Source organism: Umezawaea sp. (genome assembly GCF_036375055.1).
GTDB lineage: Bacteria > Actinomycetota > Actinomycetes > Mycobacteriales > Pseudonocardiaceae > Umezawaea.
Genome location: NZ_DASUSQ010000072.1, coordinates 56864 through 163174, shown reverse-complemented (window position 1 = coordinate 163174; position 106311 = coordinate 56864). Strand labels below are relative to the sequence as shown.

Sequence of the window (106311 nt, the reverse complement as noted above, 5' to 3'; positions counted from 1 at the left end):
GGGTCACATCGAGGGGTCCCCGAGTCGCATCGGCCACCACCGCTGGGACCGGCGGAACCCCTACCCCCACCTCACCGAACCAACTCCGCGTGCAACTCCCGCAAAGCCGAATAGGCCTTCTCCACCAGAGGCCGAGCCCGCGCGTAGTACTTCACGGCCTCACCATCAGGAGCGATGGTCCGAGCGGGAACGATCAACTCAGCCGCCGCCGTCAACGACGGCAACACCCCCAAGGCCCTCCACCCCACCAGGGCGGCGCCCACCCCGGACCCCTCGCTGTCGTCGGCCAGCTCCAACGGCATCCCCAACGCCGAAGCCAGCACCACGGCCCACAGCTCACTCCGGAACGCCCCGCCGGTGACCCGGACCGTCTCCACCCCGGCCCCCGTGGACCGCACCGCGTCCAGCACCAGAGCCAACTGCTGCCCCACCCCCTCCACCAGGGCGCGGGTGATCTCGGCCCGACCGTGCTCCCGCCGCACCCCGATCAGCGAAGCGCGGGGGTCCGGGTCCCACCAGGGGGCCCGCTCAGCCAGCAGGTAGGGCAGCGCCAGCACCCCACCGGCTCCCACGGGCACCTCCGCGGCCTCGTCCAACAAGGCCCCCACCTCGACGCCGAACGTCTCGGCGGCCCACTGCGCGACCACCCCACCGTTGCTGACCGCGCCCCCCAGCACCCACAGGCCCTCCGCGATCCCGTAGCAGAACACCCGCCCGCGTTCGTCCACACCGGGCTGATCGCGAACGACCCGCAGGGCCCCGCTGGTCCCCAACGACAACGCCGCCACGCCGGGAACCACGGCCCCCACACCGAGGTTGGCCAGCGGCCCGTCGCCGCCCCCCATGACCACCGGGGTACCGGGCCGGATCCCCAGCACGTCCGCCGTCAGCGGCAGCGAGTCGACGGGGGCCAGCAACTCCGGCAGCTGCTCGGCCCGGATCCCCGCGAACGCCAGCGAACCGGGGTGCCACGCCAACCGGTGGATGTCCATCAACCCGGTGCCGGACGCCGACGAGTGCTCCGTGGCCAGCCGCCCCGTCAACCGGTACCCGACGAAGTCCTTCAACCCGCACCACCGGGCGCCGCGGGCCAGTTCGGGCGAGTGCCGCGTGAACCACGCCAACTTCGACAGCGGCGCGAACGGGTGGATGGGCGTCCCCGTCACCTGGTGCAGCAGCGCGCCCTCCTCGGTCCCGCGCAGCAGCGCCGTCTCCTCGACCGCCCGGTTGTCCGCCCAGCTCAACGACCCGGTGAGCGGCGAACCGTCCGCGTCCAGGGCGAGCAGCGTGTGCATCGCCCCCGTCAACGACAGCGCCACCACGTCGACGTCCGACGACACGCACCACGCAGCGACCTCCCGCAACGCCAGGAAGGCCGCCTCCACCACCTGGAGCGGGTCGTGCGTCGCCTCCCCGGAGGGGGTGGTGTGCAACGGATAGCCGTGCTCGGCGCTGAACAGCACCCGAGCACTCCGATCGACCGCGATCACCTTCGTCGCGGTGGTTCCCAGGTCCACACCGAGCACTGCCTCAGCCATACCCGCAGACGCTACTCAACGAACGGCGAAAGGGGCGTGGCCGACGCACCCGCCGACCACGCCCCCGTCACCGCACCGCTACAGCCGCTCGGCCAGCCCTTCGGCGATCTCGTACGTGTTCAGCGCCGCGCCCTTGCGCAGGTTGTCGCCGCACACGAAGAAGTCCAGCGTGTTCGGGAAGTCCAGCGCCTGCCGAACCCGCCCCACGAACGTCGGGTCCTCCCCGACCGTGTCGACCGGCGTGGGGAACTTCAGCTCGGCCGGGTCGTCCACCAGCACGATCGTCGGCTGCTCGGCCAGGATCTTGTGCGCCGCCTCGACGGTGACCTCGCGCGCGAACACCGCGTGCACCGCCAACGAGTGCGTCGTCACGACCGGCACCCGCACGCAGGTCGCCGACACCTTCAGGTCCGGGATGCCGAGGATCTTGCGGGACTCGTTGCGGACCTTCAGCTCCTCGCTGGTCCACCCGTCGTCCTTCAGCGACCCGGCCCACGGGATCACGTTCTGCACCAGCGGAGCCGGGAACGGCGAGTCCGACACGGGCAGCCCGGCCGCGTCGAGGACCTCGCGCACGTCACCGACCCGAACCCCGACCTCCTTGCCCGCCAACGCCTCCAGCTCGGCGTACAGGCGGTCGATCGCGGCCTGCCCGCCACCGGAGGCCGCCTGGTATGACGACACCACGAGTTCCCTCAGCTCGAACTCGCGGTGCAGCGCCCCCAGCGCCGCCATCATCGACAGCGTCGTGCAGTTGGGGTTCGCGATGATCCCCTTGGGACGGTTGGCGATCTGGTCCGCGTTGACCTCGGGCACCACCAGGGGCACCTCGGGGTCCATCCGGAACGCGCCGGAGTTGTCCACCGCGACGGCCCCGCGCGACGCCGCGATCGGCGCCCACTCCGCGGAGACCTCGTCCGGCACGTCGAACATGGCGATGTCGACGCCGTCGAACGCCTCGGGCGACAGCGCGACGACCGTCAGCTCCTCACCGCGGACGGTGAGCTTCTTCCCCGCCGACCGCGCCGAGGCGATCAGCCGGACCTCGCTCCACGGCACGCTCGCGCGGCGGTCCATGATGTCGATCATCACGGTGCCGACGGCACCGGTCGCGCCCACCAGCGCCAGGACAGGTCCGCTCATCGTCCGCTCCCCGCGTACACCACTGCCTCTTCGTCCCCACCGAGTTCGAACGCGTCGTGCAGCGCGCGGACCGCGTCGTCGAGCTGCGTGTCCCGGCAGATCACCGAGATCCGGATCTCCGACGTGGAGATGATCTCGATGTTCACCCCCGCCGTGGCCAGCGCCTCGCAGAACGTCGCCGTCACACCGGGGTGCGACCGCATCCCGGCCCCGATCAGCGACACCTTGCCGACGTGGTCGTCGTAGAGGACCTGCTCGAAGCCGATCTCGTCGCGCGACTTGTTCAGCGCCTCGACGGCGCGCGGGCCGTCGTCCTTGGGCAGCGTGAACGTGATGTCGGTGCGGCCGTCGGCGGCGCGCGAGATGTTCTGCACGACCATGTCGATGTCGATCTCGGCCTGCGCCACGACGCGGAAGATCTTGGCCGCCACGCCGGGGTGGTCGGGCACGGCGGTCACGGTGACCTTGGCCTCCGACCGGTCGTGCGCGACACCGGTGATCATCGCCTGTTCCACGGGATGGTCCTCCACTGACCCGGACACGATGGTCCCTGGCTTGTTGCTGAACGAAGAGCGGACGTGCACGGGGACGCTGTAGCGGCGCGCGTACTCGACGCAGCGCAGCATCAGCACCTTCGCGCCGCACGCGGCCATCTCGAGCATCTCCTCGTAGGTGATGGTCTCGAGCCGCTTGGCGTTGGGCACGATGCGGGGGTCGGCGGTGAACACGCCGTCCACATCGGTGTAGATCTCGCAGACGTCGGCCTTGAGCGCGGCGGCCAGCGCCACCGCGGTCGTGTCCGTGCCACCGCGCCCGAGCGTGGTGATCTCCTTGCTGTCCTGGCTGACGCCCTGGAACCCGGCGACGATCGCGATCGCCCCGTCGGCCAGCGCGTCGGAGATCCGGCTCGGCGTCACGTCGATGATGCGCGCCTTGCCGTGCACGGACGTGGTGATCACGCCCGCCTGCGATCCGGTGTACGACCGGGCCTCGGCCCCCAGCGCGTCGATCGCCATCGCCAGCAGCGACATCGAGATGCGCTCACCGGAGGTGAGGAGCATGTCGAGCTCGCGGGCGGGCGGGACCGGGGACACCTGGCGGGCCAGGTCGAGCAGTTCGTCGGTCGAGTCGCCCATCGCGGAGACCGCGACGACCACGTCGTTGCCGGCTTTCCGGGTCGCGACGATCCGCTCGGCCACCCGTTTGATCCGCTCGGCGCTTCCGACCGAGGAACCGCCGTACTTCTGGACGACGAGCGCCACCGACTGACCTCCTTGTGGATCAAATTCCCACGTCGCAGGCAGCCTACCTGTGTCAAGGAGTGGACAGCGGGGGCCGTGACGGGCACTACTCTCGTGGCCGTGTCGACAGTGCGGGTGGTGGCCGGTCCCCCGGTGGAGCACGGCGGGAACCCCTCGCCGCGCGAGCGGCTGGCGCGGCTGCTGAGACACCCGACCACCCTGCTGCTGGCTCCCGCGGTGGTGTTCGTCGCGATCCGCGAACTGGGGCTGCTCGTCCTCGGGCTGATGGCCGACCGGTGGGGCAAGAGCACGACCACGGCGCTGACGTCGTGGGACGGGCAGTGGTTCCTCGGCATCGCCGAGGGCGGCTACGGCGGGGTGCCGAGTTTCCTGGTCGACGCGTTCGGCAGGCGCACCCCGGAGACGCCGCTCGCGTTCTTCCCCGGCTACCCCGCGCTGGTGCGCTGGCTCGACGGCCTGCCCGGTGTGGAGACGCGCGGGGCGGCGTTCACGGTGAGCCTGGTGAGCGGCGTGTTCTGCGCGTACGGCCTGTACCGGCTGGGAGCGGGGATCCGCGACGGGTCGCCGCGCGCCGGGCTGGTGCTGGTGGCGCTGTTCGCCGCGTCGCCGATGGCGATCGTGCTGTCGATGACCTACTCCGAGGCCACGTTCTGCGCGCTGGCCGCGTGGGCGCTGGTCGGCGTGGTGGAGCGCAAGTGGGTGCTGGCGGGCCTGTGCACGGCGGCGGCGGGTCTGGTGCGGCCGACGGCGGCGGCGCTGCTGCTGGCCGTGGGGCTGGCGGCGCTGGTGTCCGTGATGACCCGCAGGGACGGGTGGCGGCCGTGGGTCGGCGGGATGATCGCGCCGCTGGGCCTGCTGGGCTACCTCGGGTACGTGGCCGCGCGCACCGGGCAGCTGGACGGCTGGTTCGCGGTGCAGCAGCGCGGCTGGGACTCGCGGTTCGACGGCGGGGCCGCGACCTGGAAGTTCGCGCTGGCGAACCTCGGTGATCCCCGGTCGGTGCTGGAGCTGACGACCGTGTGGATCCTGGGGATCGCCATCGCGCTGGTGGTGCTGGGGTTCCGGCGGAGGCTGGAGTGGCCCCTGCTGGTCTACGGGATCGGGGTGCTGGTGATGGACCTGGGTTCGAACGGGTTGATGAACTCGAAGGCGCGGCTGCTGCTGCCCGCGTTCACGCTGCTGGTCCCGGCCGCGCTGGCCATCGCGAAGCGGCGGACGTCGACGGCCGTGGCGCTGCTGACCGGGCTCGCGGTGTTCAGCGCCTGGTTCGGGGCGTACGCCATCACGGCCTGGCAGTACGCGATCTGATGCTCCCGGCGATCGAGCGGCGGTGGAGCCCGAGGGCGTTCGACCCGGTGGCCGAGGTGTCGGCGGGGCAGATGCGGGTGCTGCTGGAGGCGGCCCGCTGGGCCGCGTCGCACGGCAACACCCAGCCTGCCCGGTTCCTGCTGGGCTACCGCGGTGACGACACCCACCGGCGGATCCTGGGCGCGCTCCGGCCGCGCAACCGGACCTGGGCGCACCGGGCGTCCGCGCTGCTGGTCGGCGCGGTGGTCACGGCCGACGAGCGCGGCGAGCTGCCGAACACCGTCTACGGGCTGGGGCTCGCGGTGCAGAACCTCGTGCTCCAGGCCGTGGACCTCGGGCTCGTGACCCACCAGATCGGCGGGTTCGACCCCGACGCCGTGCGCGCGGGGTTCGCGCTGCCGGACGACGTGCTGCCGGTCGTGGTCGTCGCGGTGGGGCACCTGGGCAACGTGGCCGACCTGCCGGAGGAGCTCCAGGTCAGGGAGACCCGGCCGCGCGGGCGCAGGCCGTTGACCGAGCTGGTGTTCAGCGGGACGTGGGGCGAGGCGGCGTTCTCAGCCGAGCCTGCGGACCAGCCTGAGCACGAGTGACCTGGCGAACAGCCAGAACAGGGCCGCGACGCCGTGGTTCACGATCACGGCGAGCTTCGGGTCCCGCGGGGTGAACAGGTCGTGGAAGCCGAGGGCGAGCGGTTGGGCGAGGTCGCGGATCGTGGACGTGATGCCGTTGTCCGGGTTGGCTTCGCCGACGGTCAGCACCACGTGGGCGACGAGGACGAGCGCCGCGGCGAGCCCCGCCCACCCGACGACGACGGCCACGGCGCCCACGACCTTCGCGCGGGCGCCGTGACCGGTGCTCGTCCGGTTCTCGGCCATGTCGACCAGTGTGGCACAGACTTACCGGCCAGTAGCCAGACCTAGCGGGCGATGAGGCGGGCGATGAGGCCCGTGACGACGAGCCAGAAGACCGCTGCGAGGCCGTAGTTGACGATCACGGCCAGGTTGTAGTTCTCGAAGCTGAACAGGCCGGGGAAGAAGAGCGACAAGGGCTCCGCGAGAGACCTCACGAAGGAGAAGAACGCGTTGGCCTGGTTGGCGCCGAGCACGATCATCAGGATGTAGATGATCTCGATGATCGCGAACAGCGCGCCAACGCCGCTGATCACCCTGGCAGCCGTGTAGCTGCCGCTGCGAGTTCCTGTACGCCATCTGGACATGTGCAACGAATTCCCACGCGCGCGTTGCGGCAAACACGGACGGGTGAAGTTCCACCATGTGGTCGAACGGTTCGGCCTCGTGCGGAATTGTGGTTAGAGTGTCGGACGTGGCGCGTACCCTCCTGCTTCGCTGCCGTGACGGGGTCTGACCAGACCGGCCCCCCGTCGCGGAGTCGAGCAATGCCGCCGGTCGTCTGCATTCCCAGCGACCAGCAGGAGAACTCGGATCATGACCACCAGCCCCGACGCGTACACCTCCGGCACCAGCCGCCTGCGCCCGCCGTCCCGGCCCGCGCCCGCCGACCAGCCGACGTGGAACACCCAGCGCGGCAGCTCCATGCCGTTCCACCGCTACCGCTCGTTCGCCGAGTCGGTGGAGCCGGTCTCGGTACCCGACCGGACCTGGCCGTCGAAGACCATCACCAGGGCGCCGCAGTGGTGCGCCGTCGACCTGCGTGACGGCAACCAGGCCCTGATCGACCCGATGTCGCCCGCCCGCAAGCGCAAGATGTTCGACCTGCTGGTGCGGATGGGCTTCAAGGAGATCGAGGTCGGCTTCCCCGCCGCGTCGCAGACCGACTTCGACTTCGTCCGCGAGATCATCGAGGACGGCGCGATCCCGGACGACGTGAGCATCCAGGTGCTGACCCAGTGCCGCCCCGAGCTGATCAAGCGGACCTTCGAGTCGCTGGACGGCGCTCCCCGCGCGATCGTGCACTTCTACAACTCGACCTCGATCCTCCAGCGCCGCGTCGTGTTCAAGTCCGACCGCGAGGGCATCAAGAAGATCGCCGTGGACGCCGCGAAGTACGCGCTGGAGGTCGCCGAGGGCTACCCGGAGACCGAGTTCCGCTACGAGTACTCCCCCGAGTCCTACACCGGCACCGAGCTGTCGTACGCCCTGGAGGTGTGCGACGCGGTCACCGAGGTCATCGCGCCGACGCCCGAGCTGCCGATGATCATCAACCTGCCCGCGACCGTCGAGATGGCCACGCCGAACGTCTACGCCGACTCCATCGAGTGGATGTCGCGCAACCTGGCCCGCCGCGACTCGATCGTCCTGTCGCTGCACCCGCACAACGACCGCGGCACGGGTGTCGCCGCGGCCGAGCTGGGCTACCTGGCGGGCGCCGACCGCATCGAGGGCTGCCTGTTCGGCAACGGCGAGCGCACCGGCAACGTGTGCCTGGTGACGCTGGGCATGAACATCTTCAGCCAGGGCGTCGACCCGCAGATCGACTTCTCCGACATCGACGAGATCCGCCGCACGGTCGAGTACTGCAACCAGCTGCCCGTGCCCGAGCGGCACCCCTACGGCGGCGACCTGGTGTTCACCGCGTTCTCCGGCAGCCACCAGGACGCGATCAAGAAGGGCCTGGAGGCGCTGGAGGACGAGGCCAAGGCCGCCGACCAGCACGTCGACGAGTACCCGTGGGAGGTCCCGTACCTGCCCATCGACCCGAAGGACGTCGGCCGCAACTACGAGGCCGTGATCCGGGTCAACTCGCAGTCCGGCAAGGGCGGCGTGGCGTACCTGATGAAGACCGAGCACCACCTGGACCTGCCGCGCAGGCTCCAGGTCGAGTTCTCGCGGGTGATCCAGGAGGTCACCGACACCCACGGCGGCGAGATCGGCCCCAAGGACATGTGGGACGCGTTCTCCGAGGAGTACCTGACCCCGGCCGTGCCGCTGAAGCTGGTCGGGCACCGGATCGCCAGCGACGACAGCGGCCACGCGGAGATCACCGCGACCATCTGGGCCGACGGCGAGAAGGTCGAGATCAACGGCAACGGCAACGGGCCGATCGCCGCGTTCGTCGACGCGCTGGCGTCCATCGGCTACGACGTGCGGGTGCTGGACTACGTGGAGCACGCCCTCACCGCCGGTGACGACGCCCGCGCCGCCGCCTACCTGGAGTGCGCCGTCGGCGACCGCGTCCTGTGGGGCGTCGGCATCGACCACTCCACGACCGCCGCCGCCCTCACGGGCATCGTGTCGGCCGTGAACCGCGCGAACCGCTAGGCGGGCTCGGAGACGGGGTCCGCCGCGGCGGACCCCGTCTCCGCCCTCTCCGCCACCTTCGCGGCGCGGCGCTTCATGAACAGCGCGGTGCCGATCCCGAACAGGACGGCCGCGAGCAGGCCGACCCACGAGAAGCGCTTCAGCCACGTCTCCGCGACGATGCCGACGTAGTAGATGACGGCGGTGGTGCCGCCCGCCCACACGACCCCGCCGAGCGCGTTCGCCGTGAGGAACTTCCAGTAGCGCATGTGCAGCGCGCCCGCGAGTGGTCCGGCGAAGATGCGCAGCAGCGCGACGAACCGTCCGAAGAAGACGGCCCACATGCCCCAGCGCTCGAACGCCCGCTCGGCGGTCGCCAGGTGCGCGGGTCCGAAGTGCTTCGGGAACTTGGTGCCCGCCCAGACGAACAGCGGTTTGCCGCCCCTGCGGCCGATCGTGTAGCCGATCGAGTCACCCACGATCGCGCCGGTGATGGCGGCCAGTGCGACGGCCACCGGGCTCACGACGTGCTGCGCCGACAGCAGTGCGGCGCTGACCAGCACGATCTCACCGGGCAGCGGGATGCCGAGGCTCTCGAAGCCGATCACGAAGCCGACCAGCAGGATGATCGCCATCGGTGGGATCGTCTGGAGCCACTCGTTGATGTGCACGGGCGGATCCTGCCAGGAACGGCGGACCCGCTGAAGCGTCGACCGGTCTACCCGCCGCTCGACGGGTCCTGTGTGGGCGGTGGTGCGGCGCACCACCTGTGGGAATGCTGAAGTTCCCCCCGACCGTGAAGCCGAACGTCCACCTCGGGCGTTGCACGGGTTGTGAACGCCGCCGTAGCAAGCCTCCTCGTGCTGTTCGTGGTCGCGGTGGTGCCGCTCGCGCCCACCGAGGCCGTCCTGATCGGGTACGGGGTGCTCGCCTCTGCGGGTGAGCTGCCGCTGGTCTGGGTGATCGTCGTGGCGGCGGTGGGCTGCACGCTCGCCGACCTCGTCAACTTCGGACTCGGCCGGGGGTTGGGGGAACGGGCACTGCGGCGGTTCTCCCGAGGCACCGGGTCGCGGGCGGTGCTCGCGTGGACCGCGGGCCAGCTCGCCACGCGCGGCGAGTCGATCCTGGTGGCCATCCGGTTCGTGCCCGGCGGCGGCATCGTCGGTGCCGTCCTCGCCGGGTCGCTGCGCTGGCCGCGGCGGCGGTTCGTGCCGGTGGCGGTGGTCGGGGCGACGCTGTGGAGCGCCTACGCGGCGCTGCTGGGGTACGTCGGCGGGCAGGTCGTGTCCGACCCCGTGCTGGCGGTGGCGATCTCGTCGGGCGTGGCGCTGGTGATCAGCGTGCCCGCGGGGATGGCGGTCAGGGCCGCGCAGCGGCGGGTGGTCGAGGCTCCCGCCGCGCCGGTCGCGGCGTGAGCCTGGCCCGAACGGCCGTGCGCGCCCGGTCGTAGGCGTCCGGGGCGTTGTGCAGGATGGCCTGCACGTTGGCCGCCTCCAGGAAGGCGACGACCTCGAAGGCCACCTGGGCGGGGTCGTCGTCGAGGTCCGACTTCTCCGCCTGGTCGCGGATGAGAGCCGTCCACCGGGCACCCGCCTCGGCGACGGCGTCCCGGACCCGGCCCGGCCGTGAGCTGAACTCCGGCTGCACGGCGGCGAAGAAGCAGCCGCCGGGGAACGTGCGGTGCTCGGAGTAGGTCAGCCAGCCCTCGCACAGCGCCCTCAGCCGCGGCAGGCCCGCGGGCTGCTGGAACGCCGGGGTCACGACCTCGTCGACGAAGATCTTGGTGGCCGCCCTGATGGTGGCCAGCTGGAGTTCCTCCTTCGAGCCGAAGTGCGCGAAGACGCCGCTCTTGCTGATCTCCAGCTCGGTGGACAGGCGGCCGATGGAGAGGCCTTCGAGGCCCTCCACGGACGCGATGTCGGCGGCTCGTCTGAGGATGAGCCGCCGGGTCTGCTCGCCGCGTTCCAACCGGCCGTCCGGGTTCGCCACGGTGGTCACGGTAGCTCCCTCGGTTGACAGGGTCTCGCGTCCAGGTAATAGTACGACCGTTCGTACAGTTATCTGATGGGGGTTGTCGTGCTGGACCTGGTGGAGCTGGACCGTCGTGCCTGCGAGTTGAACTTCGCGCTCATCGAGGGGGTGAGCGCGGCGGAGTGGAGCGCGGCCACGCCCTGCGTCGAGTGGACCGTGCGGGACCTGGTCCAGCACCAGGTCGACTCGACGGCCGCGTTCACGGCCGGGGCCCGCGGGGAGTCCGTGGACGTGGTGGGAGAGCCGCTCGGCGCGGATCCGCTGGGCGTCTACCAGGCCGCGGTCGCGGACGCGTGGGCCGCGTTCGACACCGCCGGGATGCTCGACGCGGAGCGGGAGTTCCCCGGTTTCGGGAGGCGGAGCGGGCGGACGCTGGTGGCCGCGCACTTCGTGGACAACCTGGTCCACGCCTGGGACCTGGCGCGTGCGCTGGGGCGGGAGTACGAGTTCGAGGACGACCTGGCGTCGGCGGCCCTGCGCATCACCGCGCGGTACCCGGCGGGGATCGCGTCGTTCGCCCCACCCGTGCCGGTGCCGGGTTCGGCGTCCGCGACGGACCGGTTGGTGGGCAGGCTGGGCCGGTCTCCCCGGTGGCCCGCCTGACCGCCACGGAGAACGGGAACGGCCCGCAGAGGGGGTCTGCGGGCCGTTCCGACTACGGGTTGAGCGCCTCGGTCACCGAGACCGGGCCCACGAGGGGGATGTCCGGCGAGATGCCGTCCTCCTCGACGAGCACCGCCTCCACCGCGTGCGGCCTGATCCGGCCGCTGCGGATGTCCTCCGCCCAGTGGCACGCCACCCGGTGGCCCGGCTCGACCTCGCGGAGCACCGGCCGCTCGGTGTCGCACCTGGTGTTCTGCTTCCACGGGCACCTGGTGTGGAAGCGGCAGCCCGACGGCGGGTTCGCGGGCGACGGCAGGTCGCCCTGGAGCAGGATCCGCTCGCGCCGGTCCTCGACCTCCGGGTCCGGCACGGGGATCGCCGACAGCAGCGCCTTCGTGTACGGGTGGAGCGGTTCCGCGTAGAGGTCGTCCGACGTGGCTTCCTCGACCAGACCGCCCAGGTACATCACGCCGACGCGGTCGGAGATGTGCCGCACGACCGCCAGGTCGTGCGCGATGACCAGGTAGGTGAGGCCGAACTCCTCCTGGAGGTCCTCCAGGAGGTTGACCACCTGGGCCTGCACCGAGACGTCCAGCGCGGACACCGGTTCGTCGGCGATGATCAGGTCCGGCTCGACCGCCAGCGCGCGGGCGATGCCGATGCGCTGGCGCTGGCCGCCCGAGAACTCGTGCGGGTACTTGCGCAGCGAGGTCGACGGCAGGCCCACCGACGACAGCAGCGAGCGCAGCCGCTTGGCGGTCGCGGCCTTGTCCTTGTCGAGGCCGTGGGCGTGCAGGCCCTCGACCAGGATGGACTCGACCGACTGCCTCGGGTCCAGCGAGGACATCGGGTCCTGGAACACCATCTGCATCCGGCGGCGCATCGTGCGCAGCTCTTCGCCCTTGAGCGACGTGAGGTCGGTGCCGTCGAAGACGACCCGGCCCGCGGTCGGCTCGGTGAGCCTGAGCACGCCCCGGCCCAGGGTCGACTTGCCGCAGCCCGACTCGCCGACGAGACCGTAGGTCTCGCCCCGGTGGATCTCCAGGTCGACGCCGTCCACCGCGTAGACGTGCCCGACCGTGCGGTCGAGGATGACACCCCGCTTGATCGGGAAGTGCACCTTGATGCCCTCGATGGACACCAGCGGAGCGGTCATGCCGACACCTCCTGCGGCACCTCGGGCTGCACCGGGTTGTGGCAGCGCAGCAGCCTGCCGCCCCCGATGTCCTCCTGGACGGGCGTCACCTCGGTGCACACGTCCAGCACGTTCGGGCAGCGCGGCGCGAACGCGCACCCGCTGGTCCACGGGATGTTGTCCGCCACGGAGCCGCGGATCGGGTTGAGCCGCTCACCCCTGGGGGCGTCCAGCCGCGGGATCGACGCGAGCAGGCCGTGCGTGTACGGGTGGCGCGGCTGCGCGAACAGCTCGTGCCGCTGCGCCTTCTCCACGACGCGGCCCGCGTAGAGCACGTTCACCTCGTCGCACAGGCCCGCCACGACACCCAGGTCGTGCGTGATCATCACCAGGGCCGTGCCCAGGTCCCGCACGAGTTCCCTCAGGAGCGTGAGGATCTGGGCCTGGATGGTGACGTCCAGCGCGGTCGTCGGCTCGTCCGCGATCAGCAGCCTCGGCTTGCACGCCAGCGCGATGGCGATGAGCGCGCGCTGCCGCATCCCGCCGGACAGCTGGTGCGGGTACTCCGACAGCCTGCGGTTCGGGTCCGGGATGCCGACCTTGTCGAGCAGGTCGGCCGCCTCGACCATGGCCGCCTTGCGGCTCAGGCCCTGGTGCCGTTCCAGCACCTCGGTGACCTGGAGGCCGATCGGAATGACGGGGTTCAGCGAGGACAGCGGGTCCTGGAACACCATGCCGAGGTCGCGGCCGCGCTTGTCGCGCAACTGCTTGTCCGACAGGCGCAGCAGGTCCGTGCCCTCGAAGTTCACCGTGCCGCTGACCTTCGCGCCGCGCTTGGGCAGCAGGCCCATGATCGCGAGCGAGGTGACGGACTTGCCGCAGCCCGACTCGCCGACCAGGCCGACGGTCTGGCCGGGTTCGACGTCGAAGCTGACGCGGTCCACCGCGGTGAAGGGCTCCTCGCCCTTGCGGTGGAACTCCACGGTGAGGTCGCGAACTTCCAGTAGTGCCACCGAGCTCACCGCCTGTTCTTCGGGTCGAGGGCGTCGCGCAGGGACTCGCCGACGAGCGTGAAGCCCAGCGCGATCGCGATGATGCAGCCCGCGGGCCAGAACGCCAGCTGCGGGTGCGTGTCGATCACGGTCTGGGCGCCGCCGAGCATCTGGCCCCACTCGGGCACCCGGTCGTCCGGGTTGCCGAGGCCGAGGAACGACAGCGCGGCGGCGTCGATGATCGACGTCGCCAGCACCAGCGTGGACTGCACGATCACCGGGCCGAGCGAGTTGGGCAGCATGTGCCGGAACACGATCGCCCCCGGCTTCACGCCGAGCGACGTCGCCGCCAGCACGTGGTCGCTGCCCCGCTGCGCCAGCATCGACCCGCGCAGCAGGCGGGCGAACACCGGGATCTGCACGATCGACACCGCCAGGATGACGGTGAACAGGTTCGGCTTGGCGAACAGCGCGCCGATGCCGAACGCCAGCAGCAGCTGCGGGATCGACAGCATGACGTCGACGATCCGCATGACCAGCGAGTCGACCCAGCCGCCGAACGCGCCCGCGAGCGTGCCGAGCGCGAGACCGCCCGCGAGGCCGATCAGCGTCGCGAACACACCCACGAGCAGCGTCTGCTGGGCGCCGACGAGCAGGCGCGACAGGAAGTCGCGGCCCTGGAGGTCACCGCCGAGCGGGTGGCCCGGCTGCGGCTCCGGGATCTGGTTGCGCGCCTTGATGACCTGGTCCGCGAGGTCCCTGGCGGACGGGTCGTGCGGGGCGATCCACGGCGCGATGACCGCGATGATGATGAAGGCGACGATGATGAACGAGCCGAACAGGAACACCGGGCTGCGGCGCAGGCGCTTCCACGCGCTGGCCGCGAGGCTGACCCCGGAGTCGTCGGCGGTCGACTCGGCGAGCGAGTCGATGCGCTCCTTCTTGGTTCCGATGGCCATGGCGCTACCTCGTCCTGATCCGCGGGTCGATCAGCGCGTAGGACAGGTCGACCAGGAGGTTGACGACCACGTACACGATCGCGGCGACCATGATGAGCATCTGCAGGACCGGGTAGTCGCGCCGCTCGAAGCCGAGCGCGAGCGCCTCGCCGACCCCGGGGAAGGCGAACACCTTCTCGGTCAGCACGGCGCCCGCGAGCAGCGCGCCGATCTGGAGGCCGATGGTGGTGACCACCGGGAGCATCGCGTTGCGCAGCACGTGGCGACGGCGCACCAGCTGCGCGGTGAGGCCCTTGGCCTCGGCCGTCCGCACGTAGTCCTCGTCCATCACGTCGAGCACGGCGGCCCTGGTGATGCGGAAGATGACCGCGAACGGGATCGTGGCGAGCGCGATGGCGGGCAGGAACAGGTGCTTGAGCGCGTTCCACGCCGCGTCCCACTCCTGCGTGAGCAGGCCGTCGAGGACGAAGAAGCCGGTGACCCTGGTCGCGCCGATGGCGTCCTGCCTGCCGACGGACGGGAGGCCTAGCTTGGACGCGAGGACTTCCTTGAGCACGAAGGCGAGGAAGAAGACCGGGACGGCCACACCGATCAGGGACCCGCCGACGCTCAGGTTGTCGAACCAGGTGCCGCGGCGCTTGGCCGCGAGGTAGCCGAGGGGGATGCCGACGACCACCGCGATGACGATCGCGAAGATGCTGAGTTCGAGGGTGGCGGGGAACCGCTGGACGAAGATGTCGACCACCGAGTCACCCGGCTGCACACCGGTCGAGTTGCCGAAGTTTCCGGTCACGGCTCGACCGAGGAATTTGAAGTACTGGACGAAGATCGGCTGGTCTAGACCGAGTTGCTGCTCCAGCGCCGCCCGCGACTCGTCGGTCCCGCGGTCCCCCAGGAGGGCCGAAGCCGGCCCTCCTGGGAGTGCGCGCAACCACGCGAAGACGAGCAACGAGAGCACCAGCACCACGCCGAGCAGCTGGATCAGCCGCCTTACGGTGTAGCGGAGCACGTACCTACCCCGTTGTTCTCTCTGGTTGGTTGTTCTCTCTGGCGAGGTGTCGCGGCTCAGCCCTTGCTGGCGGGGCCGAACTTCTCGTCGGTGAGAGGACTGGGCGTGATGCCCTTGACGTCCGACTTGAGCACGAGCGCGGGCGGCGAGTGCGAGATCGGGACAGCGGGCAGGTACTCACCCATGATCTGCTTGTTGAGCGCCTCGTACGCCTTGAGCCGCGCGTCGCGGTCCGGGGTCGAGTCGGCCTTCTTCAGGTCGGCCGCGAGGGTGGCGCCCCACGGGGAGGAGCCGGTGCTGAAGCGGTTCTCCGGGTTGCCGAAGAACGTGCCGATCCAGTTGTCGGCGGAACCGGTGTCACCGGTCCAGCCGAGCAGGAAGACGTCCGGCACCTTCTGGTCGACGTCGGTGAGGTAACCGCCGTTCCACGGCTTGGTGATGGCCTCGACCTTGATGCCCGCCTTCTCCAGGTCCGCGGCGATGGCGCCGTAGATGTCCTTCGGGCTGGGCATGTACGGCCGGGTGACCTCGCTGGGCCAGTAGAACTTCAGCGTCAGACCGGTCGCGCCCGCCTCGGTGAGCAGGGCCTTGGCCTTCTCCACGTCGTACGGGTACTTGGTGACGTCCTTGGTGTAGCCGCCGACGGTCTCCGGGATGAACTCGTCCGCGACCTTCGCGCCCTCGGGCAGCTGCGACTTGACCAGCTGCTCGCGGTTGATCGCGTGGGCCAGCGCCTGGCGGACCTTCAGGTCCTTCAGCGCCGGGTTGCCCGACTGGTTGATGCCGAAGTACATGACGTTGAACGCGGGCCGGATGGCGACGTTGAAGCCGGCCTTCTTGAGGCCGTCCCAGTCGGCAGCGGCCGGGAAGTCGTAGCCGTCGATGTCACCGGACTGGAGCGCCTGCTTGCGGGCGGTCTCGTCCGGGATGATCCGGAAGACGACCTTGTCCAGCTTCGCCTTGTTGCCGTGGTAGTCGTCGTTGCGGACGAGCTCGACCGTGTTGTTGGCCTTGTCGTACGCGCCGAACTTGAACGGACCGGTGCCGGTCGGGTGGTCGGTCGCGTACGCCGGGAACACGAAGCTGTCGCCCTGCGCCTGCACGTTGTCGGCGTCGTACTGCTTGAGCGCCGTCGGGCTCTGCATGGAGAACGAGGGCAGGCCCAGGATGTCCGGGAACTTCGACGTCACCGCGGTCAGCACGATCTCGGCGGTGTTCGTGTCCTTCGCGCTGCACGACTTGTACAGGGACGGCTTCGCGCCGTCGGAGAACCCGCCGAAGTTGTCCACGTAGTACTGGGACACGGCGTCGGAGGTGCCCGCGCCCTTCTGGTTGTACCAGCGGTCGAAGTTCGCGCAGACCGCCGCGGCGTCGAACGCCGAACCGTCGTGGAACTTCACGTTCTGCTTGAGCTTGAAGGTCCAGGTGAGACCGTCGGTGCTGGGGGACCAGCTCTCCGCGAGCTCGGGAGCGGGCTCCGCGGTGCCGGGCTTGAAGGTGGTCAGACCCTCGAACATCTGGCGGGCGACGCGGAACGTCTCGCCGTCCGTCGCGTAGAACGGGTCGAACAGCTTCGGCGCGCCGGCGGCGCCGAAGGTGAACGTGCCACCTACTTTGCCGGATCCGGCGCTGTCGGTCCCGCGCTCTGATTGAGCGCAGGCGGACAAGGCGAGCGCGGAGACGCCGACCAGGCCGATCGCGGCCAGCCAACGGCTCCGAGCCGTTCGGGATTGAAGCATCAAACACCCCTTGGTGAATCCGACGATCTCACTGTGTGGTCGCCGACCCTAACCGGTGCAAGTTGTCCTTCCGGAACCCTGCAGGTCACGATACGGCCACGCGAAGAGCCATTGTGGTACGGCCGGCGCACGCGCGCTGACCCAACGTGAGCACGGACGATCCGGTGAGCGCTCTCCTAGGCTGTACAACGGAGAGGTCGGGTCGGTGCGCGGGGCGGACGACCGGCGAGGAGACTTCGGACACGGGCGGAGGAGGTCGCGGATGGGCTCGCAGCTCGAGTTCCGCTTCCTCGGTCCCCTCCAGGTGCTGGTCGACGGCGAGCTGGTGCCGGTCCGCGCGGGCCGCCAGCGCTCCCTGCTGGTGTCGCTGCTGCTGCGCGCCGGGACGAGCGTCTCGGTGGACGAGCTGGCCGAGCACGTGTGGGGCGCCGACCCGCCCGCACGGGCCCGCGGCACCCTCCAGACGTACGTGATGCGGCTGCGCCAGGTGCTCGGCCGGGACGTGCCCATCCGGACCGTGCCGGACGGCTACCTGATCGACGTGGACGAGAAGACCATCGACGTCGTCCGGTTCGGCGGCCTCGTCGAGCAGGGCGAGCAGGAGCGGGCGCTGGGCAACCTGCACGCCGCGTCCGGCCTGTTCACGACGGCGCTGGCGATGTGGCGCGGCCCGGCGATGGTGGACGTGCCGTCGGAGATCCTGCACCGCGACGAGGTGCCGAGGCTGGTCGAGCAGCGGCTGCACGCCGTGGAGCGGCGCGTCGACGTCGACCTGGAGCTGGGCAGGCACGCCGAGCTGGTCCCAGAGCTGTCCAGGCTGACCGCCGAGCACTCGCTGCGGGAGCGGCTGTGGGCGCAGCTCGTGCTCGCCCTGTACCGCTGCGGCAGGCAGGCCGACGCACTGGCCGCCTACCGGCGGGTGCGCGACCAGCTCGCCGAAGAGCTGGGCATCGACCCCGGTGACGAGCTGCGGCGCGTGCACCAGCAGGTGCTGGAGGGCTCTCCGGAGCTGGACCTGGTGCGGGCCGCCGCGCCGCAGGGCAAGCGCGACCGGGTGGTGCCCGCCCAGCTGCCTGCCGACATCGGTGACTTCGTGGGTCGCGCGCAGGCCGTGGTGCTGGTGGAAGCGCTGCTCAGGACCGCGCAGGGCGTGCCCGTCGTGACGCTCGCGGGCCCGCCCGGCGTCGGCAAGACCGCGCTGGCCGTGCACGCCGCGCACAAGATGAGGGCGAACTTCCCGGACGGGCAGCTGTACGTGAACCTGCGCGGGTACGCGCGGGGCGCGCCGCTGAGCGCGATGGACGTGCTCCCCCGCTTCCTGCGCGCCCTCGGCGTGGCGCCCGAGTCCGTGCCGCTGGACCAGGACGAGCAGGAGGCGATGTTCCGGTCGCGGATGACCGACCAGCGGGTCCTCCTGCTGCTGGACAACGCGGCCAACGCGGAGCAGATCCGGCCGCTGCTGCCCGGCTCCCCCGGTTGCGCGGTGCTCGTGACCAGCCGCGACACGCTGCGGGGCCTGGCCGTCAGCCACGCGGCGAGCAACGTGCGCCTCGACGTGCTCGACAGCGAGGAGGCCAAGGCGCTGCTCGCCGGGATGCTCGGCGCGGACGTCGTCCAGGAGCAGGACGCCGCGGCCGACGAGCTGACCTCGCTGTGCGCGCACCTGCCGCTCGCGCTGCGGATCGCCGCGGCGAACCTGCTGAGCCGCCCCGAGGTCACCATCGCCTCCTACGTGGAGGAGCTGCGGGCGGGCAACCGGCTGGCCGCGCTGACCGTGGAGGGCGACGAGCGCGCGGCCGTGCACGCGGCGTTCGACCTGTCCTACGCGGCGCTGAAGCCCGAGCTGGCGCAGCTGTTCCGGCTGCTCAGCATCACGCCGGGCACCGACATCACGCCGGACGTGGCGGCGGCGCTCGGCGGGCTGACCACGCAGGACGCCCGCAGGCGGCTGGACAGGCTCGCCACGGCGAACCTCGTCGACAACCACGCGCCCGGCCGCTACCAGTTCCACGACCTGCTGCGGGACTACGCCGCCGAGCGGCTCGCGTTCGAGGACGACCCCGCGGAGTCCGCGAACGCCTTCGGGCGGCTGCTGGACTGGGCGATCCGGTCGGTGGACAACGCCACCGACGCGCTGAAGAACACGCTCATGCGGCTGCCGAGGGCGGCCACCGCGTCCGACGTGACACCGCAGACGTTCTGCGCCCCGGACGACGCGCTGGCGTGGCTCGACGCCGAACGGGCCAACCTCGTGGCGCTCGTCGTGCACGCCGCCGACCGGGAGCCCAGCGCCGACTGCTGGCAGCTCGCGGACGCGCTGCGCCGCTACTTCTACGTGCAGGGCCTGCCCGTGGAGTGGCTGGCGACCGCGAAGGCGGGCCTCGCCGTGGCGCAGCGGATCGGCGACGAGGTGGGCGAGGTCGCGATGCTGTCCTCGCTCGGCACCCTCTACTGGGCCATCGGCCAGCACCGCGTCGCCGTCGACTACTACCTGCGGACGTTCCCGATCCAGGAGCGCGGCGCCACGGCACCCGCCGCGAACGCCGCCGTGCTGTCGAACGTCGGCACCGTCTACATCGACCTCGGCGAGCTGGAGCAGGCCGCGCGGCACCTGGAGAGCGCGCTCGCGATCACCCGCGAGATCGGCGCCTCGCAGCAGGAGGGCATCGCGCTGCTCAACCTCGGCGGCGTCTACCTGCTGCTGGGCCAGCTCGACCGCGCCACCAGGTCGTTCGAGGACTCGCTGGAGGTCGGCAACCGGCTCGACGCGTGGATGACGCAGGCCAACAGCTACCGCGCGCTCGGCGAGGTGCACCTGCTCCAGGGCCACCCCGGCCGGGCCGCCGCGCTGTTCGAACGGGCGGGCGTCCTCTACAGCCAGGCCGCCGCCCGCAGCTTCGCGAACCTCCCGCACGAGGGCCTGGCCCAGGCGCACACGATGCGCGGCTGGAGCCAGGAAGCCGTCGACGAGGCCGAGAAGGCGCTGGAGCTGGCCGAGGAGTCCGGGAACCTCAAGAGCGTCTGCGACGCCCGCAACGTGCTCGGCGAAGCGCTCGACGGGCTCGGCGGGCACGAGGAGTCGCTGCGGCAGCACACCGAGGCGCTGCGCATCGCCGAGGAGACCAGCTACCCGTGGGGCATCTGCGCGGCGCGCAAGGGCATCGCGCAGGCCCACCGGGCGGCGAACCGGCTCGACGAGGCGATGCGGTCCGCGTCGCTCGCGTTCGACAGCGCCGTCTCCTACCGGCTGCGCATCGCCGAGGTCGACGTGCTCGTGCTGCTCGGCAGGCTGCACCTGGAGACGGGCGACCCGCAGCGGGCGCTGGAGTGCGCGCGGCGGGCGGTCGACCTGAGCGCCGCCACCGGGCAGCGGCTCGTGCACGCGCGGGCGCTGCAACTGGTCGGCGACGCGAGCGACACCGACGACCAGCGGCGGCAGGCGTTGGAGCTGTACACGGAGATCGGCGCGCCGGAGGCGCTGCCGCTGCGGAGCCTGCTCGGCTAGTCCGGTGACCGCTGACCGGTGCGGGTCGCGGTCACCGCTCTAGAGGATCCGGTCGGCGCGGGCGCGGGTGTCGTCGACCGCGAACCAGCCGCGCTCGAACTCCTGCCAGCGGCGCAGGTGCGCCCGGTGCTTCTCGCCGTCCCGCGCCACCGCGCGTTCCAGCCGCTCGGCCTCGTCCGGGCCGTCGACCCAGACCGCGAGGTCCAAGCGCGGGGAGATGGAGCGGCGGGCCGAGGACACGCCCTCGACGATCAGCACCCCGGTCGGCTCGACGGTCACCCACCCACCGAGCCGGGGCCACCCCTCCGACCAGTCCATCCGCTGGTAGCGGCCGGGCTCACCGCGGAGCAACGGCTCGATCACGCCGTCGAGCAGCCGCGGCCACCACGCCACCGGGTCGTCCCAGGTGGCGAAGTGGTCCGTCGGCACGACGACCGCGCCCATCTCCGCGGCCAACGCGCGGGCCACCGTGGACTTGCCCGCACCGGAGGGCCCGTCCACGGCGATGAGCCTCGGGGTCACGGCCGCTCCTCCGGAGACGGCGGCTCGGTCGCCCGAGGTCGGCGGTTCGCGCCCCGGTTTCCCGGACCGGGCGGGGAGGGGGTCCCCGCCCGGTCCGGGACGGTGGTGACCCGACCTGCCGGCGCGGCCTCGCTCACACCACGCGCCGTCCCGACATCGCCCTGCCGAGCGTCAGCTCGTCGGCGAACTCCAGGTCGCCGCCCATCGGCAGACCGGACGCGAGGCGCGTGACGGTCAGGCCGGGGAAGTCGCGCAGCATCCGGACCAGGTAGGTCGCCGTCGCCTCGCCCTCGGTGTTCGGGTCGGTGGCGATGATGATCTCCGCCACGTCCTTGCCGTCGACCTGGTTGCCGATCCGCTGGAGCAGCTGCCGGATGCGCAGCTGGTCGGGACCGACACCGGACAACGGGTCGAGCGCCCCGCCCAGCACGTGGTAGCGGCCCTTGAACTCGCGGGTGCGCTCGACCGCGAGCACGTCCTTCGGTTCCTCGACCACGCAGATCAGGGTCACGTCGCGACGCGTGTCGCGGCAGATCCGGCAGGTCGCCTCGGCTGAGACGTTGCCGCAGACGTCGCAGAACACGACGCCCTCCTTGACCTTCTGCAACGCGTCCTGGAGCCGCCCGATGTCGGCCGGTTCGGCCGCCAGCAGGTGGAAGGCGATGCGCTGCGCGCTCTTGGGCCCGACGCCCGGCAGCCGGCCGAGTTCGTCGATCAAGTCCTGAACGGGACCCTCGTACATCAGCCGAGCAACCCGCCCAGACCGCCGAGGTCACCCATGCCGCCCATGCCACCGGCCAGCGGACCCATCTTCTGGGCGGCGAGTTCCTGCGCGGCGCGGTTGGCGTCGCGGACCGCGGCGACCACCAGGTCGGCCAGGGTCTCGGTGTCCTCGGGGTCGACCACCTTCGGGTCGATGTCGAGGCTCTTCAGCTCGCCCGCACCGGACACCACCGCGGTCACGAGGCCGCCGCCCGCCGTGCCGGTGACCTCGGCGTCGGCGAGTTCCTCCTGGGCGGTGACGAGCTGCTGCTGCATCTTCTGCGCCTGCTGGAGGATCTGCTGCATGTTGGGCTGACCGGGTTGCACCGCGGTTCCTCTCGTCGGATTTGCCACCGCCCCCGAGCGTAGTCGCGTCGTGTCTGGCACCGTGGGCGGCGTGCGCAGGTGGCTCGCCGTCGTGGTGCTCGGACTCGTGGTGGCCGGATGCGGCAGCGAGCCCGTGGCCCAGCACACCCCGGTGCTCGACCCGGTCGTGACCGCGGGCATCCCCGCGAGCAGCCCTCCGACGACCGCCACCACGACGACCGCCCCCGAGGTCGTGGTCGTGCTGAACCCCGGCCACAACGGCGGCAACGCGAGCCACCCGGCCGAGATCAACCGGCAGGTCCCGGCGGGCGGCGGCCAGGTGAAGGCGTGCGACACCACCGGGACCGAGACCGACGACGGCTACCCGGAGCACGCGTTCACCTGGGACGTGACGCTGCGGGTCCGGGCGGCGCTCGAAGCGCGCGGCGTCACCGTCGTGCTGACCCGCCAGGACGACACGGGCGTCGGGCCGTGCGTGGACGAGCGCGCCGCCATCGGCAACCGGCCGGACGCGGCGGCCGTCGTGTCCGTCCACGCCGACGGCGCGAGCACCGAGGGCGCCAGCGGCTTCCACGTCATCTACCCGGACCCGCCGCGCAACGAGGCCCAGGGCGAACCGTCCTCCCGGCTCGCGACGACCCTGCGCGACGGCCTCGTCGGGGCGGGGTTCGCGCCCGCCAACTACACCGGCCGCGACGGGCTCGACGGCCGCGACGACCTGGCGGGCCTGAACCTGTCCGAGCGCCCCGCGGTGTTCGTGGAGTGCGGCAACATGCGCGACGCCGCGGAGGCGGCCGTGCTCGGCAGCGACGACGGCAAGCAGCGCTACGCCGCGGCCATCGCCGCGGCGGTGCTGACCTACGTCGGGCGCTAGCGGGGCAGGACCAGGCCCGTCTGGTAGGCGATCACCACGAGCTGGGCGCGGTCGCGGGCCTGGAGCTTCATCATCGCCCGGTTGACGTGGGTCTTCGCCGTGAGCGGCGAGACGAACAGCTTGGCCGCGATCTCGTCGTTGGACAGCCCGCCCGCGACCAGCGCCACCACCTCGCGCTCGCGCAGGGTCAGCACGGCGAGGCGTTCCGGGGTGGCGGCGTTCGTGGCGGGCTGCGACAGGAACTGGCTGATCAGCGACTGGGTCGCCTTCGGGGACAGCAGCGCGTCGCCCTCGGCCACCGTGCGGATCGCGGTCAGCAGCTCGGCCGGTTCGACGCCCTTGCCGAGGAAGCCGCTGGCACCGGCGCGGATGGCTCCAGCCACGTGGTCGTCGATCTCGAACGTCGTCAGGACCAGCACCTTCACCCCGGCGAGGTCGTCGTCGGCGATGATCCGGCGGGTCGCCTCCAGGCCGTCCAGCTCGGGCATCCGGATGTCCATCAGCACCACGTCGGCGCGGGTCGTGCGGACCAGCTCCACGGCCTCCAGGCCGTTGGTCGCCTCCCCCACCACCTCCAGGTCGGGCGCGGAGTCGATGAGCACGCGGAAGCCGGCGCGGATGAGCGCCTGGTCGTCGGCGAGCAGGACGCGGATCGTCATGGCTTCTTCCCGATCTGGAGCGGCAGGGTCGCCACGACGCGGAACCGGTCGTCCGCGCCGATCCCGGCCTGGATGGTGCCACCGACCGCGCCCGCCCGTTCCCGCATGCCGACGAGCCCGAGGCCGGACCCGCCGTCGTGGGGCTGGGAGCCCAGCACGTTGGTGATCTCCAGGATGATCTCCGACGACGTGTAGGCCACGGAGAGGCGGGCCGTGTCGGTGCCGTGCCGGTGGGCGTTCGTCAGCGCCTCCTGCACCACCCGGTACGCGACGAGGTCGACCGTCGCGGGCAGCTCGTGGACCTCGCCGGTCAACGTGGACTCCAGGTCGAGGCCCGACGCGCGGAAGGAGTCCACCAGCCGGCCGAGCTGCGCCATGCCGGGCGCGGGCTCCGTCGGCGTGTCCGACTCCTCCGGCTTGCGCAGCACGCCGAGCAGCCCGCTCAGCTCGTCCAGGACGGCCCGGCTGGACCGGCGGACGTGGGCGAGGGCCTCGGCCGCCGCCTCGGGCCGGGCGGTGATCAGGTGGCTCGCCACGCCCGCCTGCACGTTGATCACGGCGATGTGGTGCGCGACCACGTCGTGCAGCTCGCGGGCGATGTGCAGGCGCTCCTCGGCGACCCGGCGGCGGGCCTCCTCCTCGCGGGTCCGCTCGGCCCGCAGCGCGCGCTCCTCGATGGCCGCGATGTTGGCCCGGCGGCTGCGCACCGCGTCGCCGATCGCCACCGCGAGGCCGATCCAGGTGAACCGGCCGAGGCTCTCCCAGGTGAAGCCGGGGGCCGGGGTCAGCAGCGCCACCACGATCACCACGAACAGCGCCGTGGGGACCGCCGACCGCAGCGCCGTCCACCGGTCGGTGCGGACCGCGACCGTGTAGGTCGCGATCACCACCGGCACCAGGAACGGTTCGATGTCGTAGCCGAACACCACCGCGGGCACGACGCCGGTCGTGGTCACGACCAGCGTCCACAGCGGCCACCTCCGGCGCACCGCCAGCATCGCGAACACCAGCGCCAGCAGGGCGAGCGCCGTGGGCGACGTGGTGGGCTGCGGTTCGCGGGGTGGCCCGTGGAAGGGGGCGGTCAGCAGGTACAGGACCACGGCGAGGAGGGTGTCCACGGCGGTCGGGTGCCGTCGCGCGAACGCCCGGACCCTCGTCACCGTGGACACCCCCGCAGCCTAGGTCCGGTCACGCGTCGCGGCGGCGCAGCAGCACCGCGGCCACGACCAGCGGGACGACGACCCAGGCGGCGAACACCAGCGCGCCCGCGGTGGTGCCGAGCACGTCCGGACCGGCGGTGACGCTGGTGAACGAGCTGCTCGCGTTGGACGGCAGGTACTTCAGCACGTCGTCGCGCCACGAGGTCGGCAGCAGCAGCCGGCCGAGGCCGGGTGCGAGGAAGACCAGCGCGAACAGCGTGGAGATGGCGCCCGCGGTGCCGCGCAGGATCGAGCCGAACGCGACGCCCATGACCGCGACGCCGGTCAGCGCGGCGGCGGACCCGACGACGGCGCGGAGGACACCGGGGTCGCCGAGCGCGGCGGTCGGCAGGTCGGCACCGGACATGATCGCCTGCGCGCCGAGGAAGGCGACGAGCGAGACCGCCAGCATCGAGGTGAACACGGCGCCGGTGACGACGACCACCTTCGCCGCGAGCACCGGCAGCCGGGCCGGGACGCCGGTCAGCGTCGACCTGATCATGCCGGTCGAGTACTCGCTCGACACGACCATCACGCCCAGCACCCCGATGACGAGCTGCGTGATCATGACGCCGCTCAGCGCGATCGCGGTCGGGTCGGACATCCCGTCGTCGGGACCGGGGCCGTCGCCCCCGCCGCCGATGGTCGAGGCGAAGACCAGGCCCGCGGCGAGCATGGCGAACGCCGCCCCCAGCAGGGTCATCGCGCTGGACCGGACGCTGCGGAGCTTCACCCACTCGCTGCGCAGCACGCCCCGGAAGGTGAGGCGGATGTCGTCCGTCGCGGGCGGCGGCACGACCACCGGCGCGTCGAGGGTCGTGGTGCTCATCAGGCTGCCTCTCCGAACGACGTGGTGGTGGTCGTGCCGCCGTGGTACTCGACGGACTCCTGGGTCAACTCCATGTAGGCCTCCTCCAGCGACGCGCGCTGGGGGGTCAGCTCGTACAGCGGGATCCCGGCCGCGAGCGCGCGGGTCGCGATGTCCTCGGTGGACCGGCCGACCACGTCGAGGACGCCGCCGCCGACCGTGCTGATCCTCACGCCGTCACCGTTGAGGACGCGGACGAGGGCGCTCACCTGGGACGTGCGGACGTGCACGCCGCGGGCGGCGGACTCGATCAGGGCCGCGACGGACACGTCGGCGATCAGCCTGCCGCGCCCGACCACGATCAGGTGCTCGGCGGTCAGCGCCATCTCGCTCATCAGGTGCGAGGAGATGAAGACCGTGCGCCCCTCGGCGGCCAGGCCCTTGAGGAGCTGCCGGATCCACTTGATGCCGTCCGGGTCGAGGCCGTTGACCGGCTCGTCCAGCACGACGGTGCGCGGGTCGCCGAGGAGCGCGACCGCGATGCCCAGCCGCTGGCCCATGCCGAGCGAGAAGTTGCCGACCCGGCGCTTCGCGACCTCGGTGAGGCCCACCATGTCGAGCACGTCGTCGACCCGCCTGGCGGTGATGCCGTGCGTGGCGCCGATGGCGAGCAGGTGGTCGCGGGCCGAGCGGCCGGGGTGCACGGCGCGGGCCTCCAGCAGGACCCCGATCTCCCGCAGCGGCGCCCGGTGCTCCCCGTACGGCTTGCCGTTGACCTTCGCCGTGCCGGACGTCGGGGTGTCCAGGCCGACGAGCATCCGCATGGTCGTCGACTTGCCCGCGCCGTTCGGACCGAGGAAGCCGGTCACGGTGCCGGGCCTGATGGAGAAGGTGAGTCCGTCGACCGCGGTCTTGGCCCCGTACCGCTTGGTGAGGTTCGCTACCTCGATCATCGCCGCTCCTGTGGGATCCGTTGTGGTCCCTCAAGAGTGGTCCGATCGGGCGAGAAGATCGTCCTGCTGCCGCAGACACCTCGGCGTACCGCGGACGCGGTACGCCCCTCCACCCGTGGTCGTACTCAGCGCTTGGCGCGCTCAGCCTTCAGGGGACGAGCCCCGAGCTGGTCGGCCAGCAGCCGCAGCACGGCGGCCTCGGGGTCGACGGTCGTCGCGACCGCGCTCGGGTCCCTCGGCATGCTCGCCTCGGCGAGCATCTCCTCCTCGTCCACCGGCTCCGGTGGCAGAGGGGGTTCGTCGAGGTCCGGCGGCTCCGGCGGCAGGGGCACGTCGTCGGCGGGCGGGCGCCCGGCCGGTGCCTGCCGCTGCGGCGGCTCCACCGCGGCGGCCCTGCCCTGCTGGCTCGGCCTGGTCGGCGCGGGCTTGCTGGTCTTCACCTGGGCCGGGCGCACCGGACCGGCACCCGCGGCGCCGTGCACGACGCTGACCTGCCAGGAGCCTCCGAGGACCTTGCCGAACGCCTGGGTGATGGCCCCGGCGTTGCGCGGCTCGGACGTGAGCCTGCCCGCGATGGGCGCGGACGGGTGCGTCAGGACGATGGACGTGCCCTCGACCTCGCTGACCGTCGCGGGCCCGAGCATCGCGCCCGCGACGGGGTTGACCGACCGGACCGCCGCGACCAGCTCGGCCCACCGGCGGCGCACGGCGGCGACGTCGGTGCCCTCGGGCTCGGCCACCGGTTCCGGCGCGGGCGGCGGGGTGGCCGCCGCGGGCTCGGGCAGGCTCGGGGGCGCGGCCTCGGGCTCGGGTTGGGCGGCGCGCTGCGACGGCCGCTGGAAGGCGGGCTTGCCAGGGGCCGCCACCGGGGCGGCGGGGGCCGGGGCGGCCTGCGCCTGGGGTGCCGCGGCCTGGGCGGGCGGTGCGGCGGTGGCCTGGGCAGCGGTCTGGGCGGCGGGAGCCGCCGGGGCCGCAGGCCTCTTCTCCAGCTGTTCGACGCGTTGCAGCAGGGCCGCCTCGGTGTCGCTGGCGGAGGGCAGCAGCATCCGCGCGCACACCAGTTCCAGCACCATCCGGGCCGCGGTCGCGCCGCGCATGTCGACCAGGCCCGCGTGCACGATCTCGGCGAACCTGGTCAGCGTCGCCGGACCGATCCTCTTGGCCTGCGCGACCATCCGGACCAGCTCGTCCTCCGGGGCCGCCACCAGCCCCCGGTCGGCCGCGTCCGGCACCGCGCACAGCAGCACCAGGTCGCGCAGCCGCTCCAGCAGGTCCGACGCGAACCGGCGCGGGTCGTGACCGGCCTCCACGAGCTTGTCGACGGTGCCGAACACCGCCGCCCCGTCGCTCGAGCCCAGCCCGTCGACCATGTCGTCGATCAGCGCCACGTCCGTCACGCCGAGCAGCGCGATGGCGCGCTCGTACGTCACGCCCTCCGGGCCCGCGCCGGACAGCAGCTGGTCGAGCACCGACTGCGTGTCGCGGGCCGAGCCACCACCGGCGCGGATGACCAGCGGGAACACCGCGGGGGCCACCGTCACGCCCTCGGCGGCGCAGTTGCGCTCCAGCAGCGCCCGCATCGCACCGGGCGGGATCAGCCGGAACGGGTAGTGGTGCGTGCGCGACCGGATGGTCGGCAGCACCTTCTCCGGTTCCGTGGTCGCGAAGATGAAGATCAGGTGCTCCGGCGGCTCCTCCACGATCTTCAGCAGGGCGTTGAAGCCCTGCGTCGTGACCATGTGCGCCTCGTCGACGATGAACACCCGGTACTTGGCCTCGGCCGGGGCGTAGAACGCCTTGTCCCGCAGCTCGCGGGCGTCGTCCACACCACCGTGGCTGGCCGCGTCGAGCTCCACCACGTCGACCGTGCCGGACCCGTTCGGCGCCAGCCCGACGCACGAGTTGCACTCGCCGCACGGGTCGGGCGTCGGGCCCTGCACGCAGTTCAGCGAGCGCGCGAGGATCCGGGCACTGGACGTCTTGCCGCAGCCACGGGGCCCGGAGAACAGGTAGGCGTGGTTGATGCGGCCCGCACCGAGCGCGATGCGCAGCGGATCGGTGACGTGCTCCTGCCCGACCACCTCGGCGAAGGTGGCCGGTCGGTACTTGCGGTATAGGGCGAGCGCCACGGTTGCAGACCCTACCGGTGAGGTACGACGGTGTCCGACGGCCTGGGAGCGGAGCCGCTGCGACCAGGGCAAAAAAAGGGGACCCCGTGCACCTACCAGAGCCCGCTTATCCTTGCTGCCTTCCGGCCCTGGGGAGATTCGCGAGATGAGTACCGCACGAGGTCCGACGCAAGTGTAGCCGGTCGCGATCCGCGTCCGCCGCGTCGACCCCGTTTTGGTTGGAGCCGAGGGGGTCCGCTAGGCTGGACCACGGAGGATTCGCATAGTGGCCTAGTGCGCACGACTGGAAATCGTGTTGGGTTAACCCCCTCACGGGTTCAAATCCCGTATCCTCCGCGCCAAGGACTGAGGCCCGGACACTTCACCGTGTCCGGGCCTCAGTCGTCTGAGGGCCCCGTGGTCCGCCAGGTCGGGGCCGGGGCGCGAACCCCGGTGGTCGTCGGGTGACCGGGCCCCCGAGGCGGCACCGCGACCCCGCGTCCCCTGTTCAGTGGTCACCCGTCCGGCGGCAGATCGACGTTCGCGGCGACGATATATTCGCCCCCGCCGCCATTCGAACAGCAGGGACAAGAAAGGTCCACCATGCTGGGTACGATGACGACGGTCTCGGCTCTGCTCTTATCGGTGATCATTCCACCGAACGTCGCGGAATTCGCTCCGAACATCACCGTGGACGTGGTCACGGTGAACGGTTCCGGTTGTCCGGCGGGCACGGCGTCGGTGGCGCCCTCCACGGACGGCAGGTCGTTCCGGGTGAGCTTCAGCGACTTCCTCGCGCAGAGCGGACCGGGCGCGAGCCCGACGGACTTCCGGAAGAACTGCCAGCTCAGCCTGCGGGTGAACAACGCCGAGGGGCTGAGCTACGGCATCTCGCGGATCACCTACCGGGGCTTCGCCAGCCTCGCGGCGGGCGCGAAGGGCACGCAGCGGGCGAGCTACTACTTCTCCGGCCAGTCGCAGACGACCCGGCGGAGCCACGTGTTCTCCGGGCCGTTCAGCGACGATTGGCAGACGTCCGACAGTTCCGCGAACGGTGACATCGTGTACCTGCCGTGCGGCGATAATCGCAACCTGAACATCAATTCGGAACTGCGTGTCGACCGCGGCACTTCGGCCGCGCAGGCGTTCAGCTTCATGGCGATGGATTCGACCAACGGCCGGGTCAGCGCCACCTACGAATTGGCTTGGAAGTCCTGCTGACCCGTTCCGGCGGCCCGCCGCCCTTTCCGGGTCCGGGCCGCCGTTCCCTGCGCTAGCGTCGATCCATGCCGACTCTTGCCGAGGACCTGCTGCTCCTCCTCCTTGACGACGACACCGGTCGCCTGATCACCGACGGCACGTCCACCGACCACGCCCTCGCGGGCGCGGTCCTGGTGGACCTGGTCAACGCGGGACGGGTCGCGGAGGAGGGCGGGAAGCTGCACGTGATGGACACCGCCCTGCTCGACGAGCCGGTGCTGGAGGCCGGGCTGGCCCGGTTGGCGGAGAAGGCCCCCGCCAAGCCGCAGCGCGCGGTCGAGGTGATGACGAAGAACGTGCGCGAGACCGTGCTGGAGGCGCTCGCGGGGCGCGGGCTGATCCGGCAGGACAAGGACAGGGTGCTCGGGCTGTTCCCGCGCAGGACGTGGCCCGCGGTCGACTCGGCGCACGAGGACTCCGTGCGGGCGGACCTGACGGCGGCGCTGGTCGGCGGCGAGCGGGCGACGGAGCGGGCGGGCGCGCTGATCGCCCTGCTGCACGCCATCGGCGTGGTGCCCAAGGTCGTGCAGGGCGACAGGAAGGCGCTCAAGGCGCGGGCGGGCGAGATCAGCGAGGGTGACTGGTCGGGCGTGGCCGTGAGGAGGGCGGTGCGGGCCGTCCAAGCAGCCGTCACGGCCGCCGCGGTGGTCGCGAGCAGCGGGGGGTCCACCGGGGCCACGGGCTCCTGAGACGCGAACGGGGCCCGCCCGGGCGGGCCCCGTCCTCCGTGCCGCGCGTCAGACCCGGTGGAGCCGCTCCAGCAGGTCCTCGACGAGGAACACCACCTCGTCGACGACCGGGTGGCCCGTGCTGGGCCGCACCTTCACGACCTGCGGGTCGTGGTCGCTCGCCTGGTCGGCGAACTCGGCGTTGATGTGCACCACGTCGTAGTCGTAGCGCTTGATGTTCTTGCTGATCAGCAGGTGGTCGAGCACCTGGGCGTTGCCCTCGAACACGTAGCTGTAGCGCTCCAGGGGCGGCAGCGTCTCGATGAGGTCCACGACGGCCCCTCCCGCGGTCAGCGTCTGGAGCGCGGGCGAGAACTGGTAGTCGTTGATGTCACCGGCGAGCACGACGTTCGCGCCCCTGTCGATCGCCTGCACCTGGTCGACGAACGCGCGCAGCGACGTGGCCTGCGCCAGCCGCTGCACCTCGGAGCCGCGGGCGGGCGGCTGGAAGCGGCCGTGCATCGCCTGGTCGCCGCCCTTGGAGTTGAAGTGGTTGGCGACCACGAACACGGTGCGCCCGCGGAAGGTGAACTGGCCCGCGAGCGGCTTGCGGCTGCTGTTCCACGCCGGGTTGGTGGGGTCGACGCGGCCGGGCGAGACGGACAGGGCCGCGCGGCCCCTGTCCTTCACGACGGCGACCGGGGTGGTCGCGTCGCCGCCGGGCTTGTCCACGAACGAGACCCGCGCCGGGTTGAACAGGAACGCGACCCGGATGTTGCCGCCCGGCTCGCCGCCGTCGGTCTTGTTGCCGGGGTCGATCTGCCGCGACTGGTAGCGCGGGCCGCCCGCCGCGGCGATGGCGTCGGCGAACTTCGCCAGCGTCACGTCGGCCGCGACCGTGCCGTCGTCGGTGGCTCCGTTGTTGTCCTGGATCTCCTCCAGCACCAGGACGTCCGGGCTCTTGAGGTTGGTCACGACCGCCGCCGCGAGCCGGTCGAACTTCGCCTGCGGGTTGCCGGGCGCCAGGTTCTCCACGTTGTACGTGGCGACGGACAGCTCGCTCTGCTTCTGACCCCCGACGACCTCGGGCGTGGTGCCGCCGGGGGTGTAGGTGCCCAGCGAGTGGGTGGCCAGCGTGTAGCCGCCGAAGTTCGTGTACTCCAGCGCGCCGACGGTCGCGCCCTTGAGCACGTCGCCGACGTTGGCCCCTGGCAGCGCCGCGCTGCCCGCCTTGACCTTCAGGCGACCGCTGTTCGGCTTGTCGTAGCCGAGGTAGACGGTGCCGCCGCGGGCCGCCGGGTTCTGCTGCGGCTTCGTGGTGATGAAGCCCTCGCCGAACTCGTTGACGGGGCCGGTGAAGCGGGTGTCGTCGACCTGGAGGAGCTGGCCCTCGCGGGACTCCAGGAAGTCGAGCGCGTACTTCGCCGGGTCGAGCGGGAGGGTCTCGATGGTCGCGCCGCCCGCGTCCGGGGCGTAGGCCTCGGGGATGGACGTCGGCGTGATCACCTCGGGGGCCGGGACCGGGTTGCCCCGCGACACGACGAAGATCCGCGTGGGCGTGGCGATCTCGGTCAGCGTCTGGTTGGTGCCGGTGTCGCCGCCGGGCCGGTACTCGGCCACGGTGCCGCTGACCAGCACGGAGTCGCCGGGCACGACGGTGAACGGGACGGCGTTGGTGTAGACGAAGACGCCCTCGCTCGTGCGCGCGTCGCCGTCGGCCAGCGGGTCCTGGATCCAGAAACCGCGGTCGCCGGACGTGCGGGTGCCCGTGACGACGCCGGGCACGCCGGTGACCTGCCGGCCGACCAGCGCCGACACCCGGCCGGAGCCCTGGATGTCGTGGATGCGCTTGTCGCCGGGCACGGGGTCGGGGTCGGGCTCCGGGTCGGGGTCGCCCCCGCCGGGCGTCTGGCCCTTGCTGTTGACCGGGGTCGGCGCGCCGACGGTGAGGTCGGCGGCGTTGTCGTCGGTGTCGGGCAGCGCCGTGCCGCGGGCGGCGGACGTCGTGCTGCCGAGGTTGCCGGTGGGCGCGCCCTCGCGGACGACGGTCGCGGTGCCGTAGCCGACCAGGTCCTTCACGCTCGGGTCGGCCGCGCAGGCGGCGGCGGTCTTGCACGTCAGCGCGGTGGTGCCGGAGACGAGCGCGATCGTGCCGCCGGTGCCGGACATGGCGATCGTGCCGGTGGCGTCGGTGGTCGGCAGCTCGACCGTGCCGCCGGTGCCCTTCGCCTCGCCGACGAGGAAGCGCCCGCCCGCGGCGATGGAGCCCGCCAGCGGGGTGGCCTGCCACGTGCTGGACGCGCTGGCGCTCGCGGGCAGGTACTGCACGCTCCAGCCGTCCACGGAGACCGGCGCCGCGCCCTTGTTGGCCAGTTCGACGAAGTCCTGGGTGAGAGTCGCGCCGGAGTTGCCTCCGCCGCCGTACACCTCGGCGATGAGCGCGTCCGGGCTCGGCGCGGCGTTCGCGGTGACCGGCAGCGCCACGGCCAGCGTCACGGCCGTGGCGGCTGTGACCGCCAGTCCGACGCGGGGCAGTGATGGTCTCAAAACGTCCTCCGGATGTTGGCGGGTCCGCAGATCCTCCCCGGATCGAGTGAACGAAGGAAGGCTTAGTTACTAACGGTTAACCAGCCCATCGCGAGGTTGACATCTCCCGTAACGAACTGCCCGCAGGCGTGGATAGGTAGGGTCGGCTCACGCTTCGCGGTCCTGCCTGCAACCAAAAGGTGACAGGATCACTCGAACGTGTGTTCGAAGATGCGCTAGGCTGATCACGAGGGTGCGAGCCGGTGGCCCTCCCAGCGCCGGCACCACACAGCGGATCAAGCACGAGGCGCCTGCGACCTGACGAGGTCGCAGGCGCCTCGTGCCGTGTCCGCCCTCGGCGGACCTGCTGGCCCCCGCCCCCCGATGGCGAGAACATCGGTTCGAGGGGGGAGACCATGTTCTTCAGCGAGCAGTACTACGCCGACCCGCACCCGGTCCTGGCCCGGTCGAGGTCGCGGGCGCCGGTGGAGAGGATCACCGATCCGGCGGGCCGGGCGGTGTGGATCGTCACCGGCTACGCCGAGTCCAGGGCCGCCCTGTCCGACCCGCGGCTGCGCAAGCGCTTCACCCCGCCCGACGAGCCGCCGCTGTTCCACGTGCTCAACAGCGACGGGGCCGACCACACCCGGCTCCGCAAGCCGTTGACCAGGCCGTTCACCGCACGGCGGGTCGAGGCGCTGCGACCGGGGGTCGAAGCGCTCACCGACGGGCTGCTGGCCGGGCTGGCGGGCGAGGTCGACCTGGTCGCCGACTTCGCGCTGCCCCTGCCCTTCCTGGTGGTCTGCGACCTGCTCGGCGTTCCGGAGGCCGACCGCGCCGACCTCCGCGCCTGGGGCGCCGTGCTGTCGGCCGAGAGCCACGACGCGGCCCAGGAGGCCGCGGAGCTGGCGATGACCGACTACTTCCGCGGCCTGGTCGGGGCCAAGCGGGCCACCCCGGCCGACGACCTGCTCGGCGCGCTCGTCGGTTCGGGGCTGGACGACCGGGAACTGGTCTCCACCGCGCTGCTGGTGCTGACCGCCGGGTACGAGACGACCGTCAACCTGATCTCCACGGGCGTCCTCACGCTGCTGCGGAACCCCGACGAGCTGGCGGCGCTGCGCGCGGACCGCTCCCGCCTGCCGGGCGTCGTGGAGGAGGTCCTGCGCTTCGACGGCCCGCTCACCACCGCCACCCCGCGCTACACCTCCGAGCCCGTGCGGATCGGCGACGTGCTGATCCCCGAGCGGCAGGTGGTGCTCGTCGCACTGGCGGCGGCCGACCGCGACCCGGCCCGCTTCGACCGCCCGAACACCTTCGACCCGACCAGAACGGGCGGTCACCTGGCGTTCGGCCACGGCGTCCACTTCTGCCTGGGCGCCCAGCTGGCCCGTCTGGAGGGCGAGGTGGCCTTCACCGCCCTGCTCGACCACTTCCCCACGTGGGAGCTGGCCTCGGACGACCTCGCCTGGCAGCGCTCACCGCTGTTCCGCGGCCTCAGGTCGCTGCCGGTGCGGTTGGAGCGGTGATCCGGCGACGGCCCCCGCAGCGGCGCCGGACCGTGCGCTGAGCGGTGGAACGCGAAGGGCCCCGCACCTCGTGAGGTGCGGGGCCCTTCGACCAGCGGTGGCGGTGGGATTTGAACCCACGGAGGCTTTCACCTCACACGCTTTCGAGGCGTGCTCCTTCGGCCGCTCGGACACGCCACCGCTAAGAACAGTACAAGACGGGTGTCCGGGGCCGTCGAGCGGGTTACCTGTTGAACTTGTCCTTGAGGCCCGCGACGCCGTCCGCGGTGTGATCCCGCAGGTCGTGGCCGGTTTCCTTGGCGTGGCCCTCGACCTGGTCGGCCTGTCCCTCGACCCGGAGGGACTGGTTGTCGGTCTTCTCGCCGACCTTCTCCTTGACCTCGCCGATCAGCTGCTGCGCCTTGTCCTTGGCCTTGTCCACGATGCTCATGCCCTCGGACTACCCCGAACGGACGCGCGCGAACCGTGCGGACGATCACACGATGCGGTGATCGCCGAAGAAGTCGGCCAGCAGGGAGGCGCACTCGGTCTCCAGGACGCCGCCGCGGACCTCGGGCCGGTGGTTGAGCCTGCGGTCGCGGACGACGTCCCACAGGGAGCCCACGGCGCCGGTGCGGGGCTCCCAGGCGCCGAACACGACCCTGTCGACCCGTGCGAGCACGAGGGCGCCCGCGCACATGGTGCACGGCTCCACGGTGACCGCCAGGGTGCAGCCCGCCAGCCGCCAGCCGTCGCCGTGGACGGCCGCGGCGGCTCGGAGGGCGAGCACCTCGGCGTGCGCGGTCGGGTCGCCGGTCGCCTCTCGGGCGTTGCACGCCGCGGCGAGCGCGGCGCCGTCCGGGCCGAACACGGCGGCGCCGATCGGGACGTCACCGGTCGCCGGGGCCCGGCGCGCGGCGGCCAGCGCCGCGCGCACCATGTCCTCGGGCGAAGGGGTCACGCCTGGATCTTGTCGAGCAGCTTCGTGAACTCGTCGGCGAAGCCGCAGCGCTGCGCGATCATCTGGAGCTGCTCGTCGGGGTAGAGGTCGACCTCGTCCACGACGATCTGCATCTCGTGCTTCGGCATCCCGAGGTCGGTCAGGACGCCGAGGTCGCCCTCGGGCCACAGCTCCTCGTCCTCCTCGTCCGGCGGGTCGACCCGCAGGAGGTCGAGGACGTCCGCGGCGATGTCGTAGTCGAGGGCCGCCGCCGCGTCGGAGAGCAGCAGGGACACCCCGCCCGGCACCGGTCGGAGGATGATGAAGAACTCGTCGTCGACGGCGAGCAGGCCGAAGGCCGCTCCGGTCGAGCGGAGTTGGCGCAGCTCGGTGATAGCCGCGTCCAGTTCGGACAGCGCTGAGCTGTCCATCGTGCTGCACCGCCAGCGGCCGTCCTCCCGGACGACCGCGACGGCGAAGCCGTTGACCGGCTCCTGCTCTGCCATGAGCACACCGTAGGGGGCAGCGGGCGCACCCGGTAGCACGGGGCCTCCGGGAGCAGCGCCGAGGGCTCGTCCGATGTCAGTATCGACCCATGAGCACAACTGTGGATCCCCGCTTCGCCGGACTGCTCGACGCGGCTCGGGCCGTGCAGCCCAGGACGGTCGCGCTGCGCAGGCAGGTGCACCGCCACCCCGAGCAGGGCCTCGACCTCCCGGTGACGCGCGCCGCCGTCCTGGAGGCGCTGGCCGACCTCCCCCTCAAGATCACCTTGGGCGAGCGGACCAGCGCCGTGGTGGCCGTGCTGGAGGGCGGGAAGCCCGGTCCCTCGGTGCTGCTGCGCGGCGACATGGACGCCCTGCCGCTCCAGGAGGACACCGGGCTCGACTACGCGTCCGAAGTGGACGGCACGATGCACGCGTGCGGCCACGACACGCACGTCGCCATGCTCGCGTCGGCGGCGCGGCTGCTGTGCGAGCGGCGGGCGGAGCTGGCGGGCCGGGTCGTGTTCATGTTCCAGCCGGGCGAGGAGGGCCAGCACGGGGCCCGCTTCATGCTGGAGGAGGGCCTGCTCGACGTCGCGGGTCCGCGCGTCGAGAAGGCGCTGGCCGTCCACATCACGTCGACGCTGCGGTCCGGGGTCGTCACGTGCAGGCCCGGCCCGATCATGGCGTCCGCCGACACCTTCCACGTGACCGTGACGGGCCGCGGCGGGCACGGCGGGATGCCGCACGACGCGATCGACCCCGTCCCGCCGACCGCCGCGATGGTGGGGGCGCTCCAGACGATGGTCGCCAGGCGGGTCAGCGTGCACGAGCCCGCCGTCGTCACGATCGCCCACCTGAGGGCGGGCACCACCACCAACATCATCCCCGAGACGGCGCTGCTGGAGGGCACCGTCCGCACGCTCTCGGCGGCCACGAGGACGTTGGTGCACCAGGAGCTCCGGCAGGTGTGCGAGCACGTGGCCGCCGCGCACGGGTGCACCGCGACCGTCGAGGTCGTCCCCGGCTACCCGGTCACGGTGAACGACGACGTCGTCGGCCCGCACGTCCTCGACCTGGCCGCGAGGGCCATCGGGCCCGCGTGGGCCGAACCCATGCTCGACCCGCTGATGGGCGCGGAGGACTTCTCCTACGTGCTGGAGCGGGTGCCCGGCGCCATGGCGTTCCTCGGGGCCTGCCCGCCCGGCGTCGACCTCGCCGTGGCGGAGGCGAACCACTCCAACCGGGTGCTGTTCGACGACGACGCCATGGTGCACGGGGTCGTCCTGCACACCGCGTTCGCGCTGGACGCGCTGCGCTGAGGACGTGCGCCCGGTGGGCGGTGGCGGTCGACGCCGGCAGGATGTGCCGCGTGCCTGATCTGTGCGTGCTCGGACTGGGGTTGATCGGTGGTTCGGTGCTGCGCGCCGCCACCGCCGCTGGGTGGACGGCGTGGGGGGCCACGACGTCCGCCGCCGACGCGGAGGCCGCCGGAGCGGACGGCTTCGACGTCGCGGCCGACCCGGACGAGGCGCTGCGCCGGGCCGTCGCGGCCGACGCGCTGGTGGTGCTGGCCGTGCCGCTGCCCGCCGTCGACGAGGTGCTGCGGCGGGTCGCCGCCCTCGCCCCCACCGCGAGGCTGACCGACGTGGTGAGCGTCAAGGAGCCCGTCGCCGACGCGGTCCGCGGGCTGGTCCCCGGCGCCCGGTACGTGGGCGGGCACCCGATGGCGGGCACGTCCGCCTCCGGCTGGGCCGCCGGGTCCGCCTCGCTGTTCGAGGGGGCGGCCTGGGTGGTCGCGGCGGAGGACGGGTCGGACCCGGCCGTGCTGCGCGAGGTCGTGGCGCTGGCGCTCGCGACCGGGGCCCACGTGGTGCCGACGAGCGCCGCCGAGCACGACTCGGCGGTCGGGCGGATCTCGCACCTGCCGCACATCCTCGCGGCCGTGCTGGCCGCGGTGGGCGCCGACGGCGGTCCGCTGGCGCTGGCGCTGGCGGCGGGGTCGTTCACCGACGGCACCAGGGTCGCCGGGACGCGGCCGGAACTGGTGCGCGCCATGTGCGAGGGCAACCGGACCGCGCTCCTGGACGCCGTCGACGACGCGCTCGGCAGGCTCGGCGCCGCGCGGGGGTCGCTGGCGTCCACTGGCGGGCTCGCGAAGACCATCGACGCGGGCCACCGGGCCAGGACGGCGCTGGACGCGCAGCGGGTCGCGGAGCGGACCGACGTGACGATCGACCTCGGTTCCGCGGGCGTGGCCGAAGCTCTGCGGGCGCTCGGGGCGCGGGGCGGCCGTATCGTTTCGCTGGAGGGCGCGACCGCGAGGGCGCGGACCTCGTAGGGTCGGCGGTGTGGAGCGCCGCAGGCTGATCGCCGTCGTCGGAGGGTTGGCCCTGCTCGTGGGGGCCGTCGCCGTGCTGCGGGTGGAGGCTCCGCCGCCGCAGGTGACGTCGACCGACCCGATCACCCTGACCCGGTTCGTCGACGACCGGGTCGAGTACCGGGCGGAGAGGCAGTCGCTGGCGGCGCCGTCCAACCTGAAGCTGACGGCGCTGGACATCACCAGCATCCGCGCCATGTGGACGCCGACGGTGGGCTACGGCTACGAGGTGCGCTGGCACGACCAGGTGCGGCTGGTGGTGGTGCCGGAGACCGAGGTGACCGGCCTGCCCGCGAACGACGAGGTCACCGTCGAGGTGCGGGCGGTCGACGCCGAGGGCCACCGGTCGGCCCCGACGAGCATGAGGGCCGTGCCGCGGCTGCTCTACAACGAGGCCTGGGCCGACCACCTGGTGGCGCCGGTCGACCACTTCGACGGGCAGGCTGCCCTGTCGTCGCACCGGTGGCGCGTGCTCGGCGACGACGACTGCCTCGGGCTGCGGTCGCTGCCCGGCGTGAAGCGGGTGGAGATCACCTGCGACAACGCCGAGATGCAGTCGAACATGACGCTCGTGCTGACGGAGCCGCAGCCGGACAACGACGGCGAGCGCGGTCGCGTGATGCTGACGATGGACGGTCCCGGCACGGATCCGAACGGCCTCAACCAGGAGGTGGCGATCACGCTCCTGCCCGAGCCGTACGACGACCTGCCGTGGCTGGGCATGTACGACAGCGTGTCGGCGCCGACGCAGATCCCGCCGGGCGCGATCGTCATGCACGTCAACCCCTTCGGCGCGAGCTTCGACAAGGGCGTCGACGTGCCGACGACGTCGCGGGTCGTGCCGGTGAGCGGGCGGTCGATCGTGCCGTCGACCGGCGTGCGGCACCGGTGGGAGCTGCGGATCCTCCAGGACGCGGTGGTCGCGGTGCGCGACGGCGAGGTGCTGGCCGCCGCTCCGGCCGCCGTGCCGTGGAGCAGGGCCCGCGCGCGGCTGGCGTTCCGCGACGCCCGCGGCACGACGATCGACTCGTTCGGCGTCGGCGGCGGTGCGGAGAACCCGAGGTCGACGTCGATCATCCCGCTGGGGCCGTCGGAGCGGGAGCCGTCCGCGACGACGCTGGGGACCGTGTCGTCGGCGCAGTTCGCGGGCGCGGAGTCGCTGCGGGTCGTGGCGGGCGTGTACGGCAACAACGACGCGCCGGTCACCGTGCGCTTCGGCGACCGGGAGGTGCTGGCCAAGCCGATGTTCCCGTGGGGCACCGTCGGTCCGACGGTGTCGACCACGCTCTACGCCGACTTCCCGCTGCCCGACCCGGCGATCGGCGACTCGCCGAAGCTGAGGCTCACCTCGACCACCGACATCGACTCGGTCAGCGCGAACGTGGTGGTGCGCGACGCCGTCGACGCGCCCGCCAGGAGGCTGCCGCGGGTCACCGACCTCGGCGGGCTGGTGCGGCGGGTCGCCCAGCCGGAGCTGGGCGTGGAGCACGAGACCAACGTGTCACCGCCGACGCCGTTCCCGCAGGGCGGCAGGGTGCGGCTGGTCGTCGAGCTGGACGCGGGCCACGACCACGTCGTGGCGGAGACCTCCGGCATCGAGGTCGAGCTGGACGGCGACCGCATCGTCACGCTGCCGACCGCCGCGGACGGGGCGTCGGCCGGTGGGCGGTACGAGTTCTGGCTGGACACCGCGGACCTGCGGCCGGGCGCCCACCGGGTGACCGCGCGCGTGCAGCCGAAGGACCCGTCGCTCTCCCCGAGGGACACCCAGCAGTCGTTCGAGATCCGGACCCGTTGATCTCGGGTCGACAACGACTAGTGACCGCGGTCGGTGCTCGGCCTAGCTTGGCGCCATGGACCGACGTCGGATCGCCGTGGTGGCCGCCGGTCTCGTGCTGTTCGGCGGGGCCGTCGTGGTCCTGCGGGCCACGGGGCTGACCGGACCGCCGGTGACGACGACGCCGGTCCCGCCGCCCCCGACGTCGTTGACGAAGTTCGCGGGCCAGGGCGTCGTGCTGCCCCCCTCGACGGAGAGACCCGAGCCGCCGGGGGACCTCGTGGTGCGGTCCGGGCCCCAGCGGCTGCAACTGCGCTGGGCAGGCGACTCCCCCGGCTTCGAGGTGCGGTGGGGTGGGGCGGAGCTCGACCACGTGCTGCTGGTCGCGCAGCCCGTCGCCCAGCTCGACGGCCTGGAGGACGGGCGGGAGTACCGGGTCGAGGTGCGCGCGGTCGACTCGTTCGGCAAGCGGTCGACGCCCGCGACCGGGTCGGGCACGCCGCGCACCGACACCTCGACCGACGACAGGTACGTGCTGGTGGACCGGTTCGACCAGCCCAACGCCCCCGACCCCGCCCGGTGGCGGCTGGCCACGCGGGAGAACTGCGCCCGCGCCACCCCCGGCGCGGGCGACGACGCGCGGCGGCTGGTGATCAGCAGCAACTGCGCCGCGGCACCGGTGGTGCTGCGCTCGCGGACCCCGTTCGCGCTGGCGGACTCCGACGAGCTGGGCCGGTTCGCGGTGGAGACGGACGCGCCGGGCGTGGACGGTGAGCTGTTCCTCGACCTGGTGCCCGGCCCGGTCAGCGTGGTCTCGGGCGTCCCGGCGGAGATGGCGGCGGACCGGGCGGTCGACGCCGTCGGTCTGCCGCCCGGCGCGGTCAGGGCCCGGATCGCGTCCAGCGCGGGCACGACGACCGCGCAGGTCCTCGTGGCGCCGGGGACGCCGAGGATCGCGCCGACCGACGAGCAGCCGCACCCCGTGCCCGTCGCGCGCCTCGGTGTGAGCCAGCGGTGGGAGGTGGTGCTGCGCCGCGACGGCGTGCGGGTGCTGCGGGACGGCGCGCTGGTCGCGAAGGGCGAGGTGGTGCCGCAGTGGACGGAGGCGACCGCGCTGGTCGGCGTCGTCGGCCCGTCCGGTGAGCGCGTGCACGTGGACCTGATCGCCTTCGGCGGCCGGTCGGCTCCGACACCGCCGCTGGTGCCCCCGCCGGACGTCCGGGTCGAGGTGGGCGGTCCGACGGCCGACGACCCCGGCGCGCGACCGCTGCCCGACGTGCTCGGCGGCCTGCTGCGGATGAACGTCGTGCACACCGACGGATCCGGGGTCGCGCCCGAGTTCACCGCGCTGGTCGGCGGGAAGGTGGTCGTGCCGCTGCGGCCCGCCGTGCCGGGCACGGCGTGGCGTCCGGAGAGCGGCTACCCGGTGGTCGCCGACCTGCCGCGGGAGGCGCTGGTGCTGCTGGGGCGCACCGAGCAGGTGGTGGTCAGCGTGGTGACGCCGAGGCCCATGCGGATCCAGCTGACCCACGTGGACCTGGAGCTGGTGCCGAGGCCGGGCGCGCGCGCCGCCGCCGCGCCGAGCACCGAGACCGAGGCGCTGAACGGCGTGGAGCTGGACCTGGCCAGGGCGACCGGCACGGTGCTCGACGCGAGCGGCGAGCCGGTGCCCGACGGCAAACCGCTCCAGGCGGGCAGGCTGGTGCTCGACGTCGTGCTGGACGGCCTGGAGGGCAGGCGCACGACCGCGCGGCTGCCGGGGCTGGCCGGGTTCACGATCCGGCTGGACGGCGACGAGGTGGCCGGCGTGCCCACGACCGACGACGGCCCGGCCGTCGCGGGCCGGTGGCGGCTCGCGCTCAACACCAGCGGCCTGGCCCCCGGTCCGCACATGATCGAGGTCAAGGCGTTCAGCACCGAGAGCACGACCAGGCCCGCCTCGGCGTTCGTGTCGTTCTTCATCGCCGAGTAGCCGGGCGGTCCGACCGGTCCCGCGACGAAGAGCCGACCACCGCCTCCGGGGGTTAGATGGGGGCATGTCGCGTGCCCTGGTCCTCGACGTCGCCCGCACCCCGTTCGGCCGCTACCGGGGAGGGTTGGCGGGCATCCGGGTGGACGACCTGGCGTCGCTGCCGATCAGCGAGCTGATGCGCAGGCACGGCGACCGGTTGGACCCGGCCCGGATCGACGACGTCCTCTACGGCAACACCAACGGCGCCGGTGAGGAGAACCGCGACGTGGCGCGGATGGCCGCGCTGCTCGCGGGGTTGCCGACGAGCGTGCCGGGCGCGACGGTCAACCGGCTGTGCGCCTCCGGCGGCGAGGCGGTCGTCCAGGCGGCGCGGGCGATCTCGCTGGGCGACGCGGACCTGCTGATCGCCGGCGGGGTGGAGGGCATGACGCGCGCGCCGTTCGTGGTGCCCCGGCCGGAGAAGCCGTTCGCGGACCGGCTGGAGACGGCGTCCACGGCGGTGGGCTGGCGGCTGGTCAACCCGAGGATGCCCGCGACGTGGACCGTGCCGCTCGGCCGCGCCGCCGAGACCGTGGCCGGGGAACTCGGCGTCAACAGGCAGCAGATGGACGCGTTCGCGCTGCGGTCGCACCGCAGGGCCTCGGCCGCGTGGGACGCGGGCGTGCACGACGGCTTCGTGTTCCCGGTGCAGCGCCCGGACGGGACCGCGATCCGCCGCGACGAGTCCGTGCGGTCGGACACCAGCGTCGAGAAGCTGCGGAAGCTGCACTCGGCGTTCTCGGAGAGGGGGCCGGTCACCGCGGGCAACTCCTCGCCGCTGAGCGACGGGGCCGCGGCGGCGCTGATGGGCACCGACGAGGTGGCCGCCGAACTGGGGCTGGAGCCGCTCGGCGAGGTCGTGGGGAGCGCGGTCACGGCGGTCGAGCCGCAGCGGTTCACGCTCGCGCCGGTCAGCGCGATCCGGAAGCTGCTCGCCCGGCGCCGGATCGACGCGGCCGACGTGGCGCTGTGGGAGATCAACGAGGCGTTCGCCGCGATGGCGCTGTCCGTGCTGCACCACCTGCCCGAGATCGACCGGGAGAAGGTGAACGTGCACGGTGGCGCCATCGCGTACGGCCACCCGCTCGGGGCGTCGATGCCGAGGGTCGTGTTCGACCTGTGCCGCCACCTGCGGGCGCGCGGCGGCGGACTGGGCATCGCCGCCGCCTGCGTCGGCGTCGGCCAGGGGCTGGCCATCGCCGTCCGGGCGTGACCTAGATGCGGTGCGACACCTGCGGGTAGTCCACGACCACGCCCTGCGCGTCCACGACCAGGTCGGACGAGAAGTCGCCGGAGCTGAAGTGGACGACCGAGGTCTCCTCGCCGACCGAGACCGTCCGGTACGTCTGCTGGACCACGTTCACCGACAGGTCCGGCAGCGACACCCGCACGACCGGGAGCGCGGCCTCGCCCGCTTCGCGGTGCAGCCCGAGCCGCCGGATCGGGATCGAGTTGAACAGCACGACGAACTGGACGTCCACGTCCATCGCGCCGTCGAACTCGGCCCGCTCGGAGCCCTTGCCCGTGTCGACGAGCCAGGCGCCGTCGGCGCCCCGGCTCAGGGAGATCTGCTTCTCCTCCTCCACGGTGGCGCTGCGCAGGAGCAGCCGCTTGACCGTGCCCTCCTCGCCGACGCCCAGCTCGAAGGAGGCGCTGAACTGCTCGTCGGGACCAGCCGTCACGAGGCGACCGGACGCGCGCAGGCGCCGCTGGTCGGACAGGAGCAGGCGCACCTGTTCGAGCCTCGGCTCCCGGTAGCCCTGCCAGGTCACCATCTCGGGACGACGTGCGGACGCGGAAGGAGAGCGGGTCTCCCCGGCAGGGGCCACCCGCTCATCCGTGTTGAACGAGTTCACTGCCCACCCGGAAGGAAGTCCTTGGCCTTTTCGGCAACCGACTTGATCTGGTCCTCGTGCCCGAACCTGCCCGCGGCGAACTCGGCGGCCTTGTCGATGCCGTCGTCCACCTTCTCGTGGTTCTGCTCCAGCAGCTCGGCGGCCTTGTTCTTGATCTCATCGAAGTTCACTGGTGCTCCTTCGCACTCCTGGGGAAGGGTACCGGAGCACGCCCCGGGGCCCCACTGCCAAACGGACGGCGGTCACGCTACGCCCGATGCCGAACTGCGGCCCGGTCAACTCTGGACCCACCCCCCGCCCCGCGTGCGAAGATGTCCGCGCCGCCGCCTGGTCGGCCGTGTCCCACGGCCATCACCAGGAGGAACGCCACGATGTTTCGGCTCACGCGCCTCACGGCGCCGCCGCTGCTGTTGCTGCTCGCGGTCCTGTCCCCTCCGGCGAACGCCACCCCGGAGCGGACCGCCGAGTTCACGACGACCACCACGGCCACCTCGGTCGCGGCCCGCACCGACCGCCGTCCCGTCGCGGGCGGCCTGTACGACGCCGTCGCGAAGAGGACGTTCGTCTCCTGGGCTGGGCGGTACGAGGACAACTACGCCCAGTCCTTCGACCACCGCACCGGTGTGTGGTCGACGCCCGTCAAGTACGCCGACGGCGACTCCGACGCCCACAACTACCCGACGCTCGTGCAGGCGCGGGACGGGCACCTGCTCTCGTTCCGCGGCAGGCACAACGTGGAACTGGTGCTGAACCGGGCACCGGAGCCGCACTCGTCGGAGGGCGTCTGGTCCGAGCGGGTGATCTCGAAGGACGCCGCCACCTACCCGATGCCGTTCGTCACGGCCGACGGCCGGATCTTCGTGTTCTTCCGCGAGACGTCGCACGACCTGGACCCGTCGGTCCCGACCGACACCCGGCCGATGCTGTACGTCGTGTCCGAGGACGACGGTCGCACCTGGAAGACCTCGCAGGAGCTGACGGGGCACCCGTTCGCGCTCGGGTCGACCGACCGCGCGGACAACATGAACGAGACCTACGTCGGCCAGCTCCGGCAGGAGCCGGACGGTCGCGTGAGGATCGTCTACACGCTGGCGGGCGGCGGCCCGGAGGGACACCTGCACGACCGGTACCACCGCAACGTCTACTACACCTGGTTCAACCCGCGGAACCTGCACTTCTACTCGGCGAGCGGTCGCGACCTGGGCACGCAGGTCGACGACGTGGACCAGGAGACGCACCTCAAGGTCGCCGAGACGCCGCTGGCGGTGCCGAACGGGGTCAAGTCGCCGGACTACGTCCAGCTGGTCGGGACGACGCTCGGCAAGCCGTTCGTGCTGTGGTTCACCGGTGACGAGGCGAAGGGTCCGCTGCGCGACAACCTGTCCTGGTGGGACGGGTTCCGGTGGCGCACGGAGGAGGTCGCGCGCGGGCTCCGGGTGCGCGAGATGGAACCGCTGGGCCCGCTGACCTGGCGGGTCTACGCGACCGAGGACGGCAAGCCCAACGTGAACACCTACCGGGTCACGCTGGGACGCACGTGGGACGCCGAGACCGTCATCCCGACGGCGAAGCCGGTGCAGCGGATCGAGTTGGTCGAGGACTTCCGCGACCCGGTCCGGGTGCTGATGTCCGGTGCCTCCTCGGCGCGGGACGTGGCCGTCGCCGACGGCGACATCACCGTGGCAGGCGTCCGGCGCCGCTAGCGGGTCCCCGACGCACGAGAACGCCCCCGCGAGCGGTGCTCGCGGGGGCGTTCTGCTGCGTGCTGGACGAACTAGGAAGCGGACTTGCGGCGACGCATCACGAGCAGCGCACCCGCGCCACCGCCGACGAGCACGATGCCGATGACCAGCGGCACGAAGATCGACGCACCGGTGCTGGCGAGGTCACCGCTGCTGCCGCCCGCGGGGACCGGGGTGGTGGTCGTCGTGGGGGCGGGCGTCGTGGTGGCCGGCGTCGACTCCGTGGTCGTGGTCGGCGGGGTCGTCTCCGTCGTGGACGGCGGCGTGGTGGTGGTGACCGGGGCCGCCGCCCAGGACACGGTGCCGCCCGCCTTCAGGCTGACCTTGGCCGGGAAGGCCACGACCAGGGACTGGGTCTGCTGCTGGTCGTTGCTGCTGACGAACAGGCGGCCCTGGGAGAGTTCGGCGTTCGCCTCGACGGAGAACGTCGCCTTGCCGTCCGGAGTGCCCTCCGGGACCTTGACGAAGAACTCCTTGGTCTTGGTGCCCGCGTCCTGCACCGCGAGGGTGCCGGCCTTCGGGTCGGCCAGGGGGTTGCCGTCCTTGTCCGCGAGGACGACGCCCTCGGGCAGGTCGGCCTTGAGGACGACCTCGCCCGCCGTCGTGGTGACGGTGAACGGACCGATCAGCTCGCCGGGGACGCCGACCTTGTCCTTGGGCTCGACGGTCAGCGTCGGGGTCGGCTGCTCCTTGATGCCGGTGTTCTCCTCACCGATCAAGTAGTCGTACAGCGCGATGACGTCGCCGTTCTTGACGCGGCCCTTGTCCAGCTTGGCACCGTCGCTGAAGTGCCAGATCGCGGCCTGGGTCGCGCCGATGGCCTCGTCGTCGTCGAGTTCCTTGCCGACGACCTTGCTCAGCTCGTCCTCGTTCACCAACGGGTACGCGTGCTGGAGGATCCACGCGACCTTGTCGGCGTTCTCCTTGAACTTCGTGTTCGGGTTGGGGTGCTTGTCCCACGGCACCTCCTTGAGGGGGAGGCCGTCCTTGAGCGGGGTCGGCAGCTCGACGCAGTAGGCCTGCACCTTGGTGTTCGTGCCGTCGATCTCCAGACCGATGAGGCTGGTGTCGAGGAGCCTGTCGTCGCCTTCGACGTAGACGTCGGCGCCGTGCTGGTCCCACGCGGGCTTCGGCTTGACGTGGACCTCGGCCACGGCGGGCATCGCCGACGCCAACAGGGCGATGGACGCGCCGAGGAATGCCGCACCAATGCGCGAAGCGCTCAACCGGGATGTCATGGATCTCCTTCAAGCTCTCTGACTAGCCCGAATCGGGTGACAAAGAATGTGGGATCTTGTCGTCCTGCAGGGGGCTCAGGGGCCCCGAACTTCACGCGGATTCGACAGGAGTCGCGGGAACACTATCCGATCGGGTTACAGACGATCGATTTCGGGTACTCTATCCAGCCGCGATGGTCACGAGCAGCGAAAACGCACGTCAGCCTTCCACAGTGGACGATCAAATCCAGCCGCTTGATCGCGTTCACGGAGTGCGGACCACCGGGCGAACCCGGTAGACCACTAGGTCCACCGCAGCGTTTTCGCAGGTGAAACCCTGTTAATGAAGGTTCAACAGTCAAGGACTGACCGTTCCGTGGTCACACCGTTACCGAATGGTGATCATCTGATCGGCGGGCGGCGGCCCGGCCGCGCGATCCGCCGAACGACCGCACCGCCGGTCGGGCGTCCCGGTTGGACCAGCGGGAGCAGCGCACGCGCCGACCCGCTGGTCACGCCACCAGCTCGGCCCGCGCCGTCGCCCGGATGTCGCTCGCGCGCAGCGACGTCCCCGGCAGGCACAGCCCGGCCACGTCGGGCGCGTGTCCGCTGAGGATCCACCTGACCAGTCCGGCGAGCTGGTAGGCGATCATCGGCGGCACCGCGTCGCCGATGTGCCGGTAGGCGTTGCCCAGGATGGACACGTCGAACCGGAACCGCTTCGGGAACCCCTGGAGCAGCGCCATCTCGCGCACGGTGCACAGCCGGTGCTGCTGCGGGTGCGCGTACCGGCCGTTGCCGACGTGGGCGCACTCGCGCTTGATCGTGCGGGCGGGCTCGTCCCACCACATGCGACCGTAGACGTCCGGGTGGGACCCCCAGCGGCCCGTTTCGATGATCTTCAACTGGGCCGGGTTGAGCAGCGCCGCGGTCGTCTCGGAACCCACGAGGTCAGCCCACGAGCCGCCGTCCACGGGGATCGCCAGCATCCGGTGCAGCGTCCGGTCCTGGCGGAACGACGGCGACACGTGCGTCGGGTCCTTGGGGTGGGCGTACCCGGCGGGCACGGCGGGCAGCCGCGAGATCGCCCGGCGCACGGTGATCGCCGAGGGCCGCACCTCGTAGCCCTCCCACACGTCCTCCAGCGTCCGCAGCGGCAGCCCGGCGTCCACGGCCACCACCAGCGCCCGCTCGCGCAGCTGCGGCAGCCCGAACCGGGACAGCAGGTGCGACCCGGCGGCGACCCGGTAGCCGAGCTTCTCCAGCTCGTCGACCAGCCCTTCGAGGTGGTGCCGCTGCCTGCCCTTGACCAGCTCGCGGGCGTTCTCCATCAGGACCACGCGCGGGCGCAGCTCGGCCGCGAACGCCGCCACCCTGCCGACGAGGGAGTTGCGGGGGTCGTCGCGCAGGTGGTTCGCGGCTGTGGTGCGGCTGAACCCCGAGCACGGCGGGCACGCCACCAGCACGTCCAGCTCACCGCGCCGCAGGCCCCACGCCTCGCGCACGTCGACGGGGTCGACCGCGGCCAGGTCGAACCCCAGCGGGTCGATCCCGATGTTCGCCCGGTAGGTGCCGTTGCAGCGCAACGAACCCAGCTTCGAGGACGGCTTGCCGATCTGGGCGTCGGCCGCGCCGACGACCGCGAAGTCGGGGTGGGCGTGGAAGCCGAGGCTCATCCCACCGGCTCCGGAGAACAGGTCCGCCACCCGGTAGGTGGCGCCGCGGAGGGCTACGGGCGACGGCACGTGCGTGATCGTACGGCTGGGTGTCACCCGTTGTCGCAGACGACCCGTCCGCCCGGCGACGCCGCTGTCCACACGGCATCCCGTAGGTTCCCGGCTATGGAGCTGCCGCCCGCCTGGCAACGGCCGGATCCGTTGCGTGGTCTGGAAGCCGTGCCCTGGAACGACTTGTCGGACGGGCGCGGGTCGGCGCGCGGGGTCGACGAGCTGCTGCGCGGGGTGGTCGACGAGGACCGGTCCGTCCGCGGGGCGTCGCTGGCCGGGCTCGTCACCCGGCTGCTGCCCGAGGACACCGTGTCCGAGGCGAGCGCCTCCGCCGTGCCGTTCCTGGCCGAGCTGGGCGCGAACTACAAGGTCGCGCCGGACGTCCGCGACCGGCTGATCTTCCTGCTGGCCGCGCTCGGCCTGGCGGGGTGCGGGTTCACCGAGGACGGCAAGCGCACCTGGCGGCGGTGGAACGCCCTCGGCCGCGAACTCCCCCGGCTGTCACCCGACTGGATCACGCAGACCCGTTACGCCGTCGCGAAAGCGGCGCCGAAGGTGTTCGAGTCGCTGGCCAACGCCGAGGTGGCGTGCGTGGTCGCGCTGGCGACCGCCGTGCCGGAGGCCGTGCCGAAGCAGACCGCGCACGTGGTGTGGGGCATGGCGCACGGCACCAGCCACCACTCGTCCGCCGTGCTCGTCGACGCGGCGGCGGTCGCCCACCACCTCGTGCAGGGCGAGGAGTCCGACCACTGGGCGCTGCTGGGCACCGCCCAGGAGTACCCGGACCTGTTGCGCGCCTACGAGGACGACGGGTACCCGCCGCACCAGCCGGGCGCGGTCACCATGGCGCTCATGGGCTACCGGCTGGCCTTCCTCGCCGCGTACGGCGAGAAGGGCCAGCCGGACCCGGAGTCCTACTAGGCGGTGACGGCCTCGCCGAGCTCGACCGAGGTGAGGACCTCGTCCTCGATCGGGATCGCGGGCTCCAGCGGGCCGAGGCACGTGCCCCACTCCTGGTCGGCCAGCGCGAACGCGGCGACCGTGAGGGCGGCGACCGGGCGGCCGTTCGGGAGCTGCTCGGCGTGGAAGTCCAGCTCCAGGCGGGCTCCCAGCGGCGACGGGCGCAGCCTCAGGGTGGCCTGGGGGGCCTCCTCCGGGTGCGCGAACCGGCACGACCAGTCGGTGAAGACGACCGGCCGCTCCACGACCTCGGTCGGGTTGACCGCGCGGACGTTCGCGCCGACGGAGCCCGCGCGGAAGCCGTCGGCCGCGCCGACGAGCAGCTCCTCGAACTCCATGGACGAGATCCCGAGGTCGTGCCCGGCCACCAGGGCGACCTGGACGAGCGACACCGGCAGCTGCGGCAGGGCGTCCTCGAAGCAGACCATCGCGCCGCCGTAGCGGGTGTTGATCTCGGTCGGCAGGAAGCCGTCCTCGGTCGCGATGCCGTCGAGCGTGAACGTGCCGCGGTAGTCGACCGTCTCGCGCAGCCGCTCGCCGACGCGGCGGGCCAGGTTGCGCATCTCGTCGCGGATCCACGCGGGCGGGTCGTAGTAGGACGCGCAGCCCGCGTAGAGGAACCTCGCCGAGCCCGCGCGGCGCGGGACGACCATCTCGATCGGCCGCAGCACCGCCGTGCCGTCCGGGAACACGATCCCGTGCACGCTGACCGGGATCCCTTCCAGGAACGGCATCACGCGCACGAAGTCGCACTTGGGCGCGAGCACCGCGAAGGCGTCGGCCGCCTCCTCGCGGGACCGCACGCGGCGGACGAAGTTCGCGCCGCCGTTGATCGCGGGACCGTCGCCGGACCACACGACGCCCGCGCCGCGGTCCAGCTTCTCGGTCGCGACCCACAGGGCCTCGAAGTCGAGGTCCAGCACCACGGCCGGGGCGCGCGGCGCGGACAGCTCGTCCCACAGCGCGTCGATCGTGGTCTTGTTCTCCAGCTCGACCCACTCGGGGCGGCGGGCGTTGAGGACGGGACGGCCCGCGAACTCGGCCGTGGAGATGTACGGGGTGCTGATGACCAGCGCCTCGCCCTCCGGGTCGAAGTCGTCGAGGATCGCGCGCACCTCGGCGTTCGGGCGTTCGAGGAGCTGGGTCAGCCTGCGCTGCTCCACCGCGACGAACCCGCCCGCGATGCCGAGCGGCACCCAGCGGGAGACCTCGGAGTCGTGCAGCGGCGCGTGGTCGTCCGTCGACAGGACGAGCGTGTGGCGAGCTCCGAGCTGGTTCAGCTCGGAGACGCGACTACTGAGCCGCGTCCCCCCGGCGAGCACGACCTTGCGGTCGCCGAACAACGTGCGAAGGCGCTCGTGGAGCGCGAGGAAGACAGGAGTCATCGCCGAGATCTCGCTTTGATGAGCAGCGGAGGAGAGCACCGGCGAGCGCCGGGTGATCCGCACTGTAGAGGCACGCCCTCACGGCGGCGAAGCACGGTCCGGCAACAACCGGGTGAAGGTCGTGGGACGCGGTCCCGACGACGGCCCTCCTCGCGGCGGAGATCAGCGAGCGGCGTCGCGGAGCACCTGGTCAACCCGGTTGAGGAACGCGCGGGCGCCCTTGGGTTTCGGGAACGCGATGTGCAACGTGGACAGTTCGTCCTCGGACGCGGGCGCGGCGGCGACGATCGCCGCGGCGTCCTCCAGGAACCGCTGGCGCTTGGCCATCAGGTCGGCGTGCTCGGCCAGTGCACCGTCGATGCTGGTGTGCACGGCAGGATGGGGGTAACTCACTTGAGTTACATCGGTCCACCCGATCGATACCTTTAGCCCCAATTTTGGCCGGTGGCCAAAAACCCGTTCGGGGAAGGCTGCTGGAATGGGCGCCATGCGAGTCCTGGTCACCGGCGCGTCCGGGTTCATCGGCGGCGCGGTCGTCGCCCGCCTGGTCGCCGCGGGCCACGCCGTGCGGGCGCTGGCGCACGAGGCCGACGTCCCGGCCGGGGTCGAGTCCGCCCGCGCTGACCTGCGGGACCGCGACTCCCTGGTGCGAGCGGCTGACGGCGTGGACGCCGTCGTGCACCTCGCGGCGGTGGCGCGGGTGCGGGAGTCGTTCGAGAGGCCGCTGCACCACTACGAGGTCAACGTGGGCGGCACGGTGAACCTCCTGTCCGCGCTGCCGGAGGGGTCCCGTGTGGTGTTCGTCTCCACCGGGACGGTCTACGGAGCCCCTCTCTCGCAGCCGATCCCCGAGGACTGCCCGCGCGCGCCCGCCAACCCCTACGCCGCCTCCAAGGCCGCCGCGGAGGACGCCGTGGCGTGGACCGCCCGGTCCGGCCGGATCGGCGCGACCACCCTGCGCCTGTTCAACGCCGCGGGCGGCGACGACCGCGACGGCACCCGCGTGATCACCCGCGCGGTCGACGCCGCGGCGGGCGGCACCCCGCTGACGGTGTTCGGCGACGGCTCGGCGGTGCGCGACTTCGTGCACGTGGAGGACGTCGCGACCGCCGCCGCGCTGGCGCTGGAGCGGACCGCGGTCGGGTCCCACGACGTGTTCAACGTGGGCGCGACCGCGGCGAGCGTGCGGGACGTCGTCGCCTCCGTCGAGCGGGTCACCGGCCGTCCGGTGCCGCTGGTGCGCGCTCCGGCGAACGACGGGGAGGTCGCCGAGCTGCGGGCGGACACGCGCAGGCTGCGGAGGGTGCTCGGCTGGGAGCCGGAGCGGTCCGCGCTCGACGACCTCGTCCGCGACCAGTGGGTCAGGCGCGCCTAGGCACCGGGATCCGCTCCAGGTCCCTGGCCACGACGATCTCCCCGTCGAACACCTCGGCCGCCTCCGCGTGGAACCGCGACGCGTCCGGGTAGCGCTGGGAGAAGTGCGTGAGCACGAGCTTGCGCACGCCGGACTCGGCGGCGACCGTCGCGGCCTGCCGCGCGGTGAGGTGGCCGTGGTCGACCGCGTGCCGCTCGTCCTCGTGCAGGTACGTCGACTCGATCACCAGCATGTCGGCCCCCTCCGCGAGCGCGTACACGCCGTCGCACAGCCGGGTGTCCATGACGAACGCGAACCGCTGGCCGGGGCGGGGCTCGCTCACCTGCTCCAGCGCGACGCCGCCGAGCACGCCCTTCTCCTGGAGTTCTCGGACCATGGGTCCGGAGATCCCGTGCTCCTTCAGCCGGTCCGGCAGGATCCGCCGCCCGTCCGGCTCGACCAGCCGGTAGCCGAAGGTGTCGAGCGAGTGGTCGAGCCTGCGGGCTTCGACCGTGCCGAACGGGCCCTCCGCGATCACCCCCTCGGCCGACACCGGCTCCTGGCGGACGTCCGTGACGTCGTAGAACGAGCTGGCGTGCCGCAGCCGGTCGAAGAACTGCTGCCCCGACGCCGGGTAGTGCGCGAACACCGGGCGGGTCACCTTGTCCAGCGACAGCCGCTGCACGATGCCGGGCAGTCCGAGGCAGTGGTCGCCGTGGAAGTGCGTGACGCAGATCCGGGTGATGTCGCTCGCCGCGGCCCCGGCCATCAGCATCTGCCGCTGGGCGCCGTCGCCGGGGTCGAACAGCAGGCCCTCGGCGTCCCAGCGCAGCAGGTAGCCGTTGTGGTTGCGCGCACGGGTCGGGACCTGGCTGGCGGTGCCCAGCACGATCAACTCACGGATCGACACGGCACGACGTTAACGTTGGGGCCATGGAGAGCCTGCGCGCGGTGTCCGAGTGGCCGGTAGACAACGCGGCGACGGCGGTCGTCACCTCCGACGGCCGCGTCGCGGGCAGCCGCGGCGAGGTCGAGCGGCCGTTCCCGCTCGCGTCCGTGACGAAGCCGCTCGTGGCGTACGCCGTCCTCGTGGCCGTGGAGGAGGGGGCGGTCGAGTGGGACCAGCCCGCGGGCCCCGAGGGCTCGACGCTGCGGCACCTCATCGCCCACGCGTCCGGGCTCGCGTTCGACAGCCGCACGGCGCAGGCGTCGCCGGGCACCCGCCGGATCTACTCCAACACCGGGTTCGAGGTGCTGGCGGAGACCGTGGAGGAGGCCACCGGCTTCGCGTTCCGCGACTACCTGGCCGAGGCCGTGTTCCAGCCGCTCGGCATGGGGGCGACCTCGTTGGACGGCAGCCCCGCCGCGGGGGCGGTGTCGACGGTGGCCGACCTGTCCCTGTTCGCCGCCGAGCTCCAGGCGCCGAAGCTCGTGTCGGCCGCGCTCGTCGGGGAGGCGACCGCGGTCGTGTTCCCAGGGCTCGCGGGCGTGCTGCCCGGCTACGGCAACCAGCGCGAGAACGACTGGGGCCTCGGGTTCGAGGTCCGCGACGGCAAGTCGCCGCACTGGACGGGCTCGGCCAGCTCGCCCGCGACGTTCGGCCACTTCGGGCAGAGCGGCACGTTCCTGTGGGTCGACCCGGTGGCGGGCGCGGCGTGCGTGGCGCTGGCCGATCGCGCGTTCGGGAAATGGGCTATCGAGACGTGGCCCGCGTTCACCGACTCGGTGTTGGCGGAACTGTCTTGATTGGTTTCTCGTGACGAAGAATGAATAAGTCCGGTGCTAATCTCCGCCCGTTCCGCTCGATGCGAATGGGGAGATCGATGAAAAAGCTCGGCACAGTGCTGTTCGCCTGCGCTCTCGCGCTCGCGTCCACGCAGGCGGCCAACGCCGGAACAGCGAGAACCTTGCAGGTGGCGGCCTTGGGGGACTCCTACGCCGCAGGTACCGGGGCCGGCGACTACGAACCGGGAACGGAAGGCGTCTGCTACCGCAGCGCGAATTCCGCGGCGGCCGTCGTGGTGGCCGACCTTCGCTCACGGGGAAAGCAGGTGGACTTCACCAACGTGATGTGCAGCGGTGCCGCGATTGCTGATCTGAGCACCACCTTCAAGGAGCAGCCGCCCCAGTTGGACGCGCTGTCCAAGTCCACCGATCTGGTGTTCCTCACCGTGGGCGGCAACGACGTCGGCTTCGCCGAGTACGCAGGCCTGTGCATCCAGTCCGACTGCACCGGCGCGGGCGCCCAGCTCGTCCTCGGCCAGCTGCCCGCGATGTCGGCCAAGCTCACCGCGCTGCTCGTCGACGTCAAGCAGCGCAGCCCGCGCGCCCGCGTCGTCCTCGGCGGCTACGGCCGCGCCTTCGCCCCCGGCCCCAACGCGCCCGACGTGCCGCTGGACCCGATCTGCGGCGACGGCATCCTCACCCTGCCGGAACGCGCCGAGGGGGCGACCGTCTCCCAGGGCGTCGACCGGGCCGTCCGCGACGGCGTCCGCGCCGCCCGCGCCCGCGGCGTGAACGCGGTCTACGCCAGCGCCTACACCGACGACGGCACCCTGCGCGCCGAGTTCGAGGGCCACTCCGCCTGCCAGGGCGGCACGCCGTACTACCGCGGCCTGGACGCGCTGGCCCCCGGCCAGGAGGGCCCCGTCGCGGTCCTGCACCCGAGCAGGGCCGGCCAGGCGGCCTTCGCCGAACTGCTGGCCCGCAAGCTCTAGGCGCTCGGTGAACGGCCCGCCTCCCTAGGCGGGCCGTTCACCGCCCCCCTGCGACTCCAGCCGGAGCGCCAACTGCTGGAGCACGGTCGCCACGTCCGCGTCCTCGCACTTCTCCTCGTACGCGTGCGCGACCGCCTGGAACCCCAGCGTCAGCCCGGCGGTGAACGCCGCCACCCGTGCCATCACCTGCTCCAGGGCCAGCCGGACGAACTCCGCCACGTCCTCGGTGGCGCTGTCCGGCACCGCCACCGAGTAGCTGAACACGTCCTCCTGGAGCAGCTTCAGCGCAAGGCGCAGATCATCCGCCTCCCCGTCCCCGCCGTGCATCAGCGTGAGCACCCCGATGGCCCGCTGCATGATCTCCTCGTTGCGCATGACCGAACGATCCCACCAGCCAGGCCGAACGGGGCGGAATAACACCCCGGTGCCGCGGCTAGATCGGCACGACGAGCAGCGCCTTGCCCTGCGAGGCCGCGTACCCGAGCGTGTAGCCCGTTCCGCTGCCCTGGTCGCCGGACCTCGGGAACCCGATCACCAGGTCGCTCTTGTCGACCATCCACCGGTTGCGCGCCAGGTAGGCGTCGATCCCGACCTCGTCGATGTCCAGCTCGACCAGCTCGGCCAACCGCCCGGCCCCGTGCCACCGCACGATCGCCTCCGAGGCCGCGTCGGGCTGGTCCCGCACGGTCCGCGGCACCACCACCGTCACCGCGGCCTCGGTCTGCCCGGCCAACCACTCCAGCGCCGCCGTGTCCACCCCGACGGCGCCCCCGACGTAGAAGTGGGCCTCCGGCACCGCGAACGGCAGCACGTAGGCCGCGAACACCTCGACCAGGTCCTCGACCGACAGGTGCGCCACGGCCCGAGCGCCGGTGATCGTCACGGAACGAGCCACTCCACACCCCCGCCGATGTCACCGATCGCCACAACGTTCTCACGTTCGCGCCTCGGTGTTCGACGGTGTGGTCCACCACTCGGGGACTCCTACACCCTCTCCCGGTCCGGCCTGCCCTTCAACCGGCGCCGGAGTTCGTTCAACGCCCGGTGCTGGGCCACCCGCACCGCACCGGGTGTCGTCCCGATCGCGTCCGCCGTCTCCTCGGCCGAGAGCCCGACCGTGACCCGCAGCAGCAGGATCTCCCGCTGCTGCGCCGGCAGCAGTTCCACCAGTTCCGCCGCGGGCACCCCCGAACCGGCACCGGGCACCGCGGCGACTCTCCGCACCGCGGTCCCGTACACGAACGACAGGAACGACCGCCCCTGCCCGCGGACCTCCGGCCACGTCTCGACCACGTCCGCGCACACCTCCCGCGCCACCGCGTCGGCCACCGAGAACGACGACCCCCGCCGCCCCACCCGTGCCCGGCAGTACCGGACCACGAACGGCCTGAGTGCCCCTAAGTCGACCCGCCCCGCCGCTAACCACTGTCTGGAGTCCATGTCGGTCCCCATCCCCGCCTCCTCGCGCCGTCCCGACGTGAACGAGACTCGGTTACGGGGCGGGTGTGACGCAGATTTCGCCGCGCCGTTGGGAGCAACTTCCCAGGCCGTGGACCGATCGGTTCGCGGTTGGTCGCCGACAACGATCAGGGCCCCCGCGGAAAATTCTCCACAGGGGCCCTGATCAGCGTGTGCGCCCGAAGGGATTCGAACCCCTAACCTTCTGATCCGTAGTCAGATGCTCTATCCGTTGAGCTACGGGCGCGTATATTCAGTTGTCACCTGGCCGAAACCGGGTGTTGCGGAGGCTCCGGGATTTGAACCCGGGATGGGCGATAAACCCAAACCGCATTAGCAGTGCGGCGCCATAGACCAGACTAGGCGAAGCCTCCCGGAGCCCTCGGCTACGACGCATAGATTACACACACCTTCGCCTGGGGAGCAAAACGCCCCCTCCAACACCTCCGCCCGACTGTCGGATTCAGCGAAAGCGCAGCTCAGGGCGTTGGCCACCGACAGTCCCGCCACCCGCGACGGCGGGTGAACGGCACATGTCGAGACCGTTAGTGATCTTCGTCTCCCCCACTACTTCCGGACGAGGTCGAGGAATGGCTGGAGGGAGTCCGGATTGCGCAGGGCGTCGCGGCTGACCGCTCGCTCCGGCGGGGTTCCGGCGAGGATCTTCTTGACCGGGACCTCGCACTTCTTGCCGTTCAGGGTGCGGGGGACCTCGCTGACGACGATGAACCTGTCCGGGACGTGGCGCGGTGACAGGTTGGTGCGCAGGCCGGTGCGGAGGGCCTTCTCCAGCTCCGGCGAGAGGGTGTCGTCGTCCAGCACCAGGAAGCACAGGAGTTCGCCGTCGGGCTCGGCCGCGCCGGAGGTGTCGATGACCAGCGAGTCGGCCACGCCGGGCAGCGACTCGACGACGCGGTAGAACTCGCTGGTGCCCATGCGGACGCCACCGCGGTTGAGGGTGGAGTCGCTGCGGCCGTAGATGACGGCCGAACCCCTCGGCGTGATGCGGATCCAGTCGCCGTGCCGCCAGGTGCCGGGGTAGTCGTCGAAGTACGCCTCGCGCAGGCGGCTGCCGTCCTCGTCGCCCCAGAAGTAGAGGGGCATGGACGGCATGGGCCTGGTGATGACCAGTTCACCCACCTCGTCCACAACCTCGCGGCCCTGGTCGTCGTAGGCGGTGACAGCGGCGCCGAGGGCGCGGCAGGACAGTTCGCCCAGCCACACCGGCAGGTCGGGGGCTGCGCAGACGAACGCGGTGCACAGGTCGGTGCCGCCGGACACGCTGGCGATCTGGACGTGGTCGCCCAGCGCGGAGGCGATCCAGCGGAAGCCCTCCGGGGTGAGCGGGGCGCCGGTGGAGCCGACCACGCGCAGCGCCGTGAGGTCGTAGCGCTCGGCGGGCCGCAGGTCCTCCTTGAGGCACGACTGGATGTACGGGGCCGACGTGCCGAAGTAGGTCACGCGGTGCTGCTCGGCGAGGTGCCACAGGACGTTGAGGTCGGGGTGCGCCGGGCTGCCGTCGAAGAGGACGACGGTGGTGCCGACGAGGAGGCCCGCGATGACGTAGTTCCACATCATCCAGCCGGTGGTGGTGAACCAGAAGAAGCGGTCGCCCGGCCCGAGGTCGCCGTGCAGGCCGAGCATCTTGAGGTGCTCCACGACGATGCCGCCGTGGCCCTGCACGATGCCCTTGGGCAGCCCCGTGGTGCCCGAGGAGTACAGGACCCACAGCGGGTGGTCGAACGGGACCGGGTCGAACTCCAGGGGCGCTCCGTCGTGCTTGGCGAGCAGCGCGGCCCAGTCGACGGTGCCGGGCAGCGTGCCGCCGACGTAGTCGACGAGCACCGTGGCCTTCAGCGAGCCGATCTCCGCGCGCAACTCGTCCACGGTCGGGCGGACGTCGAACGTGCGGCCGTTGTAGTGGTAGCCGTCGACGGCGATCAGCACGGTCGGCTCGATCTGGGTGAAGCGGTCGGAGACGGCGCGGGCGCCGAAGTCCGGGGAGCACGACGACCAGGTGGCGCCGATGCTCGCGGCGGCGAGGAACGCGATCAGCGCCTCCGGCGAGTTGGGCACGAGCGCCACGACGCGGTCGCCCCTGGTGACGCCCAGTGCCAGCAGTCCGGCGCGGGCGGCGGCGACGCGGCGGCGGAGGGTGGCGAAGTCGAGCTGCGCGGTGAGGCCGTCCTCGCGGTGGAAGATCACCGCGAGGTCGTCGTCGGCGCGGCCGGGGCCGGGGCGCAGGGCGTGCTCGGCGTAGTTCAGGGTCGCGCCGGGGAACCACCGCGCGCCGGGCATCGACTCCGACCCCAGGACGCGGGTCGGCGGGGTGTGGAAGGCGACGTCGAAGAAGTCGGCGACCGCGCCCCAGAACGCCTCCAGGTCGGTCGTCGACCACGCCCACAGCTCGGCGTGGTCCGCGAGGTCGAGTCCGCGCTCAGCCCGCAGCCAGTCGCGGAACGCGGCCACGCGGGTGTCCGCGACCTGGTCGGGATCGGGCTGCCACAGGAGTTCGGCCTCGGCGTTCGTGTCGCTCATACCCCGTTCCTAGCCGATCGGACGGCTCAGAACCACAGCGGACGCCCACACACCTCGTCACACGCGACCGTCGGCCGCCACCAGGTCCTCCAGCGCGGACGTGAGCCTGCCCGGATCGGCCGGGGCGAGGATGAACCAGCCGCCGTCCTGCCGCACGAGGTACCGGCCCTCGTGGCTGTCCATCCACGAGAGGGTCCGGCCGGTGGGGTGGACCCGCCCCGAGCGGTCGCGGGCGACCAGGGCGACCTGACCGCCGCCGCTGCGGGTCGTCACGGCGCGCACGAGCGTGTTCGCCTCCGGCTCGCGCACCCCGGCGTACCGCAGGACCTCCAGGAAGCCCTCCACACCGTCGCGCTCGCCTGCCCGGCCCGCCGCCAGGTAGTCGTCCCAGCGGACGTTCACCGAACGGCCCGCGCCCGCGGGCGCCGGGGGCAGGGTGGACACGGTGATCGACGCCAGCGCGGTCGGCCGGAACGAGGCGAGCTGGACCTGGTCGCCGACCCGTGCGACGAACGCGCCGTGCCAGCCCGCCGTGGCCAGGCCGCGCGCCGTCTCGCCGCGACGGGAGAAGACCAGTTCCAGGCCGACGTCGAACTCGACCAGCCCGCGCAGCAGCGCGTGCAGGTCGCCGTCGGGCCGCTGGACCGTGCCGAGGCCGCGGGCGGACAGCGTGCGCGAGCACGTCGCCGCCAGCTCGGCCCGCTCGGCTCCGGTGCGGCCGTAGTGCTTGGCGCCCACCGGTACGGGCTGGCGGTCGCCGTGCACCGCCTGCCACAGGGTGAAGAACTCCTGGGCGGCGAGCCGGAAGACCACGGGGTCCCCAGTCACGTGCCGATCACCGGCGGCGCGGCCTTCTTGTCGACGCCGAACAGGTTGTCGTCCTCTTCGAGGTACCGGGCCCGGCGGTGGCCCGTCTCGTCGTCGCGGCCCGCCAGGGGACCCGCGGCCATCGGCGCGCCCATCATGCCGCCCGGCACGGCCGCGCCGCCCGCGACCTTGGGGGCCTGGGAGGTCGAGGTCTGCGCCGACGAGGCGCGGGAGTCGGTGCCGCCGATGACGCCGCTGGAGCCGCCGGGGGTGATCGGGCTGGACGAGCCGCCCGCACCACCGCCGCCGGAGGACTGGCCCGCACCGGAGTAGCCGCCCGCCGAGTAGCCGCCGCGGGCCGCGGGGGCGTACCCGCCGCCTCCACCGGCACCGCCACCGCCGGAGCGGTGACCGCTGCCGCTGGACGTCGCCGTGCGGCCAGCCACCGGAGCACCGGTCGTCGGGTTGGCGACCACGACGGGCGAGCCGTCGACGCGGGTCGTCGGAGAGGGGGCGCCGCCGGTGCCCGGCAGGACCTCGGGCGCCGCCACCGGGTTCACCGGCGCGCTGAACGCGGGCACGGTCTGGTCGACCGCGAACGAACCCTGCTGGAACGCGGCCATCACGTCGGCGGCCGCGCGGTGGCCCGCGTCGACGGCCGCGGTCTCGGCCACGACCGGCGCGCCGACCTGGTCGATGCCGGTGAACGGCGACCGCGTCGTCAGCTGACCGGGGTCGGCCGGGTCCACGGGCGTCAGCGCGTCGACGGCGATCCGGCTGACCGGGGCCACCGGGGTCGTGGTCGGTGTGACCAGCTGGTCGACCGGCGCCACGGGCGTGGGGGCGGGCGCGGGCTTCGGCATCTGCTCCCGCGCCGTCACCACGTGCTCGATCTCCAGGTTGATGCACTCGGCGACGTTGGTGGCGTGGTCGCTGGTGTTCTCCGCCCACTTCACCACGGTGAGCAGGCCGTCGCGGGCCTTCTCGGCGGACTCGCCCTCCCACCCGCTCGACGAGGCGAAGACCGCGCTGATGAGCTGGTCCTTCACCTCGGCGAGGGTGGTGCCGAGGGTGGTCCAGCCGTCCTTGACCGACGCGGCGCTGGTGAGGTCGACGCCCGTGTGCACCATGTCGTAGAGCTCCTGGTGCGAGTAGGTCATCCAGTCGACCTTCTCACCCAGCTCCGACGGCTCCCCCTGCCGCGGCTCCGGGTACGGGTTCGGCGGTTTGTCCTGCTTGTCGCCCGGCATCAGCCCTTACCGCCCATCGTGTGCGCGATGTCCTCGTCGTGGTCATCGGTGTTCTTCGCCGCCTGCCGGACGGTCGTCTCCACGTCCTCCAGCACGTCCATGAACTCGCGGATCACGAACACCGCCGACTGCTGGTCGCCCACCGCGACCTGGCGCAACCGGCGGCTGATCGAGCGGCCGACCCAGTTGTCGCCGAACTGCAACGGGATGTCGAGCTGGTCGCGGACCGAGTCGTAGAGGTCCTGGACCCGGTCGCGCGCCTCCGCGATGGCCTTGATGAGGTCGTCGGCCGATCCCTTGTCCAGCGCGATCTTGCCGGTGTCCACGGCCTGGTCGACGGCCGCGACCGCGCTGTGCGCGGACACCAGGTCCGCCTGCGCGACGGTGGTGAAGTTCGGTTGCGGCGGCGGCGCCGCCGCCACCGGCGGCACGGCGTTGTCCTCGGTCATCGGCTATCCCCCTCGCCCAGCAGGTGCCCGCGCCTCTGCCGCGGACACCTCCCTTAGATGTACCCGTGCCGCCCTCCGGTTCCAATCCGCCGGAAAGAGGTTTACCGCAGGTGCGAGTCGAACCAGTTCAGCGCGCGGTGCCACGCCTCCGCGCTGGCGGCGGGCGAGGTGTCGAAGCGGTGGCTGGAGTCCGCGAACCGCACGACGTCCGTCGCGACCTCGGCGGAGGCCGCCGCGTCGCGCAGCTTCTCCACGTCGGCGAGCGCGATCTCGCCGTCCTCGTCGCCGTAGAGGCCGAGCCACGGGCACGTCAGCTCCTCGGCCACCTCCACCAGCGACGGGAGGCCGTCCGACAGCGGGGTGAGGATGCCGCCGCCGCCGATCGTCACGGCCGCGCCGATGGTTCGGCTTCCCGCCACGACCATCGCGACCGCGCCGCCGAGGTCGAAGCCCAGCACGCCCATCCGGTCGGCCGGGACGCCCTGCTCGCCGAGCCACACGAAGGCGACGTCGGTGTCCGCGAGCACCGCTTCCCCGGACAGCTTGCTGACCTGGTCCGACACGTCGCCGTCGGCCACCTCGTCCGCGTCGTGGTAGAGGTGGGGGGCGACCACGAGCCAGCCCTCGTCGGCGAGGGTGCCGACGAGGCCGCGCACGGTGTCCGTCACGCCGCGGGCCTCGTGCAGGACGACCAAGCCGCCGCGAACGGCGTTCTCCGGCTCGGCGACGGTCAGCCTCAGGTCACGGCCGTCGGTGAGCGGGATCGTCTCGGTCCGGGTCTGAGTCATGGACCTACCCTTCCACGCTGAGGTGAACGGGCGTCAACGTGACCAACCAGACGGACCAGTGTCCCCCGCCCCGCGTTCGAGGGGATAACGTCCAGCTCAGGCCCGCACCGGTGCTGGCCGGAAGGAGTTCTTCCCGATGACCGTGCGAACCCGCGCCGATCTGGACGCGCTGCCGTCCTACGTCCCCGGCAAGACCGTGCCGGGTGCGATCAAGCTCGCCAGCAACGAGGTGTCGGCCGGTCCGCTGCCCAGCGTCGTGCGCGCGGTCGCCGAGGCGGCGACCGCGATGAACCGCTACCCGGACACCGGGTGCACCGACCTCGTCGAACGGCTCGCCGACAAGCTCGGCGTGCCCGCGGGCCAGGTCACGACCGGCAGCGGTTCCGTGACCCTGTGCCAGCAGCTCATCCAGGCCACCTGCGCCGACGGCGACGAGGTGCTGTTCCCGTGGCGCTCGTTCGAGGCCTACCCGCTGCTCACGCACGTCGTGGGCGCCGCGCAGGTGCGCGTGCCGCTGACCGGTGGGCACGAGCTGGACCTGGACGCGATGGCCGCGGCGATCACTCCGAGGACCCGTCTGGTGTTCGTGTGCAACCCGAACAACCCGACCGGCACCGCCGTGCGCGCCGAGCAGCTCGAGGCCTTCGTCGAGGAGGTCCCCGCCGACGTGCTGGTCGTGCTCGACGAGGCCTACAAGGAGTTCGTCGACGACCCGCACGTGCCGGACGGCGTCGAGTTCGCCAAGGCGCAGTGGTCTCGGGGGCGGGCGAACGTGGCCGTGCTGCGCACGTTCTCCAAGGCCTACGGCCTCGCCGGGCTGCGGATCGGCTACGCCGTGGCGTCCGAGCCGGTCGTGGAGGCGCTGCGCAAGGTGTACGTGCCGTTCGCCGTGAACGCGCTCGCGCAGGTCGCCGCCATCGCGTCGCTCGACGCCGAGGCCGAGCTGATGGAGCGGTGCCGCGCGATCGTCGCCGAACGGGGCCGGGTGCGGGGCGCGCTGCTCGACGCCGGGTTCGAGGTGCCGGAGACGCAGGCGAACTTCGTGTGGCTGCCGCTGGGCGAGCGGACGCTGGAGTTCAACGACCACTGCCTGGCGCACAAGGTCGTCGTGCGCGCGTTCGCCGGTGACGGCGCGCGGGTCACGATCGGCGAGCCGGACGAGAACGACGCGTTCCTGGCCGCCGCGAAGGCCTGGTCAGCCCAGTAGCAGTTTCGCGATCGCGACGAGTCCCACGACGACGATGACGGCGCGGAGGGCGGTCGGCGGCAGCTTGCGGCCGACCTTCGCGCCGATCTGGCCGCCGACGACCGAGCCGAGCGCGAGCAGCAGCACGGCCGTCCACGCGATGTCGGCGATGAAGATGAACAGCACGCCCGCGACCAGGTTCACGAACGCGGTCAGCACGTTCTTCAGCGCGTTGAGCCGCTGGAGGTGCTCGGTGATCAGCACACCCATCATGCCCATCACCAGAACCCCTTGCGCCGCACCGAAGTAGCCGCCGTAGATGCCACCGGCGAACACCCCGAACCACAGCAGCAGCCCGCCGTCCGCGGGCCGTTGCGCCGTCCGTTCGGCCAGCTTGCGGTTCAGCCACGGCTGCGCGACGACGAGCACCAGCGCGATGACGATCAGCACGGGCACGATCGCCGAGAACGCCTTCTCCGGCAGCGTCACGAGCAGGATCGCGCCGACGATCCCGCCCAGGATCGACGCGGGCAGCAGGCGCTTGACCCGCGCGGCCTGGCCCTTGAGCTCCTCGCGGTAGCCGAACGCGCCGCTCAGCGACCCCGGCACCAGGCCGAGGCTGTTCGAGACGTTCGCGACCACCGGCGGGTAGCCGACCGCGAGCAGCACCGGGAACGTGATGAGGGTGCCCGAGCCGACCACGGTGTTGATCCCGCCCGCGAACACCCCCGCGATCACCACGGCGAGCATTTCGAGCGGCTCCAGCGACGTCACGCCGTCTCCCCAGGTCGTCCGGTCAAACCAGCACTATGCACCGCCGGGTCTTCGAGACGTCCTATGTGTGGCACGGGCGACAGTCCACCACTCCGACCGGTGCGGCGCACCACCGGTCCGGGACCGGGTGGTGGTCGGCCGCGTCGGGGCGGGGTCCGTGGCGCGAGCGGGCACACCGCAAACATGGCAGGGGTGGCGCCGCCGCGCGACACCACCCCACCCGTCAGTCGGCCTTCCCCCTGCGGCGGCCGAGGAGCACCGCTCCGAGACCGAGCACCAGCACGAGGCCGCCGAGCAGCGTGGTGCCGATGACGCCTGCGCCCGTGCGGGCGAGGTTCTCGTCCGGCGTCCCACCGCCGCTCTCGGCGGACGTGGTGGTCGTCGGCGGGGTCGTGGTCGTCGGCGAGGTGGTGACCACGCCGGAGACCGCGGCCCTGTCCTCGGCGGTGACGAACGCCGTGCCCACCCGCGGCCCGAAGGCGCACCGGACCACCACCTCGCCGCGGTCGCGCGCGGCCTGCGGGACGGGGGTGGTGACGTCGACGGTCCTCGTCTCGTCCGGCGCCAGGTCGAGGCCGGGGCCGTCGAGTTCGAGCGCGCCCCACGCGTCGGTGTCGTTGCGCAGGTCGCCGCCGTCGACGCACCGGGCGACGACGGTCATCGGGGCGTCGGAGGTGTTGACCAGGGTGATCTTGAGCGTGGCGTCGGCGTCCGGCGCGAAGGTGTCCGCGGTGAACTCGACGGTCGCGGCCAGTTCGGGGTCGGCGTCCGGGTCCGCGACGAGGGGACCGGGGACGACGGAGATGTCGACGACGGCCTCCCGGTCGCCCCTGATCCGGACGAGGTGGTCGATGCCGCCCGTCACGGCGTCCTTCCAGGGGCCGATGACGACCACGGTCACCTCGCCCACCGGCAGGTCCTCGACGGCCCACCGGCCGTCGGCGCCCGTGGTGGCGCGGCCGAGCAGTTCCCGCGTCCCCGGCCGCAGCACGACGAGCGCGACGCCCGCCAGCGGCTGGTCGCCGTGCCGGACCTCGCCCCCGACGTCGCCGACCGCACCGACGACGTCGGCCCGGTCGGACGCTTCGGCGTAGCCGTCGGTGAACTCGCCGTTGTCGCCGAACGCGCACCGGACGGCGACCTCGCCGCCGGTGAACGCGCCGTCCGGCACGACGTCGGTGACCCGGACGACCTCGGTCTCACCCGCGCCGACCCGGACGCCCCCGCCACCGGGCGCGAGCGGGGCCCAACCGGGGCCGGTGCCGGGGAGCAGGTGGTCCTCGTCGGACCGGCAGACGGCGACGACACCGGTCAACGCCTCCGCGCCCCTGTTGGTGAGCGTGACGTCGACACCGACCCGGTCGGACCTGCCGTAGCCGGCCCGGTCGAAGTCGAGCTTCGCGGTCAGCGCCTCGGACACCGGGCGGACGGCGCCCAGTTCGAGCAGCGTCTCCTCGCCCGACTCGACGGTGAACACGCTGCTGCCCGGCTTCACCACGAACCCGTCGGCGCCGCCGAAGCGCAGCCGGTGGGTGCCGGTCGGCACGTTGCGGAAGGAGAACCGGCCCCGCGCGTCGGTCACGGCGTCCAGCGACACGGCGGGCGAACCGCCGGTGCTGTGGAACTCGACGCCCGCCCTGCCCTCGCCCTCGTCGGCCTTCCCGTTGCGGTTGGCGTCGACGTAGACGGTCCCGTTGACCGCGCCCCGCGCCAGGCCGATGCCGGTCTTCGCGGTGAACTCGTTGTCGGCGGGGGTCGGGTCGACGACGCCCTCGACGTCCACCCTGGCGAAGAGGGTGCCCGTGACCTCGTTGGTGTTGCGCTGCCTGCCGACCACGACGGCGGAGTGCTTCCCACCGGGTTCGAGCCGCTTGAGGTCCCGGACCTTCGCGTACTCCTCGGGCGGCACCTCGTAGTTCGCCTTGAACTCGAACGTGAGGCCCTCCGCGGTGGCGGTGCCGGTGTTCTCGACCGTCACCGTCGCGGCGAGGTCGGCGCCGGGCGGGTACTCGGCCTGGCCGTAGGCGATCGTCACCCTGAGGTCGGCCCGCCCCTCGGCGGGCTCGGCGGACGCGACGCCCGCGGACGTACCGGCCAGCAGCAGCACCAGGGCTGCCGACACCATCGATCTGACGGACACGATTGCTTCCCCCCACGGGAACCGACGAGTGCTGGTGCGTTCGGACCAGTCGACCCCGGACGTGGTCCGACGTCGGCGAACGCCGATCACGTTAGCGGCTCGACCGGCCCGTGGCACCGCTCACGACGGGATTTCCACCTGCCACCCGAACACCCCGAACGGCACCCCGTCCAGGTACCCCCGAACGCCCGCGAGCGCGTACGGGATCACGGTGTCCGGCAACCGGTCCCGCCGGAACCACGCCACCTCGTAGCACTTGTCCGGTTCGCGGTTGGCCGGCTCACCACCCCACCGCCGCACCTCGAAGAACAGACCGAGGCGCGGCTCCACCCCTTCACCCCGCGCGTGCACCACGTGCGCGAGCCGCAGGTCGGCCTCCGCGATCCGCACCCCGACCTCCTCGCCCGCCTCCCGCACGGCGGCCGCCGCCACCGACTCCCCCGCCTCCAACTTCCCGGCGGGCAGGTGCCACATCCCGTCCCCGTAGCTGCCGCGCCGCTTGGACAGCAGCACCTCGTCACCGCGGACGAGGAGCAGGTGGACGTCGATCACGGCAACCCTGTCGGACATCGCCGCAGTGTCCCCGAAACCCACGGTGAACGTGACCACGAGCCCGTTCCGCACGACGCCTGCCGCGATCGCGTTCACCAACTCACGGGAGGCGCGCTCGTGCATTCGGGCGAAGCGCGGAGGACCGGGTCCCACGTCCTGGGACGCCGTCACACCTTCACGACCGTCGCCGGTGACCGCAGAGCACGGCCATGTCGTCGGGGTCGGAGGTGAGAAGATCACCCGTTCGTCAGCGGCACGCGCCACGGCCAACCAGGTTGTCGGTTCACGATCACGAAGAACCGCCTCGGCCAGCCCTTCGCTGTCCAGAACGGGAGTCATGCGGACGTTCCCGCGTCGGCGGCTCGCCTGAACGGCTTCCCGTGGTCCACAACGGGAAGCGAATTGGGACGACGAATGGGACGACGACGCACGAGGGGCGGCTCACCACGCGGTGAGCCGCCCCTGTCCGTGCTGGTCGGACTTGCGGAAGCGGAGGGATTTGAACCCCCGGATGGTTTCCCATCTTCCGCTTTCAAGGCGGATGCATTCGGCCGCTCTGCCACGCTTCCCTGCGCGAGCCAGGTTACCCGTCGAGCGACCGCAGGTGCGCCTTGACCCGGTCGAACACCTTGGCCAACACCTCCTGCTCCTCGGACGTCAGCAGGTCGATCATGTGGTCGCGCACGCCGCTGACGTGGGTCGGTGCGGCGGTCTGGAGGGCGCGCAGGCCGCGGTCGGTGAGTTCGGCCAGCACGCCCCTGCCGTCCTGGTCGCACTCGCGGCGTTGCAGGAGGCCTTCGCGCTCCATGCGGGCGACCTGGTGGGAGACGCGGCTCTTCGAGGAGGCCACGTCCTCGGCGAGCTGGGACATGCGCATCGAGCCGCCCGGCTGTTCGGAGAGCCGAACCATCAGCTCGTAGTCGGCCAGCGACAGTCCGTGGCCGGTCTGCAACTCGCGGTGCAGGCGGTCCTCCAGCATCGCCGCCGCGGTCACGTAGTTGCGCCACGCGCGCATCTCGTCCTGATCGAGCCAACGCGGCTCCTGCCCGGCATCCGTCACGCCGACCAGGTTAATCCCGCGAGGACGTGACATCTCCATTCATCGACGATCCACCTGGATGACTGGTTTCCGGCCGCGCGGCGAGGCAAACTCCACCGCCGTAGCGCGCCTGCCTACTCAGGCGCCAAGCAGGAGGAAACATGAGTTCGTTCAGACGGACCGCCGCGCTCGTGGCGACCGCCGGGGTTGGACTGGCGATCACGTTCGCCGGCAGCCCGGCTCAGGCTGATGTCGACGCCCAACGCGCGCAGCGCACGGTGGACGTCCGCCTGATCGGCATCAACGACCTGCACGGCAACATCGAGCCGCCGACCGGCTCGTCCGGCCGCGTGACGCTGGCCGACGGCACCACGGTGAACGCCGGTGGCGCCGCGTACAACGCGACCCACATCAGGAACCTCCAGGCGCAGGTCAAGAACTCGGTGATCGTGGGCCAGGGCGACCTGATCGGCGCGTCGCCGATCGTGTCCGCGCTGTTCCACGACGAGCCGACGATCGACATCCTGAACAAGGTCGGGATGAACACGACCGCGGCGGGCAACCACGAGTTCGACGAGGGCTACCGGGAACTGCTGCGCATCCAGCACGGCGGCTGCCACCCGGTGGACGGCTGCCAGTTCAACGACCGGTACACCGGCGCGAAGTTCCCGATCCTGGGCGCGAACGTGACCAAGGTGAACAGCGGTCTGCCCGCGCTGCCGCCGTTCTGGGTGGAGGTCCGCGACGGCGTGCCGATCGGCTTCATCGGCATGCCGCTGAAGGACGTGCCGATCCTGGTCGACCCGAACGGCGTCAAGGAGCTCCAGTTCGGCGACGAGGTCAAGGCGGCGAACAGGTACGCGGACCTGCTGAACCTGATCGGCATCAAGTCGATCGTGCTGCTGGTGCACCAGGGCGACCAGGTGGCGGCGAACGGCGGCCCGAACGGCTGCACGAACACGCCCGGCCCCGGCCAGCTCATCGCGGAGAAGGTCAGCCCGAAGATCGACGCCGTGTTCAGCGGCCACAGCCACCAGCACTACAACTGCACGGTGAAGGACCCGGCGGGCAACCCCCGTCCGTTCATCGAGGGCCTCGCGTTCGGCCGTGAGCTGTCCGTCGTCGACCTGAAGATCGACCGCAAGACCCGCGACGTCGTCCGCTCGGAGACCAGGGCCGAGAACAAGATCGTCACCCAGGACGTCGCGCCGGACCCGGCCGTGCAGGCCGTCATCGACAAGGCGAAGACGAAGTCGGGCCCGATCGCCAACCGGCAGATCGGCACGATCAGCGCCGACATCCCGCGCGCGCAGGCCCCGACCGGCGAGTCGCCGCTGGGCAACCTGATCGCGGACTCGCAGCTCGCCGCCACCACCGGCAACGGCGCGGTCATCGCGCTGATGAACCCCGGCGGCGTGCGCGCCGACCTCGCGTTCCCCAGCTCGCCCGCGGGTGAGGGCAACGGCGTGGTCACCTACGGCGAGGCGTTCACCGTCCAGCCGTTCGGCAACATCCTCCAGACGGTCACGCTGACCGGCGCGCAGCTCAAGACCGTCCTGGAGCAGCAGTGGTCGGCGACGCGGCAGATCGTGCTCCAGCCGTCGGCGAACCTGAGCTACTCGTGGTCGACGTCCGCGCCCATCGGCTCGAAGATCTCCAACCTGGCGATCAGCGGTACGCCGGTCGACCCGGCGGCGAGCTACCGCGTGACGATCAACAGCTTCCTCCAGGGCGGCGGTGACGGCTTCCCCGGCTTCACCGAGGGCACGGCCATCACGGGCGGCGGCATCGACCTGGACGCCTTCGCGGCGTACCTGACCGCGCAGCCGAACCAGGCGCCCCCGGCGCTGGGCCGCATCACCACCACCCCGTAGTCAGGTTTCCCCGTGGGCGGTCCGGTGGGGTTCTCCCCCGCCGGGCCGCCCACGAGCGGAAGAACGGGAAAAGATCGTCCGGCTATTCGCCGATATGATCTCCGAACTCGCCGATCGCTCTGCGCGACCATTGTTCGCTCTCCGCTCACCCGTGTGGTGAGGAAATCTTCACCAGTTTCAGGACGCCACCACCTGTTGCGGTTTTAGCTGATCAAGCGCATAGTCGTGAAAGGGACAGACCACCGAAGAAACCGGAAAGTTATTTACGGTGGCACTCCCGGAAGGGGTCAGGTGGTGCCATGCAGGTAACTCTTCGCAGTGATGCTCGTCGTCCGCTGCATCCCCACGATCGGACCTGATTTCACGATCCGGTCGCGAATGTGAGCAGTGAAAGCCAGGTATCGGGTGCGCAGGCGCCACCGGTGTCATCCGCGCACGTCGACGCTGTTGAGTTCGGCATCGGTTCCCTCTCAGGAGCGGAACTGGCCGAATTCCACGCCAACCTCGCGATGACGGCGATCGTCATTTCCCACCAAGTAACGCCTGGGTGCGGGGCCCTGTCGGGCACCGCACCCAGGCGCGTCCGGGGCTATCGTGTCCCGACTAGGGGTCTTGGCGGGAGGACACGCGGTGCAGTTCAACGAAGATGCCGAACTCGACACGTCCCAGATCGACGACCAGCGGGGTGGTGGCGGAGGCGTCGGCGGGCGGGTCGCCCTCGGCGGTGGCGGCCTGGGCATCGTCGGCCTGGTCATCTACTTCCTGCTGTCGCAGTTCGCGGGCGGCAGCGGCTTCCAACTGCCGTCCGGCTCGGGCTTCGGCGACGTGGGCCAGAACCAGCAGGTCGACTCGGCCGCGATCCGCGAGAAGTGCAAGACCGGGGCGGACGCGAACCGCGAGGACGACTGCCGCGCCGTCGCGTTCATCAACTCCATCCAGGCGTACTGGGCGGACCAGTACGCCCGCTCGGGCAACACCTACAAGCCCGCGCAGACGAACTTCTTCCAGGGCGGCGTGAACACGGGCGGCTGCGGCAGCGCGACCTCCGCGGCGGGCCCGTTCTACTGCCCGGCCGACGCCGAGGTCTACATCGACCTGGCGTTCTTCCAGGAGCTGAAGACCACGTTCGGCGCCACCGGCGGCCCGTTCGTCGAGGCCTACGTGCTGGCCCACGAGTACGGCCACCACATCCAGAACCTGCTGGGCACGTCGGACCGGGTCAAGCAGGGCACCGGCCCCCAGTCGGACTCGGTCCGCCTCGAACTCCAGGCCGACTGCTACGCGGGCGCGTGGGCGAACCACGCCACGACCGTCCCCACGGCCTCCGGCAAGCCCCTCATCACCGGCGTGACCGACGAGGACATCAACGCGGCGCTGGACGCCGCGGGCCGCATCGGCGACGACTACATCCAGAAGGAGCTGGGCGGCGGCAAGGTCGACACGACCCAGTTCAGCCACGGCTCCTCGGCGCAGCGGCAGAAGTGGTACCGCGCCGGGTACGACAGCGGCGACCCGGCCCGCTGCGACACGTTCGGCACGAACAACCTGGGCTGAGCCCGCTCGACGCGAAGGGGCGCCCCCGGAGAACTCCTCCGGGGGCGCCCCTCGTCGTCGGTGGCCCTACGAAGCGGCCGCGTGCGAGTGGTGCTCGGCGGCGGCGGTGCGAGCCGTCGCCGCGCGGGCCTCGGCGCGCTTCGGACGCGGCGGAACGCCGTTCACGTCCTCGGTGCTGACGCCGTAGGACGCCGCCACCCAGGCGATGGCGTCCGCGTTGCGGTCGAGCGCCACGCGGTCGAGGTTGCCCAGGTTGTCGCAGGCCTGGTGGTAGCACTTGTCGTAGGCCACGCCCGCCGTGCCGCCCCACTTGGCGGCCTGGGAGGCCGTCTTGACGCCCTCGGCGCCGGTGAACAGGCCACCAGCGGGGATGCCGACGGCGATGAACTCGCCGTAGTCCGAACGACCGGAGAAGTCGGTCCCCTCGGTCTCGACGCCCTTGCCGACCTTGAGGTAGTCGACGAACGCCTTCTCGATCTGGGCGGAACCGTAGGGGCCCGCGCCCGCGCCGACCGCGTCGGAGTCGTCGCCGTCGTAGACGAAGTACCCCGCGTTCGGTGAGGCGACCATGTCGAAGTTCAGGTACAGCGCGATGTCGAGCTGCTGCTCGAACGTCAGCGCCCGCACGTACTCCGTGGAGCCGATGAGCCCCAGCTCCTCGGCGCCCCACCACGCGAAGCGGACCGCGTTGGAGACCTTCGGCTTCGCGCCGAGCTGGATGGCGGTCTCCAGCAGCGCGGCGGAACCCGAGCCGTTGTCGTTGATGCCCGCGCCGGTCTCGACGCTGTCGAGGTGCGACCCGGCCATCACGACGTTGTCCTTGCGGCCAGTCTTGGTCTGCGCGATGACGTTGCGCGCCACCTTCAGGTCCTCGTGGTACCGCATGTCCAGCGTGACGGACTCGCCCGCGCGGCCGAACAGCGTCGTGCCGTCGGCCTGGGTGACGCCGCCCGTGGGCACGACGCCGGGGGTGCCGAGGGTGACGCCGGACAGCGGGCCCGCGGTGTTGTTGGCGACGATGACGCCGATGGCGCCCGCGGCGGCCGCGTTGCGGTGCTTGATGTCGAACGTGCACGCGCCGCGGCGGACGAGTGCGATCGAGCCGGTGAAGTCCTGGCCCGCGAAGTCGGTCGCCTCACAGCCCGGCGTCGCGTCCTCGGGGACCGCGCGCAGCGGGCCGGTGATGCCACCGACCGGCGTCTGCGGCGAGAACTCCATCGGGATGGCCTCGTAGGTGGACGTGCCGACCTTGGCGCTGGCGGCGTCGGTCACCTGGACCGGGTAGGTGAACTCCGGCGTCGTGACGTCGAACCCGGCGCCGCGCAGCTTGCCCGCGACGTACTCCACGCTCGCCTCGTAGCCGGGCGTGCCGACCGCGCGCGTCCCCCCGTTGCGGTCGGACAGCCGCTGGAACGCGATGAGGTGGCGGTTGACGCTGTCGGCCGACACGGCCTTCACGAGCTTCTTCGCCAGTGCGGGGCCCTCGGGCTCCGCGGTCGGACCCGCGGATGCGGTTGGCGCGGCGAAGAGCGCCAGTGCGGCGGCGGCCGCGATCGCGCTGCAGCCAGCGCGTCGTGTTCTTCCGGACATGATCGAGCTCCCCAATCGTTCGGATGCAGAACCATGCATAGATCGACTGTCCGAAATCAATCCGTCACTCGGAGGGTTGTCAGCCGGTGAGCAGGTCAAGACACGCTGTGAGCCCGGTCACGCCCAGCTCCCAGTCTGGTCTGACGAACCGGTCGGGTGTGACCAGGAAGCGCACGTCCTCGGTCGCCTCGCCCCTCCGGACCACCGTCCGGGTGCCGTCCCGCACGTAACCGAGCTTGCGGCTGACGCCGTTCGACTTCGGGTTCCCGCTCCACGCCGACGACCTGGCCCTGACAGCTCCGAGGTGGTCGAACGCGAACAGCAGCACCGCGGCGCGCATCTCGGTGCCGATGCCCCTGCCCTGGTGTCGCAACCCGATCCACGAGCCGGTGCTGACCTCGCCGCTGATCGCGAAGTCCTTCGCGCTGAGCCCCTGCGTGCCGATGACGCGGCCTTCGGAGCGGACGAGGAAGTGGACCGACCAGTCGGCGGGCCTGATGTCGGCGCGGGCCCTCCAGTGGTGCTGGAACACGCCGCGCCCGAGGTCCTCGGGCGCGGTGTCGGTCCACTCGACGGCGAACGGCATCTCGTCGGGCGGGTGCACGCCGAGGCGGGCCTGCTCGGCGAGTTCGAGGAGGCCCTCGTCGTCGTCCGGGCGCAGTTCCAGACGGGGGGTGCTCAGCACCAGGTGTCGCAGGGGCCACGGGTCCATGCCGCCGATGCTGCCGGGCGAGGCGGCCGGTGCGCGAGCGGATTACCGTCGAAGCCATGTACGCGATCACGATTCGTGAACCAGGTGGCCCGGACGTGCTGGAGTGGACCGAGGTCCCGGATCCCGTCCCCGGCCCCGGCGAGGTGCTGCTGGACGTGGCGGCGAGCGCGCTGAACCGAGCCGACCTGTTGCAGCGGCAAGGTTTCTACCCGCCACCGCCGGGCGCGTCGGAGATCCTCGGCATGGAGTGCTCGGGCACGGTCTCCGCGCTCGGCGAGGGCGTCACGGGCTGGCGGGTCGGCGACGAGGTGTGCGCGCTGCTGGCGGGTGGCGGCTACGCCGAGAAGGTCGCGGTGCCCGCCCCGCAGCTCCTGCCGCTGCCCGACGGCGTCGACCTGGTGACCGCCGCCGCGCTGCCCGAGGTGGCGTGCACGGTGTGGTCGAACGTCGTCCTGCACGCCGGGCTGCGCGAGGGCGAACTGCTGCTGGTGCACGGCGGCGCGGGCGGCATCGGCACGCACGCCGTCCAGGTCGGCAAGGCGCTCGGCGCGCGGGTGGCCGTGACGGCCGGGTCGGCCGAGCGGCTCGCGCGGTGCGCCGAACTCGGCGCGGACATCACCGTCAACTACCGCGAGCAGGACTTCGTGGCCGAGGTGGGGGCGGCCGACGTCGTGCTGGACAACATGGGCGCCAAGTACCTGGACCGCAACGTCGACGTGCTCAACCTCGGCGGCAGGCTCGTCGTCATCGGCCTCCAGGGCGGGGTCTCGGGCGAGCTGAACCTCGGCAAGCTGATGGCGAAGCTCGGCACCGTCTCCGGTACCCGGCTGCGCAGCAGGCCCGTCGACGGGCCGGGCAGCAAGGGCGAGATCGTGGCGGCCGTGCGCGAGGGCCTGTGGCCGCTGATCGCCGCCGGGAAGGTGAAGCCGATCGTCCACGACGTCGTGCCGATGCGGGACGCGGGCGCGGCGCACCGCGCGCTGGAGAGCGGCGGCGACGTGTTCGGCAAGCTGCTGCTCACGCCCTAGGAACGGGGAAGCGGGGCCGGCGGGTCGTCGGCCCCGCGCGTGAGCACCCCTGCCGGCGCGGACGCGGAGCGGGTGCTCAGCCGAGCGCCAGGGCGGTGGCCAGCGACGTGCGCGGCGTGGTCCGGAAGCGCAGCGAGAACTCCTCGGCCCAGCGCACCAGGACGGCCTGCTCCCCCGGCCGGTCGGCGTCGTCCACCAGCACGGCGGCGCCCGGCGCGAGCACGGCGCGCAGCACGGGCAGCGCCGGGTACCGGGCGTCGCCGAGCGAGGGCCCGTCGACGAGCAGCAGGTCGACCAGGCCGAACCGGTCCACGAACGCCGACACCTCGTCGTGCACCAGGCGCGGCGAGTACCAGGTGGAGGTGCCCAGCGCGGCCGGGTGGGCGTCCAGCGGCGCGTGGACGACCCTGGCGACGTGCCCGAGGCCCTCGCGGCGGAGCTGGCCCGCGACGAACGCGGCGGTCCGCTCGTCGTGCTCGATGGACAGCAGGTGGCCGAACCCGCGCTTGGCCAGGAACCGGGCGAGCACCACCGAGGAGGACCCGCACCCGCACTCCACGAGGACCGTGCGGGAACCGAGCAGGACCTCGTCCACGACGGCGGCGAGCGCCGCGGGGCGCAGCTCCTGCGCCGTGTTCGGCAGGTAGTCGGTCATGATCGGCGCCAGCCGCTGCAACGCCGCCAGGTCGGCGATCTCCCGTGCCAGCGAGTCGTCCACCCCAGGCCTCCCCGCCTCGTCACCCCAGCTCGGCGACCGCCCGCACGAGTTGATCCACCTCTACCGCGTTCGTGTAGTGGGCGAGGCCCACCCGGATCGCGCCGCCCACCTCGCCGACGCCCAGCACGGAGAACACGCCGTGCTGGCCGGGGTCGGCGAAGGCGCAGACCCCGCGTTCGGACAGGTGTTCGACGCCCTCCGCCGCCTTGACCCCGGCGATCGTGAACGCCAGGGCGGGGACCCGCCGCATGGCGTCGCCGATCACCATGACGTGGCGGAGCGAGCGCAGTTCGTTGATGAGGTTAGCCAGCAGACCGGCCTGGTAGGCCTTCACCGAACCCAGCGACGTGAGCACGCGTTCGCGGCGCGGGCCGATCGCCGCGTCGTCCAGGCCCGCCAGGTAGTCGACGGACGCGACGAGCCCGGCCAGCAGCGGGTAGGCGTGCGGGCCGAGCTCCAGCCGCTCGGGGCCCCGCGCGCCCGGCTCGACGGAGCACGACGGCAGGTGGTCGAGCACCGAGGCGTCGCGGAAGACCAGCGCGCCGACGGGCGGGCCGCCCCAGGTGTTCGCGGACACGGCGACCACGTCGGCGTTCATCGAGGTGATGTCGAGCGGCACGAACGGCGCCGCGGAGGAGGCGTCGACGACCACCAGCGCGCCGCGCCCGCGGGCCGCCTCGGCGATCTTGCGGAGGTCGGGGCGGGTGCCGACGGACCCGGAGGCCGCGGTCACCGCGACGAGCTTGCAGCGGTCGGTCACGAGGTCGTCGTACTGCCAGGCGGGGAGCTCGCAGGTCTCGATGTCGACCTCGGCCCAGCGGACGACGCTGCCGGTGCGCTGCGCGGCCCGCTGCCACGGCGCGATGTTCGACGGGTGGTCGAGCCGCGACACCACGACCTCGTCGCCGAGGAACCAGCCGTCGGACAGCGCGTCGGCGAGCCTCTGGAGGAGCACGGCCGAGTTGGGGCCCAGCACGACCCCGGCCGGGTCGACGCCCACGAGGTCGGCGATGGACCTGCGGGCGGCGTCGACGATGGCCTCGGCGCGCTGGGAAGCGGGGAAGATTCCACCCGGACCGGACACCGGGGCGCGGAGCGCGGTGGAGACGGCGGTCGCAACCTGTTCCGGCACCTGCATGCCCGCCGGTGCGTCCAGGTGGACCCAGCCGTCGCCGAGAGCGGGGAAGAGACCCCTGACCCGAGCGACGTCGAACGCCATGCCGCACACCGTACGGAGGTGGACGAGTCAGCCCGCAGCAGGGGCACGGACCCGGTTCGCGGGCGGAGGGCGGATCGGGCGAGGATGGACGCATGAGCGAGGCAGGCGAGAACGAGCGGCAGGTCGTGGTGGTCGGGCCGGACGGAACCCCCGTGGGGACGGCCCGCATCCCCGCCGATGCCGAGACCAACGGTGGAGGTCAGGACGTGTCGGAACTCGTGGAGCAACCGGCGAAGGTCATGCGGATCGGCACGATGATCAAGCAGCTCCTGGAGGAGGTGCGGGCCGCTCCCCTCGACGAGGCGAGCCGCGCCCGGCTCAAGGAGATCCACAAGCGCTCCATCGAGGAGCTGGAGGACGGCCTCGCGCCGGAGCTGCGCGACGAGCTGGAGAGGCTGTCGCTGCCGTTCACGGAGGACGGCGTGCCGTCGGACGCCGAACTGCGGATCGCGCAGGCGCAGCTGGTGGGCTGGCTGGAGGGTCTGTTCCACGGCATCCAGACGGCCCTGTTCGCCCAGCAGATGGCGGCGCGGGTGCAACTGGAGCAGATGCGCGGTCGCGCCCTGCCCGCGGGCACCGGCGGCCTGGAGGCCCCGGAGGGCCCCCACATCTCGGGGTCTGGCCAGTACCTCTGAGTTCGGTGCACACTGCGCTCTCACCAATGGTGGTGACGGGGGACACCCCCACCGATCGACGAAGCGGCGACCTCAGTGCGCCGAGAGGAGACCCGACGTGCTCGACCGAGTCCGCCGCACCCTGCGAGCCGAGCAGATCCGCCGTTCCCTGAGGGACAAGGTCACCCGTGCGATCGACGACGTGGTCGGTCCGTACCACCGGGCGCAGACCGAGCGGATCGACGCACTCCAGCGCGAACTGGACGGCCTGCGCGAGGACGTGCGGCACCAGTCCGACCGGATCGTGGAGACGAGCAAGCAGTTCGAGATCCGGGCCCGCCGCGACCTCGTGTTCGCGGGCGAGCGCGAAGCGGCCCTCCAGAGCGCGCAGTTCGTGCGCGACCACATGCCGACGGTGCCGCAGTTCGGCCACCCGCACCAGACGCTGGAGCACGCGCTCGGCCTGGTGGAGCAGGACGGGCTGGCGCTGGAGTTCGGCGTCTACACCGGCAGCACCCTGAAGATCATCGCCGCCTCGCGGGGCGAGGAGGACGTCTACGGCTTCGACTCGTTCGAGGGCCTGCCCGAGGACTGGCGCAACGGCTTCCCCGCCGGGATGTTCAACGTCGAGGGCCTGCCGGACGTGCCGGGCGCCGAGCTGGTCGTCGGCTGGTTCGACGACACCCTGCCCGGCTTCCTCGCCGAGCACGAGGGGCCGGTGACGTTCCTGCACGTCGACTGCGACCTCTACTCCTCGACGAAGACCGTGCTCGACCTGGTGGGCCCGCGGCTGGTGCCCGGCAGCGTCGTGGTGTTCGACGAGTACTTCAACTTCCCCGGCTGGGAGCAGCACGAGCACAAGGCCTGGTCGGAGTACGTGGAGAAGTCCGGCATCGAGTTCAGCTACGAGGGGTACACCTACGATCACGAACAGGTGATCGTCAAGGTGACCAGCGTGTTGTCGGCCGTCGAGGCCCGGTGACCGCACCGTGACCGACCGGCGGCAAGTGCCCCCACCTGCCGCCGGTAGTCTCAGCTCTCGTGCAGCCCACCAGTACGGCCGACCGAGCTGAAGCACCCCCCGTGTCCAACTCGCGCACCTTCGCGCGCGCGTTCGCCGATGTGCGCGACGCGTGGCAGCACAGGGAGCTGTGGGGCCACCTCGGCTGGCAGGACATCAAGCAGCGGTACCGCCGGTCGGTGATCGGTCCACTGTGGATCACCATCTCCATGGGTTCGACCGCGCTGGCCCTCGGCCTGCTGTACTCGACGCTGTTCAAGCAGGACCTCGCGACGTTCCTGCCGTACGTCACGGTCGGCTTCATCGTCTGGAACTTCATCCTCGGCGTGATCACCGAGGGTACGGACGTGTTCATCGCCAACGAGGGGCTGATCAAGCACCTACCTGCGCCGATGACCGTGCACGTGCTGCGGATGGTGTGGCGGCAGCTGCTGTTCTTCGTGCACAACCTGGCGGTCTACGTGGTCGTGCTGATCGTCTTCTTCCCGGCGCTGACGAAGCCGTACCACATGGAGGGCGACACCTTCACGCACCCCGGCATCACCTGGACCATCCTCCTCGTGATCCCGGCGATGGCGCTGCTCGTGGTCAACGCGGTGTGGGTCGCGCTGCTGTTCGGCATCATCAGCACCCGCTTCCGGGACATCCCCCCGGTGATCAACAGCTTCATCAACCTGATCTTCTTCATGACGCCTATCGTGTGGCACACGGGTGTGCTGAACACCGTCACCAACGGCGAGGGCAACTGGCGCATCCTGATCGCCGAGCTGAACCCGCTCTACCACTTCGTGGAGCTCGTTCGGGCGCCGCTGATCGGGCACGTCCAGTCCTGGCACCACTGGGTGGTGGTCGGTGCGTTCACCATCGGCGGCTGGGCATTGGCATTCGTGGCGCTGCGCAACTACCGTGCCCGCGTCTCCTACTGGGTCTGAGTGAGGCCGCACAACATGGTCAGCATCGAAGTCTGGAACGCCTCCGTCGACTTCCCGATCTTCGACGCCAAGTCGAGGTCGTTGAAGAAGCTCGCCCTCGGCAAGGTCGGCGGCAAGATCGGCTCCGAGGGTCGGGTCCCGATAATCGAGGCCCTGCACGACATCACCCTCTCCATCAAGGAGGGTGACCGGGTCGGCCTCGTCGGCCACAACGGCGCGGGCAAGTCGACGCTGCTGCGGCTGCTGGCGGGCATCTACGAGCCCACCAGGGGCAGCTCGCGCATCACCGGCAAGGTCGCGCCCGTGTTCGACCTCGGCGTCGGCATGGACCCGGAGATCTCGGGCTACGAGAACATCATGATCCGCGGCCTGTTCCTGGGCATGACCCGCAAGCAGATGGAGAAGCGGGTCGACGACATCGCGGAGTTCACCGAGCTCGGCGACTACCTGTCGATGCCGCTGCGCACCTACTCCACGGGTATGCGCGTCCGCCTGGCGCTGGGCGTCGTGACGTCGATCGACCCCGAGATCCTGCTGCTGGACGAGGGCATCGGCGCGGTCGACGCGGCGTTCATGGCGAAGGCGCGGGACCGCCTCAGGGACCTCGTGCGGCGCTCCGGCCTGCTGGTCTTCGCGAACCACTCCGACGAGACGCTGATCGAGTTCTGCGACTCGGCGATCTGGATGGACGAGGGCCAGGTGAAGCAGCAGGGCTCGCTCCGCGAGGTCCTGACCGCGTACAAGGGCCACGACCCGTTCGAGTACCTCAGCCCGGAAACCCTGGCCCGCATCAGCGGCGAGCCCGTGCTCAGCACGAATGGTGGCGAGTAGACCGTGATCGAGGCACTGCCCAAGGGCTCCGTGGTCGCCGTCGTCGTGACCCGGCACCGCCGCGAGCTCCTCTCGGAGTCGCTGAAGGTCCTGGCGTCGCAGACGAGGGTCCCCGACCACCTCGTGGTCGTGGACAACGGCCCGGACCAGCCCGTCGAGGACCTGGTCGACCAGTGCCCCATCCCGTCGACCTACCTCGCGTCCCACCGCAACCTCGGCGGCGCGGGCGGCTTCGCGCTCGGCATGCTGCACGCGCTGTCGCTCGGCGCGGAGTGGCTGTGGCTGGCCGACGACGACGGCCGCCCGGCGGACGAGACCGTCCTGGCCGTGCTCCTGGAGGAGGCGGACAAGCGCAAGCTCGCCGCCGTCTCCCCGGTGGTGTCGAACATCGACGCCCCGAACAAGCTGGCCTTCCCGCTGCGCCGCGGCCTGACGTGGAAGCGGAACACCGGCGACCTGGGCACGGACTTCCTGCCGGGGATCGCGTCGCTGTTCAACGGGGCGCTGTTCCGCGCGTCCACGGTCGACGTCATCGGCGTCCCGGACTACCGGCTGTTCTTCCGCGGCGACGAGGTGGAGATCCACCGGCGCCTGGTGCGGACCGGCCTGCGCTTCGGCACGTCGCTGAAGGTCGCCTACCTGCACCCGGACGGCTCGGACGAGTTCAAGCCGATGCTGGGCGGTCGGTTCCACGCCCAGGACCCGGAGAACCCGATCAAGCGGTACTACACCTACCGCAACCGCGGCTACCTGCTGTCGCAGCCGGGCATGCGGAAGCTCGGGGCGCTGGAGGTGTTCCGGTTCGGGCTGTACTTCATCGCGGTCCGGAAGGACCCGAAGGCGTTCGTGGAGTGGATCAAACTGGTCCGGCTGGGCCAGAGGGAACGCTTCTTCCGCAAGTAGCACAGGACCGCCCGGCTCCGGATCGACCGGGGCCGGGTGTGGTCGAGCACGTCACATCGGACCGGCTAGAGTACCTGGCAAGTTGTTTCAGGCGGGTTGCTGCGGCATTTCCTGGACAGGCGCTCCGAATGATCCACAGTAGATCGACTGCTCACCGCGCGCGGCCGCACCGGCCGGAAGCGGTGTTCGGTCCTGCACGGATCGTGACGAACCCCGGAACGACCAGCGATGAACTCGTCACGCCATCGACACCGCTCCTCGATGCGCACGAATCCCACAGCCCCTCGACGATTGCCTGAGATGAGTGCAGCGACTGTGAGTCCCGCGGTGGACACCGACGAAGCGAACGCGGCACAGGAGGCGAAGCCCTCCCTGCGCGAGCGTCTGACCCCGCCGCTGGTGATGGTGGGCCTGGTGCTCCTCGGCGCCGTGATGCCCCTGTACCGCAACCACATCTTCTACTACTGGGACGACACCGCGGCCGCGGCGGTCCCGGTGTGGCAGCGGGTCGGCGAGGCGATCAGCCAGGGCCGCTTCCCGCTGCTCGAACTCGACATGTGGCGCGGGGGCAACTTCGCGGCCGAGGTCGCGACCGGCATGTGGAACCCCGTCGAGGTCGCGCTGGCCGTCGGCACCCAGTGGATCGACAACGTCGCACTGGCCATCACGATCGTGAAGCTCGCCTTCATGGTCATGTTCTCGGTCGGCACCTACCTGCTCGCCCGCGAGTACGGCGTGCGCCCGTGGGTCGCCGCCGCGATCGGCTCCGCGCTGCCGCTGTCGGGCTACGTGCTCTTCATGGACGGCACGTCCTGGATCAACGCGCTCGTGACCTACGGCTTCATGCCGTACGTGTGGTGGACCGCCCGGCGGGCCGCCCGGTCCGGCAAGTCGATGGTCTGGGTCGTGGTCACCGGTTACCTGGCGTGCACCACCGGCAACCCGTACGAGCTGGTCAGCTTCGGCCTCTGCATCCTCGCCGTGATGCTGGAGGCCTGGCTGGTGTTCGACCGCAGGCGCGTCTGGAGCCTGATGGCCGCGGGTGCGGCGGTCGTCCTGATGAACGTCATCGTGTACCTGCCGTTCGCGCTGACCGCCTCGGTCAGCTACCGGCGGGACAGCAAGACGCTCAACGACGGGTTCCTCGCCCCGCAGCTCCAGGACTTCCTCGGCATGAGCAACCCGGCCATGCAGCCGTTCGTGGAGATCTGGAGCGGCGACACCCCGACGTTCCCCGCGCTGTACCTGGCCTGGTTCATCGTCCCGCTGGTCCCGTGGCTGCGCTGGCGGGTCCTGGTGGAACGCCGCCGCGAGCTGATGGGCCTGTACTTCTACACGGCCGTCTACGTGCTGCTGGTGCTCGGCCCGTCGCAGCTCAGCGTCTTCCGCTGGCCGATGCGGCTGGTGCCGTTCCTGTTCCTGCCGCTGATCATCATCTGGGCCATCGTGGCCAGCGAGGGCATCCAGCGGACGAACGCGCGGGCCAGGATGGCCGCGTCCATGGCGATGGTCGCGCTCGGTGCCTACCTGGGGTGGGCGGCGCTGCCCTCCACCGACCGCAGGCAGCTGCTCACCAACGTGCTGCTGGCGATCATGGTCGTCGTGCTGGTCAAGGTCGGCGTCGAGAGGGCGAAGGGCTTCGCGGTCATCGCCGTCGGCACCATCGGCTTCCTCGTCTGCCAGCTCTACTGGTTCCCCGCGAACATGAGCGTAACCGACTACAAGTTCCCCACCAGCGAGAAGCTGCTGGAGGAGCGGTTCTCCGACCGGTACGAGGGCATGACGGTGCAGATCGCCGACCTGGGCCACGTCGCGGGCAACGACCGCTACCCGAACGGCGCGTACCAGGACCTGACCTTCGGCACCAACTACAGCCTGGCGGGCGTGGAGACCCTCACCGCCTACAGCGGCGTCGGCTTCAACGCGATGGACAACGCCACCTGCACCCTCTACCAGGGGTCCACCTGGTGCCCGGAGGCGTGGAAGTCGCTCTGGACCCCGCCGTCCGGCGCCGACCGCCCGCTGGCCGACCTCCTGCGCGCGCAGACCGTGGTCGTGCAGAACAGCCTGATCGACACCCGCCGCGAGCCCGCTCCCGAAGGCTGGCGCCAGGTCGAGTCGACCGACCGCGTCGTGGTGTGGAAGCGGATCGACCCGCTGCCGCACCCCGACGGCCGGGTGTCGTCCACGCCGGACGGCCTGCGGGTCGATTCGGACCGCATGACCGGTGACGTCAGCGAAGAGGTCAAGTTCAGCGGCGCCGACGGCGGCTCCGTCGTGTTCGCCAGGCTGGCCTGGCCCGGCTACGAAGCCACGATCAACGGCAAGGACGTCCCGGTTCGACTCGGCCCGGCAGGCCTGGCCACCGTCGACCTCCCGAAGGACGTGTCCAGCGGAACCCTGGAGATCACCTGGGTGATGCCCGGTCTCGGGATCGGCATCGCGACCGGCGCGGCGGGCCTGCTCATCACCGTGCTGCTCGGTTTCGTCGACCGGTCGCAGCGTCGTCGTCGCCTCGACGGCGGTCCCGACGAGCCGGTGGGCTCCGAGTCCGACGACCAGAAGCTTGTGACCGCAGGAACAGGAGAGCGGCAGTGACCGGCCAACGAGAATCGAAGGTAGACATGACCGATCCATCACGCCGCCCGCTGGTCTCCATCATCGTGCCCGCCTACGACGAGGCACCGAACGTGACCGGCACCGTGGCGCTGTTCCACGAGATCCGGCGCTCCCAGCCCGACGTGGACTTCGAGATCGTGCTCATCGACGACGGTTCCACGGACAACACCGCAGACCTGTTCATCGCCGCGCTGGGCGAGGACGACGTGGCCCGCGTGGCCTCGTTCTCCCGCAACTTCGGCTCGCACGCGGGTCTGAGCGCCGGTTTCGCGCTGTGCCGCGGCGACTGCGCCATCACGCTCAGCGCGGACCTCCAGGAGCCGATCGACGTCATCGACCGCTTCCTGGACGAGTGGCGTGCGGGCCACGACATCGTGTGGGCCATCCGCGCGACGCGCTCGGTGCCCAAGGGCATCGCCAACAAGCTCGCGCTGAAGTTCAACGACTTCTTCGCCAAGCACGCCGACCTGCCGTCGACCTTCCCCAAGGAAGGCCCGTCGCAGATGCTGGTCGGCAGGCCGGTGCTCGACGTCGTGAACGCCATGCCGGAGCTGAACCGGAACATCCTCGCGCTCGTCGCGTGGTCCGGCTTCCGCCAGACGACGGTCGCGTTCGAGCAGAAGCCGCGGCTCGCCAACGACAGCAAGTGGACCACCAGCAAGAAGATCAAGCTGGTGTTCGACTCGTTCGTCGAGTTCTCCGCGATGCCGGTCATGCTGATGCTGGTGCTCGGCACGCTGTTCACCGGTCTCGGTCTGCTGGTCGCGCTGGTGATGCTGGTCATCGGGCTGGTGACGCTGTCCGCGCCGAGCACGCTCGGCCTGATCATCGGGGCCGTGCTGTTCGTCGGCGGCGTGCAGATCGGCTGCGTCGGCATGCTCGGCCAGTACGTGTACCGGGCGGGTGACGACGCCCGCAAGCGCCCGCTGTACGTGACGCGCTCGGTCCGCGACGTCAACCCGCCCTCCGCGGCGTCCTTCGACATGGAGGACCTGGCCAACCTGAACGGCAGGCGCACGGCAGCGGGCCGATCCTGAGTCCTTCCCACCCGGTGGTGCGCTCCGACCGGGGGCGCACCACCGTTTGCTGAGCCAGGCCAGGGGGCGTCGTGCTCGACACGTTGTTGGAGTTCCGCTCGTCGACGGTCCTCCTCCTCGTCGTCACGGCCGTCCTGCTGTGGACCCCCGGCTCGCTCCTGGGGGCCGTGCTCGGCCTGCGGGGTTGGCTGCTCGCGGGCACGGCACCCGTCGTCACGATGGGGCTGGTCGGGCTCGGCGCACCGCTCGCGCCCGCGATCGGCCTCGGCTGGAGCACGTGGTTCTTCCTCGGCTGGACGCTGCTCGCGTGCGCCGCGGCGGCCGGTGTCGTGGTCCTGCTGCGCCGTCGCGGCCTGGCCCCGGCACTGCCGAACACCGCCGAGTGGTCGCGGGCGGGCACGGTCACCGCGGTCGCCGCCGTGGTGATCGCGGCGGGCGTGGCCGCGCTGACGATCCGCACCGGCACCTTCGGGCTGGGTTCCCTGCCGCAGGGCTGGGACGCGCCGTACCACGCCAACGGCATCCGCTTCATCGCCGAGACGGGCAACTCCAGCAACCGGGCGTTCGGCTGGATCGACGTGCCGGACTCGCCGAACGGCGCGTTCTACCCCAACGCCTACCACGCGTTCGAGGCGCTGGCCTACCGGTTGTCCGGCGACTCCGTCGCGACCGTGATGAACAGCGGCATGCTGGTGACCGCCGCGCTGGGCGTGCCGCTCGGCACGATCGCGATCGTCAAGGCGCTGCACGGCAGTGCGGGCCTGGCCGCCGCGTCGGCACTGGTGTCGACCTCGTTCGCCTCGTACCCGTTCGACCTGTGGCAGTGGGGGCAGCTCTACCCGTACGCGGCCGGGTTGTCGTTGGTGCTGCCGTTCCTCGCGCTGCTCGTCCGCTGGCTCGACAGCGGCTTCGACCGGATCGGCGTGCTCGTCGCGCTGGGCACCGTCGCGCTCGTCGCGACCCACTCGGCCATGGCCTTCGTCGGTGCCGCCCTCGGGCTCTGCTACCTCGTGCAGCGGGCGGTCCAGGCCCCGTCGCGGTTCCTGCGCCGGGACCTGCCCCGGCTCGCGGTCCTCGCGGTGGTCGCCCTCGTCCTGTCCGGCGTCTACCTCCTCGGCGCGCTGACGATGGCGGGCCGGACCGCCGCCTACAACTGGCCTGCCGTGACGACGTCGTCGAAGGCGTTCGGCGACGCGCTGCTGCTCGGCCACGACGCGAACTGGCCGCAGTGGCTGCTCGCCGCGATCACCCTGGTCGGCGCGCACCTGCTGGTCAAGGTCGCCGCGTGGCGTTGGCTGCTGGTGGGCTACCTGGTCTTCCTCTGCCTGTTCGTGGTGGCGGCGGCGTTGGACACGCCGTGGTCGACCGCCATCACGGCGCCCTGGTGGAACGACCGGTGGCGCCTGGTCGCGGTGCTCGTCCTGCCCGCGACCATCGCCGCGGGCTGGGCGTTCCAGGCCGCGGCACGCCGGATCGCCCGCCTGCGGCGGGAGTCGCTCGGTGCGCTGGCGGTGGTCGGCGCCCTCCTGGCCGCGGGCTACCTGGTGCAGACCGGCGGCTACGCGGAGCGCAACGGACAGCGGATGCAGTGGGACTTCTCCGGGTCCGTCGTGTCCGACCAGGAACGCGCGGGCCTGGTGGAACTGGGCACCGTGGTGCGGCCGGGTGAGCGCGTGATGAACGACGGCGTGGACGGCACGGTCTGGACCTACGCGCTCAGCGGCGCGGAGCCGATCATCGGCCACTACCCGAACCCGGCCACGCTCAGCCCGCGCCGGAAGCTGCTCCTGGAGCGCTTCAACCGGCTCGACACCGACCACGAGGTCGGCCAGGTCGTCCGCGACCTCAACATCCGCTACGCCGTCGTGACGACCGGTTTCATGGACGGGTTCCGGCGGTCGCCGGGGCTCATCGGGCTCAGCGGGGTGCCCGCGCTGCGCGTCCGCTACAGCAATCCGGACCTCACCCTCTACGAGGTCGACTGGACCGCGCTCGCGTGAGTTCGTCCCACGGATCAATACCATTTGTGCACACAGCGGAGTGGGAGTAGTACGGAACGTGTGAACCCAGGGGAGATCAGCCGTCGCACTGTCCTGAGCGCCACCGGAGCGGCCGCGCTGGCGAGCCTGCTCGCCGCCTGCGGCTCCAACACGGGCCGGGGCGGTGGTGGGGGCCAGGAGTTGCGGCAGTGGTACCACGCCTACGGCGAAGCGGGCGTCCAGGAAGCGGTCGAGCGGTACGCGAAGGCCTACGACCAGGCAAGCGTGCGGGTGCAGTGGAACCCCGGCGACTACGACTCGAAGCTGGCCACCAGCCTGCTGTCCGACGGCGGGCCGGACGTCTTCGAGTCCACGTTGCAGATCAGCGCGGTCCGCGCGGGCCAGCTCGTGCCGCTGGACGACCTGATCGGTGGGGTCAGGGACGACTTCACCGCCACGATCCTCGACGGGCACACCATCGACGGTCAGGTGTTCGGCATCCCGCAGGCAGTGGACATGCAGATGCTGTTCTACCGCAAGAGCATGTTCGAGCAGGCGGGCGTGAAGCCGCCGTCCACGGTGGACGAGCTGATCGACGCGGCGAAGCGGCTGACGACCGGTGGGGTGAAGGGCCTGTTCGCGGGCAACGACGGTGGTGTGGGGGTGCTGGGCGGGCCGTCGCTGTGGTCGGTGGGGCTCGACTACGTGACGCCCGAGCACGAGGTCGGGTTCGACGAGCCGCAGGCGGCCACCGCGATCGGCAAGCTGCGGGAGCTGTACGCGAGCGGCGCGATGCTCCAGGGGGCGGTCAAGGACTGGGCCGAGCCGGACGCGTTCACGCAGGGCCTGGTCGCGATGCAGTGGACCGGGCTGTGGACCGTGCCCGCGGTGCAGCAGGCGCTGGGCGACGACTTCGGGGTGCTGCCCTGGCCGAAGCTCGACGACGGCGGGCGGCCCTCGGTGCCGGTCGGCGCCTACGGGGCCATGGTCAACGCCAAGAGCAAGCACGTCGAGGAGGCGAAGGCGTTCGTCAAGTGGCTGTGGATCGACCGCACCGACTTCCAGGAGGACTTCAACCTGTCCTACGGGTTCCACATCCCGCCGCGGCAGAGCCTGGCGGAGAAGGCGGACAAGCTGACCAGGGGGGCCGCTGCCGACGCGGTGAAGTTCGTGCAGGACAACGCGAAGTCGTCCAACCCGCCGGACTGGATCCCGTCGATGAGCACGGCGTTCAACGACGCGGTGTCGCGGGCGGTCCGCGAGGGCGCCGACCCCGGCACCGAGCTGAAGGCCGCCGCCCAGAAGGCACGGGACGAGCTCAAGCGCCTGTACGGATGAGGCGGGCGGACACCCGCGCGTTCTGGCTGTTCGTCGGGCCGTTCGCACTGGGTCTGCTGGCGTTCGTCTACCTGCCGATCGGCTGGAGCGTGGTGCTGTCGTTCTTCGACGCCCGCAACACGGTCACGCCGACGGACTTCGTGGGGCTGTCGAACTACGTCGACATGCTCTCCGACGGGCCGTTCCTGCGGAGCCTCGGCACGTTCACCCTGTTCGCGCTGTTCATCGTGCCGCTGACGTTCGTGCTGTCGCTGGGGCTGGCGCTGCTGGTCAACGGGATCACGTTCATGCAGGCGTTCTTCCGGTCCGTGTTCTTCCTGCCCGCCGCGTGCTCGTACGTGGTGGCGTCGCTGGTGTGGAAGCTGTCGATCTTCAACGGCGTCCGCTACGGCCTGGCGAACACCGTGCTCGGCTGGTTCGGCGTCGACCCGGTCGCGTGGATCGGTTCGACCGACCCGCCGTGGTACTGGCTGGTGCTCGTCACTCTGCGGCTGTGGCTCCAGGTCGGCTTCTACCTGATCCTGTTCCTCGCCGGGCTCCAGCGGATCCCGAGGCACCTGTACGAAGCGGCGTGGATCGACGGCGCGAAGCCGGGGTGGCAGACGCTGCGCCACATCACGCTGCCGCAGCTGCGGACGACGTCGGTCGCGGTGCTGCTGCTCAACCTGATCGCGGCCTACCAGGCGTTCGACGAGTTCTACAACGTGCTCGGCAGCGCGCAGGGCTACCCGCCGTTCGCCAGGCCGCCGCTGGTGTACCTGTACTACACGTCGCTCGGCAGCGGCGGCCAGGACTTCGGCCACGGCGGCGCGGGAGCGGTGCTGCTGGCGCTGCTGATCGCCGCGGTGACCCTGTTGCAGGGCAAGGTGATCCTCAAGTGAAGGCGCTGCGGTACCTGGCCCTGGGCGTGCTCGCGGTGGTGTTCCTGCTGCCGTTCTACCTGATCGTCCGCAACGGGCTGGCGACGGAGGCGGAGATCGCCTCGCGCGACTGGCGGCTGTTCCCGGAACGGCCGCGCTGGGAGAACTTCACCGAGCTGTTCAACGATCCTGCGGTGCCGATCCTGCGCAGCATGGTGAACTCGACGGTGGTCGCCGTGCTCCAGACCGCGGGCCAGCTGCTGTTCTGCTCGCTCGCGGGGTACGGGCTGGCGCGCATCCCGTACCGCCACGCGAACAAGGTGTTCTACGCCGTCGTCGCGACGCTGATGATCCCGGCGGCGGTGACGTTCGTGCCGACGTTCGTGGTCGTCTCGACGCTGGGCTGGGTCAGCGACCTGCGCGGGCTGGTGATCCCCGGCCTGTTCAGCGGGTTCACCGCCTTCCTGTTCCGGCAGTACTTCCGGAACTTCCCGAGGGAGTTGGAGGAGGCCGCCAGGATCGACGGCCTCGGCCACTGGGGCACCTACTGGCGGGTGGTGGTGCCGAACTCGCTCGGCTTCTTCGCCGCGCTCGGCGTGATCGCGTTCATGACGAGCTGGAACCAGTTCCTCTGGCCCCTGGTGATCGCTCAGGACCAGGACGCGTGGACCGTGCAGGTCGCGCTGTCGGTGTTCCTCACCGCGCAGAGCATCAACGTGCACGAGCTGTTCCTCGCCGCCGCCGTCTCCATCACGCCGCTGGTGGTCGTGTTCCTGGTGCTGCAACGGTTCCTGGTGCGCGGTGTGACCGAGACCGGGATCAAGGGCTGACTCATCCCTTGCGCAGCAGCAGGAAGACGCTCGGTCCGAAGTAGACCTTGGCGAGCACCGGTTGCAGGAGGCCTTCCAGCGCCACGCGAAGCCGGTGCGGCAGCAGCCTCTTCAGGGTGGGGCTGCGCAGGTTCGACACGGACAGCACGCGTTCGGTCCGCAGGCCCGCGGCGGCGAGCTGCTCGATCACGACGCGCGGGTTGTGGTTGACGAACGGGATCTCGTCGTCGTGGCGGTTCTCCGCCGACCGGATGTCGACCGGCTCGGTCGGCACCGGCTCGCGGCGCAGCAGGTACCTGAGCCTGTTCAGCCCGTGCGCGAGGTTCGCGACCTCCACGACCGCGGTGCCCCCCGGCTCGAGCACGCGGCTGATCTCGGCGAACTCCGCCGTCGGTTCCGGCAGGTGGTGCGACACCCGGATCATCGTCACCAGGTCGAACGACCCGTCCTCGAACACCAGGTCGTCGGCCTGCGTCCGGACCCGGTCGATGGACGGGTCCACGCCGAGGAAGTGCTCCGCGACCTCCAGCTGGCGCTCGCTGGGCTCGGCCAGGGTCACCCGGTCCGCGAACTCCCCGAGCAGCACGCACAGCCTGCCGTAGCCCCCACCGACGTCGACCGCGCGACCGAAGTGCCTGCCCCTGAGCAGCCGCCGCACGGCCACCTCCTCCGCGGCCTGCTCGTAGTCGCGCCCGTCCCAGTACCGCAGGTAGTCGTGGGCCGGACCGTCGTAGAAATCAGCTCGCTTCTTGTCCCCCATGCGCACAGCACGCCGAACCACGTCGACGGGTTGCCCTCGAACGAGACCATCCCCGCGACTCGTCGAGTCGCGGGGATGGTCGGTGTCAGCGGTACGGCGTCAGTTCTCGAAGATCTTGCGCCACGACTCGACGGAGGTGAGCTCCGGGAGGGCGTCGCGGTAGACCTTCTTCATCCGCGGCCACTCCTGCGCGAGCCTGCGGTAGTTGCGGGCGGAGCGCGCCATGAGCTGGCGGAACTCCTTGGGGTCGCGCTTGCGGAACGCGACACCGCTGCCGTCGGCGTTGGACACGGTCGCGCTGTCCAGGTTGCCGAGGAGGAACCAGCGGGCGTTGGTCGCGGGCACGTTGATCTGCGGGCGGTCGGCGGTGGAGCCCTCGGGGTCGCGCAGGTTGTGCAGCAGGGCCTTGGACGCCTTCGCCGCGATGACGGCGGGGTTGACCGGCGGCTTCAGCATCTGCTCGGCGCGCACCATGTCGTAGGTGGGCGGCGGGAACTCGCGGGCCGACGTGAGGATCTGGGCGTCGGTGTACTGCTTGCGCATCTGCTGGATCTCCGGCAGCGCGGTGCGCAGCGAGTCGAACAGCTTGCTCGGGCCCGCGAGGAAGTCCTCGATGGCCTTCTGCTGCACGGCGACCGTCGAGTACTCCATCGACAGCAGGTGCCGCAGGGTCAGCTTGAGGCCCTGCTTCAGCAGCGTCGAGCGGATGTCGTACGGGCTGTGCAGCGCCGCCATGACCAGGCGGTTGCGCGTGTGGAAGTACGCCTGCCAGTCGGTGGCGTCGTTCTTGTCCGTCCACGGCATGTGCCACACGGCGGAACCGGGCAGCGACACCGTCGGGAAGCCGCGTTCCAGGGCGCGCAGCGAGTACTCGGCGTCGTCCCACTTGATGAAGAGCGGCAGCGGGTAGCCGGTGCGCTGCACGACCTCGCGCGGGAACAGGCACATCCACCAGCCGTTGTAGGTGGAGTTGATGCGCAGGTGCAGCTCTTCGGTCTCGCGCAGCGTGTCGGTGGCGAAGTCGTGGTCGGTGACCGCGCCGGGCGCCGCGCGCCAGTTGCAGGTCGCCAGGTCGACGACCTCGCCGAAGCTGTGCAGCCGGGCGCGGGCCTGGAGGTTCAGCATGTGGCTGCCGACGATGACCGGCTGGGCGCAGGCGCGGGCGAACGCGTTGGAGCGCAGCACGGCGTCCGGCTCAAGGCGGATGTCGTCGTCCATGAGCATGATCTGGGCGACGTCGGTGTGCTCGATCGCCTCGTACAGGCCGCGGGTGAAGCCACCCGAACCGCCGAGGTTCTCCTGCTCGATGATCTCCAGTTTGTCGCCGAGGAGCTTGCGCGCCTCCGCGTAGCCCTGGGTGTCCTTGACCTTGACCGCGCCCTGGTCGGCGACGAACACCTTCTGCACGACGTCGAGGACCGCGGGGTCCTCGCCGAGCGCCCGCAGCGCGATGACCGCGTCGATCGGGCGCATGGTCGTCATGCCGATGGCGACCTTCTGCTCGGGCAGCGGCGTGTCCGTCGTCCAGGCCGCTTCCTTGATCTCCAGCGGCGTGTCGTCGGTGAACACGTCGAACCAGATCCAGCCGCCGTCCTCGAACGGCTTGAGGCTGACGCGCAGTTCCAGGTTCGTCCACGCCTTCGGGCTGCGCACGGCGTGGCCCTCGAGGTGGATGTGGTCGCCGCTGGGCTTGGAGCGGTACACGTCGACGCGGCCGGAGCCGCGCACGGCCAGGCGCAGCACGACCTCCTCGACGGTCGTCCAGCGCTTCCAGTAGCTGGCCGGGAACGCGTTGAAGTACGACGCGAACGACACCTTCGCGGAGGCGGGGACCGTCACGGATCGGCGCGACACGACGTGGCTGTGCACGTTCGCGGGCTCGTCCAGGTACAGCGGACGCACGTCGAGCGGGTCCTCGTCGCGGGGCAGGATCACCCGCTGCAACACCTGGTTGGGGTTGAAGCCCGCTCCTTTGGCCCCGACGCGGACCGAAGCCACGTCGCTGACCTTGTTGTCCGGAGCGGTCGTCTCGATCTTCGGGGCGGCGGCGCTAACGGCCTTGGCCTGCTCGGTCACGTGCTTCCTCCGGCGAACCGCCATCAACGCGGTTTCGGGTTCAGAATCGAACGTTCGACGTGGGGTCATGGCGTGCTTCGCCGCACCGCGAACGCCACGAGTCGTGGATCAGGTGCGGCGGCGTTGTCCTCATACTACCTACGAGCCCGTTCAACGCCCGTTCGGGCGCTTTGCGTTCCACGGTGTTCACAAACGGTGATCGCCCGGCGGGAAACCTGCGTCCCACCGGGCGATCACCATCGGGTCTTGATCAGATGCTGCCGTCGATCGGCTTGCCCTCGGTCAGGTGCGGCGCGATCTTGTTGTCGAACGTGCTCAGCGCGGCACCGATGGCCATGTGCATGTCGAGGTACTGGTAGGTGCCCAGCCGACCGCCGAACAGCACGTTGCGCTCCGCCGCCTCGACCTTCGCCAGCTCGCGGTACCGCTCCAGCATGACGCGGTCCTCGGCGGTGTTGATCGGGTAGTACGGCTCGTCGTCCTCCTTGGCGAAGCGCGAGTACTCCCGGACGATGACCGTCTTGTCCTTCGGGTAGTCCCGCTCCGGGTGGAAGTGCCGGAACTCGTGGATGCGCGTGTAGGGGACCTCTTCGTCGTTGTAGTTCATGACGGAGGTGCCCTGGAAGTCGCCCGTGGCGACGACCTCGCGCTCGAAGTCCAGGGTGCGCCAGCCCAGGCGGCCCTCGGAGTAGTCGAAGTAGTGGTCCAGCGGACCGGTGTAGACGACCGGGGTCCCGGCGGGGATCTCGTCCTTGACGTCGAAGTAGTCGGTGTTCAGCCGGACCTCGATGTTCTCGTGCTCCGCCATCTTCTCCAGCCACGCGGTGTAGCCGTCGACGGGCAGGCCCTCGAAGTCGTCGTTGAAGTAGCGGTTCTCGAAGTTGTAGCGCACCGGCAGCCGGGTGATGTTGGCCGCGGGCAGGTTCTTCGGGTCCGTCTGCCACTGCTTGGCCGTGTAGCCGCGGATGAACGCCTCGTAGAGGGGACGGCCGATCAGCGAGATCGCCTTCTCCTCCAGGTTCTGCGCGTCGGCGGTCTCGATCTCGCTCGCGAGCTTCGCGATGAGCGCGCGCGCCTCGTCCGGCGTGTGGGACTTGCCGAAGAACTGGTTGATGAGCGCCAGGTTCATCGGGAACGAGTAGACCTGGTCCTGGTACTTCGCGAACACGCGGTGCTGGTACCCGGTGAACTCGGTGAACTGGTTGACGTACTCCCACACCCGCTTGTTGGAGGTGTGGAACAGGTGCGCGCCGTAGCGGTGCACCTCGATGCCCGTCTCCGGCTCCGCCTCCGAGTAGGCGTTGCCACCAATGTGCTCGCGGCGTTCGAGCACCAGGACCCGCTTGTTCAGCTGGGTCGCGGTGCGCTCGGCAACCGTGAGGCCGAAGAATCCGGAACCGACAACGACGAGGTCATAACCAGCGAAGCTCACGGCGCCCGAGGATAGCGGTGCGCCCACCGCGGTCCCCACTCGGCCCTGCCTTCCCCTCACGACGCTTGATCAGCGGAAACGTCCGCGACCCGGCGGCGGCGGATCACCACGAGCACGCTGAACCCGACCGCTCCGAGCAGGCCGACCACCGCGGCGACCAGACCGGGGACGAGGCCGGGCGCGCTCCAGGTGAGGGTCAGCTCGCCGCCGTCGCGGACGTCGACCAGAACCAGACCGGCCGGTCCTTCGCGCACGTCGACGGGCTTGCCATCCACCTCCGCACGGTAACCGGGCCAGTTCAACCGGGCGAACGCGAGCGTGCCCGAACCGGTGAACCGGACGGTTTCGCGACGGTCCGTAGAGGTGTCCGAGGAGACCTGCACGTCGGTCCAGCCGATCCGTCCACCCGGCCACGGCAGCGGGGTGCCGCGCCGCAGGACCGTGATGCGATCGTTGCGCTCGGTGACCTCCCAACCCGGCGGGACCGGCGGGCTGCCGTTCACCGCGCGCTGCACGACGACCGTCTCCACCCTCAGCAGGTCGAGCAGGGTCTGACCGGCCAGGTCGGTCGGCTTGAGCAGCTTGTCCAGCGACTGCGGGCACGTGGTGCCCTCGTAGTTCAGGCAGGTGGCCTGGTTGAACTTCCGGTTGCCCATGCCGGTGTACGAGCTGACCATGTGCGCGTCGAGCAGCAGGCCGTTGTTGCCGATGACGACCGAGCCCACCTGGAAGGTCGTGCCCTGGTAGTCGTGCATCGCGCGCCGCTCGGAGACCGTGCTCGGCAGCCCGTAGTCGGCCACGTCGGCGTTCTTGGGGTACCACGCGGTCTGGAGCGCCAGCGCGGCGGCGACGCCCGCCACGAGCACGACGAACAGCCCCCGCCCGCGGGCCAGCCGCACCGCGAGGACCGTGCCGACGGCGAGCAGGGCGAGCGACACCGCGTGCCGCTTCCAGCCCCACGAGTCCGCCGCGAAGCTCAGGTAGCCGGTGAACAGCAGCACGCCCGCCGTGATCAGCGCCCTGGCCCGCACCCGGTCGGTGCGCAGTCCGCCGCTCAGCAGCACGGCGAACACGACCCCGACGGCGAGGAAGATCACCTCGACGTGGCGCAGCGGGAACCGGAACATCCACAGGTTCGACGGCCCGATCGCGAACAGCAGGTAGCCGCCCATCACGACGAAGACCCCGAGCAGCTCCCGCCACCGGCGGCGCAGCACGCCCCAGTCCAGCCAGGGCAGCAGGGGCACGACGAACCAGGCGAAGTACACGCCCGGCACGCTGAGCCGGAGGGGGTTGGCGAACGTCCAGATCGCAGGCAGGTGGCTCGGTGTGCTCATGCTCAGGAAGTCCGACAGCGCGGGCACCAGCAGCCCGGTGCTGGCGAAGCCCTGACCGGCCCGGTCCGTCACCGACGAGGTGCCGAGCAGGGGCAGGTAGACCAGCGGCACGACCAGCCCGACCAGCACACCGACGACGAACACCCTGACCACGGCCGCCCGGTCTCGGGCGAACCACGACTCGACCAGCAGCGCGAACAGCACCGCGCACACGCCGAGCAGGCCGTACGGGTTGCCGGTCGTCACCGCCAGCGCGCCGAAGAGGAACGGCCACAGCGGGCTGCCCGCGCCCCTGGCCACCCGGCGGGCGGACCACCAGGTGAACGGGATCCAGGCGAAGGCCATCAGACCGGCGGCCCACGACCCCGCGTCGTAGTAGAGGGTGAACCCGCCGAAGGGGAGCGCGACGGCGATGACAGCGGCGGCGCCGCGTCCCGCGCCGTACTCCCTGACCAGCAGGTACGTGCCGAGCGCGAGCAGCGTCAGGAACTCGGTCTTCACCACGAGCGCGGCGAGGGCGAGGTCGTCGAACCGCGAGACCAGCACGTAGTTGGCGACGTTGACCGGGTTCCACAGGCCGAAGAGGGCCTCACCGGCGAAGTTGCCGCCGACCCAGTTGTCCGGTGACATCAGCTTCGGCCAGTCACCGGCGACGAACTGCTGACCCAGGTAGTGCCACGAGGGGAGGAACTGCGCCGAGCTGTCGTCCCAGACGTAGAAGAACCGGTTGCGCAGGAACGGGAGCTGGGCGAGCAGGACGACCACGAGGCACACGCCGGAGGCGACCACCCCACCGTGGAGCGGCCTGCGGGCTGCCGAGATCAAGGCTTGAGCTCTCTTTCGACTTCGACGCTGCGGTCGATGAGGACGAACTGGGCCACCACGAAGGTGAGCGGGATCGCGGCCGCGGCGGCGACCAGCGGCGCGATCTGCTGGTTCATCCCGAACCAGCCGACGAGCAGGTAGAGGCCTGCCGTGCTGATGACGAAGTTGGTGGCGTTGGACAGGGGGAAGAGCAGGAACTTCTTCCACGTCGGACGGGTGCGGAAGGTGAAGTAGCAGCTCAGGAAGTAGGACCCGATCATCGCCAGGCAGAACGCGAGCACGTGGGCCGCCAGGTAGGGCAGGGCGAGCTTGAACAGCAGGTACAGCCCGTAGTAGACGGCGGTGTTGACGACGCCGACCAGGCCGAACCGGACGATCCTCCCCAGGGTGGACTTCCAGTTCACGGCGCCGACCGCTCCAGGAACTGGCCACCGGCGGTCTCCCGACCCAGCGGCACGGTCACCGGCACCGGGCGCGCACCGCTCGACTCCTTCACCAGGAAGTGCGGCCGCTGCTTGGACTCGTAGTAGATCCGGCCGAGGTACTCGCCGATCACGCCGAGGAACAGCAGCTGGAGGCCGCCGAGGCCGAGCACGCCGCACATCAGGGTCAGGTAGCCGGGCACGGCGACGCCCACGCGCAGCGCGTAGACGAGCAGCCACGCGGCGTAGCCGAATGACAACGCTGTCACCAGCCCACCGAGGTAGATGGCCAGGCGCAGCGGGCGGTTGTTGAACGACACGACGCCGTCGATGCCGTAGTTGAGCAGCTTGCGGAAGGTCCACGCGCTGTCGCCCGCCTGGCGGAGCACGTTCTCGTAGTCGACGACCGCGGTGTCGAAGCCGATCCAGGCGAACAGGCCCTTGGAGAACCGGTTGTACTCACCCAGCGACAGCAGCGCCTGCACCGCGCGCCTGGTCAGCACGCGGAAGTCGCCGACACCGTCCTCCAGCTCGACGTCCACCACCTTGTTGATCACGCGGTAGTAGAGCTTGGAGACCATCTTCCGCAGCACCGGCTCGCCGTGCCTCGTCCGCCGGGCCACGACCTGGTCGTAGCCCTTGGACAGCAGCGACGTCATCTGCCCGAGCAGCTCGGGCGGGTGCTGGAGGTCGGCGTCCATGATCGCCACGACCTCGCCGTGCGCCTGGCTCAGACCGGCCAGCATCGCGGCTTCCTTGCCGAAGTTCCGGCTCAGCGCCAGGTAGGTGAACCGGGGGTCCGACTCCGCGAGCGCACGCAGCTCCCGCAGCGTGCCGTCGGCGCTGCCGTCGTCGACGAGGATGACCTCGAAGTCCTCGGCGACCTCCGGCAGCACCCGGCTGAGCTCCTCGTGCAGCTGTGCCAGACCGCGCTCCTCGTTGAAGCACGGGATGACGACCGACAAACGCATGGGTTCCTTTCCGGTCGGTTCGTGCAACCCACCAACCTCCCAGGACGTCTGGGAAGACGTGTGCGTTGCCCAACCCACCTCGGCTCACACCTGTGTGGATCCACCGTCGTCTCAACGGATAAACTACGCGCAGTCACGCGGGCGGCCTGTTGCCCCTCGCTTCACCACGGCACCACCAGGGCGGACGTGTGTTCTCCAACGACAGTTCGCCCTCGTGAACGCCGTGCCACGACTCAGGGTGTTCGTCGCGTTGATCCTCACGGTCTTCTTGCTGGCGTGCGCGCCGAGGCCCGGTGAGCCCCCGCGCGGTTCCAGCCCGTTGTCGCTCCAGGTAGTCGCCCACCAGGACGACGACCTGCTGTTCATGAACCCGGACCTGCGCGACGACGTGCGCGCCGAACGGGCCGTGGTGACAGTGTTCCTGACCGCCGGGGAGGCCAACGCCTCGGACCCCGCCGAGTACATGGCGAGCAGGCAGGCGGGGGTTCGGGCGGCCTACGCGGCAATGGCGGACGTGGCCGACGACTGGATCGGCGAGCCGCTGCGGATCGACGCGGACCACCAGGTCGAGCAGTACTCGCTGCGCGCCCGCCCGTCCATCAAGCTGATCTTCGTGAACCTGCCGGAGGACGGCACCCGCACGCCCGGCGGTCTGCACGCGCTGCGCAGGCTGTGGTCCGACCGGAACGAGTCGGTGCGGGTCACCGCGGTGCAGCCGCGCGGCTCGCTGGTGGCGAAGCCCTCCTCGTACCGCCGGTACGACCTGCTGGACGTGCTCCAGACGCTGATGGAGCGGTTCCAGCCGACCGTCGTGCGCACGCAGGACTCCGAGCCGCGCAAGGACTACCCGCACTGGAAGCCGTTCTACGACCACCCCGACCACCTGATGACGGCCAAGTTCACCGAGGCCGCGGCGCGGAACTACCGCGACTCGGCGCGTCGGCCGGTGTTCGTCGAGATCGGCTACCGCGACTACAACATCGAGCAGTCGCCGGTGAACCTCGACCCCGCCCAGCAGCGGCAGAAGCTCGCCGACTTCAAGCGCTACACGGCCCACGACCCGCTGCTGGGCAAGCAGGTCAGCTACGACAACTGGCCGCGCCGGACGTACAAGCGGTGGCCGCGCGGGGTGTCCTGGGCAGGCCGTGACGAGCACGGCACACCGTGGGCGTTCGCCGTGCTCGCGGGCGGGCTGCGGGCCTGGAGCGGCGAGTCGTGGCAGCACGCGGACCTCGGCGACCCCGGCGGGCCGCTCGCGCCGGGTGTGGCCGTCGCCACCGGCCGCAACGGCCTGGAGGCCTGCGGTCTCCGGCGGGACGACGACACGATCGCGTGCTGGCGCGGAGGCCGGTGGACCGACCTCGGCAGCCCGGACGGCAGCGACGGGGTGTCCGCGCCGACGGTCGTCGCGCTGGCCGACGGGCGGCTGGCGGCGTTCGTGCTCAACGGCAGGGGCGGGGTCAGCAGGCTGGAGCAGGAGCGGTCCGGCTCGTGGCCGGACGGGTGGACCGACCTCGGCGGGTCCGGGTTCCGCGACGGGCTCGCCGCGGTGAGCGGACCGGACGGCGTGGAGCTGTTCGCGATGGGCACCGACGGGCTCGTGCGCTGGCAGGGCGACTGGCGGCCGTTCGGCTCGGTCGCACCCGCGGGCGCACCCGTCGCGATCGGCTCGAACGCGCTGGCCTACCGGGTGGCGAACACCGGTGAGGTCGCCATCAGCAGGCGGAGCGCGACGGGCTGGTCCACACCGACCGTCCACCCCGGACCCGGTGGGGCCGGGGACGTCGCGGGGGTGTCGCGCGACGGCAGGCTGGTCCTGGTCGGACGGGACGACAGGGGCAAGGTGGCGATCACCCGCGAGCGGGCCGACGGCGAGTTCGAACCGTGGTCCGGCATGAACGGCGACACGGTCGACCACCCGACGGTGCTGACCGACGTGAAGTCCTGCGCGATGGTGCTGGCGATCGGCCCGGACGCGCGGCTGCGGGTGAACGCGCAGGCGCGCACCGACGCCGAGTTCAGCGGGTGGCGGTCGGCGGGCTAGCCCCGGTCAGCTCGGGGAGGACGTCCGCCGCGACCTGTTCGAGCACGGACTCACGGCCCGCGAAGACGCCGTCCGCACGGGGCCAGTGCGCGACGGCGTCGGTGAAGCCCAGCCCACGGGCGCGGCCGACGGCGTCGCGGAAGCACTCGACGCTGGTCAGCGAGTACACCGGCGCCGAGTCGAGGTTGAGGTAGCGGTCCGCCGTCGCGCGTTCCCGGCCGATCGAGGCCAGGGTGTCGTCGAACCTGTCCGCGGCGTCGGCGACCCCGCGCCACCACGCTTCGACGTCCTCGGTCGACGGCCCGGTGGTGACCCACCCGGTGCCGTAGCGGGCGGCGATCCCCATGGCCCTGGGGCCGTTGGCCGCGATCAGGAACGGCAGCCTCGGGCGCTGCACGCAGCCCGGCGCGCCGCGGGCCTCCTCCGCGGCGAAGTGCTCCCCGCGGAAGGTGGTGCGCTCCCTGGTCAGGAGCTGGTCGAGCAGCTCGACGAACTCGCCGAACCTGGCCGTGCGCTCCCCCGGCGTGACCGGCTCGGCACCCAGCACGGTGGTGTCGTAGCCCGCGCCGCCCGCGCCGACGCCGAGGGTCAGGCGGCCGTCGGAGATGTCGTCGACGGTCAGCAGCTCCCGCGCGAAGGGCACGGGGTGCCGGAAGTTCGGGCTGGCCACGAAGGTGCCGAGGCGGATGCGCGAGGTGACCGTCGCGGCGGCGGTGAGGGTCGGGACCGCCGAGAACCACGGGCCGTCGACCAGGCTGCGCCACCCGAGGTGGTCGTAGGTCCACGCGTGGTGGAACCCCAGTTCCTCGGCTCCCCGCCACTTCGGTTCAGCCACCCACCAGCGGTGTTCGGGCAAGATCACGATGCCAATGCGCACCCGGAGACAGTAACGAGACCGTCGGCGGGAGGCGAAGCGGCGTTCACCGACCACTCCCGCGCACAAGGCACTATGGGCAGGTGGAGAGACCTCGGTTGGTTGCCTCGGACGTTGACGGAACGCTGCTCGGGCTCGACGAGCGGGTGAGTGGGCGAACCGCGTCCGCGATCGGCAGGGTGCACGCGTCGGGCACCCCGTTCGTGCTGGTCACGGGCCGCCCACCCCGCTGGGTGCCCGTGGTCGCGCAGGGGGCGGGGACGACCGGCTACGCGGTGTGCGCCAACGGCGCGGTGCTCTACGACATCGGGGCGGACCGCGTCGTGTGGCAGGTCGGGCTCGACCCGGTGCGGCTCGCGGACCTCGCGAACGTGCTGGACGCCGCGCTGCCCGGCTGCGCGGTGGCGACCGAGCGCGTCGGCGCCAGGGCGCTCGACGACGACGTCCAGCCGTTCGTCGCCGAGACCGCCTACCGGCACCCGTGGGGCGACAGCGACCACCGCGAGGTGACCAGGGCCGAGGTGCTGGGGCACCCGGCGATCAAACTGCTGGTAGGCCACGAGAAGATGACGAGCGCGGAGATGGCGCTGGCGGCGACCTCGCTGCTCGGCGACGAGGTCGAGGTCACGTACTCGAGCAACGCGGGGCTGATCGAGATCTCCGCGCCGAACGTGACGAAGGCCTCGGGCCTGGCCGACGTGGCCGAGCGGTTCGGGGTGGGTGCGGCGGACGTGATCGCGTTCGGGGACATGCCGAACGACGTGCCGATGCTGTCCTGGGCGGGCCACGGGGTGGCGATGGCGAACGCGCACCAGGAGGCGCTGGACGTGGCGGACGAGGTGACGGCCTCGCACGTGGAGGACGGCGTGGCGCTGGTGCTCGAACGCTGGTTCTGACCGCGGCGACGGCGGTCCCGGTTCGTGCCGCGAACCGGGACCGCCGTCGGTGCGCGGTTACAGCGGCAGAGCAGCCTCGCTCGACGCCAGCGGCTTCGCGGGCTTCACCTCGAACCACCAGGCGAACGCCTCCCGCAGCTCCTCCGGCAGGTCGGCGGGCACCAGCAGTTCGGCGTAGGCCGCGGCGAGCAGGCGCACCACGTCCTCACCCATGCCGGAGCGCGTCATGCCGACCGCGTTCACCCCGTTCAGCCTGGCCGGGTTCCCGTAGGCCATGGCGAACGGCGGCACGTCCTTGGTCACCGCGCCGCCCATGCCGACCATCGCGCCCGGTCCGATCACGCGGCGCTGGTGCACCACGGCGTTCATCCCGACGTTGACCCGGTCGCCGATCTGGACGTGGCCGCCGAGGCTGGTCCCCGCGGACAGCGTCACGCCGTCGCCGACCTGGCCGTCGTGCGCGACGTACACGCGGTTGAGCAGCCAGCAGTCGGCGCCGACCCTGGTCGGGCGGTAGCTGCCCTGGTGGATGGTGCTCAGCTCGCGCACCACCGTGCGCGGGCCGATCTCGACACCGCTGTGCGCGAGTTCGCCGTCCCACGCGCGGTTGTGCGGCTCGCTGCTGAGCTCCGGCGGGGTGCCGATCACGCAGCCGGGACCGATCCAGCAGTCGTCACCGATCTTCGCGGGACCGAGCACGACCGCGTTCGGCCCGATGGTGACCCGCTCACCGAGCTCTACTCCGTCACCGATGACGGCACTGGGATGAACGTGACTCACGCTGCTCCTTGGGATCCGACGACGCCGGTCGGCCAGTTTACGGGGCGGTCGGCGGCCCCGGCCCGCGCGCCGGGAAAGCACGGGGGCCGGTGCGCTGGAGTGCGCACCGGCCCCTGTGGTCACGAGGTGTCAGCCGCGCGGGCCGCCACCGTTGATCGAGATCTTGTCGGCCTCGCGGCGGACCTGCTCGACGTCGGGCTTCGCGGTGCCCGACGCGGACCTCGCCGAAGCACCGCTGTAGTCGTAGTAGCAGATGTTCTCGTTGTAGTCGCACAGCACGTAGCCGTAGTCGAACTGCTGGTAGAACTGGTTGTTGCCCCAGCTCTCGTAGTCGTACTGGGCGTAGCCGAGCGGGCTGCTGGTGCCGCCGAGGTACCACCACACCTCACGGAAGTCCCACCCGAGGGTGACCGTGGAGCGGCCGTTGCCGTCGAAGATCGTCGCGGCCTGGAACTGCTGGAACTGGTACGGGCCGACAGGACCGACCTCGGTCATCGGCAGGCCGTAGTAGTAGACGTCGCCGTCGGCGCGCAGCTTGGCCAGGTACTGGTCCCGGACCAGGAAGGCGCCGGTGCTCGCACCCCAGAGGATCACCTTGTTCGGACCGAACAGCACGTACAGGCCGTTCGGGCCGTTGGTCGCGTACTGGTCCGACGTCGGGAAGCCGAGCGGACCCGTCACGCCGCCGAGGGCGTCGAGCTTCGCGCGCAGCGCACCGCTGATCCAGTGCGTGCCCTTCGTGTCCGAGTGGAAGATGGTGACCTGGTTGGTGAAGCTCGCGAACTGGCCGTCGCCGATCTTGTCGACGTCGGCGAACGGGTAGCCGAAGCGGCCGTTGGGGCCGCCCTCGGACCAGTACTTGGCGTTGATCGGGCCTTCGAGCCTGACCGCGGACGTGCTGGGCGACCAGTAGATGGTGCCCGTCTCGGTGCCGACGAACCAGCCGGAGCCCGCGCTGGCCGTCTGGTCACCGGTGAGCGAACCGTTGAAGCCCACCGGACCGTCGGCGGAGAGGTACTTCTCGCGCAGCGCGCCGCTGATCCAGTAGGCCTGGCCGCTCGGGCCCTTGAAGAGGGTGACCGCCTCGCTGAAGTTCTGCGACGTGATCTGGGTCGCGCCCCCGTTGGGGTCGGCCCAGGCGCCCTCGATGGTGGTCGGCCAGCCGAACGTGCCGTTGACGCTGCCGTACGCCCAGTACTTCTGCCGCATCGCCCCGCTGATGGGAAATGCGCCGTAGGCGTCGGAGTAGTACACGGACACCCCGTTGCTGAACGCGGAGGCCGCACCCGCCTGGAAACCGCGCGAAACGGGGACCTGGTCCATGGTCGCCACGCTGACTGCGCCGTCCGGACCACTGGTGGTGCCATTCCACACGCCGGCGATGGCACCCGAGAACCAGTGCGCGCCATTCGCTGCGTCGTGGGTGATCGTGACGTTCTTGGAGAACTTGGCATAACGGATGCCGTTGGCCTGGACGACCTCGGCGCCGACCAGGTCACCCGCGAACGCCGCGCCGCCGAGCTGCTGCCACTTGCTGTACACCGGGGACTGCTCCCACGGGTCGGCCGCGGTGGCCGCGGCCTTCGGAGCCGCCTCGGGGGCGGCCGTCTCGGCCTTGGTGGGCGCGGGCGCCTCCGAGCTGGAGGTCGGCGTCGAAGCCGAGGTCTCCGCAGGTGGCGTGGTGCTGGACTCGGTCGGCGTGGCGACCGCGGACGACGACGGAGCCGTCGAGGCCGGATCGGCGCCTGCCACTCCGGCCAAGGCCGGAAGAAGACTCGCGGTGGTCGCCAAAACGGCAGCGACCAGCGAGAGAGAACGACGAGAAGACATGCGTGTTCTAACCCCCCGTAACGATGAATGGTGACGCGAGGCAATCCCCACCGGCACTCGCGTCAGCAGAACCGCGTCCCAGAGTGCCCGAAAAATGGCGGGTTGAAAAGCAGAATCTTCAGATCAGTCGTGAACATCCGTAGTTCATTCACAACTTCCCAACAACACATCAATCGGTGTAACGAACCGAATCGCCAAACCGATGGTGTTGCTCGGCGCGCACCGGCAGGCCATTCTTGCCCACCGCAGAACAACGCCCCCCGAGCGCGTGGGCTCGGGGGGCGCGGAAAAGGTGGAACGTCACGCCCCGTGCGCCGCCAGCGCAGCCCGACGGCGGAGGGTCGCGATGGTGGCGGCCGTGCCCGCGGTGACCACGTCGGCCACGATGAACATCAACCGCGACGCCACGGCGAAGGCGAGGCCCTGCACCGGGTCGATGCCGCTGGCGGCCAGCACCGCGACGATGACGGCCTCGCGGACGCCCGCGCCCGACGGCAGGAAGAACGCGAACAGACCGGCCGTCATGCTGATGGCCATCGCGCCGATGCACAGCAGCAGGCCGCTCACGCCGGGAGCGCCGACCGAGTTCGCCAGCAGCCACATGTGCGAGCCGAACGCCGCGTACGCGAGCAGGGAGAAGCCGAGCACCTTGCCGATGGTCGACCACTTCAACCGGTGGTCGAGCGGCGGGCGGCGCAGCGTCTTGAGCACCAGCGAGGTGCCCCAGGTGAGGATCTTCGGGTGCAGCGCGGCGAGACCGATCGGCAGCAGGGCGAACAGCCACAGCGCCTGCGGGGTCTCCGCGAAGATCACCGGCAGCGCGATGATGCCGAGCAGCAGCGAGGCCACGGTCGCGATGCCGAGTTGCACGAGCGAGCCGGTGAAGATCCGGGCGCGCGGCAGCCCGGCCTTGCGGCCGAGTTCCATCTGGAGCAGGTACGCCCACACCGAGCCCGGCACGTACTTGCCGAGGCCGCCGACGAGGCAGATCTGCGCACCGCGGAAGATGCCGATCGGCTTGCCGAGGTCGTCCACGATGGTCTGCCAGGCGATCGTGTTGAACAGGATCGCCGCCATGACGGCGAGCTGGCTGAGCAGGCTCGACTGCCAGGCGACGGCGGCCAGCGTGTGCCAGACCTCGTTCCACTTCGTGACCAGCGCGTAGGTCGCGAACCCGATGACGATGACCACCATCAGCCTGCGGGCCCATGTGATGATCAAGGCCTTGGTCGACCTCGGTGCTGCGGCGGCTTCGGTTGCTGGGACCTCGGCTTCGGCGGTCGTCATCTGCTCTCCGGGAGAGTCGCTGGTGTTGCCATGCGCGGCAGGGCTTTTCGGCGGCACGGGCATCGGGCTCAGACGCTGACCGTGGTGAGCCTGCTGAACTCGGACAGCAGATCGTAGCCGTCCCAGACCGCGGCGAAACTGAGGGCGGACCCGAAGGGCACGATCCGGTCGATCCCGCGCCCCGCCACCGCGCGCGCGAAGCCGATGAGCTCGTCGCGGGAGAAGCCGAACGTGCTCAACGTCTGGTCCTTGCGCCGCACGAGGCCCGCGAACTCGGCCAGGCTGCCCAGGGTCGCCTGGGGGAAGGTACCGACGCCGAGCCACTCCCTCGGCACGGCCGACGGGTCGACGAGTTCGAGGGTCGCCACGGCGTTGCCGTCGAAGCGGATCTCGGTCGCGTGGCCCTGCGCGGCGACGCCGTAGGCGGACACCCGCTTCTGCACGGCCATCGCGGGTTCGACGGTGAAGTGCTTGCCCGCGACCACCTCGCCGAGCAGGCCGCGGAACTCCTCGCGCCCGAGCCGGGCCGCGGCGTCGTCGCCGACCCAGAACAGCGTGCGCGGGGAGGAGCAGGCGGCCTGGTCGAACCAGTACGAGTCGTTGTAGAACCCGACCACGGCGTCGCGCCGCTGCTCGGGTGTCGCGGCCTGCCACCCGGCCACCGAGATCGCGGCGAACGACGCGCGGTCGGGGAAGGTGAGGTCGCGGGCGCTCGCCGCGAGCGGGTGCTTGCGCAGCTCGGTCACGGACCGGTCGCCGCCCCAGATCACCCGCAGCTCGCACGCGGCCGACAGGGCGGCGGTCACGGCGTCGTCCCGGCCGTAGGTGACCATGCGCTGGGTCTGCGCGATGATCGGGTCCGCGTCCGCGAGCGCCTCGTTGAGCGCCTCGACCACGGTCTCCGCGGCACCGGCCGAGCGCGACGAGATGCGCACCACGTTGGGGTTGCCCGCCAGCGCGGACAACGCCC

At 71.4% G+C, this 106311-nt stretch carries 95 protein-coding genes, 5 tRNA genes and 1 other RNA gene (1 of these 101 running past the window's edge); 38 read left to right on the top strand and 63 right to left on the bottom strand.

The features are described 5' to 3' along the window. Positions 1-71: 71 nt before the first annotated feature. The 3 genes from VFZ92_RS20425 to VFZ92_RS20415 all read right to left on the bottom strand — a co-directional run bounded on the left by VFZ92_RS20425 (position 72) and on the right by VFZ92_RS20415 (position 3943). A complete protein-coding gene (locus VFZ92_RS20425; protein ID WP_330877569.1) occupies positions 72-1538 on the bottom strand; it encodes a gluconokinase in 1467 nt (488 codons plus the stop codon). A 78-nt stretch (positions 1539-1616) separates the two neighbouring features. Further along, positions 1617-2681: an aspartate-semialdehyde dehydrogenase gene (locus VFZ92_RS20420; RefSeq protein WP_330877568.1), complete on the bottom strand. Its 1065-nt coding sequence runs from the start codon at positions 2679-2681 to the stop codon at positions 1617-1619. Continuing rightward, positions 2678-3943, bottom strand: a complete 1266-nt coding sequence (locus VFZ92_RS20415) for an aspartate kinase (protein ID WP_259628872.1) — start codon at positions 3941-3943, stop codon at positions 2678-2680. Before VFZ92_RS20415 ends, VFZ92_RS20420 begins: the two co-directional genes overlap by 4 nt. Before the next feature lie 99 nt (positions 3944-4042). Between VFZ92_RS20415 and VFZ92_RS20410 the strand changes: the two genes are divergently transcribed. Next, positions 4043-5251, top strand: coding sequence for a hypothetical protein (locus VFZ92_RS20410; protein ID WP_330877567.1), 1209 nt, complete (start codon positions 4043-4045; stop codon positions 5249-5251). Further along, positions 5251-5841: a nitroreductase family protein gene (locus VFZ92_RS20405; RefSeq protein ID WP_330877566.1), complete on the top strand. Its 591-nt coding sequence runs from the start codon at positions 5251-5253 to the stop codon at positions 5839-5841. Before VFZ92_RS20410 ends, VFZ92_RS20405 begins: the two co-directional genes overlap by 1 nt. Here the strand turns inward: VFZ92_RS20405 and VFZ92_RS20400 are convergent. Both VFZ92_RS20400 and VFZ92_RS20395 read right to left on the bottom strand, forming a co-directional pair. Then, positions 5806-6126, bottom strand: a complete 321-nt coding sequence (locus VFZ92_RS20400) for a hypothetical protein (RefSeq protein WP_330877565.1) — start codon at positions 6124-6126, stop codon at positions 5806-5808. The two genes, VFZ92_RS20405 and VFZ92_RS20400, sit on opposite strands and share 36 nt — an antisense overlap. Before the next feature lie 41 nt (positions 6127-6167). Then, positions 6168-6467 carry a hypothetical protein gene (locus VFZ92_RS20395; RefSeq protein ID WP_330877564.1) on the bottom strand — a complete coding sequence of 100 codons (300 nt, stop codon included), beginning with the start codon at positions 6465-6467 and terminating at the stop codon, positions 6168-6170. 229 nt (positions 6468-6696) lie between these two features. Here VFZ92_RS20395 and leuA point away from each other — a divergent pair, with 229 nt between their 5' ends. Next, positions 6697-8490, top strand: coding sequence for a 2-isopropylmalate synthase (leuA, locus tag VFZ92_RS20390; protein WP_330877563.1), 1794 nt, complete (start codon positions 6697-6699; stop codon positions 8488-8490). Here leuA and VFZ92_RS20385 read toward each other — a convergent pair. Beyond that, positions 8487-9140 carry a DedA family protein gene (locus VFZ92_RS20385; protein WP_330877562.1) on the bottom strand — a complete coding sequence of 218 codons (654 nt, stop codon included), beginning with the start codon at positions 9138-9140 and terminating at the stop codon, positions 8487-8489. The genes leuA and VFZ92_RS20385 overlap by 4 nt on opposite strands. Positions 9141-9329: 189 nt before the next feature. Between VFZ92_RS20385 and VFZ92_RS20380 the strand changes: the two genes are divergently transcribed. Beyond that, positions 9330-9884 carry a DedA family protein gene (locus tag VFZ92_RS20380; RefSeq protein WP_330877561.1) on the top strand — a complete coding sequence of 185 codons (555 nt, stop codon included), beginning with the start codon at positions 9330-9332 and terminating at the stop codon, positions 9882-9884. On the opposite strand, the gene VFZ92_RS20375 is transcribed toward VFZ92_RS20380, so the two are convergent. Beyond that, positions 9829-10467, bottom strand: a complete 639-nt coding sequence (locus VFZ92_RS20375) for a TetR/AcrR family transcriptional regulator (protein ID WP_330877560.1) — start codon at positions 10465-10467, stop codon at positions 9829-9831. The two genes, VFZ92_RS20380 and VFZ92_RS20375, sit on opposite strands and share 56 nt — an antisense overlap. A 66-nt stretch (positions 10468-10533) precedes the next feature. On the opposite strand from VFZ92_RS20375, the gene VFZ92_RS20370 reads away from it, so the two are divergent. Further along, a complete protein-coding gene (locus VFZ92_RS20370) occupies positions 10534-11103 on the top strand; it encodes a TIGR03086 family metal-binding protein (protein WP_330877559.1) in 570 nt (189 codons plus the stop codon). A gap of 52 nt (positions 11104-11155) precedes the next feature. Here the strand turns inward: VFZ92_RS20370 and VFZ92_RS20365 are convergent, their stop codons facing one another. The 5 genes from VFZ92_RS20365 to VFZ92_RS20345 are packed head-to-tail and all read right to left on the bottom strand — an operon-like array spanning position 11156 to position 16937. Beyond that, on the bottom strand, positions 11156-12259 hold the full coding sequence (locus VFZ92_RS20365; protein ID WP_330877558.1) for an oligopeptide/dipeptide ABC transporter ATP-binding protein: 1104 nt from the start codon (positions 12257-12259) through the stop codon (positions 11156-11158). Then, positions 12256-13251 (bottom strand): ABC transporter ATP-binding protein, encoded by a 996-nt coding sequence (locus VFZ92_RS20360; RefSeq protein ID WP_330877557.1) that lies wholly within the window; start codon positions 13249-13251, stop codon positions 12256-12258. Before VFZ92_RS20360 ends, VFZ92_RS20365 begins: the two co-directional genes overlap by 4 nt. A gap of 5 nt (positions 13252-13256) precedes the next feature. Continuing rightward, positions 13257-14189 carry an ABC transporter permease gene (locus VFZ92_RS20355; protein ID WP_330877556.1) on the bottom strand — a complete coding sequence of 311 codons (933 nt, stop codon included), beginning with the start codon at positions 14187-14189 and terminating at the stop codon, positions 13257-13259. A gap of 4 nt (positions 14190-14193) precedes the next feature. Then, on the bottom strand, positions 14194-15198 hold the full coding sequence (locus tag VFZ92_RS20350; protein WP_330877555.1) for an ABC transporter permease: 1005 nt from the start codon (positions 15196-15198) through the stop codon (positions 14194-14196). A 56-nt stretch (positions 15199-15254) separates the two neighbouring features. After that, entirely contained in the window at positions 15255-16937 is a 1683-nt protein-coding gene (locus VFZ92_RS20345) for an ABC transporter substrate-binding protein (RefSeq protein ID WP_330877554.1), read from the bottom strand. 262 nt (positions 16938-17199) lie between these two features. Between VFZ92_RS20345 and VFZ92_RS20340 the strand changes: the two genes are divergently transcribed. After that, entirely contained in the window at positions 17200-20442 is a 3243-nt protein-coding gene (locus VFZ92_RS20340) for an AfsR/SARP family transcriptional regulator (protein WP_330877553.1), read from the top strand. 39 nt (positions 20443-20481) lie between these two features. On the opposite strand, the gene VFZ92_RS20335 is transcribed toward VFZ92_RS20340, so the two are convergent. The 3 genes from VFZ92_RS20335 to VFZ92_RS20325 form a co-directional block, all read right to left on the bottom strand. Further along, entirely contained in the window at positions 20482-20964 is a 483-nt protein-coding gene (locus tag VFZ92_RS20335) for a uridine kinase family protein (RefSeq protein WP_330877552.1), read from the bottom strand. 133 nt (positions 20965-21097) lie between these two features. After that, positions 21098-21706 carry a recombination mediator RecR gene (recR, locus tag VFZ92_RS20330; RefSeq protein ID WP_330877551.1) on the bottom strand — a complete coding sequence of 203 codons (609 nt, stop codon included), beginning with the start codon at positions 21704-21706 and terminating at the stop codon, positions 21098-21100. Beyond that, entirely contained in the window at positions 21706-22053 is a 348-nt protein-coding gene (locus tag VFZ92_RS20325; RefSeq protein WP_330877550.1) for a YbaB/EbfC family nucleoid-associated protein, read from the bottom strand. The genes recR and VFZ92_RS20325 overlap by 1 nt, the downstream gene beginning before the upstream one ends. Positions 22054-22123: 70 nt before the next feature. Between VFZ92_RS20325 and VFZ92_RS20320 the strand changes: the two genes are divergently transcribed. Beyond that, a complete protein-coding gene (locus VFZ92_RS20320; RefSeq protein WP_414719956.1) occupies positions 22124-22927 on the top strand; it encodes an N-acetylmuramoyl-L-alanine amidase in 804 nt (267 codons plus the stop codon). On the opposite strand, the gene VFZ92_RS20315 is transcribed toward VFZ92_RS20320, so the two are convergent. From VFZ92_RS20315 to ffs, 6 genes are all read right to left on the bottom strand, one after another. Next, the gene (locus VFZ92_RS20315) at positions 22924-23586 is read right to left on the bottom strand and encodes a response regulator transcription factor (RefSeq protein WP_330877549.1); all 663 of its coding nucleotides are present in this window, start codon (positions 23584-23586) and stop codon (positions 22924-22926) included. The genes VFZ92_RS20320 and VFZ92_RS20315 overlap by 4 nt on opposite strands. Next, the gene (locus VFZ92_RS20310; RefSeq protein ID WP_330877548.1) at positions 23583-24755 is read right to left on the bottom strand and encodes a sensor histidine kinase; all 1173 of its coding nucleotides are present in this window, start codon (positions 24753-24755) and stop codon (positions 23583-23585) included. Before VFZ92_RS20310 ends, VFZ92_RS20315 begins: the two co-directional genes overlap by 4 nt. Before the next feature lie 19 nt (positions 24756-24774). Further along, on the bottom strand, positions 24775-25614 hold the full coding sequence (locus tag VFZ92_RS20305; protein ID WP_330877547.1) for an ABC transporter permease: 840 nt from the start codon (positions 25612-25614) through the stop codon (positions 24775-24777). Further along, positions 25614-26546 carry an ABC transporter ATP-binding protein gene (locus tag VFZ92_RS20300; RefSeq protein ID WP_330877546.1) on the bottom strand — a complete coding sequence of 311 codons (933 nt, stop codon included), beginning with the start codon at positions 26544-26546 and terminating at the stop codon, positions 25614-25616. The genes VFZ92_RS20305 and VFZ92_RS20300 overlap by 1 nt, the downstream gene beginning before the upstream one ends. Before the next feature lie 125 nt (positions 26547-26671). Beyond that, positions 26672-28675, bottom strand: coding sequence for a DNA polymerase III subunit gamma and tau (locus VFZ92_RS20295; RefSeq protein ID WP_330877544.1), 2004 nt, complete (start codon positions 28673-28675; stop codon positions 26672-26674). 72 nt (positions 28676-28747) lie between these two features. Next, positions 28748-28844: signal recognition particle sRNA small type (gene ffs, locus VFZ92_RS20290), an RNA gene on the bottom strand. 82 nt (positions 28845-28926) lie between these two features. On the opposite strand from ffs, the gene VFZ92_RS20285 reads away from it, so the two are divergent. From VFZ92_RS20285 to VFZ92_RS20275, 3 genes are all read left to right on the top strand, one after another. After that, positions 28927-29011: transfer RNA gene (locus tag VFZ92_RS20285), tRNA-Ser, on the top strand. Between the two features lie 258 nt (positions 29012-29269). Further along, complete coding sequence (locus VFZ92_RS20280) at positions 29270-29875, top strand: DUF4360 domain-containing protein (protein WP_330877543.1); 606 nt, start codon at positions 29270-29272, stop codon at positions 29873-29875. A 65-nt stretch (positions 29876-29940) separates the two neighbouring features. Beyond that, the gene (locus VFZ92_RS20275; RefSeq protein WP_330877542.1) at positions 29941-30603 is read left to right on the top strand and encodes a GOLPH3/VPS74 family protein; all 663 of its coding nucleotides are present in this window, start codon (positions 29941-29943) and stop codon (positions 30601-30603) included. Positions 30604-30651: 48 nt separating this feature from the next. Here the strand turns inward: VFZ92_RS20275 and VFZ92_RS20270 are convergent, their stop codons facing one another. Then, positions 30652-33129 (bottom strand): endonuclease/exonuclease/phosphatase family protein, encoded by a 2478-nt coding sequence (locus VFZ92_RS20270; protein ID WP_414719955.1) that lies wholly within the window; start codon positions 33127-33129, stop codon positions 30652-30654. A 395-nt stretch (positions 33130-33524) separates the two neighbouring features. On the opposite strand from VFZ92_RS20270, the gene VFZ92_RS20265 reads away from it, so the two are divergent. Beyond that, positions 33525-34637, top strand: a complete 1113-nt coding sequence (locus VFZ92_RS20265) for a cytochrome P450 (protein ID WP_330877541.1) — start codon at positions 33525-33527, stop codon at positions 34635-34637. Between the two features lie 95 nt (positions 34638-34732). Here the strand turns inward: VFZ92_RS20265 and VFZ92_RS20260 are convergent. The 4 genes from VFZ92_RS20260 to VFZ92_RS20245 all read right to left on the bottom strand — a co-directional run bounded on the left by VFZ92_RS20260 (position 34733) and on the right by VFZ92_RS20245 (position 36062). After that, positions 34733-34817: transfer RNA gene (locus VFZ92_RS20260), tRNA-Ser, on the bottom strand. Between the two features lie 43 nt (positions 34818-34860). After that, positions 34861-35067 (bottom strand): CsbD family protein, encoded by a 207-nt coding sequence (locus VFZ92_RS20255; protein ID WP_330877540.1) that lies wholly within the window; start codon positions 35065-35067, stop codon positions 34861-34863. A 45-nt stretch (positions 35068-35112) separates the two neighbouring features. Next, positions 35113-35556, bottom strand: coding sequence for a nucleoside deaminase (locus tag VFZ92_RS20250; RefSeq protein WP_330877577.1), 444 nt, complete (start codon positions 35554-35556; stop codon positions 35113-35115). A 17-nt stretch (positions 35557-35573) separates the two neighbouring features. Continuing rightward, positions 35574-36062, bottom strand: a complete 489-nt coding sequence (locus VFZ92_RS20245; protein WP_330877539.1) for a tRNA adenosine deaminase-associated protein — start codon at positions 36060-36062, stop codon at positions 35574-35576. 89 nt (positions 36063-36151) lie between these two features. Here VFZ92_RS20245 and VFZ92_RS20240 point away from each other — a divergent pair, with 89 nt between their 5' ends. The 5 genes from VFZ92_RS20240 (at position 36152) to VFZ92_RS20220 (ending at position 43422) form a co-directional block, all read left to right on the top strand. Continuing rightward, positions 36152-37363: a M20 family metallopeptidase gene (locus tag VFZ92_RS20240; RefSeq protein ID WP_330877538.1), complete on the top strand. Its 1212-nt coding sequence runs from the start codon at positions 36152-36154 to the stop codon at positions 37361-37363. A gap of 41 nt (positions 37364-37404) precedes the next feature. Continuing rightward, on the top strand, positions 37405-38382 hold the full coding sequence (locus VFZ92_RS20235; RefSeq protein WP_414719960.1) for a prephenate dehydrogenase: 978 nt from the start codon (positions 37405-37407) through the stop codon (positions 38380-38382). A 10-nt stretch (positions 38383-38392) separates the two neighbouring features. Beyond that, positions 38393-40219, top strand: a complete 1827-nt coding sequence (locus tag VFZ92_RS20230) for a fibronectin type III domain-containing protein (RefSeq protein WP_330877536.1) — start codon at positions 38393-38395, stop codon at positions 40217-40219. 55 nt (positions 40220-40274) lie between these two features. After that, positions 40275-42170, top strand: coding sequence for a hypothetical protein (locus tag VFZ92_RS20225; protein WP_330877535.1), 1896 nt, complete (start codon positions 40275-40277; stop codon positions 42168-42170). Between the two features lie 64 nt (positions 42171-42234). Further along, positions 42235-43422, top strand: a complete 1188-nt coding sequence (locus VFZ92_RS20220; RefSeq protein WP_330877534.1) for a thiolase family protein — start codon at positions 42235-42237, stop codon at positions 43420-43422. A 1-nt stretch (position 43423) separates the two neighbouring features. On the opposite strand, the gene VFZ92_RS20215 is transcribed toward VFZ92_RS20220, so the two are convergent. Continuing rightward, positions 43424-43984: a putative glycolipid-binding domain-containing protein gene (locus VFZ92_RS20215; protein ID WP_330877533.1), complete on the bottom strand. Its 561-nt coding sequence runs from the start codon at positions 43982-43984 to the stop codon at positions 43424-43426. A gap of 77 nt (positions 43985-44061) precedes the next feature. After that, positions 44062-44235, bottom strand: a complete 174-nt coding sequence (locus VFZ92_RS20210) for an antitoxin (protein ID WP_330877532.1) — start codon at positions 44233-44235, stop codon at positions 44062-44064. 201 nt (positions 44236-44436) lie between these two features. Between VFZ92_RS20210 and VFZ92_RS20205 the strand changes: the two genes are divergently transcribed. Next, on the top strand, positions 44437-45768 hold the full coding sequence (locus tag VFZ92_RS20205) for a BNR-4 repeat-containing protein (RefSeq protein ID WP_330877531.1): 1332 nt from the start codon (positions 44437-44439) through the stop codon (positions 45766-45768). Between the two features lie 71 nt (positions 45769-45839). Here VFZ92_RS20205 and VFZ92_RS20200 read toward each other — a convergent pair whose 3' ends face one another. Together VFZ92_RS20200 and VFZ92_RS20195 are read right to left on the bottom strand one after the other, a co-directional pair. Continuing rightward, entirely contained in the window at positions 45840-47045 is a 1206-nt protein-coding gene (locus VFZ92_RS20200; RefSeq protein ID WP_330877530.1) for a thioester domain-containing protein, read from the bottom strand. Between the two features lie 491 nt (positions 47046-47536). Next, positions 47537-48769 carry a DNA cytosine methyltransferase gene (locus tag VFZ92_RS20195; RefSeq protein ID WP_330877529.1) on the bottom strand — a complete coding sequence of 411 codons (1233 nt, stop codon included), beginning with the start codon at positions 48767-48769 and terminating at the stop codon, positions 47537-47539. A gap of 96 nt (positions 48770-48865) precedes the next feature. Between VFZ92_RS20195 and VFZ92_RS20190 the strand changes: the two genes are divergently transcribed. Then, positions 48866-49672 carry a hypothetical protein gene (locus VFZ92_RS20190; RefSeq protein WP_330877528.1) on the top strand — a complete coding sequence of 269 codons (807 nt, stop codon included), beginning with the start codon at positions 48866-48868 and terminating at the stop codon, positions 49670-49672. On the opposite strand, the gene VFZ92_RS20185 is transcribed toward VFZ92_RS20190, so the two are convergent. Then, complete coding sequence (locus VFZ92_RS20185; RefSeq protein WP_330877527.1) at positions 49669-51096, bottom strand: hypothetical protein; 1428 nt, start codon at positions 51094-51096, stop codon at positions 49669-49671. The genes VFZ92_RS20190 and VFZ92_RS20185 overlap by 4 nt on opposite strands. Before the next feature lie 162 nt (positions 51097-51258). Continuing rightward, positions 51259-51468: a hypothetical protein gene (locus VFZ92_RS20180; protein ID WP_330877526.1), complete on the bottom strand. Its 210-nt coding sequence runs from the start codon at positions 51466-51468 to the stop codon at positions 51259-51261. Between the two features lie 115 nt (positions 51469-51583). Here VFZ92_RS20180 and VFZ92_RS20175 point away from each other — a divergent pair, with 115 nt between their 5' ends. Beyond that, positions 51584-52471 carry an NAD-dependent epimerase/dehydratase family protein gene (locus VFZ92_RS20175; protein WP_330877525.1) on the top strand — a complete coding sequence of 296 codons (888 nt, stop codon included), beginning with the start codon at positions 51584-51586 and terminating at the stop codon, positions 52469-52471. Here VFZ92_RS20175 and VFZ92_RS20170 read toward each other — a convergent pair. Then, positions 52458-53360 carry a ribonuclease Z gene (locus VFZ92_RS20170; protein WP_330877524.1) on the bottom strand — a complete coding sequence of 301 codons (903 nt, stop codon included), beginning with the start codon at positions 53358-53360 and terminating at the stop codon, positions 52458-52460. The genes VFZ92_RS20175 and VFZ92_RS20170 overlap by 14 nt on opposite strands. A 23-nt stretch (positions 53361-53383) precedes the next feature. On the opposite strand from VFZ92_RS20170, the gene VFZ92_RS20165 reads away from it, so the two are divergent. Together VFZ92_RS20165 and VFZ92_RS20160 are read left to right on the top strand one after the other, a co-directional pair. Continuing rightward, a complete protein-coding gene (locus VFZ92_RS20165; RefSeq protein WP_330877523.1) occupies positions 53384-54196 on the top strand; it encodes a serine hydrolase domain-containing protein in 813 nt (270 codons plus the stop codon). A 77-nt stretch (positions 54197-54273) separates the two neighbouring features. Then, positions 54274-55167 carry an SGNH/GDSL hydrolase family protein gene (locus tag VFZ92_RS20160; RefSeq protein WP_330877522.1) on the top strand — a complete coding sequence of 298 codons (894 nt, stop codon included), beginning with the start codon at positions 54274-54276 and terminating at the stop codon, positions 55165-55167. Positions 55168-55191: 24 nt separating this feature from the next. Here VFZ92_RS20160 and VFZ92_RS20155 read toward each other — a convergent pair whose 3' ends face one another. The 10 genes from VFZ92_RS20155 to VFZ92_RS20110 form a co-directional block, all read right to left on the bottom strand. Continuing rightward, positions 55192-55542, bottom strand: coding sequence for a hypothetical protein (locus VFZ92_RS20155; protein WP_330877521.1), 351 nt, complete (start codon positions 55540-55542; stop codon positions 55192-55194). A gap of 58 nt (positions 55543-55600) precedes the next feature. Further along, a complete protein-coding gene (locus VFZ92_RS20150) occupies positions 55601-56050 on the bottom strand; it encodes a hypothetical protein (protein WP_330877520.1) in 450 nt (149 codons plus the stop codon). Between the two features lie 101 nt (positions 56051-56151). Further along, positions 56152-56619, bottom strand: a complete 468-nt coding sequence (locus VFZ92_RS20145; RefSeq protein WP_330877519.1) for a sigma factor-like helix-turn-helix DNA-binding protein — start codon at positions 56617-56619, stop codon at positions 56152-56154. Between the two features lie 180 nt (positions 56620-56799). Continuing rightward, positions 56800-56872, bottom strand: a tRNA-Arg gene (locus tag VFZ92_RS20140). A 37-nt stretch (positions 56873-56909) separates the two neighbouring features. Then, a tRNA-Ser gene (locus tag VFZ92_RS20135) sits at positions 56910-56999 on the bottom strand. A 193-nt stretch (positions 57000-57192) separates the two neighbouring features. Then, complete coding sequence (locus VFZ92_RS20130) at positions 57193-59163, bottom strand: acetoacetate--CoA ligase (RefSeq protein ID WP_330877518.1); 1971 nt, start codon at positions 59161-59163, stop codon at positions 57193-57195. 57 nt (positions 59164-59220) lie between these two features. Further along, positions 59221-59991 carry an ESX secretion-associated protein EspG gene (locus tag VFZ92_RS20125; protein WP_330877517.1) on the bottom strand — a complete coding sequence of 257 codons (771 nt, stop codon included), beginning with the start codon at positions 59989-59991 and terminating at the stop codon, positions 59221-59223. Next, entirely contained in the window at positions 59988-61220 is a 1233-nt protein-coding gene (locus VFZ92_RS20120) for a PPE domain-containing protein (RefSeq protein ID WP_330877516.1), read from the bottom strand. The genes VFZ92_RS20125 and VFZ92_RS20120 overlap by 4 nt, the downstream gene beginning before the upstream one ends. Next, positions 61220-61669, bottom strand: a complete 450-nt coding sequence (locus VFZ92_RS20115; protein ID WP_330877515.1) for a hypothetical protein — start codon at positions 61667-61669, stop codon at positions 61220-61222. Before VFZ92_RS20115 ends, VFZ92_RS20120 begins: the two co-directional genes overlap by 1 nt. Positions 61670-61770: 101 nt before the next feature. Then, positions 61771-62457, bottom strand: a complete 687-nt coding sequence (locus VFZ92_RS20110; RefSeq protein ID WP_330877514.1) for a dienelactone hydrolase family protein — start codon at positions 62455-62457, stop codon at positions 61771-61773. Positions 62458-62593: 136 nt separating this feature from the next. Here VFZ92_RS20110 and hisC point away from each other — a divergent pair, with 136 nt between their 5' ends. Continuing rightward, positions 62594-63664, top strand: coding sequence for a histidinol-phosphate transaminase (hisC, locus tag VFZ92_RS20105; RefSeq protein WP_330877513.1), 1071 nt, complete (start codon positions 62594-62596; stop codon positions 63662-63664). On the opposite strand, the gene VFZ92_RS20100 is transcribed toward hisC, so the two are convergent. The 5 genes from VFZ92_RS20100 to VFZ92_RS20080 all read right to left on the bottom strand — a co-directional run bounded on the left by VFZ92_RS20100 (position 63653) and on the right by VFZ92_RS20080 (position 68169). Next, positions 63653-64393 carry a sulfite exporter TauE/SafE family protein gene (locus VFZ92_RS20100; RefSeq protein WP_414719959.1) on the bottom strand — a complete coding sequence of 247 codons (741 nt, stop codon included), beginning with the start codon at positions 64391-64393 and terminating at the stop codon, positions 63653-63655. The two genes, hisC and VFZ92_RS20100, sit on opposite strands and share 12 nt — an antisense overlap. 247 nt (positions 64394-64640) lie before the next feature. Then, entirely contained in the window at positions 64641-66557 is a 1917-nt protein-coding gene (locus VFZ92_RS20095; protein ID WP_330877512.1) for a CARDB domain-containing protein, read from the bottom strand. Between the two features lie 120 nt (positions 66558-66677). Beyond that, positions 66678-67127 (bottom strand): NUDIX hydrolase, encoded by a 450-nt coding sequence (locus VFZ92_RS20090; protein WP_330877511.1) that lies wholly within the window; start codon positions 67125-67127, stop codon positions 66678-66680. Between the two features lie 466 nt (positions 67128-67593). Continuing rightward, positions 67594-67678: transfer RNA gene (locus VFZ92_RS20085), tRNA-Ser, on the bottom strand. Positions 67679-67692: 14 nt separating this feature from the next. Further along, on the bottom strand, positions 67693-68169 hold the full coding sequence (locus tag VFZ92_RS20080) for a MarR family winged helix-turn-helix transcriptional regulator (protein ID WP_330877510.1): 477 nt from the start codon (positions 68167-68169) through the stop codon (positions 67693-67695). A 140-nt stretch (positions 68170-68309) separates the two neighbouring features. Between VFZ92_RS20080 and VFZ92_RS20075 the strand changes: the two genes are divergently transcribed. Both VFZ92_RS20075 and ypfJ read left to right on the top strand, forming a co-directional pair. Then, positions 68310-70022, top strand: coding sequence for a bifunctional metallophosphatase/5'-nucleotidase (locus tag VFZ92_RS20075; protein WP_330877509.1), 1713 nt, complete (start codon positions 68310-68312; stop codon positions 70020-70022). Positions 70023-70652: 630 nt separating this feature from the next. Continuing rightward, a complete protein-coding gene (gene ypfJ, locus VFZ92_RS20070) occupies positions 70653-71576 on the top strand; it encodes a KPN_02809 family neutral zinc metallopeptidase (protein ID WP_330877508.1) in 924 nt (307 codons plus the stop codon). Between the two features lie 66 nt (positions 71577-71642). On the opposite strand, the gene VFZ92_RS20065 is transcribed toward ypfJ, so the two are convergent. Both VFZ92_RS20065 and VFZ92_RS20060 read right to left on the bottom strand, forming a co-directional pair. Continuing rightward, positions 71643-73166: a M28 family metallopeptidase gene (locus tag VFZ92_RS20065; protein ID WP_330877507.1), complete on the bottom strand. Its 1524-nt coding sequence runs from the start codon at positions 73164-73166 to the stop codon at positions 71643-71645. Between the two features lie 79 nt (positions 73167-73245). After that, the gene (locus tag VFZ92_RS20060; RefSeq protein WP_330877506.1) at positions 73246-73878 is read right to left on the bottom strand and encodes a GNAT family N-acetyltransferase; all 633 of its coding nucleotides are present in this window, start codon (positions 73876-73878) and stop codon (positions 73246-73248) included. A 56-nt stretch (positions 73879-73934) separates the two neighbouring features. Here VFZ92_RS20060 and VFZ92_RS20055 point away from each other — a divergent pair, with 56 nt between their 5' ends. After that, positions 73935-74906 carry an NAD(P)H-quinone oxidoreductase gene (locus VFZ92_RS20055; RefSeq protein ID WP_330877505.1) on the top strand — a complete coding sequence of 324 codons (972 nt, stop codon included), beginning with the start codon at positions 73935-73937 and terminating at the stop codon, positions 74904-74906. A 76-nt stretch (positions 74907-74982) separates the two neighbouring features. On the opposite strand, the gene VFZ92_RS20050 is transcribed toward VFZ92_RS20055, so the two are convergent. Then, positions 74983-75624 (bottom strand): class I SAM-dependent methyltransferase, encoded by a 642-nt coding sequence (locus VFZ92_RS20050; RefSeq protein WP_330877504.1) that lies wholly within the window; start codon positions 75622-75624, stop codon positions 74983-74985. Positions 75625-75643: 19 nt separating this feature from the next. Next, positions 75644-76843 (bottom strand): cysteine desulfurase-like protein, encoded by a 1200-nt coding sequence (locus VFZ92_RS20045; protein ID WP_330877503.1) that lies wholly within the window; start codon positions 76841-76843, stop codon positions 75644-75646. A gap of 92 nt (positions 76844-76935) precedes the next feature. Here VFZ92_RS20045 and VFZ92_RS20040 point away from each other — a divergent pair, with 92 nt between their 5' ends. From VFZ92_RS20040 to VFZ92_RS19990, 11 genes are all read left to right on the top strand, one after another. Beyond that, the gene (locus VFZ92_RS20040; RefSeq protein ID WP_330877502.1) at positions 76936-77478 is read left to right on the top strand and encodes a bacterial proteasome activator family protein; all 543 of its coding nucleotides are present in this window, start codon (positions 76936-76938) and stop codon (positions 77476-77478) included. A 97-nt stretch (positions 77479-77575) separates the two neighbouring features. Continuing rightward, positions 77576-78439 carry a class I SAM-dependent methyltransferase gene (locus tag VFZ92_RS20035; RefSeq protein WP_330877501.1) on the top strand — a complete coding sequence of 288 codons (864 nt, stop codon included), beginning with the start codon at positions 77576-77578 and terminating at the stop codon, positions 78437-78439. 59 nt (positions 78440-78498) lie between these two features. Further along, complete coding sequence (locus VFZ92_RS20030; RefSeq protein ID WP_414719954.1) at positions 78499-79410, top strand: ABC transporter permease; 912 nt, start codon at positions 78499-78501, stop codon at positions 79408-79410. Between the two features lie 15 nt (positions 79411-79425). Beyond that, on the top strand, positions 79426-80241 hold the full coding sequence (locus VFZ92_RS20025; protein ID WP_259627699.1) for an ABC transporter ATP-binding protein: 816 nt from the start codon (positions 79426-79428) through the stop codon (positions 80239-80241). A gap of 6 nt (positions 80242-80247) precedes the next feature. Then, positions 80248-81144, top strand: a complete 897-nt coding sequence (locus VFZ92_RS20020; RefSeq protein WP_330877575.1) for a glycosyltransferase family 2 protein — start codon at positions 80248-80250, stop codon at positions 81142-81144. A 327-nt stretch (positions 81145-81471) separates the two neighbouring features. After that, positions 81472-83742 (top strand): hypothetical protein, encoded by a 2271-nt coding sequence (locus tag VFZ92_RS20015; protein ID WP_330877499.1) that lies wholly within the window; start codon positions 81472-81474, stop codon positions 83740-83742. Between the two features lie 26 nt (positions 83743-83768). Next, positions 83769-84800, top strand: a complete 1032-nt coding sequence (locus VFZ92_RS20010) for a glycosyltransferase family 2 protein (protein WP_330877498.1) — start codon at positions 83769-83771, stop codon at positions 84798-84800. 71 nt (positions 84801-84871) lie between these two features. Further along, entirely contained in the window at positions 84872-86800 is a 1929-nt protein-coding gene (locus VFZ92_RS20005; RefSeq protein WP_330877497.1) for a DUF6541 family protein, read from the top strand. Positions 86801-86860: 60 nt separating this feature from the next. Beyond that, positions 86861-88117: a sugar ABC transporter substrate-binding protein gene (locus tag VFZ92_RS20000; protein ID WP_330877496.1), complete on the top strand. Its 1257-nt coding sequence runs from the start codon at positions 86861-86863 to the stop codon at positions 88115-88117. Further along, positions 88114-88998, top strand: a complete 885-nt coding sequence (locus VFZ92_RS19995; RefSeq protein ID WP_330877495.1) for a sugar ABC transporter permease — start codon at positions 88114-88116, stop codon at positions 88996-88998. The genes VFZ92_RS20000 and VFZ92_RS19995 overlap by 4 nt, the downstream gene beginning before the upstream one ends. Continuing rightward, positions 88995-89807 (top strand): carbohydrate ABC transporter permease, encoded by an 813-nt coding sequence (locus tag VFZ92_RS19990; protein WP_330877494.1) that lies wholly within the window; start codon positions 88995-88997, stop codon positions 89805-89807. Before VFZ92_RS19995 ends, VFZ92_RS19990 begins: the two co-directional genes overlap by 4 nt. A gap of 1 nt (position 89808) precedes the next feature. Here VFZ92_RS19990 and VFZ92_RS19985 read toward each other — a convergent pair whose 3' ends face one another. From VFZ92_RS19985 to VFZ92_RS19960, 6 genes are all read right to left on the bottom strand, one after another. Beyond that, positions 89809-90567, bottom strand: coding sequence for a class I SAM-dependent methyltransferase (locus tag VFZ92_RS19985; RefSeq protein ID WP_330877493.1), 759 nt, complete (start codon positions 90565-90567; stop codon positions 89809-89811). Positions 90568-90666: 99 nt separating this feature from the next. After that, complete coding sequence (locus VFZ92_RS19980; protein WP_330877492.1) at positions 90667-92643, bottom strand: glycosyltransferase; 1977 nt, start codon at positions 92641-92643, stop codon at positions 90667-90669. Between the two features lie 250 nt (positions 92644-92893). Continuing rightward, positions 92894-94075 carry a UDP-galactopyranose mutase gene (glf, locus tag VFZ92_RS19975; protein WP_330877491.1) on the bottom strand — a complete coding sequence of 394 codons (1182 nt, stop codon included), beginning with the start codon at positions 94073-94075 and terminating at the stop codon, positions 92894-92896. Between the two features lie 56 nt (positions 94076-94131). Beyond that, positions 94132-96237 carry a hypothetical protein gene (locus VFZ92_RS19970; RefSeq protein ID WP_330877490.1) on the bottom strand — a complete coding sequence of 702 codons (2106 nt, stop codon included), beginning with the start codon at positions 96235-96237 and terminating at the stop codon, positions 94132-94134. Continuing rightward, positions 96234-96641 (bottom strand): GtrA family protein, encoded by a 408-nt coding sequence (locus VFZ92_RS19965; RefSeq protein WP_330877489.1) that lies wholly within the window; start codon positions 96639-96641, stop codon positions 96234-96236. Before VFZ92_RS19965 ends, VFZ92_RS19970 begins: the two co-directional genes overlap by 4 nt. Next, positions 96638-97630, bottom strand: coding sequence for a glycosyltransferase family 2 protein (locus VFZ92_RS19960; RefSeq protein ID WP_330877488.1), 993 nt, complete (start codon positions 97628-97630; stop codon positions 96638-96640). Before VFZ92_RS19960 ends, VFZ92_RS19965 begins: the two co-directional genes overlap by 4 nt. A gap of 223 nt (positions 97631-97853) precedes the next feature. On the opposite strand from VFZ92_RS19960, the gene VFZ92_RS19955 reads away from it, so the two are divergent. After that, entirely contained in the window at positions 97854-99674 is a 1821-nt protein-coding gene (locus VFZ92_RS19955; protein ID WP_330877487.1) for a PIG-L family deacetylase, read from the top strand. On the opposite strand, the gene VFZ92_RS19950 is transcribed toward VFZ92_RS19955, so the two are convergent. After that, a complete protein-coding gene (locus tag VFZ92_RS19950; RefSeq protein ID WP_330877486.1) occupies positions 99649-100551 on the bottom strand; it encodes an LLM class flavin-dependent oxidoreductase in 903 nt (300 codons plus the stop codon). The two genes, VFZ92_RS19955 and VFZ92_RS19950, sit on opposite strands and share 26 nt — an antisense overlap. An 80-nt stretch (positions 100552-100631) precedes the next feature. Between VFZ92_RS19950 and VFZ92_RS19945 the strand changes: the two genes are divergently transcribed. After that, entirely contained in the window at positions 100632-101444 is an 813-nt protein-coding gene (locus VFZ92_RS19945; RefSeq protein ID WP_330877485.1) for an HAD family hydrolase, read from the top strand. 57 nt (positions 101445-101501) lie between these two features. On the opposite strand, the gene VFZ92_RS19940 is transcribed toward VFZ92_RS19945, so the two are convergent. The 4 genes from VFZ92_RS19940 to VFZ92_RS19925 all read right to left on the bottom strand — a co-directional run. Continuing rightward, a complete protein-coding gene (locus VFZ92_RS19940) occupies positions 101502-102224 on the bottom strand; it encodes a DapH/DapD/GlmU-related protein (protein WP_330877484.1) in 723 nt (240 codons plus the stop codon). 129 nt (positions 102225-102353) lie between these two features. Further along, positions 102354-103976 carry a hypothetical protein gene (locus tag VFZ92_RS19935; RefSeq protein WP_330877574.1) on the bottom strand — a complete coding sequence of 541 codons (1623 nt, stop codon included), beginning with the start codon at positions 103974-103976 and terminating at the stop codon, positions 102354-102356. 378 nt (positions 103977-104354) lie between these two features. After that, positions 104355-105341, bottom strand: a complete 987-nt coding sequence (locus VFZ92_RS19930) for a lysylphosphatidylglycerol synthase transmembrane domain-containing protein (protein ID WP_330877483.1) — start codon at positions 105339-105341, stop codon at positions 104355-104357. A gap of 68 nt (positions 105342-105409) precedes the next feature. Beyond that, positions 105410-106311 carry the 3' portion of an acyl-CoA reductase gene (locus VFZ92_RS19925; RefSeq protein ID WP_330877482.1) on the bottom strand. The gene runs 331 nt beyond the window's last position, so only the last 902 of its 1233 coding nucleotides appear in the window; the start codon falls outside the window, past its right edge — the gene reads right to left on this strand; its stop codon occupies positions 105410-105412.

Coding starts and splice junctions, on each gene's coding strand:
- VFZ92_RS20300 (WP_330877546.1), bottom strand. CDS start 26,546: ATGATCGAGGTAGCGAACCTCACCAAGCGGTACGGGGCCAAGACCGCG.
- VFZ92_RS20245 (WP_330877539.1), bottom strand. CDS start 36,062: ATGGCAGAGCAGGAGCCGGTCAACGGCTTCGCCGTCGCGGTCGTCCGG.
- VFZ92_RS20130 (WP_330877518.1), bottom strand. CDS start 59,163: ATGAGCGACACGAACGCCGAGGCCGAACTCCTGTGGCAGCCCGATCCC.
- VFZ92_RS20045 (WP_330877503.1), bottom strand. CDS start 76,843: ATGGCGTTCGACGTCGCTCGGGTCAGGGGTCTCTTCCCCGCTCTCGGC.
- VFZ92_RS20115 (WP_330877515.1), bottom strand. CDS start 61,669: ATGACCGAGGACAACGCCGTGCCGCCGGTGGCGGCGGCGCCGCCGCCG.
- VFZ92_RS19985 (WP_330877493.1), bottom strand. CDS start 90,567: ATGGGGGACAAGAAGCGAGCTGATTTCTACGACGGTCCGGCCCACGAC.
- VFZ92_RS20305 (WP_330877547.1), bottom strand. CDS start 25,614: ATGAGCACCACGACCCTCGACGCGCCGGTGGTCGTGCCGCCGCCCGCG.
- hisC (WP_330877513.1), top strand. CDS start 62,594: ATGACCGTGCGAACCCGCGCCGATCTGGACGCGCTGCCGTCCTACGTC.
- VFZ92_RS20200 (WP_330877530.1), bottom strand. CDS start 47,045: ATGACATCCCGGTTGAGCGCTTCGCGCATTGGTGCGGCATTCCTCGGC.
- VFZ92_RS20110 (WP_330877514.1), bottom strand. CDS start 62,457: ATGACTCAGACCCGGACCGAGACGATCCCGCTCACCGACGGCCGTGAC.
- VFZ92_RS20120 (WP_330877516.1), bottom strand. CDS start 61,220: ATGCCGGGCGACAAGCAGGACAAACCGCCGAACCCGTACCCGGAGCCG.
- VFZ92_RS20315 (WP_330877549.1), bottom strand. CDS start 23,586: ATGACGATCCGCGTCCTGCTCGCCGACGACCAGGCGCTCATCCGCGCC.
- VFZ92_RS20215 (WP_330877533.1), bottom strand. CDS start 43,984: ATGGTGACCTGGCAGGGCTACCGGGAGCCGAGGCTCGAACAGGTGCGC.
- VFZ92_RS20345 (WP_330877554.1), bottom strand. CDS start 16,937: ATGCTTCAATCCCGAACGGCTCGGAGCCGTTGGCTGGCCGCGATCGGC.
- VFZ92_RS20025 (WP_259627699.1), top strand. CDS start 79,426: ATGGTCAGCATCGAAGTCTGGAACGCCTCCGTCGACTTCCCGATCTTC.
- VFZ92_RS20155 (WP_330877521.1), bottom strand. CDS start 55,542: ATGCGCAACGAGGAGATCATGCAGCGGGCCATCGGGGTGCTCACGCTG.
- VFZ92_RS20055 (WP_330877505.1), top strand. CDS start 73,935: ATGTACGCGATCACGATTCGTGAACCAGGTGGCCCGGACGTGCTGGAG.
- VFZ92_RS20370 (WP_330877559.1), top strand. CDS start 10,534: ATGGGGGTTGTCGTGCTGGACCTGGTGGAGCTGGACCGTCGTGCCTGC.
- VFZ92_RS20365 (WP_330877558.1), bottom strand. CDS start 12,259: ATGACCGCTCCGCTGGTGTCCATCGAGGGCATCAAGGTGCACTTCCCG.
- VFZ92_RS20075 (WP_330877509.1), top strand. CDS start 68,310: ATGAGTTCGTTCAGACGGACCGCCGCGCTCGTGGCGACCGCCGGGGTT.
- VFZ92_RS20090 (WP_330877511.1), bottom strand. CDS start 67,127: ATGTCCGACAGGGTTGCCGTGATCGACGTCCACCTGCTCCTCGTCCGC.
- VFZ92_RS20065 (WP_330877507.1), bottom strand. CDS start 73,166: ATGTCCGGAAGAACACGACGCGCTGGCTGCAGCGCGATCGCGGCCGCC.
- VFZ92_RS20185 (WP_330877527.1), bottom strand. CDS start 51,096: ATGACTCCTGTCTTCCTCGCGCTCCACGAGCGCCTTCGCACGTTGTTC.
- VFZ92_RS20400 (WP_330877565.1), bottom strand. CDS start 6,126: ATGGCCGAGAACCGGACGAGCACCGGTCACGGCGCCCGCGCGAAGGTC.
- VFZ92_RS20225 (WP_330877535.1), top strand. CDS start 40,275: ATGGACCGACGTCGGATCGCCGTGGTGGCCGCCGGTCTCGTGCTGTTC.
- VFZ92_RS20250 (WP_330877577.1), bottom strand. CDS start 35,556: ATGGTGCGCGCGGCGCTGGCCGCCGCGCGCCGGGCCCCGGCGACCGGT.
- leuA (WP_330877563.1), top strand. CDS start 6,697: ATGACCACCAGCCCCGACGCGTACACCTCCGGCACCAGCCGCCTGCGC.
- VFZ92_RS20145 (WP_330877519.1), bottom strand. CDS start 56,619: ATGGGGACCGACATGGACTCCAGACAGTGGTTAGCGGCGGGGCGGGTC.
- VFZ92_RS20425 (WP_330877569.1), bottom strand. CDS start 1,538: ATGGCTGAGGCAGTGCTCGGTGTGGACCTGGGAACCACCGCGACGAAG.
- VFZ92_RS20420 (WP_330877568.1), bottom strand. CDS start 2,681: ATGAGCGGACCTGTCCTGGCGCTGGTGGGCGCGACCGGTGCCGTCGGC.
- VFZ92_RS20355 (WP_330877556.1), bottom strand. CDS start 14,189: ATGGCCATCGGAACCAAGAAGGAGCGCATCGACTCGCTCGCCGAGTCG.
- VFZ92_RS20265 (WP_330877541.1), top strand. CDS start 33,525: ATGTTCTTCAGCGAGCAGTACTACGCCGACCCGCACCCGGTCCTGGCC.
- VFZ92_RS20235 (WP_414719960.1), top strand. CDS start 37,405: ATGTGCCGCGTGCCTGATCTGTGCGTGCTCGGACTGGGGTTGATCGGT.
- VFZ92_RS19995 (WP_330877495.1), top strand. CDS start 88,114: ATGAGGCGGGCGGACACCCGCGCGTTCTGGCTGTTCGTCGGGCCGTTC.
- VFZ92_RS20405 (WP_330877566.1), top strand. CDS start 5,251: ATGCTCCCGGCGATCGAGCGGCGGTGGAGCCCGAGGGCGTTCGACCCG.
- VFZ92_RS20240 (WP_330877538.1), top strand. CDS start 36,152: ATGAGCACAACTGTGGATCCCCGCTTCGCCGGACTGCTCGACGCGGCT.
- VFZ92_RS20340 (WP_330877553.1), top strand. CDS start 17,200: ATGGGCTCGCAGCTCGAGTTCCGCTTCCTCGGTCCCCTCCAGGTGCTG.
- VFZ92_RS20060 (WP_330877506.1), bottom strand. CDS start 73,878: ATGGACCCGTGGCCCCTGCGACACCTGGTGCTGAGCACCCCCCGTCTG.
- VFZ92_RS20275 (WP_330877542.1), top strand. CDS start 29,941: ATGCCGACTCTTGCCGAGGACCTGCTGCTCCTCCTCCTTGACGACGAC.
- VFZ92_RS20190 (WP_330877528.1), top strand. CDS start 48,866: ATGGAGCTGCCGCCCGCCTGGCAACGGCCGGATCCGTTGCGTGGTCTG.
- VFZ92_RS20255 (WP_330877540.1), bottom strand. CDS start 35,067: ATGAGCATCGTGGACAAGGCCAAGGACAAGGCGCAGCAGCTGATCGGC.
- VFZ92_RS20010 (WP_330877498.1), top strand. CDS start 83,769: ATGACCGATCCATCACGCCGCCCGCTGGTCTCCATCATCGTGCCCGCC.
- VFZ92_RS20160 (WP_330877522.1), top strand. CDS start 54,274: ATGAAAAAGCTCGGCACAGTGCTGTTCGCCTGCGCTCTCGCGCTCGCG.
- VFZ92_RS20165 (WP_330877523.1), top strand. CDS start 53,384: ATGGAGAGCCTGCGCGCGGTGTCCGAGTGGCCGGTAGACAACGCGGCG.
- VFZ92_RS20395 (WP_330877564.1), bottom strand. CDS start 6,467: ATGTCCAGATGGCGTACAGGAACTCGCAGCGGCAGCTACACGGCTGCC.
- VFZ92_RS20100 (WP_414719959.1), bottom strand. CDS start 64,393: ATGCTCGCCGTGGTGATCGCGGGGGTGTTCGCGGGCGGGATCAACACC.
- VFZ92_RS20040 (WP_330877502.1), top strand. CDS start 76,936: ATGAGCGAGGCAGGCGAGAACGAGCGGCAGGTCGTGGTGGTCGGGCCG.
- VFZ92_RS19960 (WP_330877488.1), bottom strand. CDS start 97,630: ATGCGTTTGTCGGTCGTCATCCCGTGCTTCAACGAGGAGCGCGGTCTG.
- VFZ92_RS19930 (WP_330877483.1), bottom strand. CDS start 105,341: ATGACGACCGCCGAAGCCGAGGTCCCAGCAACCGAAGCCGCCGCAGCA.
- VFZ92_RS20280 (WP_330877543.1), top strand. CDS start 29,270: ATGACGACGGTCTCGGCTCTGCTCTTATCGGTGATCATTCCACCGAAC.
- VFZ92_RS20205 (WP_330877531.1), top strand. CDS start 44,437: ATGTTTCGGCTCACGCGCCTCACGGCGCCGCCGCTGCTGTTGCTGCTC.
- recR (WP_330877551.1), bottom strand. CDS start 21,706: ATGTACGAGGGTCCCGTTCAGGACTTGATCGACGAACTCGGCCGGCTG.
- VFZ92_RS20175 (WP_330877525.1), top strand. CDS start 51,584: ATGCGAGTCCTGGTCACCGGCGCGTCCGGGTTCATCGGCGGCGCGGTC.
- VFZ92_RS20220 (WP_330877534.1), top strand. CDS start 42,235: ATGTCGCGTGCCCTGGTCCTCGACGTCGCCCGCACCCCGTTCGGCCGC.